Genomic DNA, 114,281 nt, shown 5'->3' on the forward strand with positions numbered 1-114,281 from the left:
CCGTTGTTGATGCCGACGGAGAAGGCGCGGATGTAGTGATCGAGCGTCAGCGTGTTATCGAGGCCCCAGGTTTTCACGAAGCCGCCGACGAGGATCATGCCGTAGACGACAACGGTGAAGATCATCCATGGAATGACGATGGCATGAACCCCGATGGAGAGGGAGCGGGGAAGCGCGATATGCGCACCGCTGTCGCCTTTGCCGGTGACGGTCGCAAAGTTCTTGCCAGCCAACCAGAAGCGCTGTGCCAGGAAGGCGCTGAGCGTGAAGCAGAGCAGCACGACGGCGAGCACGGCTGCACGGGACGGGTCATTCTGCGAACCGACGACGGCGAAAAAGATTTCCGTCGAGAGAACGCCGTGACTTCCGCCAAGCACCAGCGGGTTGCCGAAATCGGCCATGCTTTCAATGAAACCGATGAGGAAGGCATTGGCGAGGCCGGGTTTCATCAGCGGCAGCGATACCTTCCAGAACGTGCGCCAGCGATCTGCGCGAAGCGTCTGCGAGGCTTCTTCCATGGAGGGACTGACGCCTTCTACAACGCCGATCAGCACGAGAAAGGAAATGGGGGTGAAGGAGAGCACCTGCGCGATCCAGATGCCGGTCATGCCGTAGAGCCAGCGACCCGGTTCTATGCCGAACCAGTGCGACAGGGTTTCCGTCACGACACCGGCGCGACCGAAGAGCAGCGTCAATGCAAGTCCGATGACGAAGGGTGGCGTGATGATCGGCAGAACGGTCAGCAGCCGCAGACCCTTCTTGAACGGAAAGCGCGTGCGCGTCGCAACCAGAGCAAAGGCAAGGCCAAGAATGGTCGAGCCGGTCGCCGTCATGATTGCCAGGAACAATGTGCGCCAGGCAACGCCGCAGCGTGAACCGCCCACAAGGCATTCGAGGCTCCAGATGCCGGGGTCGCGCATATTCTTGATGAAGCCGTCAGGATTGAACGAGCCATCAAAATCCTGAAGCGCAGCCACCATCATGCTGCCGATGGGATAGAAAACGAAGACACCGACAAGGAAGATGAGCGAGGTGATACACGAGACGATGAAGGCATCGCCCTTCATGAAGCCACGTTCCGCCAGACCGAAAGACAGCGTCAGGACAAAGACGAATGCCAGCAGAACGGCGCCTGCCCCCATGGAAGGTTGCCCATCGGCAAGTGTTCCGAACAATCGCTCGCTGATCGACCATGTGAAGCCGGAAAAGCCGATCGCCAACCCCTGCAAGGTCAAAAAGGCAAGTCCGAGGCTACCCGCCGCGACCAGCACTGCGCCTCGTTTGGCCGGATCCTTGATCGTGCGCGCAAAGGCAGCAATCGCCAGGAACACAACGGCGCCCAGAATCCAGATGCGCCCGAAGGAGGCGATCTGCAGCAGGCCCGGCGCACTGCCCTTCGACATGGGGAAGGAGGAAAGCCAGCTAAGGCCGAAGAAGCCGCCATCGATGCGGTACCATGGGACAAGCGTCAGCGCCGCCGCCCCCAGAGCCAGAACAATATCCAGCCTGCGATTGCCATGTCTCATGGTCAACCTCGTGTTCTAGAATGTCTTTTTGGGAAAGAAGAGGAGGCGACGTGCAGGTTCGCACGCCGCCGGCCTTATCTCATCGGATCAGTTGGCAACCGCGCCGACTTCCTTGTCCCACCGCTCCAGCAGCGCCTTGCGCTTGGCAGGCTCGCCATAGGTCTTGAAGTCGTAATTGATCAGCTTGATGTCCTCGAAGCGCGGGGCTTCCTTCGGGATCTCGGCCTTCTTGTTGGATGGCAGCTGGAACGACTTCGCATCCTTCATGCGCGACTGCACTTCCGGCTTCAAAGACCAGTCATACCAGATCTTGGCGTTATCCATGTTCTTGGCGCCCTTGACGATCGACATGGAGCCAATTTCGTAACCAGTTCCTTCACAGGGCGCGATGGACTTGACCGGGAACCCTTCTGCAGTCTGTGCAACCGCATCATGCATGAAGACGATGCCAAGCGCCGTTTCACCGCGTGCCGCCGCCTTGACCGGCGCAGAGCCGGACTTGGTGTACTGCGAGATGTTGGTGTTCAGCTTCTTCAGATACTCAAAGGCCTTGTCTTCACCCATGATCTGCACGAGAGAGGCAAGCGCTGTGTAAGCGGTGCCGGACGAATTGGGGTTGGCGATCTGGATTTCGCCCTTCAATTCCGTGGCCAGAAGATCTGCCCAGCACTTCGGCTCCTTGTAGCCCTTTGTCTTGAAGATTTCCGTGTTGTAACCCCAGCCCAGAGCACCGGCGTAAACGCCGACCGTCTTGTAGTTCGCGCTCTCGGCCTGGCTCTTTGCCCAGTCCGTCAACTGATCGAGCATTGGCGACTTGTATTCCTGGGTCAGGTTTTCAGACGCTGCCTGGAGATGGGGGTCTCCGGTGCCTGCCCACCAAAGGTCGGTCTTTGGGTTGCGGGCTTCAGCGCGGATCTTGGCATAGGCTTCGCCGGATGACATGCGCACCATGTTGACCTTGATGTCGTGCGCCTTTTCGAAGTCGCCCTTCATCTGCTCGCAGATAACGACGTCGGCGGCGCAGATCAGGTTCAGTTCGCCCGCTGCGTGGGCGGGAATGGCACTCAGTGCCGTGCCTGCAAAGAGCAGGGTGGAAAGAAGTGTCAGGCGCATAAGGTCTCCTCCTGTTTTAAGCGTCTGGTCGAAAACTCCAGGCAAGGCTTCGCCGGTCGGCTGGCTGATGGGAGCTGCCGAGGTGATGGAAAAGCCTTGCAAGGTTACTGGGTGGGCGGATGGATCTCCGTATCGAAGCGGGCAAGCAGCCTGCTTCTCTCTTCCGGGGAACCAAAGGTGGCGAAATCGTAATCCACCATCTTGATCAACGAGATATCTGGCGCACCGGGCGGAAGCGATGCTTTTGAATTCGAAGGCACCTGGTTCTGGTCTGCCTGCGCGCCGGTTGCCTGTCCCTCCGGACTTAAAGCGAAATCGACGAAGCGCCTTGCCAGATCGCGGTTCTTCGTGCCCAGCACGATACTGACTGCGCCGATCTCGTAGCCTGTCCCTTCGCAAGGGGCGACAATCACGAGTGGCGCACCCGCTTCCTTCTGGGTTACGGCATCGTGCATGAAGGATATGCCGATCAGCGTTTCTCCCCGGGCGGCTGCCTTGACCGGCGCAGATCCTGCCTTTGTATAGTCCGCGATGTTGCGGTCCAGCGCCTTCATGTAGGTGAAGGCTTCGTCTTCGCCGAAGAGCTGGATCAGCGTTGCAAGCGTCGTGAAGGCGGTTCCGGACGAATTCGGATTACCGGACTGTATCTTGCCGCGATAGGCTTCGCTGATCAGGTCTTTCCAGCAGTTGGGCGCTGCAAGATTGGCTTTCTTGAGAAGCTCCGAATTATAGGCAAAGCCCAGGGCACCGGCATAGATTCCGGCTGCGCGTCCTCCGGACATATCGAAGAAGTTCTGCGCCCAGGGAAGCACATCGGTTTCGTGTTTCGAGGTGTAGGCTTCCAGCAGGTTTTCGGATGCGGCCTGCAAATGCGTATCACCCGTGCCGCCCCACCAGACATCGACGCTCGGATTGTTTTTCTCCAGGCGGATCTGATCCAGGATTTCACCGGTGCTCTTGCGTTGCATGGAAACGGTCAGGCCGCTATGGCGCTCGAAAGCCCGCTTCATGGTCACGCACCAGGCCTCATCCACCCCGCAAAGGATGTTGAGCGGCTCTGATCTTGCTTGCGAGCCGAAAGCCAGTGTCGTCACCAGCCCCAGCGCAATAGCACCCAACCTAAACACAAATTCCTCCCCGCCGGAACCTCCCCGTTCCTTAGGCTCTGAACATCGCACAGGAGACGGAATTCACAACCCCTCGAATGGTTACCGATTTTTCACTGCAGTGCCGAACCGCATGTCAAACCTTACAAATATTACAAAATTGACATTGCCGGTCATCAGCCAGCCTTTGATCATTTTCGGTAACCCCCCTAATATCATGATGGGGAGGACTACAGAGTGCTGAATCAGAAGGTAAGAATTCTGATCGTCGAGGACGATCCGGATATGGCAGAGCTTATCTCCGATCTCGTGGAGGCGGAGGGCTGGGCGCCACGCCTCGCCGCTTCGGCTGAGGTGGCCATGGATCTTCTCACCCAAGAGCCTGTGCATCTCATTCTGGTCGATCATAATCTGCCCGGCATCTCCGGCCGTGCCTTTGCGCAGCGGGTTCGCGCCCAGATGAACGTGGGCATCGTGATGGTAACGGCTGCCGGAAGCGCGACGGATCGCGTGCTGGGGCTTGAAACGGCAGCCGACGATTATGTCGTCAAACCGTTCGAGCCGATTGAACTCACCGCACGCATCAAGGCAGTGCTGCGTCGTACGATCCCGTCCCTGAAGGCGGAAAAGGAGGCCGAGCGGGATCACGGCAATCCGTCGCTGAGGCTTGGCGACTGGCTGATTGATCTGACCGCGCGGCGGGCCGTGTGCATGAGTGATCGCAGCAAGACATTGACCGCCGCAGAATTTGCGCTTCTCGAAATTCTGGCGGAAACACCCAATCACCCGGTCAGCCGCTCGCACATCCTTGATCGGCTAGGCGCCGAGACGGACCGCTTCATTGACCGTAACGTGGATGTGCTCGTGCTGCGGCTGCGGCGAAAGATCGAGCGCAATCCCGATCTGCCGCTCCACATCAAGACACGGCGCGGAAAGGGATATGTTCTGCACACCGATGACGGTGAGTTGGCACCTTGATTAACCGGCCCTTCCTATCCTCGATCGCCTTTCGTCTGCCCTTTGCCATCGCCTTCATCTGCGCCTCGGTGGTGGTGCTTTCGGCGGTCGCTATCTACGGCCTGCAAAAGGCGCGTACCGAAATGGCGACCTACAGTCTGCAGGCCTTTTCGAGCCTTGCCAGAGCCTCACTCGTATCCCGTCAGGTTTCCGACCTGGTCTCGAGCGCTCCGTTCCTCATGAATGCGACGTCCCCCTATCGGGTTTCCAGCGAAAGCCGGGCCGTTGTGGCGCAAGTGGATGGCTTGTTGCTGGCCATGGAGCCGCAGAAGGATGACGATTTTATCCGGGGGTTCTCCAATCGGCATATTCGGGACCTGTTGCAGGAGATCCGTACCCAGACGCTGGCGCTGGCAGCGGATGCAGAGGCCGCGCAGGCGCGCAAGGCTGATGCGGCGGCAGCTCTCGGCGAGATTGCGACAGGCCGCAATATTGCCGATCTCGAATTGCGGCGGCGGCTGAACACCATTGTACAATCGGCTTCCAATTCCGACAGCCTGTTCCAGCTTGGTGAGTTGAAGCGCCGCTACGTCTCGGAAACCGCGCTTTTCAAAAGTCTGGTCGATGCGGGTCCCAGCCTGCCGCTGGCAGAGCTTCAACCCTACGAGCGGGTTTTTCAGGCACAAACAGAATATCTCCTGGAAATGTTTTCGATCCGGGGCGCTGTGGCACGGCTCCATTCCGTCTCCCGCGACTTGTCGCATGCAACCGAGATGCAGACGGAAGCGGTGGCGAGAGGGTTGAATGAAGGGCTCACCTCCGCATCCAACGCGCTCAGTCGCCTGCTGATCATGGTCGCGCTCGCTTCGCTGCTGGTGCTGGTACTGGCGACGATTTCAATCCGCTCGGTGATGCGGGTATCGCGCGGGATTGTTGCCTTGTCGAACGGCATGAATGCGCTGGCCAAAGGCGAGCACAATGTCGGCCTTCCTGTCTATGCGGGCAGCGAAACGGAACTGGTACACCTGTCTGACGCTTTCCGCGCCTTCAAGGAGAGCGTCGATCGGGTGACGCGCTTGCGCCGCACGGCAGAGGCGGCTGCCCGTACCATTCGCTCTACGTTCCGTACCATGAATGAGGGGATCGCGCTTTTCGACGCGACGGGTCGCCCGATTACAATGAACCGACGGGTCATCGAACTTGTCGGTCGCACCGGTTCCTCACGCAAGTTCTCTCTGCGTCGTTTTGTCGAGACGATTCCGGAAATCGATCCCGCTCTTCTGCCGACACAGGGCGACCCCGGCGCGTTGATCGAGCGTTTCGTGGTCCGCCAGCGAACGCCTGACCAGCGGGTGATCGAAGTTGCGCTATCGCGCCAGCCGGATGGCGGTATCGTGCTGCTGGCTCGCGATGTCACCGCACTCGACCGTCAGGAGACGGAAGCCGCCAAGGCGCAGCGACTGGATGGCTTCATGCGCATGACCCACCAGTTGAGCCATGAAGTCGGCAACATGATCGGCATCATAACGGGCAGCCTGGGCCTGCTGGAGCGTGAAGCCGGCTTCAACGAGCGCCAGAGACGGCATATCAACCGTATCCGCAAAGCCGCCGATCGCGGCAGCTCGCTTGCCAGCAGCATGTTGTCGATCGGTAGCCAGCAGCCGATCAACCCGGTCCTGATCGATATCGGCGCGGTGCTGAAAGGCATGATGGACGTGCTGGAAATTGCCGTCGGCAGCCGCAGCCGCGTTTCGTTGCAGCTTGAAGAGCCGCTTCCTCCTGTCGCGCTCGACGCCGCGCTCTTCGAGCAATCGATTCTCAACCTGTGCCTTAATTCGGCGGCTGCGATGCCTGATGGCGGAGAGATCACCGTACGTGCTCAGGTGCATGCATCGACACTGGTCGTATCGGTTCAGGATACCGGGCTTGGAATGAGTGCAGAAGCGATCGACCGGGCATTCGAGCCCTATTTCACCACACGGGGCAGCGATGGCGGGGCGGGACTGGGGCTTGCCGTCGTATACGGTTTCGTTCGCCAGAGCGGCGGCGAAGCAAACATAGCCTCGACGCTGAACGAGGGCACGACTGTCGAGCTTCGTTTTCCTGTTGGATAGGGATTGGATCTGACCACCGAACTGGGTGGTCAGATCCTTCTACTTCAGGCCGCGACGGATGTCCTGGCCTTCGCCGCGTCTCTGTCGTTCAGGTAGGTGATCAGATCCTCGATCGCGATCAGCGGCAGACCATGTTCTTTCGCGAAGATCTGCAGGTCGGGAAGGCGGGCCATGGTGCCGTCATCCTTCGCCACTTCGCAAATGACACCGGCCGGAAAACGACCTGCCAGCTTGCACAGCTCGACGGCCGCCTCTGTATGGCCGGGACGCGCGCGTACACCACCCTGCTTGGCGCGCAATGGGAACATGTGTCCCGGACGTGCAAACTCCTCCGGCTTCGATTTGGGATCCACAAGTGCGCGTACAGTCGCTGCACGATCGGCAGCAGAGATGCCCGTCGTCGTTCCCGGCAGGTAGTCTACCGATACGGTGAACGCCGTTTTGTGCAGCTCTGTATTGTTGGGCACCATCAACGGCAGTTCGAGTTGATCGATACGCTCACCCTCCATTGCGATGCAGACGAGGCCGCGCGCCTTGTTCATCATGAAAGCAATGTGTTCGGAGGTGGTGGAATCAGCAGCGACGATGATGTCGCCTTCATTCTCGCGGCTATGATCGTCGACCACGATGATCATCTTGCCGCTTTCGATTGCGGCGACCGCTTCTTCAATACTGGAAAAACTCATTTCAACTTGCCTTTCAAGGGTTAAGCCATTTCTGGCTGCGTTCTTTGCGTATCCTTTCGGGAACACGCGAAAACTGCCCTTGGGCGAACAGGCATTCACACGCGCAGGCCACGGCGGCCCGAGCGCACTCTGCTTGCTCTCTTCCATCCGGACTATACCGTCGGCTCCGGAGTTGCACCGGATCTGCTGACCCTTCACCTCATCAGCGAAGGCGCTCGCGGGCTTGAGGTTTGCACCTTTTACCGCCGGTGGGGAATTTCGCCCCGCCCTGAGAACATCTACAAGATAGGTAGATCATCGTCTCTATTGCAAGTACTTTTGTGAAGATATCGGTACGGAAACTGTTAACGGTCAAAAAATTCGCGCCATTGGTTTTCGCCGACAGAACAGTCCGATTTGGGTTCTGTCGCGATCTTCCAGACGTCGGCCGGTGGTTGCAGCCCGCTGACTTCCATGATCAGCTTGCGCCGAACGGCCACTTCGAAATCCTCGATCTTTTGAACCGGCAGGACGAAGGATCCCGGTCCACCGATGACGCAATCCTTGTAATATCGATCAAGGCCCGTCGTTGTGCCCGAAGGACGCAATACCAGCGCCAAGCCATTGATAATGATGCCGGACGCTATGGCCTGATCGCGTGCAGTTTCGACAGGGCCGCCCATATTGTTCGGGCCATCGCCTGACACATCGATCACCTTGCGCATTCCTTCGAACCGGTTTCCACCGATCGTCGATGTACCAAAGGTAATAGCAGCGGATATGGATGTGCGCCTTTGTGTGGCAATCGGCCTTGCCGCCAGTTTATCTGCGAAAGCTTTTGCATCCGCGCCGGTTTCGATGATTTGCCAATCGAGAACGGAAGACGGGTCCACTTCGCCCGCCCATTCATAATAGGTGATGGCGATCTTGCCGATCAGCCCCATTTTCACGGCATTGATGAAGTCTGGATGCTGAAGAGCCGCAACATAGCCTTCACGCTGTATCCTGACCTCTTCATAGTCCATGGAGCGGGATGTATCGACGGCGAGAACCAGTTCGACATCCACCTCATTTCCGCGCGTTGCAACGGGGAGGCTATGAAGGCTGGTCAGGCTCAAGAGGACTGCAAGTGTGGAAAGCATGGCATTCTCTTCACAAGCATTCGGATATTCGCAACTGTAACACAGGTTGCGCCCAGCACGAGTGAGCGAATGAACAGCCATTTCACATTTCGGTGAAAGCTTAGGCTCTCACAGTTTAGTCAGGTCGGTTGGCCGGTTCTGGAGTATGGCCTCCATCGAGAAGAAGCCGGTAACGGTCGAGAAGTCGAAGTCGGTGATGAGCTTCTGATAGAAGGCGTCATAGCCGCGCATTCCGCGCGTCACCACTTTCAGCAGATAATCCCAGTCCCCGCCAATGCGATAGAAATCCACCACCTCCGGCAATTTGTCGACATGCTTGCGAAATGCCTCTGCCCAATCCTTGGAATGATGACGCGTGCGGATCATGACGAAGACGGTGAGATCGAGGCCTACTGCGGGGAGATCGACTGACGCCTGTGACCCGGTAATGACGCCGCTTTCCTGCAATCGCTGCAGCCGCCGTCCGCAGGCGTTTTGGGACAAGCCAACTTGCTCAGCCAACTCTCGCTGCGAAAGAGCTCCATTGATTTGCAAACATGTGAGAATGCGCCGATCAATGCTATCGATTTTCGCGATTTCTTGGGTCATTTGAAACAAGCTCCAGCAGAATTTGGCGAAAATAGATGATGAAACCACCGTCCTGCAATCGCTAACTTTACCTCACAGGATTCGAGGGGAGTTTCATCATGGATCAGGGCGTTCAACAGCCGATCAGCGCACTAGCCAGGTTTGAGCAGTCGCTGATGCGACCGGATATCATTGCGGATCTGGCGAATGGCCTGATCGGGCGCGATGCCGTTGTGGATGGCCCGTTCGGGATCAAACCGCTTGTCTATGCGGATTATGTCGCATCCGGTCGGGCACTCATGCAGGTTGAGCAGTTCGTACTCGAGCAAGTGCTTCCGTATTACGCGAACAGCCATACCGAGGCTTCCTTTTGCGGGAGCACCATAACACGTATGCGCCGTGAGGCGCGCAGCCGCATCGGCGAAATCTGTGGCGCCGATTCCCGTTATGCGGTCATCTTCACGGGCTCTGGGGCTACGGCTGGGCTTAACCGTCTCGTCAAGCTTTTCGGCGCGGATCTGGCAAACACGCGGGTTATCCTCGGCCCTTACGAGCATCACTCCAATATCCTGCCATGGCGTGAGTCTGGTGCTGATATTATCGAGTTGCCGGAAGCGGAAGATGGCGGTCCCGATCTTGAAGCCCTGTCGCAGTGCTTGGCGGAGTCCAGCCGGTTTGACCGCGTGATCTGCAGCTTCTCGGCAGCTTCTAACGTTACGGGGATCGTGACGGATGTCGCGACAGTCACCCGAATGGTCAAAGCCTCCGGCGCAGTCATGATCTGGGATTACGCCGGTGCCGGGCCCTATGTACCGATCCGGATGGTGCCGTCCATTGAGGCCGAAATCGATGCCATCGTGGTCTCGCCGCACAAATTCATCGGTGGACCCGGCGCTTCGGGTATCATGATCGTTCGCCGCGATGCGGTCGGTCGTGATCTGCCGACCTGGCCTGGTGGAGGGACTGTGCGCTTCGTGTCATCCCATGGGCACGACTACGCCCAGAATCTCGAGGCGCGTGAGGAAGCCGGCACGCCGAACGTGGTTGGCGATATCCGTGCAGCCCTTGCCTTCATGGTGAAGGAGGCTATCGGGGCCGACTATATGAGGGAGCGGCAGCAGGAATTGCGTCAGCGCGCACTTTCAGCGTGGCGGGCGCATCCGAACATCGAGCTGCTCGGCAATCTGGACACGGACCGTCTGCCGATCTTCTCGTTCCGTCTTCGCGACGGGCAGGGAGGTTATGTGCACCAGCAACTGGCAACGCGTATGTTGAGCGACCGCTTCGGTATTCAGGCGCGCGGCGGCTGTGCCTGCGCCGGGCCTTATGTGCATCGATTGCTGAATATCAGCGATGAGGAGTCAGACCGTCTGCGCGCTGCAATCCTCGCTGGCGAAGAAATGGAAAAGCCGGGCTTCGTGCGCCTCAATTTCTCAGTTCTGCTGGATGACGCCAAGGTGGATTACATTCTGGCAAACGTCATCCAGCTTGCCAGCGACGCCCTGAGCTTTGGAGAGGTTTACGGTTTCGATCCGGCGCGCGCCATCTTTTTCCCGAAGGCGGCCTGAGGTTCATTTCTCTGCATCGCCCAGTGTGATCTCTGCCCGCAACTCGATGCGGCGGGCGAGATCCTTTCCGTTGCCGTTCATCGCTGCCAAGGCGAGTTGCGCCGCCTGTTCGCCAATGGCTCTGCGGGGTGATGTCGAGGTGGCAATTCGAACAGGCAGCGCGCTTGTTATCTCCAGCCCGTTGAAGCCTGCGATGAGAATGTCGCCTGGCACATCTCGCCCTAGCTTCATGCAGGCAAACAGGCTGCCTGCCGCCATATCGTCGTTCGAGCAATAGATGCAATCAAGATCCGGATGCCGCGCGAGCAGGCGTTCGGTCAGATCTCTCCCGAGCCGGGAAGATGAAGCGTCAAGACTGGTTTCGACCGAAACGAAGGTCAGGCCGTTATCCTGAAGGGCTGCCTCAAAACCGGCGCGGCGTTTGATGGCTCGTCGGTCACGGTCGACCGCACTGCCGATGTAGCCGATCCGTTTGCGGCCAGATGCAAGAATGGCCTCGGCCATGTCGCGCCCTGCTTGTGTGTGGGAAAGACCAACCACGAAATCTATTGGCTCCCCGTCCAGGTCCATGATCTGAATGACGGGAATATCGCTCTGTCGCAGCAGTTTACGCGTCTCTTCCGGCTGATCCAACCCTGTAATGATGAGCGCTGCGGGCTTCCATGACAGCATGTTGCGGATGATGTCTCGTTCCTTGTCGAGGTCGTAATCGCTGACGCCGAAAACCGGCTGGAGGCCAGAGCCTTCCAATCCGCTGATGATGCCGCCAAGCACTTCCGGGAACACGATATTGGACATGCTGGGAATGACGACGCCTATGAGATTGGTCCGGCGCGACGATAAAGAAAGCGCAAGCTGATTGCCGACATAGCCCAGTTGCTCTGCTGCAACCTTGACCTTCTCGATGCTCGCTGCGGATACATCGCGTGCGCCCCTGAGGGCTCGCGAGGCCGTCATTTTGCTGACACCGGCCCTAGCCGCCACCTCTTCCAATGTTGGCTGACGCATGTGCGAAATCCTGTTTTAGAAATTTCCCGGTTGACAGAGTTAACAATCACCTCATACGTTACCGATACCGGTATCGATACCAGTGTCAAGCATGATTGCGTTGGGAGGCGCCAGCATGACGAGGCAAATGACAGCGACAGTCATCGGTCTAGGCTCCATGGGCTGGGGTGCCGCACTTTCCCTGTTGCGCGCGGGCTTCGATGTGAAGGGCGTGGATATCCGCAGCGACGTATTGGCCAGTTTCGAGAAGGAGGGCGGCAAAGCCTATCCGGACGCTGCCAGTGCTGGCGAAAGCGACGTGGTTTTCGTCTTCGTCGTGAACTCCCGGCAGGCCGAAGAGGTTCTGTTCGGTGAGCGAGGCGCGCTGAAATCTGCCAAGGCTGGCACCGTATTTCTTCTCTGTGTCACCATGGCACCCACTGCCACTATGGAACTTGCTGAGCGGCTGAGCAGCGCGGGTATGCAGGTCATCGATGCGCCGGTGTCCGGCGGTCATATCAAGGCTTTGGCGGGCGAAATCACGGTCATGGCTTCAGGGCCCGACCAAGCGTTCGACCATGCAGCCGCGGCGCTGGATGCCGTATCAGCAAAGGTATTCCGGCTTGGCTCGGAGGTCGGTCTCGGCTCCAAGGTCAAGATGATCAACCAGTTGCTGGCGGGTGTCCATATCGCGGCAACGGCGGAGGCGCTGACTTTGGCTGCCGCCGAAGGCCTCGATCTCCGAACCGTATTCGACGTCATTCGCGTGTCTGCAGGCTCCTCCTGGATGTTCGAAAACAGGGGGGCGCACATTGTGGATGGCGACTACACGCCACGTTCGGCGGTCAACATCTTCGTCAAGGATCTCGGTATCGTGACCAGCGAGGCTGACAAGGCAGGTGCCAGCACGCCGCTCAGTGCAGCCGCACTGGCCCTGTTCAAGGAAGCAACTGAGTCCGGTCTCGGACTGGAGGATGATGCAGCGGTGGCGAAGATCCTGGCAGAACGTGCATCCATCAAGCTTCCTGGCATGGAGGGATAATCTGTGCAGATAAGCTTTGGCGCCATTGCTGACGATTTTACTGGCGCAACCGACCTTGCGGCGCTTCTGTCGCGCAGCGGCTGGCCAGTATCGCTGCGGCTTGGCCTGCCAAAGTCTGACGATACGCCTGTGGCGCCTTTCGAGATCATTGCGCTGAAAATCCGCACCGTACCGGTCGAGCAGGCTGTCGAGCAGGCCTTGATCGCCGCCGACTGGCTGGAAAAGGCCGGTGCAAAGCGGTTCTATTGGAAATATTGCTCCACCTTCGACAGCACAGCCGAAGGCAATATCGGTCCTGTTTCGGAAGCCCTGATGCAGCGCCTTGGCGCATCCCAGACCATCTATTGCCCGGCCTTCCCCGAGAACGGGCGCAGCATTTTCATGGGGCATCTATTCGTTGGCGAGCAGCCACTTGATGAAAGCGCGATGAAAGATCATCCGCTGACGCCGATGCGCGATTCAAGCCTTGTCCGGCTGCTTTCGCCGCAGGTGACCTCACCCGTCGGGCTGGCAAACCGGCTCGTGGTCGCCAAGGGCGTCGAGGCGCTGCGTGATCGACTGGACGCGCTGAAGAACGAGGGCGTGCGGCATGTCGTGGTTGATGCGGTTGCGGACGACGATCTGGCAGTCATCGCACAGGCAACCATGGGGTTTCGGCTCGTAACCGGCGGCAGTGCGCTGGCAATGCCCTTGCCGAAGTTGCTGGCCGATGCGGGGGAACTTTCGGGCTCACGCAGCCAGGGAACTCAGGTTCGCGTAGGAGAGGGGCAGATCGTACTCTCCGGCAGTTGCTCAGCCATGACCCGCAAACAGGTTGGGCGCTATCTGCCTCATGCGGAAAGCTACAGGCTCGATCCTCTGGCTTTGGCAGAGAAAGGTGTGGAACCTGCGCTGAATTGGCTGCGAAGCGTTCCAATCGATAAGGCCAAGCTCGTTTATGCCACGGCGGAGCCGGATGAGGTGCGCAACTTTCAGCTGGCGCTTGGCGTCGAAAAGTCTGGTGCGCTGGTTGAGGAGGCGTTGGCCAGGATCGCGCAGGACGCAACGCGACTTGGCGTCAGCCGTTTCGTGGTTGCCGGGGGAGAAACATCCGGCGCAGTCGTCAATGCGCTCGGTGTCAGGCAGCTATCGATCGGCAAGGAAATCGCACCGGGCGTGCCTTGGACCTATGCGAACCTTGAAGGTCGCACCATCGCACTGGCGCTTAAGTCCGGCAATTTCGGAGCGGAAGACTTCTTCGCACAGGCGTTCTGCCTTCTGGAGGCCTCATGAGCGAAGAGGCGCGGCTGCGGGACGATATATGCCGCATGGCCAGATCGCTGTTCGAGCGAGGTCTGACAGGCGGTTCTTCCGGCAATATCTCGGCAAGGCTTTCTGATGGTCGGCTTCTGGTCACGCCGACCGGCAGTTCTTTCGGTAGCCTGGATCCGGGCAGGCTTTCGCTGTTCGATGCGGATGGACGTCTGATCGGTGGCGACAAGCCCACAAAGGAAATGCCGCTTCATTCGGCCTTCTACGAGACGCGCCCGACGCGAACCGGCGCTGTGGTTCATCTGCATTCCTGCCATTCTGTGGCGCTTTCAATGCTGCCGGATGTCGACCCGGAAAACATGCTGCCGCCGCTGACGGCCTATTCGATCATGAAGCTCGGCAAGGTGAAGCTCCTGCCGTATTTCATTCCTGGCGATCCCGCCATGGGTGATGCGATCCGCGGACTGGCGGGCAAGCGCAGTGCGGTCATGCTGGCCAACCACGGGCCAGTTGTTGCCGGCAAGGATCTGGAGGCGGCAGTCTATGCGGTGGAAGAGCTGGAAGAGACCGCGAAGCTCGCGCTGCTCACCCATGGGCTGAAGCCGCGCATGCTGACACCGGAGCAGATCGCAAAGGTTGTCACGACATTCGATGTGGAGTGGGACTGATGGCGACACGCTTTTCCGCCAATCTGGGATTTCTATGGCAGGAGTTATCTCTTCCCGACGCAATTCGTGCTGCAAAGTCCGCTGGTTTCGATGCCGTGGAATGTCACTGGCCGTATAATGAGAGTGTCGATCGGCTGAAAGCGGCGCTGGATGAGACCGGTCTTGCGATGCTTGGTCTCAACACGGTTCGGGGACGCGTAGAGGCAGGCGAAAACGGTCTGGCCGCGCTTCCCGGTCGGGAACTGGAGGCGCAGACAGCAATTCGCCAGGCGCTGGATTATGCGGTGGCGCTCGATGTACCGAACATTCACGTCATGGCGGGTAAGGCGTCTGGTGAGGTGGCTCATGCCACTTATGTCGCCAATCTGACCATTGCCTGCGAACTGGCTGCGGCCCACGGCAAGACCATTCTCATTGAGCCGCTCAACAGCCGCGATGCGCCGGATTACTTCCTGAGCACCACCGCGCAGGCTGTTTCGGTGATCGAGAAGGTTGGGCACGCCAATCTGAAGATCATGTTCGACTGCTACCATGTGCAGATCATGGAAGGCGATCTGTGCCGGCGTTTTGAACGCCTGATGCCGCATGTCGGACATGTTCAGATCGCTGCCGTGCCTGATCGCGGTGAGCCGGATTCCGGCGAAATCGACTACCCTTATGTTCTGTCTCGTCTGGCATTCCTTGGTTGGGATCGTCCTATCGGCGCAGAGTATCGTCCGCGTGCCACAACGGATGCCGGCTTGGGTTGGATGTCCAGATTCGAAGGGAGAAAATGACGCAGAATTGCCGCGATGCAGCAACGAATTTGCATTGACGCTAACGCAACCTTAAATACAGTGCATATCCGGTGGTCCGGCCAGTAGACCAGTATCAGGCTGATCGACGAGGGCGGACGGAGGAAGCGGCAATGAAGGCGGATGCCATACTGCATCAGGTTCCCATGGTCGGCGGGTCCGTGACCCGGCAGACTGCACGGGATGTGGTTGCAGACAAGCTGACGACCTTGATTGCGACCGGCATGTTGAAAGCAGGGGACGAACTGCCTGGAGAGCGTGAACTCGCGACCGTACTGCATGTCAGCCGGGAGACTGTTCGGGGCGCCATTCAGATCCTCGCGGGCAAAGGGTTTATCGAGGTATCGCAGGGAAGTCGCAGTCGCGTTGCGGATGTCGATCTCAGCCATCTGCCGATCACCCTGGCATCGAAAAGCGTGATCGACCGGTATGACCTTGAAGCCGTTCATGCGGCAAGACTGCTCGTAGAACTGGATGTCGTGCGTCAGGCCGCCCGAAACATGGACGGTGAAACGATTGCGAAATTGGAAAACCTGCTGGAGACCCAGCGGGAAGCAGGTCGGGATACGATGCGTTTTCTGATCTGCGACCGGGAGTTTCATCTGGCGATCTATCGGGTGTGCGGCAATCCATTGCTGACCGACATCGTGACGGACCTCTACGGTTATCTGATGGACTATCGCCGTCAGGCCATGGCGAAGCCGGGTGCCACGGAGAACAGCTACGAAGACCATGTGGAAATCGTGGAGGCGCTGAAGCGTAAGGATGATGATGCCGTGGTGGATGCTTTTCGAAGGCATCTGACCCGCATTTACGAGACCACGAAGGCGCTGCGCGCCGTTGCCGTCTGAAGGCAAGTATAAAATGAAATACGGCAGGGAGGAGCGCCGCACATGAAAGTTCTGGTCATTGGGTCTGCCGGGATGGTAGGCCGGAAACTGGTGGAAAGGCTCGGTCGTGAACCGGATTGCCTCGGCGCCAGCATCGATCAGTTGATACTGGCGGACGCTTTTCCGTCGCCGGTGCCGCAAAGCCTTGCTTCCGTCTCGTCGGTTCTGACGCTTGATTTTGCTGCGCAGGGATCCGCTGAAAAGCTTATCGAACAGCGACCGGATCTGATTTTCCATCTTGCGGCCATCGTTTCCGGCGAGGCCGAAGCCGATTTCGACAAGGGCTATACCATCAATCTCGATGGCACGCGGTTGCTGTTCGAAGCCATCAGGCAGGCAGGTTTGAAAGAGCCTTACGTGCCGCGTGTGATCTTTGCCTCCTCCATTGCGGTCTTCGGCGCACCCTTCCCGGATGTGATCGGCGGCGAGTTCTTCACGACGCCATTGACCAGTTACGGCACACAGAAGGCTATCGCGGAACTGCTGCTGGCGGATTATTCGCGGCGCGGGATTTTTGACGGTCTTGGCATTCGCCTGCCGACGATCTGCATTCGACCGGGCACACCCAACAAGGCGGCATCCGGCTTCTTCTCCAACATTCTGCGCGAACCGCTTTCCGGCAAGGAAGCCGTGCTTCCGGTGGATGAAAATGTCCGCCATTGGTTTGCGAGCCCGCGCTCGGCGGTTGGCTTCTTCGTGCATGGTGCGACGCTTGATCTCTCCAAGGTCGGTCCGCGCCGCAATCTCACCATGCCCGGTCTCTCTGCCCTGGTCGGCGAGGAAATCGAGGCACTGCGCCGTGTGGCAGGCGAAAAAGCAGTCTCGCTGATCCGCAAGGAGCCGGATCCGGTTATCGCCAAGATCGTGGCCGGTTGGCCAACGAACTTCGATGCAAGCCGGGCAGTTGGTCTTGGTTTCAGAGCCGAGTCTACCTTCGATGAGATCATCCGCATTCATATCGAGGACGAATTGGGAGGTCATCTGGGATGAGTGAGGATACGAACCGGATGACAGGAAAGATCGCTCTTGTAACGGGCGGCGGTACGGGCGTTGGGCGGGCTATTGCTCGAGGCCTTGCCAAGGCTGGTTATGTGGTGGTGATCACGGGCCGCAGACTGGACGTGCTGGAAACCGCTGCGCGTGAACTTCGCGACGAAACCGGAGCAGCGGTGCATGCGATCAGCGCCGATATTGGCAACCCCGATGCGGTGAAGGCGCTATACGACCAGATCTCCGAGACATTCGGTCGTCTGGACGTGCTGGTCAACAATGCAGGCATGAGCGCACCTGGCGTTCCGCTCGAAGAGATCAGTTTCGAACAATGGAGCAATGTGGTTTCGGCTAACCTGACGGGTGCATTTCTGTGCACGCAAGGGGCGTTCAGGCTCATGAAGGCGCAGAACCCGCGCGGCGGCCGCATCATCAACAACGGTTCCATTTCCGCCACCACGCCGAGGCCGAATTCGTCGCCCTATACCGCAACCAAGCATGCGATTACCGGTTTGACGAAATCAACAGCACTGGATGGCCGCGATTTCGATATCGCCTGTGGCCAGATCGATATCGGCAATGCGGCGACCGACATGACGAAGAAGATCGCTGCGGGTGTGATCCAGGCAAACGGCAGCATGGCGGCCGAACCGACGATCGACTCGCGCCATATCGCGGACGCGGTGGTCTACATGGCGGGCCTGCCGCTCGACGCCAATGTTCTGACGATGACCGTGATGGCAACAAAAATGCCGTTCGTGGGACGCGGATAACAGCGAGGCGAAGCGGCGAGGCTGGAGGAGCCTGCCGTTTGCGCCAACAGACGACGAAATTTGACATCGCACTCTGGGAGGAGACGCATGGCTACCGTTCAATTTGCCGAGGTGAAAAAATCCTTTGGCGCCTTCCCCGTCATCAAGGGGGTCAATATCGATATCGAGGATGGCGAGTTCGTCATTCTTGTCGGGCCGTCCGGTTGTGGAAAATCCACACTGCTGCGCATGCTGGCTGGGCTTGAGAATATTTCCGGTGGCGAAATCCGCATTGGTGGCCGGCAGGTCAACAACCTGCCGCCAAAGGAACGCGACATCGCAATGGTGTTCCAGAACTACGCGCTCTATCCCCACATGACCGTTGCCAAGAACATGGCGTTTTCGCTGATGCTGAATTCGGCACCGCAGGCGGAAATCGACAAGCGTGTCAACTACGCGGCCGGTATCCTGGGCCTTACCAATCTGCTCGACCGCTATCCACGGCAGCTCTCCGGTGGACAGCGTCAGCGGGTGGCCATGGGGCGCGCCATCGTGCGCGATCCCCAGGTCTTCCTTTTCGATGAGCCGCTTTCCAACCTTGACGCCAAGCTGCGTGTTGCCATGCGTGCCGAGATCAAGGAATTGCATCAGCGGCTCAAGACAACGACGGTCTATGTGACGCATGACCAGATCGAAGCCATGACCATGGCCGACAAGATCGTGGTCATGCATGACGGGCGTGTGGAGCAGATCGGTTCGCCGCTGGAACTCTATGACCGGCCGAACAACCTGTTCGTCGCGGGCTTCATCGGTTCCCCGGCCATGAACATGATCAAGGGCAGGCTGGACCCGCAGGATCCCATGCATTTCGTGGCCAAGGACGGCACCCGGCTGCCGCTGACGCGAGCCTATGCGAATGCAGCCGGTCGCGATCTCGTCTACGGTTTGCGGCCCGAATATATTCGTCTCGATCCCAATGGCTATTCTGTTCCCGTCGTGGTGACGGAGCCGACCGGCTACGAGACGCAGATGGTCGTGCAGTTCGGTGGCGCGGAAGTGAGTTGCGTTTTCCGCGAACGTATCCCGGCCCGTCCGGGCGAGAACATCTCGATCAATATCGATGCGGAGCATGTTCATCTTTTCGATGAGCAGACAGGAATGCGGTTGACCGCGTGATCAACGAGATTTGGCCGGGGAAGAGGAGCCCCGTCCAATTCTGGATCATCCGGCGCATGGTAGCGCGGCATGACCGGCAAGGGGCAGCCGGAATGTGGAACGCGACTTTGTCCCGATAACGGAGGAGGAGTAAACATGTCGATCAAGAGAAGAACATTCCTGGCCGGAACCGCAGGTCTGGCCGGTGCTGCCGGTCTTTCCGGTTTCGGTATCAATCCTGCATTCGCGGCAGAGCCGAAATACACGCCGGAAAAGGGGGCAAGCCTTCGCCTTCTGCGCTGGACGCCCTTCGTCAAGGGCGATGAAGAGGCCTGGCTGGCAAACACCAAGAAGTTCACGGAAGCGACCGGCGTCGAAGTGCGTATCGACAAGGAAAGCTGGGAAGACATCCGCCCGAAGGCGGCCGTTGCGGCAAATGTCGGTTCCGGCCCCGATCTCGTGATGTGCTGGTTCGACGACGCGCATCAGTACCCTGACAAGCTTCTGGATCTGACAGAGCTCGGCACCTATCTCGACGGCAAGTATGGTGGCTTCTACGATGGCGTGAAGGGCTATGCGACGCGCGAAGGCAAGTTCATTGCCATGCCTCTGACGGCCATCGGCAACGCCGTCGTCTATCGCGACAGCCACATGAAGGCGGCGGGCTTCAGCGAATTCCCGAAGGATACGAAGGGCTTCCTGGAACTCTGCAAGGCGATGAAGGCCAAGGGCACGCCTGCCGGCTTCCCGCATGGCAAGGCGGTTGGTGATGGCAACAACTACGCTCACTGGCTGCTGTGGAGCCATGGCGCCAAGATGGTGGACGAAAGCGGCAAGGTGACGATCAACTCACCGGAAACGCTGGCCGCCATCAAATATGCCAAGGAACTCTATTCCACCTTCATTCCGGGCACGGAAAGCTGGCTCGACATCAACAATAACCGTGCCTTCCTGGCCGGTCAGGTGTCGCTCACGGCAAACGGCGTTTCCATCTACTACGCTGCCAAGAACGATCCGAAGCTGGCGGAAATTGCTGCCGACATGCGCAGCACCAACTTCCCGGTCGGCCCGGTTGGCAAGAGCATCGAGCTTCACCAGACGAGTTCCCTGCTGCTCTTCAAGCACACCAAGTATCCGGAAGCCGCAAAGGCCTACATCAAGTTCATGATGGAAGCTGACCAGATGAATGCCTGGATCAAGGGCTCCAGCGCCTATTGCTGCCAGCCGCTGAAGGCGTTCGCCAGCAACCCGGTCTGGACGGAAAACCCGATCCACGCGCCCTATGCCAAGGCCTCGGAAACACTGCGTCCGAACGGCTATGCCGGCCCGCTGGGCTACGCTTCGGCTGCCGTGATGGCCGACTATGTTCTGGTCGACATGTTCGCCGCCGCCGTGACGGGTGCTTCCACGCCGGAAGATGCCATGGCGCAGGCGGAGAAGCGCGCCAACCGCTACTACCGCGTCTAACAGGATGATAGCCGGAGGGGCGCGCTTGTCGCCCCTCCGATTTTCAGCGCTTTGGAGTAAACCGTCATGACGATGCCCTCATCGGCCGGTCAGAATGCGCCGCAGCGTTCGCTCGGTGCCCGTCTCGGCAACAACCGCGATTTTCTCGGCTTTCTTTTCATGCTTCCCGCGGCAGTGTTCCTGCTGTGCTTTCTCACCTATCCGCTTGGGTTAGGCGTGTGGCTCGGGTTCACCGATACGAAGATCGGCCGGGACGGCATATTTATCGGGCTCGAGAACTATCAGTTCCTCTGGAGCGATAGCGTGTTCTGGATGTCGGTGTTCAATACCGTCCTCTATACGACGGTTGCCTCCGTCCTGAAATTTGCCCTCGGTCTGTGGTTGGCGCTTTTGTTGAACGAGCACCTGCCGTTCAAATCCTTTTTCCGCGCCATCGTGCTGCTGCCCTGGGTCGTGCCCACTGTTCTTTCGGCGCTGGCCTTCTGGTGGATCTATGACGCTCAGTTCTCGATCGTCTCCTGGTCGTTGATGAAAATGGGACTGATCGATGCGCCGATCAACTTCCTGGGCGATCCGACCAATGCACGTGCCTCGGTCATTGCAGCCAATGTCTGGCGCGGCATTCCGTTCGTCGCCATCTCGCTGCTTGCCGGCCTGCAGACCATACCAGCATCGCTTCAGGAAGCCGCTTCCCTGGACGGCGCTTCAAGCTGGCAGCGTTTCCGGCATGTGACCCTGCCGATGCTGACGCCGATCATTGCCGTGGTGATGACCTTCTCGGTGCTGTTCACCTTCACGGATTTCCAGTTGATCTACGTCCTGACCAAGGGCGGTCCAGTGAATGCCACGCATCTGATGGCAACGCTTTCCTTCCAGCGCGCCATTCCGGGCGGACAGCTGGGCGAGGGCGCTGCCATTGCGGTTGCCATGGTGCCCTTCCTGCTGGCTGCCATCATGTTTTCCTTCTTCGGCCTGCAGCGACGCAAGTGGCAGCAGGGCGGCGGCGATTGAGAGAGTTTGACGCATTTCCGGATAGGGAACCGGCTCGGTTCTTTCTGCAAATGCTCTGATTGAGGATCTGGTCAATGAATACCAAGGTACAGGCCGCCGATGGGGCGCTCACCGACGACAGCCAGGGCATGTCCTATCTCAACAGGCTGCCGCGCCGTATCGTTACCATTTATATTCCGATGGCGCTCTTCGTCTTCGTGCTGCTGTTTCCGTTCTACTGGATGGCGATTACAGCGGTGAAGCCGAATTCGCAGCTGACGGATTATGACAACTACAGCCCGTTCTGGGTGGTCGGCGCAACACTTGATCACATCAAGTATCTGCTGTTCGAAACCTCCTATCCCGGCTGGCTGTGGAACACGATGGTCGTGGCCTTTGCCTCTACCTTCCTGTCGCTTCTGGCGTCCGTATTCGGCGCTTACGCGATTGAGCGGATCCGCTTTACCGGATCGCGGTCCATCGGCCTGTTCATCTTCCTGGCCTATCTGGTGCCGCCATCCATCCTCTTCATTCCGCTTGCCTTCATCGTCTTCAAGATCGGCATTTATGACTCGCGTCTGGCGCTGATCTTCACCTATCCAACCTTCCTCATTCCTTTCTGCACCTGGCTGCTGATGGGCTATTTCCGGTCGATTCCGTTCGAACTGGAAGAAAGCGCCTTGGTGGACGGGGCAAGTCGCTGGCAGATCCTCTCCAAGATCATTCTGCCGCTCGCGGTGCCGGGACTGATTTCGGCAGGCATCTTTGCCTTCACGCTGTCGTGGAACGAGTTCATCTATGCGCTGACCTTTATCCAGTCTTCTGAAAACAAGACTGTGCCGGTGGGCGTTCTGACCGAACTGGTGCGAGGCGATATCTTCGAATGGGGTTCGCTGATGGCCGGTGCGCTGTTTGGTTCTCTGCCAGTCGTCATCCTCTACTCGTTCTTCGTGGACTACTACGTTTCGTCGATGACCGGTGCGGTCAAGGAATAACATATGAACAGTTATGATCTTTCAGGCCAGCACGCTGTCGTGACTGGCGGGGCTCAAGGTTTGGGCTTCGCCATGGCCAAACGCTTCGTGGAATCGGGCGCCAAGGTTACCCTGTGGGACGTGAACGAAGCACTGCTGTCGGAGGCGGTTTCAGCTCTTGGTGCCAATGCCCGAAGCGTGGCTGTCGATATCACGGACTATCCAGCTGTCGAGGCTGCGCATCGGGAGAGCGAGGAGAGGCAGGGTCCTGTCTCCATCCTCGTCAATTCGGCAGGCATTGCCGGACCCGCAGCGCCGCTCGATGTCTACGATGTCGAGATGTTCAAGAAAATCATCGATATCAACGTGCATGGTACATTCCACGTCAACCGCGTCTGTGTGCCAGGAATGAAAGCGCGCAATTACGGACGCATCGTCAACATCGCTTCCATCGCGGGCAAGGAAGGCAATCCAAATGCGTCCGCCTATTCCGCCTCAAAAGCGGCGGTGATCGGCATGACGAAATCGCTCGGCAAGGAACTGGCGGGCTTCGATATTGCCGTGAACTGCATTACGCCCGCGACGGCGCAGACGCGCATCCTCGAACAGTTGAGCGACGAATTCATCGAATATATGCGATCGAAAATTCCGCGTGGTCGCTTCCTGAAGGTAGAAGAGGCGGCTGCCATGGTGACATGGCTGGTTTCCGCCGAGAACAGCTTCACGACGGGTGCGGTGTTCGATCTTTCCGGCGGGCGGGCAACTTACTGACGCCCTTCATTCAAGGACATGGCGGTAAACGATCTGCCAGTCCTTGATGGGGATGGATTGAGCCGAAGCTGTGACCACAACTTCCGTGAAGCGGATCACTTTGCCGGTCAGGCGGGTACTGAGATCCGCGATCGGTGCCGCTTTCTGCTCTTCGGTCACGCCGTAAGCGAGCGAAATATGTGGCATGAAGCTTTCCACTTCGCCGCGCTCAAAGGCTTTCACCGCCCGCGTCTTCAGGCCGATAAGAGGACCGGCAGCGTCAAAACCTGCAAAGAGCGAGCGGAAAAACAGCGGCAAACCGTCGACGCGATTGATCTTCGCCTCAAACGAAGTCTGTCCGGCGAAATGATGGCTCAGCACCGCCGCCAGATCATCCCGCGACCGCGGCATGTCTTCCATAAGGGTCAGATGAGGGCAGAATGATTCAGTATCGAAGCGCTCAGACAGATCATCGACGATCGCTTGAAAGAATTGCAGGTCGTCTGCGGCAGGCATCAGCCAGATCGAGTGCCATTCGCTCATTCGGCTTCGTTTCCTTTTGAAGGTTCTGGTTTTTTCCCGGGCAAGGGTCGGACCGTCTCGCGGACGACCAGTGGCAGATCGAGTTGCGAGACGATCGGCGCCGCGGTCGGTTCCTTCAGCCGTTGCTCCAGAACCTGCAAGATCTCCCGCGCCTGCCGCTCCGCATTCTGCTGGAAGGTGGTCAGCCGGTAGGCGCCCCAGCGGGCCTGCGGTACGTCATCGAGACCGATGACCGACAGATCGGCCGGGATCGAGAGCCCCAGCATGTCGCGGGCATAATCCATTAGTCCGAACGCCATGAGGTCGTTGACGCAGAAAACGCCTTCGATCTTGCGTTCCTTGGTCAGAAGCAGTGATGCTGCCAGCGTTCCACCATCGTAATTGGTTCGCTCGGCCCGCTCTACATGAACTTCGAGTCCGAGGTCCCTTGCCTTGCGCGTGTAAGCCTCTTCGCGTTCCACAAGGTTGGGGCTGCCAACGGCGGACGTTACAAGGCCGATGCGCCGCATGCCTCGCGCGGCGAAAAGGTCCACCGCCGTTTCTGCTGCCAGCGCGTTGTTGATGCGGATGTGGTCCGGCCCAACTTCGCTTCGGCCAACGGCGATCAGCGGCTGACCGTTGCGTTGTGCGAGATCGACAAACGCCTTGGATGGCATGCCGGAAAGAATGATCGTGGCTTCCGCCCGGTAGCGCAGGAGGGTTGCATGCGAGGCGCGGCCTGCTTCTGTCTGATCGGTTGTGATCAGCACCGGAACCCTGCCGCTTTCGATCAGGAGGCGCGAAAGGGCAGCGATCTGCTGCGAACGGAACGGCGTTTCCGCATCGGAGGCGATCATACCGATCAATTGGCTGCGGTTGGCCAGCAGTCCGCGCGCCAGATCATTGACCTGATAGCCAAGCTCTTCAGCTGCCCGGAGCACCTTCTCTCGCGTCGCAGGCGAGACGCTGGCTCCGTGCGTGAAGGTGCGGGAAACGGCAGAGCGCGAGACACCTGCACGTTGTGCGACTTCATGCGCACTGATGAAGCGCGGCAACTCCATTTCATCTGTGCCGTTTTTCTCTGCCATTACCGGCCCACCTTGGAAAGCACATCCGCCCGCAGGAAGCGTTCAATGACCAGCATGAACGCAATCGACGGAATAAGTAGGATGAGAGCGGTGATAGAAGCAATCTGATAGTTACCGCCGGAGCTTGCCGTATAGAGCAGGAGCGGCAGGGTGGAGATATCCGGCGCGCCCACGAAATAGGTGCCGGTAAACTCGTCGAGCGATTCCAGAAACACGAAGACGGCGCTGGCGAGAAGGCCGGGTGCCGCAATCGGCAAGGTGACATCCCGAAAAGTACGCATCGCCGAGGCGCCCATGGAGCGAGCAGCTTCTTCCAACTCGCGGTCGATGGCGGAAAATGCAGCTGTTGCGATCCAAACCGCATAGACCAGCCCGTGGGTGACATGCACCAGCACGACGCCGATGACTGTTCCATTCAAACCAAACTGGTAGAAAATACGGGCAATATTTACGTAGACCGGCAGGTTAGGGAAGGCTTGCGGTATAAGGAGGATAAGCAGGATAAGACCGCGTAGCGGCAACTTCAGGCGCGCCAGGGCATAACCCGCCGGTATCGCGAGACCGATGGAGAGCACCACGGTCAGGCTGGCGATGAGAATGCTCATCAACAGGGAGCCCGTTGCGTTACCGCGCGGTGAGAATACGTTCACCCAATAGGAAAATCCGTATTGCAGCGGCAGCGCATGGGGGAAATACCACTTCTCTGCGATAGCCCAAAGCAGCAGGTTCGTCAGCGGCCCGAAGATCGCGAAGGCGAGAAGGCCAAGGCCCAGCGCACGCGGTATCCACTTCAGATCGATCATGAGCGTTTTCATCTGTGTTCCCTCATGGTTTGCCGCAGATAGATCCAGGCCACAAGACTGGTGGTGAGCAGCGAGATCACGCCAAGCGCGTTGGCCACGCCATAATCACCATAGGCATTGATGCGGAAAGCCATGCTTGCGGTTATCATTGTCGGGGACTGTGCGTTGATCATCAACGGTACCGAAAGCACCGACATCATCGTGACGAAGCTGAGAATGAGCCCGACCATAAGCGTTGGCAAAACCTGTGGCAGGATGATTTCGATGAGAATTCGCAGGCGTCCTGCACCCAGATTACGCGCAGACTCGATCATTGAACGATCCAGCGAGGCCATGGCACCCGCCAGCAGCAGCGTGACGAATGGCGTCTGTTTCCAGACGAAGGCGATCACAATGCCGCGCCAGTCCAGAAAGCTCATGGTTTGCAGTGGTGTCACCAGACCGGTTTCGATCAGCATGCTGTTCATCAGGCCGTTCTTCGCGAGAAAGGTTCGCAGGATCTGGCCGACCACGATGAAAGGCACGAAAAGCGGCCAGCGATAGAGCCAGCGCAGGATGGCAACAGCCTTCGGATTGGAGCCCAGCGTCAGGTATCCGCCAATCGCCACAGAGCAGAGGCCGATCAACGCCGCCGAAAGCGAAACGATGACGATCGTGAACAGGATATCGCTGCTGTAAAGCTCGAAGGCTTTGTAGAAATTGGCGAAGCCGAAGCTCCCGTCCGCGTTGAACGCGCCCGTGACCGAGCTTGCAAGCGGCACGATGAACAGAAGCAACACGATGATGAGGGCGGGCGTGACCAGCAGCAGCCCGATCAATGGTAATGGCATGAGGGATCACCCGGCATGGAGAGGTGAGCGAGTTTTGTCGCCTGGAAAAGTGAGGATGCGGGACTGAACCCGCATCCTCCTAAGGATTGGTCAGTTTCCGACCTGACGCTCGTAGGCTTCGAGGATCGCCTTGTTATAGGGAGCAATCGGGAAAGCCTTGCCGTTCTTGGCGAGATCATCCGGGGAAATATCAGTGAAGAGCTTTTCCCAGGTTGCCTTGTCGAGCTTGGCCTGCACGTGCTGCGCATCAATGCCCGGATACCAGTTGAAGCGTTCCACGATACCCTTGGCCTGGACTTCCGGGCTGGTGGCAAGGTTGACGAACTTCTCGGCCAGATCCTTGTGCGGGGCCTTGGCAGGAATGGTGTAATGCATGGGCTGGCCCGGCATGCCCGGCGCAGGCAGCACGAGTTTCATGTCCGGCGGCAACTGGCCCTTGGCCTTCCAGGAATAGAACATGTCGACCCAAACCGGACCAATGGCGATTTCGCCACGGCTCAGCATGTCCAGAGTGCCGGCATTACCGGGCGTCAGGGTCGCGTTCGTCGTGAAATCCTTCAGCTTGTTGAAGGAATCGTTCCATTTTGCAGCCTGTGCCGCATCGAACGGGCCGTTCTGAAGTTTGTCGGCATCGCCGCCGAAAGCGTAGATCCAGCCCATGACGAAGCTCACGCCCGATGCGCCGCCCTTGATGCCGTTATAGCCAAACTGCTTGGGGTTCTTCTTGGCCCAGGCAACAAGCTCTTCGTAGCTCTTTGGCGGATTTGGAACGAGGACGGGGTTATAAGCAAGTGCGGTCTGGCTGTTGAACATCGGCATGACATAGCCGTCAACATTGGTGCCGAGCGCCATCTTGGCATTGGCGCGCGTCACAAGAGCACCGCTTTCGATCTTACCACGGTACTTTTCCAGATAGCTCTTTTCGACCATCGGGCCGACGAACTTCTCATGCACCACGGCAACGTCTGCATCCCATGTCTGTACATTAGCCTGCGCCTGCGCATCGAAACGCTCAAGGATCTTCTGCGAGCCTGCATCGCCGGGGCCGGTTCCGACAGCGCGAACCTTGACGCCCGGGTTCTGCTTTTCGAACATTGGTCCGAGAAACTCGTTGATGTAATCAACCATGTTCTGGTCACCCGCCGTCATGACAGTCAGTTCCTGCGCCATGAGCGGCGAGGTGCTGAGGCCGAGCGCCAGGATTGAATACGCTACTTTCTTCATTGCAACCTCCCTTTGGGGTTTTGTTGTCCAAGGCAATGCAGGCCCGTTCATGTACGCCGGAGCCCGGGTTGAACGGCGGATAGGCATCCGCCGGTCGGAGCGTTCGCTCCGTCTTCCCCTTCAGTTGGGGGGAAAGATGTAAAGCCGATCTTCCGGAATGCGCATTTCGACCTCCGCTCCGTCTTCGAAGCGGGTGTGCGAATCCACGATCACGGTACGGTCGCCGATATGGATGACATGCCGCCAGATGCCGCCCGGATAGCTGACTTGCTCGACATGTCCGTGAAGCAGAAGGTGAGGCTGCCCGGATGTATGGCTGTGATCCCCTTTGGCAGAAAGCGTGATGGCCTCGCTGCGGAACCTGGCGATTGCTGCACCCGTGGAAAGCTCTCTGCCGGCTTTCGAAAATGAGGCGGGACCATTGTAGTGGCCTTCCTTCACATCCACCGCTTCGCCGTGCACCACGATATCGAGATCGATCAGGTTCTCGGCGCCCATGAAGGCTGCAACGAAGGCTGAATTCGGCCTGTTGTAAACCTCGAGCGGTGAGCCAACCTGCGCGATTTCCCCGGCATTCAGGATGACGATCCTGTCGGCCATCACCATGGCTTCCTCACGATCATGCGTCACGTGGACGGCTGTGATCCCGAGGCGACGCTGGAGGGCGCTGATCTCGTGGCGAACTGTCAGTCGAATGCGGGCATCAAGGTTGGAAAGCGGTTCATCCAGCAACAGAATTTCCGGATTGATTGCTAAGGCCCGCCCCAGCGCCACGCGCTGACGCTGTCCCCCGGAAAGCTCTCCCGGCTTGCGATGGCCAAGTGCATCAAGGCCCAGAAGCCCCTTCATCTCATCGATGCGTTTTTTCGCGATGCTGGTTTCGGTGCGCCGGAGTTTTAGGCCATAGCCGATGTTCTGGTCCACTGTCATATGTGGCCAGAGAGCGTAGGACTGGAACACCAGCGCCATGCCCCGCTTGTCAGGCGGAAGGCGGGTGACATCCTTGCCGTCGATGGAAATCGTGCCATGCGTTGGCGTGTTGAAACCCGCAACCGTTCGCAGCAATGTTGTTTTGCCGCAGCCCGACGAGCCCAACAGCGCAACGAATTCGCCCTTATTGACGGACAAATCAACCCCTTTGAGGATCTCTGTCTCGCCATAGCGAACGCGCGTCTGTGATATGTTCAAATAACCGCTCATCCGTGCCTCCTTGTCACAGATAATATGCACAGCTGTGCAACAGTTTTGTGAATGCGCCGCGTAATTAGTGATGTCAGGCGATCCTCCTCGATTGCCCGATATCGGCGGCTATCCAGCTTTCAATGCGATGCCGGTGGCCCGGCAAACAGCTTCAGCGAGGCGCGGGGTAACCGCCAGAACGGGACCACCGCGCAGGATCTTTTCAGGTCCTTCGAAAGAGCAGACGAGGCCGCCTGCTTCCTCGACCATCAGCAAGCCAGCAAGACAATCCCATGAGTTCATGTGCGCTTCAGCATAAGCGTCGTTGCGACCATCCGCGACGTAGGCGATGCCCAGCGCGCCGGAGCCGGCGCGGCGAACGTTGAAGCCCGCATCGATGAGATCTTCAAGCGATGAGAGATAGTCGCTTTTGGCGATTCTCGTGGACCAGCCCAGCTCTACCGTCGCAGAACTTGCCTCGGAACGATCGGAAACCCAGATCGAAACGCCGTTGCATGTGGCACCGCGTCCGCGCTGTGCGAAATGGAGCTCTTTGAGAACCGGATTATAAATCGCGCCGATCTCGGTCACGCCGTCGACCACGTAGGCGATGGCAATACAGAAATGCGGAATGTTACGAGCGAAATTGGCCGTCCCGTCGATGGGGTCGACGACCCAAAGCTTTTCCCCGGAGGTGCCACCGCTTTCCTCACCGAAAAAGCCATCGTCCGGAAAGGCTTCCAGCAGTTGTTGCCGAAGGAACTCCTCGCAGCGACCATCTGTTTCGGTCAGATAATCCTGAGGCCCCTTCATCTGCGTCTGTCGCGCCTTGCCGTAACCGGCCAGTGCAATAGTGCCAGCCTCGACGATGATGCGACGGCAGAAGTCTGCCTTGTGGTCCAAGCTATCCAAGTTTCGCCCTCCCAAGCGTCTCGGCCCCATGATGCTTGCACAGCTGTGCAAGCATGTCAATTGTTACGTAAGGATATTTGCAACTTCATCGCAAGGACGCGGAAAGCGGCTCACTGACGGAGCCCCGAACGATAAGATCGGGAATAATCAGATGCTCGGTTGGCTCCTGCTCCGGCGTCTCGAGCATTGTCAGAAGCGATGCCATGGCTTGTTTGCCAATGGCTGAACGGGGCTGGCGGATGGTTGTCAGCGCCGGCTTGACATAGGTTGCCTGCGGTACATCGTCGAAACCGATGACCGAAAACTCCCTTGGAATGTCATAGCCGCGCGCCGCCAGGCCATTCATCACGCCCAGCGCCGTGGCATCGTTCACGCACATGAACGCGGTAGGCAGAGTGTCTCGCATGAAAAGCTGCTCGACTCCCAGTCGTCCGCTTTCGATTGTGCCATCGCCATCCAGAACCAGTCGGTTTTCCGGCGCAATGCGTGCCGCGTTCATCGCATCGTCAAAGCCCTGGCGGCGGCGCTGCTGGCCAAGGCGGGTCTTGCTGTCGCCAATGAAGGCAATGCGGCGGTGTCCAGCGGAAAGCAGATGTTCCGCAGCTTTGCGACCGCCTGCCTTGTCGTCCACACCAACATAGGGGATCTTGCTGTCAAAAACCGGCTCGAAAACGGCGACTGAAGGCGGCAGTCGCTCCGCAAGTGCCTGATGACCAAACGGCTGGTGACCGGTAAAGAGCACAAGTCCCGCGGCCTGCCCGGAACTGACGAACTTCAGATACTCCAGCCCTCTTTCCGCATCGTTCTGGGTATGCCCGATGAGCACGCCATATCCGCTGGCTCTTGCCTCGTTTTCCAGTCCGATCAGGATCGAGGAGAAATTCGGATCGGCAATATCTGGCGCCAGCACCAGGATCATATTCGAGCGGCCCATTCGAAGCGACCGCGCCATGGCGTTTGTCGTGTAGCCGGTGATCGCAATAGCCTGGTTCACGCGCTGGCGGGTCGTCTTGGCAACTTTCTCCGGGGTGTGAATGGCCCGGCTGACCGTCGCGATGGAAACATCCGCAAGCCGGGCGACATCCTCGATTGTTGCCGGATTGCTCATCGTTGCGGTACCCCATCACGCGTTAAAGCTCGACGTTACAGGTCTGTTCGCAAATGCGAAATGCTGAGATAGGTGAAATCCCCTGATATTGTGCGATGTAAACCTTTACATGATCGATGTAAAGGTTTACATCATGGGTATATTAGCAGTTGAGGAGCTGCTGGGAGGGATGAATGGCGGTTCTGGGCGAGGGGTCGCAGCCTGTTGTGCTGGCGGCTGAACGAGTCTCAAAATCCTTCGGGGAAATACAAGTTCTTTTCAGCGTCGACTTCGATGTCAGGCGCGGCGAGGTTCATGCCCTCATGGGTGAGAATGGCGCCGGCAAATCGACTCTTGTGAAGATTCTTTCCGGCTTCGAGCAGCCCACCTCCGGCAAGATCCTGCTGGACGGGCAACCGGTCGCCTTGCCTGCAAATGGCTCGGCCGAATCGCTCGGCATTGTTCTGATCCATCAGGAATTCAATCTCGCGGAACATTTGACGGTCTCGGAAAGTCTTTTCCTCGGGCGAGAGGTCACGCGCTTTGGTGTCTTGAACAAGGCGTTCATGCGCGAGCGCACCCGCCATTATCTGGACCAGCTTGGTACCCGCATTCACGAAGATGCGCTGATTGGATCGCTTTCAGTGGCGGAAAAGCAGATGGTCGAGATTGCCAAGGCAATTTCGCGCGACGCTCGCGTCATTTTCATGGATGAGCCGACCGCTGTCCTCTCGCGAGAAGAGACCGGCCTATTGTTTGAGCAGGTGCGCCGTCTTCGCGCTGAGGGAACGAGTTTCGTTTTCGTGTCGCACAAGCTTGAAGAGGTCATGGAATTGACCGACCGGGTCACCGTCCTCCGGGATGGGCAATGGGTAAAAACCGCACCAACCAAGCTGCTGGATGGCGAGGCCATTGCGCAACTGATGGTTGGCCGCGAGCTCTCAACGCTTTACCCGGCAAAGCATGAACCCGATGTCGACGAAGAGGTTGTGCTTTCGGTGCAAGGCTTGACCACCGGCTATGTCAAGGACGCCAGCTTCGATCTGCGAAGGGGGGAAATTCTCGGCTTTTCGGGCCTGATCGGCTCTGGTCGAACGGAACTCATGGAGGCGGTTGCCGGTCTTCGCAGCCGCCAGTCCGGCACCGTGGAAATACATGGCCAAGCCATGGCGTCGTCGGACTTCCGGGCCGCCAATGCTGCAGGCCTCGCCTACATGACCAAGGATCGCAAGGGCCACGGGCTTCTCCTTGGTGAAAGCATGGCCGTGAACCTGACGCTGCAATCGCTCGATCGCCATGTGAAGGGTGGCTATCTGGATCCGGTCAGCGAAAGCAAGGCGCTCGTCCGTGCAAAGCGCCGCTTCGATATCCGTGTGCGCGACGAGAATGTCCGCGTCGGCCGCATGTCGGGCGGCAACCAGCAGAAGTTGTTGCTCGCCAAGATCATGGAGGTCGAGCCGAAAATCATCATCATCGATGAGCCAACGCGCGGCATTGACGTCGGCACCAAGCAACAGATTTACCACTTCATTGCGGCGCTCGCCCGCGAAGGTCGCTCCATCATCGTCATTTCCTCGGAAATGCCGGAGGTGATCGGGCTCTGTACGCGCGTCGCGGTCATGCGCGAGGGGCGTATCGTCGGCATGCTCGAAGGAGAAGACGTCTCCGAGCAGATGATCATGCGCTATGCGGCCGGCTTGCGTCGGCAGGCAGGTTGAAGTGGGTAGCAGCCAGCAATTGAGGGCCCGGCAGAGGTCCGTCGGGAGGAGTGGGGATTATGTCGGTCGAAGCTGAAGGGCAGTCGGGTGCCCGTCGTCAAAGAGCATGGCGTGATATCGATCTGAGGGCGGTCGCGCCCTTTGCAGCGCTGCTGTTGCTGCTCATCATCGGTGCCCTGGTGAACCCGAACTTCATCGGCCTCACCAATCTGGCAAATGTTGCGACACGCTCAGCCTTCATTGCCATTATCGCGGTTGGCGCTACGTTCGTCATCTCTGCCGGGGACCTTGATCTCTCGGTTGGATCCATGGTCGCTTTCGTTGCCAGCCTCATGATCCTGTTCATGAATTCAGGAGCTATAGCTGATCCGGGCTTGATGATTGCCGCGGCGGTGGCGCTTGCCATCGTCATCGGATCGCTATGTGGCCTGGCAAACGGGCTCATTACGACGGTCGGAAAAATCGAACCGTTCATCGCGACCCTCGGAACCATGGGCATCTATCGCGGTCTCACGACCTGGCTGAGCCAAGGTGGCGCCATCACGCTGCGGTCGGCGGAACAGCAATCCATCTACCGTCCAGTCTATTTCGGCTCCATTCTCGGCGTGCCGGTCCCGATCCTCGTCATTCTATTGGTCACGGTCATCGCAGCTTTCATCCTGTATCGAACGCGCTATGGCCGCCATGTGACGGCTGTAGGTTCAAGCCGGGATGTGGCGCGTTATTCCGGTATCGCGGTGGATCGGGTGCGCACCATAGCTTTCATCATCCAGGGGCTTTGCGTCGCGATTGCCGTGCTTCTCTATGTTCCGCGTCTCGGGTCCACATCGGCCACAACCGGCATCCTGTGGGAACTCCAGGCCATCACCGCGGTCGTGGTCGGCGGTACGGCGCTCAAGGGCGGTGCGGGTCGCGTCTGGGGCACAATTTGCGGGGCCTTCATTCTCGAGCTGGTCGGCAACATCATGCTGCTGTCGAATTTCATTTCGGAATATCTGATCGGCGCCATACAGGGCACCATCATCATCGTCGCCATGCTGGTTCAGCGGTCGCTGGCCCGCAAGGGATAGACATAACCACACGCTTGCCTGGCCGGATCAGGGGTCGTCCGGATGAGGTGACAGAAGACCCCATCACCATCTTGGGAGGAAGAGATGAAAAGAATGATTGGCCTCGCCATGGCCGTGGCGGGAATGGTAGCGGCTGCCCAGGCGGTTGCTGCTGACACGAAAACAATCGGCGTATCGATCCCGGCTGCGGATCACGGCTGGACTGCTGGCGTTGTCTATCACGCCAACCGGGTCGCGGACCTTCTTATGAAGGAACATCCGGGTCTCAAGGTCGTGGTCAAGACCTCGCCGGATCCTGCCAGCCAGGCAAATGCGCTACAGGATCTGGAGGTGCAGGGTATCGATGCGCTGGTCATTCTGCCGACGGATCCGGATCCGTTGGTCAACGCTATCAAGGAAGTGAAGAAGAAGGGCACCTTCGTTTCCATCGTCGACCGCGCTCCGTCCACCAATGACAATTCCGTCCGCGATCTTTATGTGGCGGGCAATAACCCGGCGCTGGGTCAGGTGGCAGGCGAATATATCAAGGCGAATACGCCCGAAGCGCAGGTGGTCGTAATCCGCGGTCTGCCGATCCCGATCGATCAGCAGCGTCAGGACGGTTTCGACAAGGGCATCGCCGGCTCGAAGGTCAAGATTCTGGATCGCCAGTTCGGCAACTGGAACCGCGACGATGCCTTCCGCGTCATGCAGGACTATCTCACCAAGTATCCCAAGATCGATGTGGTCTGGTGTCAGGATGACGATATGGCTGTGGGCGTCCTTCAGGCCATCGAGCAGGCAAAGCGCACCGACATCAAATACATTATCGGCGGTGCGGGTTCGAAGGACATGATCAAGAAGGTCATGGACGGCGACAAGATGATGCCGGTGAACGTGCTGTATCCGCCGTCGATGGTTGGCACTGCGATGGAGCTGACCGCTGCCGCCATCTACGATCAGGTTCCTGTTCACGGCACCTATACGCTGGATGCGACATTGATCACGAAGGATAACGCTAAGAACTACTACTTCCCGAATTCGCCGTTCTGATCCGGCTGCAATCGAGTGTGAGGTCCCGCTCCTCAGGGTGCGGGGCTTTCACGCGCTGGTTAACTTCTCACTGCAGTTCTGCCTGTTGACGCCAAGATCGCGAATGATTTCGATGATCTGGCCGAACTGTGCGGCCAACGGGTTCGAATGACGCCATACGATGCCAATCGTGCGGGTCGGCTTGGGATCAGCGAGATGCGACACGGCGACGTTTGCCCGATGCGCCTCGATATCGATGGCCATGCGAGGGATCAGGGTTACGCCTATTCCCGCTCCAACCATTTGCACGAGGGTGGAAAGCGAGCTCCCTTCCATCAGGTCGCGCGGCGGCGCACTTGATATGTTGCAGAAGGAGAGGGCCTGCTCGCGGAAGCAATGTCCTTCCTCAAGCAGCAGCAGCCGCATCTGCTTCAGCATGTCGGGACTTGGTACCGGCTTCCCGGCATCTTCTATCGGTCTCACCAGAACGAACTCCTCTTCGAACAGAGGAACTTCCTCAAGCGAGGGTTCGGAAACAGGCAGGGCGACGATGGCCACGTCCAGCTTGCCGTCGACCAGATCCTCGATCAGCTTTTGCGTAATCGCTTCCCTTGGCCGCGCATCCACCAGAGGATAGCGGGCAGCAATGGACTTCATCAGTTCCGGCAAAAGATACGGCGCGACAGTCGGTATGACGCCAATCCGCAGCCGTCCGCTCAAGGGTCCCTTGGTCGAACGGGCAAGATCTGCAAGTTCATCCACAGACCGCAAGATCTCGCTTGCCCGCTCGGCAAAAACTTCGCCCAAACCTGTCAGATGGATCTGGCGTCGCCCGCGTTCCACCAGAGGTGCTCCGATTAGTTCCTCCAACTCCTTGATCTGCACGGAAAGCGCCGGTTGGGAGATTGAACAATCTTCCGCCGCCCGACCAAAGTGACGGTGTCGAGCGAGCGATTCAAAATATCGCAAATGCTTCATCGAGAGGCCATTCATAACCTCAGCATATCGAACCGTTAGGAATATACAATTGGAAACTATGGAACTCGTCTGCTAGGCCTCTGCCGTGATGAATTGAAACGAAGAACAAGTTATTTTCACACTGCATTGATATCACCTGCCAGTTTACTGAATGAGAACAAACAGATCGTCGGAGAAACTCATGGACGCGCATAAAACGAACTCAGCCGGCAAATGTCCCGTTATGCACGGTGGCAACACCGTTTCTGGCCAATCAACTGTCGCCTGGTGGCCGAACGCCCTCAATCTCGACATCCTGCATCAGCACGATGCCAAGACGAACCCTCTCGACAAGGGTTTCAACTATCGCGAAGCGGTCAAGTCTCTCGACGCCGCGGCTCTAAAGGCCGATATGAAAGCTCTGCTGCGCGACAGCCAGGAGTGGTGGCCCGCAGACTGGGGCCACTACGGCGGCCTGATGATCCGTCTCGCATGGCATTCCGCAGGTTCCTACCGTCTGGCCGATGGCCGCGGTGGTGGTGGCTCCGGCAACATCCGTTTTGCACCGCTGAATTCCTGGCCGGACAATGCCAGCCTCGACAAGGCACGCCGCCTCCTGTGGCCGCTGAAGAAGAAGTATGGCAACAAGATTTCCTGGGCCGACCTCATTCTCTTCGCAGGCACCGTTGCCTATGAAGACATGGGCTTGAAGACCTTCGGCTTCTCCTTCGGTCGCCCGGACATCTGGGGTCCGGAAAAGGACGTGTATTGGGGCGCGGAAAAGGAATGGCTGGCGCCGTCCGACACGCGCTACGATGATGTCACCAAGCCGAACACGATGGAAAATCCGCTTGCCGCCGTGCAGATGGGTCTTATCTACGTCAACCCGGAAGGTGTGAACGGCAATCCGGATCCGCTGGCAACCGCTGCCCAGATCCGCGAGACTTTCGCTCGCATGGCGATGAATGACGAAGAAACCGCAGCCCTGACCGCTGGCGGCCACACGGTCGGCAAGGCGCACGGCAATGGTCTCGCGCAGGAACTCGGTCCTGAGCCGGAAGCTGCTGGCATCGAAAACCAGGGCTTCGGCTGGACCAATCCGCACCAGAACGGCAAGGCGAGCCTTGCAGTCACCTCCGGCATCGAAGGTGCATGGACCACGAATCCAACCGTGTTCGACATGGGCTATTTCCAGCTTCTGTTCGGTTATGACTGGGAACTGACGAAGAGCCCGGCCGGTGCCCATCAGTGGCAGCCGATCGGCATCAAGGAAGAGGACAAGCCGGTTGACGCCAGCGATCCGTCCATCCGTCGCATGCCGATGATGACTGACGCCGACATGGCCATGAAGGTCGATCCGACCTACCGCGCCATCTGCGAAAAGTTCATGGCGAATCCGGACTACTTCAACGACACCTTTGCCCGCGCATGGTTCAAGCTTACGCACCGCGATCTCGGCCCCCGCGTTCGCTACATCGGCCCGGAAGCTCCGACCGAAGATCTGATCTGGCAGGATCCAATTCCGGCTGGCACGACGGGTTATAACGTCGATGCGGTCAAGGCGAAGATTGCAGCATCCGGCCTGTCCACCGCCGAACTGGTCGCAACCGCATGGGACAGCGCCCGCACCTTCCGTGGTTCGGACCTTCGCGGCGGTGCCAACGGTGCCCGCATCCGCCTTGCCCCGCAGAAGGATTGGGAAGGCAATGAGCCTGCCCGACTTGCGAAGGTTCTGGCCGTTCTGCAGCCTATCGCTGCCGAATTCGGTGCGAGCCTTGCCGATGTCATCGTCCTCGGCGGTAATCTCGGTGTTGAGCAGGCTGCAAAGGCTGCCGGCTTCAATATGGACGTTCCGTTCGCCCCGGGTCGTGGCGATGCCACGGCAGAGCAGACCGATGCGGCCAGCTTCTCGGTTCTGGAGCCTCTTGCCGATGGCTTCCGCAACTGGGCCAAGAAGGATTATGTCGTCAGCCCGGAAGAAATGCTTCTGGACCGCGCCCAGTTGATGGGCCTCACCGGTCCGGAAACCACGGTTCTGCTCGGCGGCTTGCGTGTGCTCGGCACCAATTACGGTGGCAGCAAGCACGGCGTGTTCACGGATCGCGAAGGCCAGCTCACCAACGACTTCTTCGTCAACCTGACGGACATGAAGTTCACATGGAAGCCGACCGGCAAGAACTCCTACGACATCGTCGATCGCAAGACCGGCGTTACCAAGTACACGGCAACACGCGTGGATCTGGTGTTCGGTTCCAACTCCATCCTGCGTGCCTATGCGGAAGTTTATGCGCAGGACGATGCACAGGAGAAGTTCGTGGTTGATTTCGTCGCAGCCTGGACGAAGGTCATGAACGCGGATCGCTTCGATCTCGCTGCCTGATTGAACCAGCCTCCCTAAACGAAGGGGCTCGCTGAAAGGCGGGCCCCTTTTTGTTCTAGAGCGTGTCGCGATCTTTCAGATACGCTCCTGGCGCTCTATTTCTCTACTTTTCGCATGTCGTTATCGCAAAACCGCTGCACACTTTTGCGCGACATGCTTTAAAGATTGCGTAGATTGAGCCGCCGGATCAAAGGGATGAGTTGATCCTTCGCCTTCTGTCGGTGCAGTCGCGCTGCAGTACTTGCAGCTTCCACGTCACCCTGTTGAATAGCGGTGATGATCAATGCGTGCTCGTCTGCGGAACTGGCTGGCAGTGGACGAAGGTTGAGGGTCAACATGCGCGTTCGGTGCAATTGATCGGCCACGGTTCCGGCCATGCGGATCAGCCGTTTGTTCCGGCTGCCCAGCAGCAGTTGCTCATGGAATGTCTCGTCTGCGGAGGCCCACGCCACGAGATCCTTTGCACTGATCGCGACGCCCATTGCGTTTGTGGACGCGGTGAGGGCCGCAACGCATGCCTGGCGATCCTCGTCCGCAAGACTTGCAATCTTTCCTGCTGCAGCACCTTCCAGCGCCATCGTGATCTCATAGATCTCTTCGATGTCTTCCGGTGCAAGCGGGCAAATGAGAATTCCCTTGCGGGCCAGGATCTTCACGAGGCCATCTTCCTGCAGGCGTGCCATTGCCTCATGAACTGGCGTGCGGCTCATCCCAAGCTGGCGCGCAATTTCAATCTCCGCCGCCTGATAGCCAGGTGGGAATGTGTTGTTCCGGATGGCGGATTTGATTGCCTGGTAAGCCGCGTCCACTCGGCCTTGCGGAGCCGATTCCAGGTCTGGTTCTGTACCTTCGGTCTCTCGGGGATTGATCCGGGGATGCTGTTCGCTCTGTGCCATGTGCCGCCTGCCAAGATTGTTGAAGCTATAGCGCAGCCAGCCCCCGTTGACAAACGCAGCGCAAGCTGGAATTCTAACTTGCATGCAAGATTGCATGGTACAGCCGGTGTGGAGGCGCCGGTTGGTTTCGGGAGGAAACCATCATGAAAACAGCACAGACTATATTTGCGACATTGACCCTGTTGGCAGGATTGACCGGGCAGGCGGTTGCGCAGGACAAGTACCCGTCCAAAGCCATTACGCTCATGGTCCCTGCAGCAGCCGGCGGGCCGAGCGACACGGTGGCAAGGCTTGTGGCTCAGTCCATGTCGAAGACGCTTGGACAACAGATCATCATAGAGAATATGGGCGGGGCCGGTGGATCTCTTGGGACGGCTTCCGTGGCGCAATCGGAACCGGATGGCTACCGCCTCGTGCTTTATCACATCGGCGTTGCGACGTTCTCAGCACTCTACCCCAATCTGCCCTTCAAGCCGGAAGAGCTGACGAGTGTCGGCCTTGTGACAGAGGTGCCCATGACGGTCGTCGCCCGTAAGGATTATCCGGCGAAGACCCTTGCCGAGCTGCTTGCCGGGTTGAAGAAGGATGCGGAAGCAGTAACATTCGGCACTGCCGGAACAGGCGCGGTATCTGATCTCTGTGGTCGCCTGATCCAGGATGCCGTTGGGGCAAAAATGACGGTCGTTCCCTATAAGGGCATGGGGCCGGCCATGACAGACCTGATCGGAGGTCGTATCGATCTTGCCTGCGATCAGACCACGAATACGGCGACGCAGATCAAGGCCAATGAAATCAAGGCTTTCGCCGTGACCACAGCGAAACGGATATCGTTGTTCCCGGATCTGCCCACCGTGAGTGAAAGCGGTATACAGGGGTTCGAACTGAGTGCGTGGCATGCGATCTGGGCACCTAAGGGAACGCCGGAACCCATCCGAAAGACATTGTCAGATGCGTTGAAGACCGCGCTCAAGGATCCCGTTGTCATCGAGCGCTTTGCCACATTGGGCACAGCGCCCGTGGCGGAAGATCAGGCAACACCATCGGCACTCGACGCCAAGTTCAAGTCTGAGATCCAGAGATTGAGTGCCTTGATTGCAAAGTCATCCAAATAAACGCGAGAGCCGGGATATAGTTTGTCCCGGCATCGCTGATCTTCACGCGGCGGGATCTGCCGTAAACACTGCTGAACGAGACGCACATGAGAGACTACAAGATTGCCGCCATTCCGGCGGATGGAATTGGCCCCGAGGTCATTGCGGCCGGACTGCAGGTTCTGGAGGCGCTGGAAAAACGCAGCGGTGATTTTCGCATCCATGCGCAGAGCTTCGAATGGGGTTCCGACTATTACAAGCGCCACGGCGTCATGATGCCAGCGGACGGCCTTGAAACGCTGAAGGGATTCGATGCCATATTCTTCGGAGCCGTCGGCGCGCCGGACGTGCCGGATCACGTAACCCTCTGGGGCTTACGTCTGCCGATTTGTCAGGGTTTCGACCAATATGCCAATGTGCGGCCGACAAAAATTCTCCCTGGCATAACGCCACCCTTGCGCAATTGCGGTCCCGGAGACCTTGACTGGGTGATCGTGCGCGAGAATTCGGAAGGGGAATATTCCGGCCATGGCGGCCGCGCCCATCGCGGCCTGCCGGAAGAGGTCGGAACGGAAGTCGCCATCTTCACCCGCGTCGGCGTTACCCGCATCATGCGCTATGCGTTCAAACTGGCGCAGGCGCGACCGCGCAAGCTTCTGACCGTCGTGACCAAATCCAATGCCCAGCGGCATGGCATGGTGATGTGGGATGAAATCGCAGCCGAGGTTTCCAAGGAATTTCCTGATGTGACCTGGGACAAGATGCTGGTCGATGCGATGACAGTTCGCATGACCCTCAATCCAAAAAGCCTCGACACGATCGTCGCGACCAATCTGCATGCGGATATTCTGTCGGATCTCGCAGGGGCTCTTGCGGGAAGCCTTGGCGTCGCGCCAACGGCCAATATCGATCCTGAGCGGCGCTACCCCTCGATGTTCGAACCAATCCACGGATCTGCGTTCGACATAACGGGCAAGGGTATTGCCAATCCGGTCGCTACTTTCTGGACTGCGGCGCAAATGCTGGAGCATCTGGGAGAAAAAGAAGCCGCATCCCGGCTGATGGCAGCCGTCGAGCGGGTGACCGGTGCTGGCATCCTGACCCCGGATGTTGGTGGCACGGCCAATACAGCCGAGGTTACCCGGGCGGTGTGCGAAGCCATCGCAGGGTCGAATATTCTTTAAAGAACTCGTCCGAATATCTGGGGGTATCAAACCCCCAGATAGCGATCCTGCAGGTCGGCGGTCAGCGCATCCGGCGCGCCTGTCCAGACCGTCTTGCCATTCTCCAGCACGATGCAACGATCAGCCACCGGAAGCAGTTCGGACAGCGTCTTGTCGACCACGAGAATGGAAAGGCCATCTGCCTTCAATGTGCGGATGGCCCGCCAGATATCCTGCCGGATGACCGGCGCCAGACCTTCTGTCGCTTCATCGAGGATCAGCAGGCGCGGATTGGTCATCAGTGCGCGCCCAACCGCCAGCATCTGCTGTTCGCCACCGGAAAGCGACCGCGCAAGCTGGTTTTTCCGCTCTTCGAGCCGCGGAAACAGCGTCGAGATGCGCTCAAGGGTCCACGGCCCCGGGCGCGCCGCCGTAACCAGATTTTCGTAGACGGTGAGGTTGGGGAAGCAACGTCTTCCTTCCGGCACCAGGCCGATCCCCAGTCTTGCGACCTTGTGTGTCGGCATGGCGCGGGTGGTAACGCCACCAAAAGCAATAATGCCCTCGCGTGGCGGGACGAGGTTGCAGATTGCCTTTATGGTGGTGGATTTGCCCATGCCGTTGCGCCCCATGAGCGCCACCACCTCTCCCTCTGAAAGCGAAAGATTGACACCGAACAGTGCCTGGCTCGAACCGTAGAAGGCCGTAATCTCCTGAACATCCAGCAGCATCAGGCATGATCTCCCAGATAGGCGGTACGCACGGTTGGATCGTTGCGGATCTGATCGACCGTGCCTGTCGCGATGATGCGTCCGTAGACGAGAACGGAAATCCGGTCCGCCAGCGCATAAACCGCATCCATGTCGTGCTCCACCAGAAGAATAGGGGCTTCGCGCCGCAAACCATCCAGGAAACGGGTCAGTGTCTTGGAACCTTCAGGTCCCATTCCGGCCATGGGCTCATCCAGCAGGAAGGCGCGCACATCGAGCGCCAGCGCAACTGCGATTTCGAGTTGCCGCTTTTCCCCATGGGAAAGTTCGGCAGCCGGAACATGGGCGCGATCGGCGAGACCCACACGAGACAAGCGCTCCATTGCGGCCTCTGTCAGGGACTTGTCCTTCATCACAGGTTTGAAGAAGTGGAAGCTCGAGCCTTGCTGTGCCTGCACCGCCAGCATCACGTTGCGCAGCGTGGAAAACTCTCCCGCGAGCGACGAGATCTGAAACGTGCGCCCCAGACCGAGACGGGCGCGATCGGCCACACTCAAACTGCTGACATCCTGACCGCCGAGATGGATCGTGCCTTTGTCCTGTCTCAGCGTGCCGCAGATCTGGTGAATGAGCGTGGATTTGCCAGCCCCGTTCGGACCGATGAGCGCATGGATCTCACCGGGTCGCAGCGTCAGGCTCACATTGTCTGTAGCCTTCAACGCACCGAAGCTTTTCTCAAGGCCGTTGATTTCAAGAACAGCATTCTCAGCCATGACGTGCCTTTCCGGCCAGAAGACCCATGACCCCGCCGCGCGCGAACAGGACGACGGCGAGCAGAATGAGACCGAGGAAGAACTGCCAGCGCTCGGTCATGCCGCCCAGCACGAATTCCAGGATGACATAGAGAGCGGCACCGGCAAGCGGCCCGAACAGCCGGCCCGTTCCACCCAGAATGATCAGCACGATCAGTTCGCCGGACATGTGCCAGGAGAACATGGACGGGCTGACGAAGCGGTTGAGGTCCGCATAGAGAGCACCGGCGAGCGCGGTGATCATGGCAGACAGCACGAAGGCCGTCAGGCGGATGGGGAAGGGCTTGATGCCGATGGAGGCAACGCGGACATCGTTCTGCCGCACGGCCTGCAAGGCTGCACCGAAGCGGGATGAGCGCATCAATGAAAACAGGCCGAGCGTCAGCATCAGCAGACCATATGCCACCAGGAAAAACTCCATCGGGCGCATGGTATTCAAGCCGGGAAACCCGTTGCGCACGGCAATCGACAGGCCGTCTTCGCCGCCATAGGCTGGCCAGGAGATCGCGAAGTAAAAGATCATCTGCGCAAAGGCGAGCGTAATCATGATGAAGTAGACGCCGGACGTTCTGAGGCTGACGACGCCGATTCCAAGCCCTATGAGACCGGCAACGACGGCTGCGACCAGCCAGATGACCGGCATGGATTGCGACCCCTCGAAGCCGAACATCATCGGTTCACCGGACAGCGCGTGGGCAGACAGAATGCCTGCGGCATAGCCGCCAATTCCGAAGAAGGCCGCATGCCCGAAGGAAACGAGCCCGCCGAGGCCAAGGGCAAGATTGAGCCCGGTGGCGGCGAGTGCCAGAATGGCGATGCGTGTTGCCAGCGTGATGGTGAAGGTCTGGCCCATTTGCAGCGCGATGATGGGCACGGCAAGCAGCGCCAGCGCCATGGCTGCGTTTATTGAAACCTCGCGATTCATCAACTTATGTCCTCACGCCTGAGCCGGAAAAAGGCCGCGCGGTTTGACTGCCAGAATGAAGGCCATGACCAGATAGATCAGCATGGATGCGATGGCCGCTCCCATGGGCTTGGCGTCGGCAGGTGATACGAAAAGGGTCAATATCTGCGGCAACAGGAAGCGCCCCATCGTATCTACAACACCGACAGTCAGCGCGCCGACGAAAGCGCCCTTGATGGAGCCTATGCCGCCGATGATGATGACCACGAAAGCAAGGATCAGAACCGGTTCGCCCATGCCGACCTGGACCGACTGGATAGCCCCCACCATGGCACCCGCAAGTCCGGCCAGTGCCGCACCCAGTGCAAAGACCAGCGTGTAGAGCGTACGAATGTCGACACCGAGAGCCGCAATCATTTCCCTGTCGCTTTCACCGGCACGAATGCGCATTCCGAGCCGGGTGCGCGAGATCAGCAGGTAGAGACCTCCAGCCACAAGAGCGCCCGTGACGATAATGGCGAGCCGATAGAGTGGATATTGCGCGCCGCCAGGCAGAGAAACAGCGCCTTGCAGAAGTGGTGGTATGTCGAGATAGAGCGGAAATGACCCGAACAGCCAGCGCGTTCCTTCCGAAAAGATAAGGATGAGTGCGTAAGTCGCCAGCACCTGTTCCAGATGGTCCCGATTATAAAGCCTGCGGATGACGGTGATTTCCATCAGGGCACCAGCGCCCGCTGCAAAGGCAAGGCTTGCGGCAAGACCCAACCAGAACGAGCCGGTGGCAGCCGCCACGGCGGCGCAAGCAAATGCGCCGACCATGTAGAGCGAGCCATGGGCCAGGTTGATCAGGCCCATGACGCCGAAGACGAGAGTCAGCCCGGCCGCCATCAGAAACAGCATGAAACCGAGCTGAACGCCGTTCAGCAATTGCTCGAGGGCAAGTGCGAAGGTCACAAGTCTGCCCGCCTTACTTCTTGCATTCCTTGGCGTAGGCATCGCCGTGATCGGTGAAGATCTTCTCGACGGTCTTGTTGGTCAGCACGCCATTTTCCTTCACCACCTCGGTCACATAGATATCCTGGATCGGGTGACGATTGGTGTTGAACTTGAAGTTGCCGCGTGGCGATTTGATATCGGCCGCATTCAGCGCTGCTGCAAACGCCTTGGCATCCTTCACGCTGGCCTTGGACGAGGCCGAGAGAATCAGCTGCGCCGCATCGAAAGCCTGCACGGCATAGATGGAGGGCAGGCGGCCATATTCCTTCTCGAAGGCTGGTACGAACGCCTTGTTCGCAGCGTTGTCCAGATCCTTAACCCACTGGCCGGACGCTTTTACGCCAAGCGCAGCATCGCCAATAGCGGGCAGCACGTCCTGGCTGAAGGAGAAGCCGGGGCCAATGATCGGTGTCTTCACGCCGGATTGCGCATACTGCTTCATGAAGGCGATGCCCATGCCGCCGGGAAGGAAGACGAATACGCCATCGGCACCGGATGCGCGGATCTGGGCGATTTCAGCGGCGTAATCCGTCTGGCCGACCTGAGTATAAACCTCGTTGGCAACAGTTCCCTTGTAGTAGCGCTTGAAGCCGGTCAGCGAATCCTTGCCCGCCGGATAGTTCGGCGCCATGATGAACATCTTCTTGTAGCCTTTGTTGGCATATTCGCCCATGGCTTCGTGAAGATTGTCGTTCTGGTAGGCGGCGTTGAAGTAGAGCGGATCGCACTTGGCACCGGCAAGCGCCGCAGGGGCTGCGTTGGTCGAGACGTAGAACTTGCCCTGCGCCACGACGCCCGGCTGAACGGCCATGAGAAGGTTCGACCAGACGATACCCGTCAGGACGTCAACATTTTCGCTCTGGATCATCTTGTCGGCAATCTGCACCGCAAGTTCCGGCTTCTGGGCATCATCCTCGGTGACGACGGTCACGTCCTTGCGGCCCGATTGCTTGATCGCGAGCATGAAGCCATCGCGCGTATCGACACCAAGTCCAGCGCCGCCGCCCGACAATGTCGTGATGAGGCCGATCTTGACCGGTTCAGCGGAAGCCATGCAGGCGCTGCCCAGCATCAATGCTGCAGTCGCAGCCAAAAGAGAAGTTTTCATCCGATGCACTCCGTTTTCTGTTGCTGTTCCCGATTATTGTTGTTTTTCATTCGGTTCTTTGGAGAACCTTTATGCTCAACTGCGCTCACCAATGCAACTGCCCGGCACTTTGTTGTTTAGCAGGTTGTCACAGGTCATTTCAGACCACAAGAATTATTTTAAGCTTAGAATAAATTCTTGGGCGTTGCTTGCGCCGTTGGCGACCAAGCGCATGAAAGCTTGCCGGGCGTTCCTCCGCCCGGTCACAAATTCACGATGTTTGGCCATGCTGGCCTTAAAATATGCCGGTCTCGACGGCGACCCGACGATAGGCGGCACCTGCGGTAAACCCGCCATCAATGACAAAGTCTTCGCCGGTGACGAAAGCGGAGCGTGACGAGGCGAGAAACAGAACCAGTTCCGCAATCTCCTCCGGAGCGCCCGAGCGCTTCATCGGCGTCATCTCGATCATCGGCTTCAAATGCGGGCTGCTGGCGTTGAGGCCGGTGACGACAAGGCCGGGGCAAACGGCGTTGACGCGAATGGCCTTGCCCGCCAGCTCCATGGCTGCACTCCTCGTCAGCCCACGCAGGCCCCATTTGCTGGCGGTGTAAGCCGGATCGTAATGACCGGAGAATGCGCTGTTGGAGGAAATATTGACGATGGAGCCACCGCCATTTTCCGCCATCAGATCGGTCACGGCACGGATGCCAAGAAAGGCACCGGTGAGGTTGACCTTCAGCAAACGTTCCCAGGCTTCAAGCTCTGTAGAGGCAACCGTCGAGCGATTGATGATCCCGGCATTGTTGACGAGGATATCAAGACGGCCCTGCCATTCGCGGGCAAGGTCGACAACCTTTGCCCAGCTTTCCGGACTTGTCACATCATGTGCCAGGAACCGCGCCTGATGACCTTCCTCGGTGAGCGTTTTCTCCAAAGCTTCACCTTCCGCCGTCAGCACATCTGCGATGATGACGGCGGCGCCGTGAGACGCGAAGAGGCGGGCTTCCGCCTCACCCTGTCCGCGCGCGCCACCGGTGACAATGGCCAATTTGCCGGCAAGTTCTCCCTGTGACGTCATGGTCAGGCCCTCGCTTCGACAGTAGTCTGCTTCTGTTCGCCCAGACCCTCAATGCCAAGCGTCATGACTTGGCCGGCTCTCAGAAACACCGGTTCCGGCTTGATGCCCATGCCGACGCCGGGCGGCGTGCCGGTCGCGATGATATCGCCCGGCTCCAGTGTCATGAACTGGCTGATATAGCTGACGAGGTGGGCGACACCGAAGATCATCGTGTTGGTATTGCCGGTCTGGCGGCGCACGCCATCCACATCCAGCCACAGCGACAGGTTCTGCGGATCCGCCACCTCATCGCGCGTGACAAGCCATGGGCCGATCGGCCCGAAAGTGTCGTGGCTCTTGCCCTTGGTCCATTGCCCGCCGCGCTCTGACTGGAAAGCGCGCTCAGAAACATCATTGACGACGCAATAGCCCGCCACGTGGTTGAGCGCTTGAGACTCGGCCACGTATTTTGCACGGGTCCCGATTACGACGCCAAGTTCGACCTCCCAGTCGGTCTTCAACGACCCGCGCGGGATTTCCACATCGTCATTCGGACCGACGACGGCATTCGTCGCCTTCATGAACAGGATCGGCTCTTCCGGCGGTGCCTTTCCGGTTTCCTTTGCGTGGTCGGCATAGTTCAGGCCGACGCAGATGAACTTGCCCGGACGGACAACGCAAGCGCCAATGCGCTGCGGGTCAACCACCGGCAGGGTTGAAAGATCGGTCTGACGGAGGCGGTCGAGTGATGCGTCCGACAGCGCCTCTCCACCGAGATCGCTGAGCATGCCGGAGAGATCGCGGATCTTGCCCTCGGCGTCGAGAATGGCAGGCTTTTCGGCGCCTGCCGGTCCATGGCGAAGGAGTTTCATCAGGCCCGCCGATATCCAACCAGAACACTGTCGTCCACATCCGGAAGATTGACCACGATGTTATCCGGCGTGCGGGTTGTGAGCCACACCAGTTCCTCGGTCGTGGACATATTGACCTCGATATGCGGCCAGTTCGGCGGCACGAAGATGAAGTCGCCTTCTTCCATGTCGATGAATTCCTGCCAGTTCTCGCCGAAATAGATGCGGCCCTTGCCCTTCAGCACATAGCCGCCGGTTTCGGCTTCGCCATGGTGGTGGGGATAGGAGCGATAGCCCGGTTCGTTGGAAACCTTGCCGAACCAGATCTTGGTCGCCGGGGTGTGCTGCGGGCTGACGCCGGAAATACGCACACATCCGCCGGACTGGCCGGTTCCGGTATCTTCCTGACCCTTGCGGGTCACGACGGGCATAACCTTGTTGCTCATGAAATCCTCCTCTAGAACCTGTGTAGATGACTAGATGTCTAGATAACTAGACATCCTCTGAATGACCTTGATGCTCAGTCCGGCACGACGGCCAGCGCCTGGATCTCGATCTTGGCGCGGTCTTCCATCAGCGCGACTACCTGCACGGCGGCCATGGGCGGGAAGTGGCGCCCTATGATCTCGCGATACACGGCGCCGATCTCTTTCATTCGCGTCTTGTAGGCTTCGCGATCCGTGAAATACCAGGTCATCTGGATCAGGTGTTCCGGCTTGGCATCTGCGGCCGAGAGAACGCTGACAATATTCAACAGCGTCTGCCGCACCTGCTCGACAAAATCGTCGGAATGAAACTCACACTGCTCATCCCAGCCGATCTGCCCGCCCACCTGAACGATGCGCCCACGGGCGCTGATGCCGTTGGAATAGCCAATCGGCTTGGCCCAGCCTTCCGGCTGGATGATTTCATGCATCATGGGAAGGCTCCAGGTAACGGGTCAGTCCGGCCCTGACATCGTCGGGCCATGGATGAGATTTGTGATCTTCAAGCGAAGTCATCACGATGCGCTGACGCACCGTCCAGATGATGTCGCCGCGGACGGTAACGATGGTTTCAAGGTCCAGCGAGGCGCGGCCAATGGCGCGGACATGCACGGCAAAATCCAGCACATCGCCATAGACGGCGGGCTTCTTGAATTCGAGGTTCAGCGTCACGGTCGGCAAGCCGAGCTTGCGCTCGAACATGATTTCTTTCCATGTCACGCCGAAGGAGGCAAACATTGCCTCGTTCACATCGACCAGCATGGAAAGATAGGCCGGATGATAGGCGATGCCGGTCAGGTCGCAGTCGCCGAACCGCATTGGCTTCGAGATTGTAAAAGGCATGCTTCCTCCCTGTGGCTCAGCCGGACAAGACTTCGCCGCCCGCCACCGCAATGGCCTGGCCGTTGATGGATTGGGACAGGGGCAGCGCGAGCCACGCGACTGTCTCGGCCACTTCTTCCGGCGTGACCAGGCGTCCCTGCGGATTGCTCTTTGTGAACTCGGTCAGCGCCTGCTCTGGCGTGCGCCCTGTCTTGGCCACGATTTCTTCGATGGAGCGGGCAATGATGGGCGTATCGGTAAAGCCGGGGCAGACGGCGTTGACCGTGATGCCCTTCTTCGCCAGTTCCAGCGCAAGCGCCCGTGTCAGGCCCACAACGCCGTGCTTTGCCGCGCAATAGGCCGAGACGTAAGCATAGCCAGTCAGGCCTGCAGTCGAAGCGATGTTGATGATGCGCGCGCCTGCGCCATGGGCTTTCAAATCGGGCAGGACCGCTTGCGTGACGTTGAATACGCCCGTCAGATCGACATTCAGAACCTTCGACCAAAGCTCCAGCCCCGTCTTTTCGAAGGGTGCGCTTGGGGCTTCGCCAGCATTGTTGACGAGAATGGTAACCGGCCCGAAGGCTTCACGTGCCTGCGTAAGCCCGCTTTCAATGGCCTTTGGATCGGTGACATCGAAACCCGAGGCAACCAAAATCCGCTCGTTTCCAAGCCCTTCCGCCAGTGCCTGTAGCGGCTCCCGGCGGCGACCGGCAATCGTCAGTCTTGCGCCACCCTCATGCAGGCGGCGGACGATGGCAGCGCCTATTCCGCTTCCAGCGCCGGTGACCAATACGTGTCTGTTTTCAATGCCAGCCATAGCGGATCACTTCGCCGGTGCCGCAGCGCGTTCGAGGCCGGATTCGTACTGGTACTTGCCGGACATGTACTGCTTCGGCCACGGTACATTCTTCAGGCCAATCTTTGCGGCCTCGTGCAAGGCCCAGGCCGGATCAGCCAGATGTGGACGAGCCACGGCACAGAGATCGGCGCGTCCCGCGGCGATGATGGAATTGGCGTGGTCGGCTTCGGAGATTGCGCCCACGGCGATGGTGGGTATGCCGATCTCGTTGCGGATCTTGTCGGAGAACGGCGTCTGGAACAGGCGGCCATAAACCGGCTTCTCTTCCTTCGATACCTGACCGGAGGAGCAATCGATGAGATCGGCACCGGCTTGCTTGAACATTTCCGCAAAAATCGCAGCATCTTCCGGCGTATTTCCACCGTCGGCCCAGTCGTGGCAGGAAAGACGGACGGAGATCGGCTTATCCTGAGGCCAGACCTCGCGAATGGCTTTGAAAACTTCCAGTGGATATCGCGCGCGGTTCTCGTGACTGCCGCCATATTCGTCTTCGCGCCGATTGGTCAGCGGCGAAAGGAACGATGACATCAGGTATCCATGGGCGGCGTGGAACTCCAACCAGTCTGCCCCGGCTTCTGCAGCCCGCTTTGTGGCGGCAACAAAGTCTTCCTTCACGCGGTCCATGTCGGCGCGATCCATCGCCTTCGGCACCTGACTGTGCTTCAGATAGGGCAGGGCGGAGGCTGACAGAAGTGGCCACGCGCCGTCTTCCAAAGGCTGATCTATGCCTTCCCAGGCCAGCTTGGTGGCACCCTTGCGGCCAGCATGGCCGAGCTGGATGCCGATCTTGGCGGCACTGTTGGTGTGCACGAAATCCACGAGGCGCTTCCAGCCAGCGGTCTGCTCATCGCTCCACAGGCCGAGGCATCCGGGCGTGATGCGGGCATCGGGCGAAACGCAGGTCATTTCTGCAAAGATGAGTCCAGCACCGCCAAGGGCGCGGCTTCCCAGGTGAACGAGATGGAAATCGTCCAGCATGCCATCCTTCGCGGAATACATGGCCATGGGCGAGACAACGATGCGGTTTGGCAAGGTCACGTCACGCAGACGGTAGGGCGTGAACATGGGCGGCAGGCAGCGTTCATCCTCCTTCACATTCAAGCCCTGCTTGGCGGCGAACCAACGCTCATAGCCTTCCAACCAGGTCTTGTCGCGCAGGCGAAGGTTCTCGTGGCTGATCCGCTGCGAACGGGTCAGCATGGAATACATGAACTGCTCCGGTTCCAGCGTATCGGCATAACGCGTTCCAACGACTTCGAACCATTCCATGGCGTTGCGGGCAGCGTTCTGAATGCGGGCAACATCAACCCGGCGAATTTCCTCATATGCTGTCAGGACGGCTGGAATGTTCTCCTTGCCATGCCCGAGCTTCTGGAACTGGTTGGTCAGCTCAATCGCATCGTCGATTGCAAGCTTGGTGCCGGAGCCGATGGCGAAATGCGCCGTATGTGCGGCGTCGCCCATCAGAACGACATGGCTGTTGCCGTTGAAGTGGCTCCATTTGCCGCAAATCAGCCGCTGGAAGTTTAGCCATGCTGAACCCCGCATATGCCGGGCATTGGTCATCAAGGACGACCCTTCCAGCGTTTCGGCGAAAAGGTCTTCGCAGAACCTGATCGACTCGTCCTGCGACATCTCACCAAGCTTGTGGGCCTGATAGGCTTCTTCCGTCGTCTCGATGATAAAGGTCGAGGTCTTGTCGTCGAACTTGTAGATATGCGCCTGAAACCAGCCGTGATCCGTCTTGCGGAAATCAAAGGTGAAGGCGTCGAAAAGCTTGTTGGTGCCAAGCCAGATGTAGCGATTGGGACGAACCACGAGATCTGGCTGGAAGACGTCCGAATATTTGGCTCGAATGCGCGAGTTCACGCCATCGGAAGCAATGACGAGGTCGGCATCCGGAAAATCCAGATCGCTTTCCGCCTCGGTCTCGAATTGCAGATTGACGCCGAGCGCTTCGCAGCGAGCCTGCAGAATGTTCAAAAGCTTGCGGCGGCCAATGCCGACAAAGCCATGGCCGCTGGTGCGCTGACGCGTGCCCTTGAACAGAACCTCGATGTCGTCCCAATGGTTGAAGGCATCCTGGATTTCGCCAGCGCTTTCAGGATCCCAATGCCGCATGGACTGCATGGTCTGATCCGAAAAGACAACGCCCCAGCCGAAGGTATCATAGGGGCGGTTGCGCTCCACCACCGTCACGTCGTGTTCCGGATGGAATTTCTTCATGAGAAGGCCGAAATAGAGGCCAGCCGGACCTCCGCCGATGCAGACAATCTTCATTGCCGTTCCCTTCATTGTTGACGCAAGTTCATGCACGCCAATTATTTTAAGATTAAAGTATTTGACATTCGTGCATTGTCAACCGGAAAAATCGGTGGCCTATCCTGCATCCTTCGGACATCCCGATATGCTTGAATCTTGAATGATCAAGCTTGACATCGGCTTCATTCATCAGCACTCCGATAGGACGGGGCAGGGGAATCGCATGGTGAATGATATCGAGGCGATTGTTGCGGATACGCAGGAAGGCAAGAAGCTGGAACTGCGCTTATGGCTGCGTCTGCTTTCCACCACCCGCCTCGTTTCGCAGGAAATTCGCCGTCGGCTCAGGCTGGAGTTCAACAGCACGCTGCCGCAGTTCGACGTGCTCTCCCAGCTTTATCGCCAACCCGATGGCCTGCGTCTGGGCGAGCTTTCCCAACTGACCATGGTGACGAACGGCAACATCACGGCGCTTGTCGAGCGGCTTGAAGCGGATGGTATGCTGGTTCGCGAAAGGCTGGGGCAGGATCGGCGTGTGACCGTTGCGAAGCTGACGCCGCGCGGCCGTGAGATCTTCAGCCGTATGGCGCAGGCGCATGAGGCCTGGCTGAAAGAGTTGATGGTGGATGTGGACCCGATCGTTTTGGCCGGGTTGCTGACGCATGTCGGTCAGGTCAAGAATTCCACCATCCGGCACATGAGCCGTGGCGAACTCGAAGACGCCGAGTAGTTCGTCACACATCACTTGAACATGCCATCCGATCAGAGACTGCCGCGCGAAACCGCGCGTGGCGGCTTGTTCGAGACGACGCGCCACCGTTCAGGAAAAATCATTATAAGCTTAAAAGATTTTTCTTGCCGAGCTTTTGGACCTGTGCCAGTCTTTCCAAAAATCAAAATACGCCACCTGGAAAACCAGCAAGGCGTGCAGACCAAATGTTTGCGAATAGGGGAACTGACATGAATCTGGGTCCAACCGGACACGCGGATACCTTCGCGCGCGACCATCTTCCGCCCTTTGAAGAGTGGCCGGAAATCAATCTGCAGGGCTTTGACTACCCCGAATATCTCAACGCGGCTGTGGAACTCACCGACCGTATGGTGGAGAAAGGGTTCGGCGACCGCGTGGCGCTGATCGGCGTCGGTCGTAAACGCACTTACCGCGAACTGGCGGAATGGACCAATCAGCTGGCGCGGGCGCTGATCGAGGATTACGGCCTCCAGCCAGGCAATCGCGTTCTCATCCGCTCCGGCAACAATCCGGCCATGATCGCCTGCTGGCTGGCGGCAACCAAGGCGGGCGCTGTGGTCGTCAATACCATGCCGATGATGCGTTCGGGCGAATTGCTGAAATATCTCGAAAAGGCGGAAATTTCGCTGGCTCTGTGCGACCATCGGCTGATGGATGAGCTGGTGGAGGCGGGTAGCCAGAGCCAGTTCCTCAAGCGCATCGTCTCCTTCGACGGAACCGACGGCCATGATGGCGAACTGGACCGGGCGGCGCTTGCCAAGTCCAGGGAATTTGCCGCCGTTGAAACAGGGCGTGATGATGTGGCCTTGCTGGGCTTCACGTCCGGTTCAACCGGCATCCCCAAGGCTACGATGCACTTTCACCGCGATATCCTCATCATCGCAGATGCCTATGCGAAGGAAGTGCTGCAGGTTCAGCCGGAGGATGTCTTTGTCGGTTCGCCACCGATTGCCTTCACATTCGGTCTCGGTGGCCTCGTGGTCTTTCCGCTTCGTTTCGGAGCCTGCGGTGTGCTTCTTGAGAACGCCGCCCCCACCAAAATGCCGGATATCATTCAGGAACATCAGGCCACGATCTGCTTCACGGCGCCGACGGCCTATCGCGCCATGCTGGCCGCGATGGATGGTGGGGCAGATCTCTCATCGCTGCGTATTGCAGTATCCGCCGGGGAAACCCTGCCGGGTCCTGTGTTCGAAGAATGGACACGCAAGACCGGTAAACCGATCCTCGATGGTATCGGCGCTACCGAGATGCTGCATGTTTTCATCTCCAACCGGCTAGGAGAGGGCAGGCCTGCCTGCACCGGACGCCCGCTCAGTGGCTATGAGGCGATCATCGTCGACGACTCGATGAACGAGGTGCCGCGCGGCACGGTGGGCAAGCTCGCCGTGCGCGGGCCGATTGGTTGCCGCTATCTCGCCGATACGCGTCAGAAGGATTATGTCCGGGGCGGCTGGAATCTGACCGGCGATGCTTTCTATCAGGACGAAGAGGGCTATTTCCACTTTGCGGCCCGAGCCGACGACATGATCGTATCTGCTGGCTACAACATTGCGGGCCCAGAGGTCGAAGCAGCACTTCTCAAGCATGATGCCGTTGCCGAATGCGCGGTGATCGGCGTTCCGGACGAAACACGCGGCATGATCGTTCAGGCCCATGTCGTGCTGGCGCAGGGCTTCAGCGGTGATGACGTGTTGACGAAGCATTTGCAGGAGCATGTGAAGTCCATCATCGCCCCTTACAAATACCCTCGCTCGATCATCTTTACGGAAGCTCTGCCCAAAACGGAGTCCGGCAAGATCCAGCGGTTCCGTTTGCGCAGTGCAGCAGCAGCGCCGCAAATATCGGCGCAAGCGGTCTGACCTCGGCCTCGATTAACGATTGGCATTTGTCTTTTCCGCGCAAATGATCGACATCACGTCTCGATCAGAGGCAAGGAGCAGACACAGTGACCGACAAAAGCCAAACGGCGCGTGCTTTCACCGTGGAAAGCCGGGATGTACTGCGCATCTCGCTTCCCATGATGATCGCCTATCTATCGACGCCCTTGGCCGGGTTGATCGCGACGGGCGTGATCGCCCAGCTTGGCGACGAAAATCTGGTTGGAGGCGTTGCCCTCGCCTCCGTCATTTTCGACGTGATGTTCACGACATTCAATTTCCTGCGCGCCGCGACGACCGGTTTCACGGCGCAGGCCGTTGGGGCTGGCAGCAAGCTTGACGAAAACCGGATGCTGGCGAGCGGCTTGATCGTTGCGCTTGTGTCCGGCCTGCTTCTTCTTCTGGTGCAAGGTCCGCTTGGAGCCTTCAGTCTTGGCGTGCTGGGTGCCGAGGGCGCTGTGGCCGAAGCTGCCGCCATCTATTTTCACTGGCGTATATGGTCGGCACCGCTTGTGCTCTTCAATTTCGTCGCCTTCGGCTGGATCATCGGTCGTGGAGAGGCGATGTGGAGCATGATTCTGCAAACTCTCCTGAACGTCCTGAATGCGGGGATCAGCTATTACTCCGTGATGCGGCTTGGTTGGGGCGTGGAAGGCGTCGCGATTGCCGCGCTCGTGGCGGAAGGTGCAACGGCGCTTCTCGGAGGCATCCTCATTCTGGTCAAGACAGACCGGCTGGCCTGGGAGCTTCCGGGGCTGAAAAGCTTTCAGCGATCCTTCTCCGTCAATGGCGATATGATGATCCGCTCCTTTGCATTGCTGATCGGCCTGTCTTTCTTCACACGCCAGAGCGGCACGCTGGGAATCGATATTCTTGCGGCAAATACGATCCTGCTGCGCTACTATTTCTTCGGTGTCGCATTTTTGGATGGCGTGGCGACTGCAGCGGAACAACTGGCCGGCAAGGCGGTAGGCGCCCGCTACCGCCCGGCCTTTGATCAGGTTATTCGTCTCACGACCATCTGGGGTCTCGTCTTTGCAGTGATTGTTTCTCTGGCCTTTATGCTGAGTGCAGGCTGGGTGATCGATGTGCTGGCACCCACTGGAAACGTCGCCGCCCTCGCGCACGCCTATCTTCCCTACATGCTGGCCTTGCCAATTCTCGGTGTCATCGCGTTCCAGATGGATGGCGTCTATATCGGGGCCACATGGTCACGGCAGATGCGCAATCTCATGGTTGCCTCGCTGGCGACCTACATTCTGACCTGGGCTGTGCTGCAGCCGCTTTTCGGCAATCACGGTCTGTGGATGGCTCTTCTCGTCTTCCAAAGTGCACGAAGCATTGCCTTTCGCCTGATGCTGCCGAGGCTTGCCGATCGTACGTTCGGCTGATCTGGGCGGTCTTTATGTTTTCCTTACATGAGGCAGCATTCTTCCCAATCGAAACCTGACGGGTTCAGCGCCTAATCATTCTCCTGCATCAACAGGAGAATAGCGATGCTCGATTTCATCTTCCTCGTGCTGGGTTGCGGCACGCTTGGCGTGCTGGCGCTCTATGCCCGCGCGCTCGACCGGCTGTGAGGTCCAACCCATGCTGGAACCCCTTTTCGGCCTTCTCGTCGCTCTCGCTCTCGGCGTCTATCTCGTCGTTACGCTGCTGCGTCCCGAACGCTTCTGATTTCCCAGGAGAAGTCTCATGACAATCGTCGGGTGGCTGCAGATCAGCCTCCTTTTCCTATTCGTCGCCATCGCCATCAAGCCGCTGGGTGTCTACATGGCGCAGGTTTTCGAGGGCGAGCGTAATCTCGCGACCAAACTCGGCGGCCCTTTCGAGCGCGGTTTCTATCGTCTGGCCGGTATCAACCCGGACAAGGAGCAGGGCTGGCTGTCCTATACGCTCGCCATGCTCGCCTTCTCGCTCGCAGGCTTCGTCTCGCTCTATGCGATCCTGCGCCTGCAAGCCTATCTGCCGCTCAATCCGCAGGGTTTTCCGGCGGTTCCGGCAGATTTGGCGTTCAACACGGCTGTGTCCTTCGTGACCAACACCAACTGGCAGAACTATGCCGGTGAGGCGGTGATGAGCCATTTCAGCCAGATGGCGGGCCTTACGGTTCACAACTTCCTGTCGGCTGCCACCGGCATGGCGCTTGCGATGGCGGTGACCCGCGCGCTGGCTCGCTCCAAGGTTTCCACGCTTGGAAATTTCTGGGTCGATTTGACCCGTGCCACGCTTTACGTTCTTCTGCCCATCGCATTCACCATCGCGCTTGGCTTCGTGGCCATGGGCCTTCCACAGACGCTGGATGCCTCTGCGACCGCAACCACTCTGGAAGGTGCCCAACAGGTCATTTCCCTCGGTCCCGTTGCGTCTCAGGAAGCCATCAAGCAGCTTGGCACGAACGGCGGTGGCTTTTTCAATGCGAACGCTGCACATCCGTTCGAGAATCCGACGGCCTGGTCCAACTACCTCAACATTTTTTCCATGCTCTCGTTGTCCGCCGCGATCGTCTACACGTTCGGGCGAATGGTCGGGAACAGGCGTCAGGGCTGGGCCTTGATCACGGCCATGGCGGTTCTCTTGATCGCTGGTGTCGCCGTGACCTACTGGGCAGAAGCCGCTGGCAATCCCATCCTGACCAGTCTCGGCGTCGATGCTGCGCAAGGCAATATGGAAGGCAAGGAAGTTCGCTTTGGCCAAGCCATGACGGCGCTTTACGCGGCCGTGACCACAGGCCTGTCGGATGGTGGCGTCAACGGTATGCACGGCTCCTTCACGGGTCTCGGCGGTCTCGTACCCATGTTCCTGATCCAGCTTGGCGAAGTTCTGCCGGGCGGCGTCGGCTCCGGTCTTTATGGCATGCTCGTCTTTGCGCTTCTTTCCGTCTTCGTCGCGGGGCTGATGGTTGGCCGGACACCGGAGTTCCTGGGCAAGAAGATCGAAGGCCGCGAAATGAAATTTGCCATGCTGGCGGTTCTTATCCTGCCACTGGTGATCCTTGGCTTCACGGCGATCTCGGTCATGCTGCCGTTTGCGGTGGCAAGCATCGGAACCGCGGGCCCACACGGGCTCTCGGAAATTCTCTACGCCTACACGTCTGCTGCCGGGAACAACGGCTCTGCCTTCGGTGGCCTTTCCGGCAATACGCTCTGGTACAACTCGACGCTCGGAATCGCCATGCTGCTCGGTCGTTTCGCCTATGTCATTCCTGTCATGGCCATCGCGGGCTCGCTTGCCGCCAAGGTCAAGACACCGGCGTCCGCAGGAACTTTTCCAACCGATGGCCCGCTCTTCGTTGGCCTGCTGATCGGGATCATCCTGATCCTGGGAGGTTTGCAGTTCTTCCCGGCGCTCGCACTCGGTCCCATCGTCGAGCATTTCGCAATGCTTGCTGGCCAAACTTTCTGAGGAAACAACCATGTCAAAGGATCATAAGGCGCAGAGCCTTCTCGACCCTGCCATTCTTCTGCCAGCCATGCGGGATTCCGTTTTGAAACTGAACCCGCGGCAATTGCTGCGTAACCCGGTCATCTTCGTCACTGAGGCGGTGGCTGCAGTCGTTACCATCCTGTTTCTTCGCGATCTCGTGGTTGGAAACGGGCAAGCCGGGTTCTCCGGGCAGATTGCCGCCTGGCTGTGGTTCACCGTGCTGTTTGCAACATTCGCGGAAGCCGTTGCAGAAGGCCGGGGCCGCGCCCAGGCGGAAAGTCTGAAGAAAACCAAATCCGAAATGACGGCCCGGCGCCTGACATCGAACGGTGGCGAGGAAAGCGTTGCCGCGACCAGCCTCAAGGTTGACGACATCGTGCTCGTCGCAGCGGGTGAACTCATTCCCGGCGATGGCGAGGTCATTGAAGGGGTTGCATCGGTTAACGAGAGTGCGATCACTGGCGAATCCGCGCCCGTGATCCGCGAATCCGGTGGCGATCGTTCCGCCGTGACGGGAGGGACGCAGGTGCTTTCCGACGAGTTGCGGATCAGGATTACCGTCGCGCCCGGTTCATCCTTCGTCGATCGCATGATTGCACTCATCGAAGGGGCGCAACGCCAGAAGACGCCGAATGAAATCGCGCTCTCGATTCTCTTGTCAGGTTTGACACTGATCTTCCTGCTTGTCTGTGTCGCGATCTGGGGGCTGGCGGGCTATTCGGCGACGATCCTCTCCATCACCGTTCTTTCGGCGCTCCTGGTGACGCTGATACCGACGACGATTGGCGGGCTTTTGTCGGCCATCGGCATTGCGGGCATGGATCGTCTGGTCCGTTTCAACGTCATTGCAACGTCCGGACGTGCGGTAGAGGCGGCGGGCGATGTCGATACGCTACTCCTGGACAAGACCGGAACCATCACCTTCGGCAATCGCATGGCCAGTGATTTTCTTGCGGCCCCCGGTGTGACACAGCAACAGCTTGCAGAAGCCGCACTGCTGGCCAGCCTTGCCGATGAAACACCTGAAGGCCGTTCCATCGTCGCGCTTGCGACGGGTGAGTTCGGGATTGCTATGCCAGAGCAGCGGTTCGACGAGATCATTGCATTTACCGCCGAAACACGGCTTTCGGGCGTTGATCGGGATGGTCGAAGACTTCGAAAGGGTGCCGTCGATTCCATCCTCAGATTCGCCGGTGTGACGGATGCCGAGGCTCCGGCAGAGTTCCGCCGCGCGGTCGACATGATTGCACGAAGCGGTGGCACGCCGCTGGCTGTTGCAGACGGCAACAGGTTGCTGGGCGCCATCCATCTGAAGGATGTCATCAAGCCTGGCATCAAGGAGCGTTTCGCAGCTCTGCGCGCCATGGGTATTCGTACGGTCATGGTCACCGGCGACAACCCTGTGACGGCTGCGGCGATCGCGTCAGAAGCAGGGGTTGATGATTACATCGCTCAGGCAACGCCGGAAGATAAGCTGAACTACATCCGACGCGAGCAGCAGGGCGGTCGTCTGATTGCCATGTGTGGCGATGGCACGAACGATGCCCCAGCGCTTGCGCAGGCCGATGTGGGTGTTGCCATGCAGACCGGGACGCAGGCTGCGCGCGAAGCCGCCAACATGGTGGATCTTGATTCAAGTCCGACCAAGCTCATCGAAATCGTGGAGATCGGCAAGCAATTGCTGATGACCCGCGGGGCGCTGACGACGTTTTCCATTGCCAATGACGTGGCGAAATACTTCGCCATCATCCCGGCGCTTTTCGTCGCAACCTATCCGGCCCTCGGCGCGCTGAATGTCATGGGGCTGGCCTCTCCGCAATCGGCCATTCTCTCCGCCGTCATCTTCAATGCGCTCATCATCATTGCGCTGATCCCGCTCGCCCTGCGCGGTGTTACCTATCGGCCGTCCGGTGCCGCAAGTGTGCTGCGACGCAACCTGCTGGTCTACGGGCTGGGTGGGTTGATCCTGCCCTTCATCGGCATCAAGGCAATCGATGTTGCCGTCAGCGCGCTTCATCTGGTGTAAACATGATCAACCATCTCAGACCTGCAATCACTCTTCTGTTCCTCCTGACACTGGTGACGGGACTTGCCTATCCGCTGGCTGTCACCGGCATAGGTCGGGCTCTGCTTCCACAACAGGCGCAGGGGAGCCTGATCGAGCGCAACGGTCAGATCGTCGGCTCGCGGCTGATCGGTCAGAATTTCACGAGCGACCGCTATTTCTGGCCGCGTCCATCTGCCACGAGCCCGGATCCCTATTCGGCCTCGGCGTCCGGTGGTTCGAACCTCGGTACGACCTCCGCCAAGCTGAAGGATCGTGTCGACGCGGATGTGAAGCGGCTCAGTGCGGCGGGCATTGCCTCACCGGTTCCCGCCGATGCGGTGACCACGTCCGGCTCCGGGCTCGATCCGCATATTTCCCCGGACTATGCTGCAGCGCAGGTGGCACGCGTTGCCAAGGCGCGTGGCGTCAATGAAGCCGACCTGAAGGGTCTGCTTTCGCGACTGTCCGAAGGTCGCGACCTGGGATTTGTCGGTGAACCGCGTGTCAATGTGCTAGAGCTTAATCTGGCTCTTGATGAAATGAAGTCCTGAGAATCGACAGAGACGAAGACGAATGACGGACGACGATCGCGGCGATCCGCGCCGCCCTGACCCCGATGCACTGCTTGCCCTGGCGGATAAGGACCGCCGGGGCAAGCTCATCGTTTTTCTGGGGGCGGCACCCGGCGTGGGCAAGACCTATGCCATGCTTTCCAGAGCAAGAAGGCTGCGTGCCGATGGTGTCGATGTTGTCGTCGGTCTGGTGGAAACCCATGGCCGAAGCGAGACCGCAGCGCTTGTGGACGATCTGGAAGTTTTGCCCCGCCGTCGCATCAGCCATCGGGGCCGAGTATTGGAAGAGTTCGATCTCGATGCTGCGCTCGCCCGAAAGCCGGCGATCATTATCGTGGATGAGCTTGCGCATTCGAACCCGGAGGGTAGCCGCCACCCCAAGCGCTATCAGGACATAGAAGAGCTCAGGGCTGCCGGTATTGAGGTCTGGACTGCGCTGAATATCCAGCATCTGGAAAGCCTTGCGGATCTGGTGGGCCAGATTACAGGCATCGTCGTGCGCGAGCGCGTGCCTGATATCGTGCTGAAGCGGGCCGACGATGTTCTGCTGGTAGATCTGCCGCCGACGGAGCTCATACAACGGCTGAAGGAGGGAAAGGTCTACCTGCCGGAAAGCGCAAGCCGTGCGGTTGACCGATTTTTCCGCCTCGGCAATCTGACGGCTCTGCGCGAGCTGGCCCTGCGTCGGACCGCTGACCGTGTGGATGATCAGATGGTTGATTATCTGCGGCAGAACGCAATCGATGGACCATGGGCCACGGGTGAGCGGCTGATTGTCTGTGTCGGAGCAGATGAGCTGTCAGCCAGGGTGGTTCGGGTCGCCAGCCGCCTTGCGTCCGGTCTGAACGCGCCGTGGATCGTCGTATCCATCGAGAGGGCCGACCGTGAACTGGAGACAGCGGATACGCTGCGCCAGTTGGAAGCGTTGTTTCGCCTGGCGGAACAACTGGGTGCGGAAACGCGCCGGGTGATCGGTCAGGATTATGTCGAAGAAATCCTGAAACTTGCCAAGCGGGAGCATGCAACGCAGATTGTTGTCGGCGTGCGCAAGCGAGGCGGCCTTTCGCGTCTTCTCAAACGCTCCTTGCCGGATGAACTTGCGAGGCGTGCAGCCGGGATCGGCGTTCATTTTGTAACGGCCGATCGACAGGAAAAAGCGGCCAGGAAAATTCCGCTTCCTGCGCTCTCCGTGGTAGGATTGCCGCGCTCTACTATGATAGCGGCCTCGTTCGTGGCGGTCGCAACGTCAATCGGCAAGCTGATCGACACGATCATCTATCTGCCCAATATCTCGCTCGTCTTCCTGTTGGGCGTTCTTGGCTCGGCGGCAATCGGAGGCTATGTGTCAGCCCTGATCGCGGCCTCCCTTTCGACGCTCGCCTATAATTTCTTCTTCATCGACCCTCTGTATACCTTCACGATTGCAGCGCCGCATGAGGTGTTCGCTCTCTTTGTCTTCCTAGCCGTTGCCATCATCTCCGGCGGATTTGCCTCCCGGATCCGCGAACAGGCCAATGTCGCGGGAACCCGTGCGACCGCCCTGCAATCGCTCTATGATTTTTCACGCAAGCTTGCGGGTACAGACAAGCGCGATGATGCGATCTGGCTCGCCGTGTCGCAACTTCAGGCCAGCCTCAAGCGGCCAGTTGTCTTCCTGACCTTGTCTGCGGGAGAGCTGAGCGTCACGGCGGCTTGGCCGCCCGATACAGAACTGGACGTGACCGACATGGCTGCGGCGCGTTGGGCGGAAGCGAAACGAGAGGCCGCGGGTCATGCGACCGGCACATTGCCAAACAGCCGTTTTCAGTTTCGCCCGCTTCTTGGCCCTCATGGCATCGTGGGCGTGTGCGGCATCGCCTATGACAAGGATGATGTCGATCCGGCATCGGAGCGATCGCTGTCGGCGGTGCTGGATCAGACAGCCATCGCGCTCGATCGCGCCCGTCTCTCCGAAGAAACAATCCAGCAGGCAGCGCAGCTTGAAGGCGAGCGCTACAGGGAAGCTCTTTTATCGTCCATTTCTCACGACCTGCGCACGCCGCTCGCCACGATCACCGGATCAGCCAGCAGTCTGATCGAGCTGGGCGACAAAATGAATCCAGAATCGCGACGGGATCTTCTGCAATCCATAGAGGAAGAATCGCAGCGGATGAGCCGCTTTGTGGCAAACCTGCTCGACATGACCCGGATCGAGGCGGGAAGCCTGAAACCGAAGCAGGACTGGGTGGATGTGGCGGACGTCGTACATTCTACCGTGGAACGCACGCGCAGATATGCCCCCAGCCGCCAGATCGAGACACGGGTGGCGCCCACCCTTTCGCTCATCCGGGGCGACAGCGTGCTTCTGGGCCAGGTTCTTTTCAACCTGCTCGACAATGCGATCAAATATGGTGGCAACGAACCTGTTGCCGTCTATGTCCGTCAGGATGACGACGAGATCGTCATCTCTGTGACCGATCTCGGGCGCGGAATTCCCGCCGAGGAACTGGAGCGCGTCTTTGAAAAATTCTATCGCCGTGGCAAGGCCGATGGCAGGGCGCCCGGCACAGGTCTCGGTCTCTCGATTGCGCGGGGTTTCGTACACGCGATGAATGGCACGATCCATGCCGAGAGCCCGGCTATACGCAAAAGGGGAACGCGGATCGTGATGCGGTTCCCTGTGGCGGGTAATGCAGATATGGTCGAGGCATGAACCTTTCGCGCATTCTTGTCGTCGACGACGAACCCCAAATCCAGCGCTTTCTGAGGCCTGCGTTGACAGCAGCCGGCTATGACGTTCTGGAGGCTGTCAATGGCACCGAGGCGCTGAAGGCCGCAGCCACGCAGGCTCCGGATCTCATAATTCTCGATCTTGGTCTTCCCGATATGGACGGCAAGGATGTTGTGACGAGCCTTCGCGGCTGGAGCGACGTTCCGATCATCATCCTGTCGGCGCGCGACAGGGAGAGCGAAAAGATTCTGGCGCTTGATCTCGGTGCCGACGATTATGTCGAGAAGCCCTTCCGCATCGGTGAACTGACGGCGCGTATTCGCACAGCGCTTCGCCACAGGAACAGGCCGGACGCAATTCCGGCCATTTTGGAGGCGGACGGACTGCGTATAGACCCTGTGCGGCGTCAGATCACGCGCGGAGAGGACATAATCCACCTGACTCCGAAGGAATATGATCTGTTGATCCTTCTGGTGCGCCACGCAGGTAAAGTTGTGACCCATCGAACGCTTCTGACGGCGGTATGGGGGCCGGCCCATGGTGACGATCTGCATTATCTGCGCGTCTTCATCGGTCAGTTGCGGCAAAAGATCGAACGCGATCCAGCCGAACCTCGCATCGTTCAGACGGAACCAGGCGTCGGTTACCGGTTGATCGCGGAAGGATAGGGCGCACGCATTATGGAAGACCAAAGCGTGCGACTTTGAAAAATAACAACGCGATATCAGAGACATAAAACTTATAAAGAACGAATATGGGTGCATCGCTTGACGTAATGTTATCGATAACATAGTGTTTGAACATGAGCTTTGGGAGGAGCTGATGAACGACGAAACGCTGCTGGAATTCCGGAATGTTTCAAAGGTCTTCGGCGGGACCAAAGCGCTGACGGATGTCTCGCTGGACCTGCGCAAAGGCGAAATTCTGGCGCTTCTTGGCGAAAACGGCGCCGGCAAATCCACGCTGATCAAGACTCTGGCCGGGATTTTCAAGCCAGATGGCGGCGAGATCCTGTTTCGCGGCCAGCCCTATAGCCATCGCCCGCCCAAGCCCAATGAGCGCCAGCCGGTTGCCTTCATCCATCAGGATCTGGGTTTGATCGAATGGATGACTGTCGGCGAGAATGTGGGATTGGCCCAGGGTTTTTCGATGCGCCGAAAGCTCATCGATTGGCGCGCCACGGAGCGGCGTACCGCGGAAGCGCTTAAGCTGGTCGGCTGTGATTTCGATCCATCGACACGCGTCCAGAACCTGACCAGAACGGAAAAATCGCTCGTTGCCATTGCCCGTGCATTGGCTGTCGAGGCTGATATTCTCGTGCTCGATGAGCCGACGGCCAGTCTGCCTGCCGACGAAGTGGAGCGGCTTTTCAACGCCATCCGTCCGCTCAAGGAACGTGGCGTTGCCATGATCTATGTTTCTCATCGTCTGGATGAAATCTTCCGTATCGCGGATCGCGTTGCCGTGTTGAGAGATGGTCGCCTTGTCGGCCAGACGCCCGTTCAGCAAACCAATCCGGACGAGTTGATCCGCATGATCGTCGGTCGCAAGGCCGACCAGCTTTTCACGAAAGCGGAGCACAAGGCGGGCAAGACGCTTGTGTATGTCCGCAACCTGATGTGCAGCGGTGCGGGACCAGTAAGCTTCGACCTTCGAGAGGGCGAATTGCTGGGTCTTGTCGGGCTTCGCGGAGCGGGGCAGGAATTGATCGGACGCGCGCTTTTCGGATGTGAGGCCTATCGCGGCGATGTCCGTATTCATGGCGAGACCCCCGATCTCTCCAGCACGGTCACGGCAATCAAGTCCGGCATCGGGCTTATTGCCAGAGACCGAACGGAAGAGTCGGTCGCATTGTCGCTGTCGCTGCGGGAAAACACCTACATCAATCCATCCGCCTCCGGACGGGGTCTCTTCACCTTCAAGACACCTGGCGACGAGGCCCGCGAGGCGGCGACGCTGGGAGATAAGGTCGGCCTGCGGCCCAACGATCAGAGCCTTGCGATCGAAGCGCTTTCCGGGGGCAACCAGCAGAAGGTTGTCGTCGGGCGCTGGCTGGCGACAAACCGCAAGCTATTGATTGCCGAAGATCCGACAGCCGGCGTCGATGTGGGCGCCAAGGCCGATATCTATCGCCTGATCGCCTCCGCCGTCGAGTCCGGCCTGGCGGTTCTCGTCATCTCGACGGACTTCGAAGAAATCGCCCACATTTGCCACCGTGCCCTCATCTTTTCGCGTGGACAGATCGTCCGCGAGCTGTCTGGTACCGATCTCACAACATCCGCCGTCATTGCAGCGGCATCCGCATCCGAAGCGGCCTGAAAGGGGAGGAACCGCCTTGAACTCCATCCAGTCGACGGCGCTTGAGCCGACCAAAACAGAACTCGCCGGGTTGAACCGTCTCGAGAAAGCACAGCGCCTTCTACCGGTTTATGGTCTGGTGATCCTGACCGCACTGCTGATCGTGCTCTTCTCGCTGCTGCTGCCGGATACGTTTCCGACAATCCTGAACCTGCGCTCGATCATTGCAGCGAAGACCATCATTGCCATTCTTTCGTTGGCCGCGATGATCCCGATGGCCTGCGGGCGCATTGATCTCACCATCGGCTACGGCATCGTGCTCTGGCACATTCTGGCGATCAGCCTGCAGACAATGTATGGTTTTCCATGGCCGGTCGCGGTGCTTGTCGTTCTGGCGCTTGGGGCATTCACCGGCCTTCTCAACGGTATTCTCGTTGAAGTAGCGAAGATCGACAGCTTCATTGCGACACTCGGGACAGGCACGGTGATCTACGCGCTGGCGCTGTGGCATACGGGTGGACGTCAGATGATCGGTGTGCTGCCAGAAGGCTTCTATGCTCTGAACAGCACGATGTTTCTCGGGCTGCCGATCACCGGTTTCTATGTGCTGGTGCTGGCCGTCGCCATGTGGATCATCCTCGAATATACGCCGGTTGGCCGCTATCTCTATGCGATTGGTGCCAACCCGAAAGCGGCGGCGCTGAACGGCATTCCGGTTCGCCGCTTCGTCATGGCCGCTTTCATCGCGTCGGGAACACTGTCGGCAATCGCAGGTGTTCTCCTGGCATCCAAGCTGCGGATCGGTCAGGCGAGCGTGGGTCTGGAATATCTGCTGCCAGCACTGGTTGGTGCCTTCCTCGGGTCGACGACCATCAAGCCGGGCCGCGTCAATGTCTGGGGAACGATGATTGGCGTTATCATTCTGGCCGTCGGCATTGCCGGTATCCAGCAATTTGGCGGATCGTTCTTCGTGGAGCCCCTGTTCAATGGCGTCACGCTTCTCGTCGCCATCGGCATCGCAGGATATGCGCAGCGCAGGAAGGGCTTCGCCGCAAAGGCACCGCCAGCCGAGCCCGCAAAGACAACAGCATCCAATTGAATTCAACGCGTAGAGTTTCTCGTGGGAGGAGAATAACATGAAGCGCAGACATTTTCTTCAGCTGACGACTGCCCTTGGCATGGTTGTCATGGCCGGTCCCGCATTGGCCGATGCCATGGCAGATGCGAAAGCCATGGTCGCGAAATATGCGAGCAAGGTCGAGAAATGGGATGGCCCGACAACGGGGCCGAAGGCACAAGCGTCCAAGACCATCGTTATCCTCGCCGCCGATATGAAGAACGGCGGTATTCTGGGTGTTACTAACGGCATCCAGGAGGCAGCAAAGGCAATCGGCTGGAAGGTGACTGTTCTTGACGGTGCAGGCTCGATCGACGGCCGCACCGCCGCTTTCGGTCAGGCCATGACGCTGAAGCCGGATGGCATCATTATCAACGGCTTCGATGCTGTGGAGCAGAAGCCAGCCATGGAAGCCGCCAAGAAGGCCAAACTGCCCATGGTCTCCTGGCACGCTGCATCTGCTGTCGGGCCGGTTGACGAAGTCGGTGTATTTGCCAACGTTACCACGGACGCCATGGAAGTGTCGAAAGCGGCTGCCAACTGGGCCTTTGTTGATGCAGCCGGCAAGCCGGGCGTCGTCATCTTCACAGACTCCACCTATGCCATCGCGATTGCCAAGGCGGACCGCATGAAGCAGGAGATCGAAAAGCTCGGCGGAACCGTTCTCGAATATGTCGATACACCCATTGCCGAAACATCCCAGCGCATGCCGCAGCTGACGACGACGCTTCTGCAGAAATACGGGGCGAAGTGGACGCATTCGCTGGCGATCAACGATATCTATTTCGACTTCATGGGCCCATCACTGGCAGCGGTCGGCATCAAGGGTGATGGCGCGCCGAAGGCGGTTGCAGCTGGCGATGGTTCGGAAGGCGCTTACCAGCGTATCCGTGCAAAGCAGTATCAGGCAGTGACCGTGGCCGAGCCGCTGAACCTCCAGGGCTGGCAGTTGGTGGACGAGTTGAACCGTGCGCTCGCAGGCGAAAAATGGTCTGGTTACGTTTCGCCGCTGCATGTGGTGACGACGCAGAATGTTGAATTCGACGGTGGCCCGAAGAATACGTTCGACCCGGATAACGGCTATCGCGACGCCTACAAGAAGATCTGGGGCAAATAAGCAAAGCCTGCAGCCTTACCTCCTGCCTGGCGCGGTCCTTCAAGTGGATCGCGCCTTTTTTGATTTCCATAGGATTTTGTAAATCAGCGGGTGCTCTCGCGAACGATCAGTTGAGGCTCGATGAGCACATCGCCCACATCCTGCCTGCCGTCGAGAATATCCAGAAGCAGGGAGCCGGTCTTGCGCCCGATATCGCGCGCGTGCGCATCGATCGTGGTGAGTGTCGGCACGCAAATGCTGCCGATTTCATAGGCGCCGAAGCCGCCGATCGAGATGTCCTCCGGCACGCGCAGGCCGCGCCGCTGACATTCGGTCAAGGCACCGAAGGCGGAGAGATCCGACACGCAGATCACGGCTTCAGTGTCGGGAAACTGTTCCAGAAGCCGCGCCATGGCATTGGCGCCTTCCCGCATGGAAATGGGCGGTGGGCCGGCTGCAATCAGCCGGGACGTATCGAGCCCGTGTTGGCGCATGGCTTCCAGAAAGCCCTGGCGTCTGTCGCTGCCGCGCGTATCGCGCCCCACATCGCCGCCGATGAAAGCGATACGGCTATAGCCTGAGCGAACGAGATGATCCACCATGCCGCGCACCACACCGGCGTTTGAAAAGCCCACGAAGTGACCGATAGGCTCAGCGGGAACATCCCATGTTTCGATTACGGGAATGGGCGCGTTTTCCAGCAGTTTGCGGGCGCGCGCGGTGTGTTTTCCGCCCGTCACCACAATGGCTTCCGGTTTACGACGCAGCAGTTGCTCGATCAGCCGCTCTTCTTCCTGCATGTCGTAATTGGTATAACCGAGCAGGATCTGCATGTTGCGGGCAGCAAGCGTTTCGGAAAGTCCGCCCACCGTATCGGCAAAGTTGGCATTGTTGATCGAAGGGATCGTGACGGCCACAAAGTCGGTTTTCTGTGAGCGCAGGTTCGACGCCGTGGCATCGAACACATAGCCCAGATCTTCTGCGGCTTTCAGGATGGCGTCCCGCGTTTCCTTGCTGATGAGGCTGTCCGTCTTGAACGCACGCGAAACCGTCATCGGCGAAACGCCGGTGACGCGCGCGATGTCCGCCATGGTGGGCGGTTTACGGATCTGGCTCATCAAACGCCTTTGTTATCGATACCATCCAACTAGAGCCTGTTTATTGAACCGGCGCAAGTGGAGGTGGCGGGTAACACCGATGATCCGTCAATCAAAGCGGAAATTCGTTGGCCAGCGTCACATGATGATGAATGCGGCCATCGAAGAAACGTGACAGCACGCTTTCAGTCGCGGCCCGCGCTTCGGTTCGCACAGGACTTGCCAGCGCCTGTTCGACGGCTTCGATGCTGGGATAATTGACGGCAAGGATCATCGGGAATTCCGGCGCGCCATCATCTCTGGCTTCCGCGAAGGACACCCGCACATCAAGCGCGCCTGGAAACTGCTTCCACTTCGGCAAGATTTCATCCATCACAGCGGCGCGAAAGGCTTCCGTTTGGCCCGGTTTTACAGTTCCTTCAAACAAGGCATAGCGCGTAATCATGGCGAAATCTCCCTCTTCGCTCCCGTGAAAAATTCCATCAGCGCTGCCTGATCCTCGCCGCCAAGTCCGGCAGCCGTCAGCATGCGGTGCACCTCCGCACACACGGCGGTCAGCGGCATGGCGGTGTTGGTGCGGCGAGCGAGATCCTGCGCGCCGTTCAGATCTTTCACCATATTGTCGATGCGACCGGTGCGCCGATAATCCTTGGTCACGAAGCGCGGCATATATTCCTGCAGGATGGCGCTGTCAGCACGTCCGCCCTTGAGCGCCTGCGGAATCTTGGCAGCATTGACCCCGGCATCCAGCGCCAGCTGCGTGGCCTCGGCCACAGCCAGAAAGTTCAAGCCGCACAGCACCTGATTGATGAGCTTTGTTGTCTGCCCTGCCCCAACCGGCCCCATATGGGTGTAGTTGGAGGAAACATGGCAGAGAACCTTGTGGGCATCGCTCACATCCTGCTCGCTGCCGCCCGCCATCAGCGTCAACTGACCAATGAGGGCTTTCGGTGCGCCGCCGGAAAGCGGGCTATCCACCCAGCGCAAGCCCTTTTCAGCCGCCTCTGCCGCGAGTTCCTTTGTCGCGTCCGGGTCGATGGACGACATGTCGATGATAAGGGTGCCGGGAGCCGCGCCTGCCGCGACACCCTTGTCGCCAAATACCGCCAGCCGAACAATCTTTGGCGCATTGAGGCTGAGGATGACGAAATCCGAAACGGACGCGGCTTGCGCCGCACTGGCAGCACGCTTGGCGCCAAAGGCCTCAAGTGCTGCGATCTTGGCCGGGTCCGGGTCGAACACCGTCAAATGCTGACCCGTCTCGGCAAGGCGCTGACCGATCGCCCCACCCATTGCGCCTGCGCCGATCAGGGCGACCCGGTTGCTCATCGTCAGTTCCTTCCGATCTTGTTCAGAATGTCCCGGACCACCTCATCCAGAGGTTGCCCGATATCGGCACCGACAGACAGTTCGCCTTCTCCCGGCGGTTCCAGCGTCGCGAACTGATTATCCAGCAGGGAAGTCGGCATGAAATGTCCGGGACGATGCTTCATCCGCTCGGCAATCACCTCTTTCGCGCCAGTCAAATGAATGAAGAGCACAGGCTCTCCCGCCTTCTCGCGGATCAGATCGCGATAGGAGTGCTTGAGGGCAGAGCAGCCGATGAAGATCTTCCCCTCATGACTGCCCAGCCGTTCGCCCACAGCGGCAAGCCAGGGCCAACGATCTTCATCGGTCAGCGGAATCCCCGCACTCATCTTCTCGATATTGCTTTTGGGGTGAAGGTCATCGCCATCCACATAAGGCGCGCCGGTCTTTTCCGAAAGAGCTGCACCGACCGATGACTTGCCGGAGCCGGACACACCCATGATGACGAACTTCTGGATATCCGCCATCAGAGCGACACCGTGATGCCGCCATCCACATAGAGGATGTGGCCGTTGACGAAGGTGGAGGCGTCGGATGCCAGGAAGATGCAGGCGCCGACCAGTTCTTCTACCTTGCCCCAGCGTCCGGCAGGCGTGCGTTTTTCCAGCCAGGACGTGAAGGCCGGATCGCTGACCAGCGCTGCGTTCAGCGGGGTATCGAAATAGCCGGGTGCAATGGCATTGCACTGGAGACCATACTTCGCCCAGTCCGTCGCCATGCCCTTGGTCAAGTTGCCCACGGCACCCTTGGTGGCAGTGTAAGGCGCGATGGAGGGGCGGGCCAGCGCCGTCTGCACACTGGCAATGTTGATGATCTTGCCACGGCCGCGCTTGATCATGTGGCGGGCAACGGCCTGGCCAACATGGAAAACGCTGGAAATATTTGTTTTCAGCAGCCGCTCGAACGCGTCTTCCGGGAAGTCTTCCAGGGGACCGCGATGTTGCATGCCCGCATTGTTGACGAGCACATCGATGGCACCATGTTCAGCCTCGAAACGATCGATTGCCTCGCGCGCTGCGCCGTGGTCCGTAACGTCAAAGTTCAGAACCTGGACCGGCTTTGAAAACTGTTTTGCGGCTTCGGCAAGCTTTGCGGGATCGCGGCCATTCAACACGAGATCGGCTCCCGCATCCGCCATTCCCTTTGCCAGGGCAAAGCCGATTCCCTGCGAAGAACCCGTGACAAGCGCCCGACGGCCCTTCAGATCAAAAAGTGCAAGCGACATGTTTTCCTCCCTCTTGCATCTCGACAACCGTCATCTTGTGCGTTTATGTTATCGATAACATCAAGTGTCAAGACGATTTTCGTGGAGGAATTTTAGCAATGGCGAAACCGCACATCCTGCAGGTTGGACCCTATCCGCAATGGGACGAGGAGCCTTTGAATGAGGCTTTTCAGGTTCACCGCTATTTTGAGGCCGAGGATAAGCAGGCATTTCTGTCACAGGTCGGTCCGCAGGTTCGCGGCATTGCGACTCGTGGAGAACTGGGCGCCAACAGGACCATGATCGAGGCCTGCCCCAACCTCGAAGTCATCTCCGTCTATGGCGTGGGCTATGATGCTGTGGATCTGGGGGCCTGCCGTGAGCGCGGTATCCGCGTTACCAACACGCCGGATGTGCTGACCAATGACGTGGCTGATCTGGGCATTGCCATGATGCTGGTACAATCGCGCGGCATCATCGGCGCGGAAACCTGGGTGAAGGATGGAAGTTGGGCCGCCAAGGGCCTCTATCCGCTCAAGCGCCGTGTCTGGGGCCGCAAGGCGGGTGTTCTGGGCCTTGGCCGTATCGGTTTTGAGGTGGCCAAGCGTCTCAGGGGCTTCGATATGGGTATTGCCTATAGCGATGTATCTGCCAAGCCATACGCAGAAGGCATGGAGTTTGTGAGCGATCCGGTTGAACTGGCGCGGCGATCCGATTTCCTGTTCGTCACTTTGGCGGCATCTGCCGAGACACGGCACATTGTGGGCCGCGCTGTTATTGAGGCTCTTGGACCGGAAGGCATGCTGATCAATATTTCGCGCGCCTCGAATATTGATGAAGAGGCGCTTCTGGAGGCATTGGAAAGCAGGCAACTCGGCTCGGCGGCGCTGGATGTTTTCGAGGGCGAGCCGAAGCTGAACCCGCGGTTCCTGGCACTCGATAATGTTCTGTTGCAGCCGCACCACGCATCTGGAACGGTGGAAACCCGCAAGGCCATGGGCCAGCTGGTTCGCGATAACCTGATGGCGCATTTTGATGGACGCGCCCTACTGACGCCGGTGATTTGAGGAGACAGAACCATGAGAGCAATTGTTGCACACGCGGCGAAGGATCTGCGCATTGAAGAACACCCGGCTGCATCGCCCGGTCGAGGTGAGGTCAAACTGCGGCTGGCGACCGGCGGCGTCTGCGGCAGCGACCTTCACTATTATAATCACGGTGGGTTCGGCACGGTTCGCCTGAAGGAGCCGATGATCCTCGGCCATGAAGTTTCCGCCTATGTCGAGGAACTGGGGGAAGGCGTGAGCGGTCTGGAGATCGGCCAATTGGTGGCGGTTTCGCCGTCCAGGCCATGCCGCACCTGCCGCTATTGCCAGCAGGGCCTGCATAACCAATGCCTGAATATGCGGTTCTACGGCAGCGCCATGCCTTTCCCGCATATTCAGGGGGCTTTCCGTGAAAGTCTGGTGGCGGATGCCATTCAGTGCGTGCCAGCAGACGGGCTTTCTGCGGGCGAGGCGGCGATGGCCGAGCCTCTGGCGGTCACGCTGCATGCAACGCGGCGGGCGGGCGAAATGCTGGGCAAGCGGGTGCTTGTCACGGGCTGTGGCCCGATTGGCCTGCTCTCCATTCTTGCGGCCAGACGTGCAGGTGCCGCGGAAATCGTGGCGACGGATCTTTCCGATTTCACGCTTCAAATGGCAAAGGCCGCCGGTGCCGACCGGACCATCAACACAAAGGATGAGCCGGAGGCGCTCACCGCCTATTCCGCCGACAAGGGCACGTTCGATGTGCTCTACGAATGCTCGGGAGCGGCCGTTGCGCTTGCAGGCGGCATTGCAGCCCTTCGCCCGCGTGGCGTCATTGTTCAGCTGGGTCTTGGCGGCGACATGAGCCTGCCGATGATGGCGATTACCGCAAAGGAACTGGAGCTGCGCGGCTCCTTCCGCTTCCATAAGGAGTTTGCTGTGGGTGTCGGGCTGATGCAGAAGGGCCTTATCGACGTGAAGCCGCTGATCACCCATACGGTCGCGCTTGACGATGCGATCTCGGCATTTGAGATAGCCTCGGATAGAAGCAAAGCCATGAAGGCACAGATCCGATTCTCTTGATCGAGGTCAGATACAACGGTTGGGAGGATGAGTTCATGTCGTTTTTCGAGGTCGTCGAACCGGTTTTTTCGCGCTTCGTGCTGGGGAATGCCCCGGTAAAGGAGATCGCGACCGGCTTTGACTGGGTGGAGGGACCGGTGTGGTTCGGAGACCTGAACTGCCTGCTGTTTTCCGATATTCCGAACAACCGGATGATGCGCTGGATACCGGGCGTCGGCACCTCGGTATTCCGCGCTCCTTCCAGCTATTCGAACGGCAATACACGCGACCGGGAGGGGCGCCTGATCACCTGCGAGCACCTGACGCGACGGGTGACCCGAACCGAGCGTGACGGATCGATCACCGTATTGGCGGACAGCTATCAGGGCAAGCGGCTGAACTCTCCCAATGATGTTATCGTCGCGTCCGATGGTGCTGTCTGGTTCACCGATCCGCATTACGGTATTGCCATGGACTATGAGGGCGAAAAGTCGGAGCAGGAACTGGCCTGCCATGTCTATCGCATCGATCCGAACGGTGAAATCAAGGCGGTTCTGACCGACTTCAACTGCCCGAACGGGCTCGCCTTCAGTCCGGATGAGAAGCGGCTCTATGTGGCAGATACCGGCCGCATGCATTCCGGGGACGCGCAACACATTCGCGCCTTCGATGTGGGAGAGAACTGGTCACTTTCTGGCGGTGAGGTGCTGCACAGCATCAAGCCCGGTTGTGCCGACGGTTTTCGGCTGGATACGGACGGCAATATCTGGTCTTCGGCGGCAGATGGGGTCCACTGCCTTTCGCCAGAAGGTCGCTTGCTCGGAAAGATCAAAATTCCGCAGGTCGTATCGAATGTCTGCTTTGGTGGCAGGCACAGGCACGTGCTGTTCATCACAGCCTCCACCAGCGTCTATTCTGTTGCGCTGAACAGGCGCGGGGTGCTGTGAGGTCGCAACCCTATAAATGATTTGTTGACCATACATCGCTCCAATAGCGTCTCCGATCCGGCTATCATTGCGACCATTCAGGGATTGGGCCAGTTTGCTGACACGCAATGGGACAAGGATCAGAGCACATGCAGGTTCGGGAGGCGATCGCTGGCTTACTGGCCTTAACTGTGGCGGCACCCGAGACCTTGGCGGCTGGTACTTGCCTGCGCGGCATCAATCTGGCCGGTGCCGAGTTTGGCGCGGTCGGTGGTCTGCATGGTCAGGCCTATGCCTATCCGAGCCAGCAGACGATCAGCTATTTTGCAGAGAAGGGCTTTACGTCTGTTCGCTTGCCCTTCCTTTGGGAGCGGCTTCAGCCGAAACTCGATGCTCCGTTCGATCAGGCTGAACTGGAGCGCCTGATCGAAACGGTATCCTCCATGCGGGCGCTCGGTCTGAAGGTCGTACTCGATCCGCATAACTACGCGCGCTATCGTGGGCAACTCATCGGTTCCAAGGCTGTGCCTGTCTCCAGTTTCGTGGATTTATGGGTGCGGCTGTCTGCTCTATTCAAGTCGGATCCCTCGGTGATCTTCGCGTTGATGAACGAACCGCACGGGATTTCCGCGAAGGACTGGGTGGATGCCGCCAATGCCGCCACGTCTGCCATCCGCAAGAATGCCGCGCAGAACCTCATTCTCGTCCCGGGCACGGCATGGACGGGTGCCCATAGCTGGTTTGGCGATTGGTATGGCGGCGCGAACGCCGAGGCTCTTGGCCGCTTCCAGGATCCTGGCAATCGCTACGCCATCGAAATTCACCAGTATTCAGACAAGGATTTTTCCGGCACCAACCGGGATTGTTCCCGAGGGCCGGAGGCTGTCGCTGCTGTGGCGAAGCTTTCCCAATGGCTGAGGGACAACGGCAGAAGAGGGTTTCTGGGTGAGTACGGGGTCCCCGCCGATCCGGCCTGCATTGCTTCTGCGAAGGAAATGGTCTCGACGGTCGAGAAAAATGCGGATGTCTGGCTCGGCTGGGCCTATTGGGCCGCCGGGGACTGGTGGCCCGAAGATGAGATGCTGAACATCCAGCCACGCGGCGGCAAGGACCGGCCGCAATTTGCGGCACTGGCAGAGGCTTTGAATGGTCCGATCGACACGAAGGCCTGCGCCAGCCTCTTCAAATAGAGGCTGGCCTTCCAATTCAGGATGCGGGCAGTGGCACCACTGCCGCCGCTGGTGATGGCGTCGCCTTGGTTGCCCGTTCGCTTGTGTGGACGCCTGAGGCAGCATGGGTCCGTCGAACCGGATTGACCGGCGACCCCGGTCGTTCATGCAGAATGGAATTCGATTGACCGGATGCGACTGGCAACCCATCCATCTGCCCCGTCGACGCGAGACCAATCGAAAATCCGCTGAGTAGATTGGCAAGTTGCGCCATATCCATGTTCCGATCGCAATAACGAAGACGGACCTTGGCGCTTGTGTCCTTCGCCAAACCTGGCCAGTGGTTGATCTGCTGCCAGGTATAGACACAGTGCTCACCCTGCTGCGATGTGCCTGAGGCTGTGCCATACGGCCCAAAAGCATTGGTGCGAATAATCGGATCAACGGTCATGCGGATATCCGGAAGCGCTTGAGCTATCTCTGCCTGAAGCGCTGCGGCGGATGGTGCGCGTGAAAGACGCAGATTGGCGTTTGCGCTGCGTTCTATGGTCAGCATGTTTTCGCCCGCCAAATTGGTTTTGCCTAGATAGACGATCTGCTGAATCTCGCTCTCTTCCGCCGAGAGGAGGCGAATGCTGCTCGGGCTCTGTCCCAGTGTGGGCAGCTGCGCCCAAGCCATGTGAAGCGGAACCTCGCGGTTGAGGGCAGGTGCTGCGCCGACCGTGCTGGATGTTGCCTGATGATCGAGCCAGGCATCGGACGTGGTGCTGCATGCGCTCAGCAATCCGAGCGCGACGAGGACGAAAGGAGAAGACTTCATCGCCATAGTCCCATGCGTTCTTCGATGGCCGTTATGCCGCGGGTATTACCTGCGTCGCGAACCACCTGATTGAGGGCGGTAAAGATTGCCTTCGACTGGCTGAGGTGGCCCAGATGGTAGTGAGACCATGCGCGCATCTGCGTCATGCCAACCGCTTCAGGAGCAAGCTGCAGACGCATATCGAGATTTGCGATCACCTCGGCGTAGCGCTTCTGATCGAAGGCTATGCGCGCCTTTTGCCACAGCAGTTCGGACCGCAATTCGCGCTCGCGTGCCGGGGAGAAACCACCCCGCAGCAACAGTGTCTCGGCATCGGCAGTCAGTCTTGCCCGCAACAAGGTCAGGCCGAGACCATACAGCGCATCATCGCCTTTACCGCCACCGCCGCGCACCGCTGTTTCGAAGGCAGAGCGAGCCTCGGAAATCCGGTTGAGTGAGAGGCTGCACCAGCCACGGATCAGTTCGGCATTCGCATCGAGCCGCCCGGAAGCCGCCTTCTTCGAAAGATCGGCGAGGCAGTCTCCATATCGACGGGCCTTGAAGCTTGCGAGATATTGCGGCTGTCCCTGTTCGGATGGAGTGGCAACGGTCTGCCCTTTCTGGCCTGTGGGTGCCCGTGCGGTCTTCAGATCCGCGAAGACCTCACGATAGTCGCCACCAAACCGCGCCTCGAGGTCACCATAGGTCGCTTTGTCCTTTCGTCGAAGGCTGGCAAGCAACTGACCCTTCAAGGCGGCTGCTGACGGTTTCCACTCGAAAGACTTGCGGAACCAGGCCTGAGCGGATTCGAACTGCAGCCCGTTATAGGCATACCAGCCGAGAAGCTCCGCATGCTCCGGCGATTGGGCGGCCTGGATTGCATTCGCGAAGGCGTCGACAGCCTTGGAATCGGGTTTCTTTTCGCTTTTTTCCATGAAAGCCACAGCAAGCGCGGCCAGGAAGCTTTCCCAATCCTGCGATGCGAGCGCGAGATTGTCGCTGACCACCTGGAAGGCTTCCGCTCTTTTTTCGTCTTGCAAAAGTGTAAGGCTCAGGCCTTTCAAGGCTTCGGAAGAGGGGGCGGATAGAAGCGCACGTCGGAACCAGGTTTCGGCTTCCTTGCGCTGCGCGACCTTGAGATAGTACCAGCCAAGAAGGAGCTGGTCCTTGCTGCCCGTCTTCTCATCTGCGGAACGCCGCAGGGCAACCAGCATTGCAGGCAGTGGCTCAGTCGCACCTTCGATACCGGCCACATAATCGGCCAGCTCGCGGCGCATGAGATCGAGATCCAGGATCTTGCTTCGTGCTGCTACCGTGGGCGAGCCGGACAGCTGACGAATGACCTGACGCAGTTCTGCCGCCGGAAAGTCACGAGCCGCCTTTTGCAACGTGGTGATCAGCACATCATCGCTCAGACGCTGTTCTCCTTCGCGAAAAAGGATGCCCTGATAAATGAGGCTTGCCTGATCCAGCATGCCGTTTTGGCTATAGGCATCCACCAGCATCCAGAGCAGGTCGGCTTCCGGCTCGCTTTTTGGATCAAGGTCGTGACCGGCTGCGATCACGGCAGCCCAGTCTTCGGCCTTCGTTGCCCGTACCATCTCGAAGCGTTGTTTGCGCCGGTTGAGCTTCTGCTGGAAATCGGAGGATGGCTCCCAGCCTGTATTCTCGCTGGCGAGGCGGCTAATTTCGTTATCAATGCCAACGTAATCGTCTTTTTCATAAAGCCGCCAAAGAACGGTTTCATCGACCTTTCTCTCCTCCACAGGCTGGAAGAGATCACCCGGCACCGCGAAATCCGGATATTTGATACTGATGCGACGGATCTCGCGATCCACGCGCTCTTTCTGGCCCTGCTGCGCATAGTAATAGAGTGCCGCCAGCTCGACCGGGTCCGGCGAAGCCTTCGGCTTCGGCAATTGCGGCTTTCCGGCGATCGCGTTCGGCATGGGCTGCACCTGTTCGGCAGGCAGAAGGCTCGAGGCGCTGCTTGCGTGGAAGCTGCCGGTCAGAATGAGAACTGTGCAAGTTGCGGACCTGAGCAGAGTGAGCCTGTTGTTCATTCGACGGTCCTCACACCCTTGCGTGGAACGATATAGCCAAGCCATAGACCGATCAGGCTGACGAGAATGACGACGGCGAAGGCATAGAGGGCAATGTGGTCTGATAGCCAGGCGGCCGCCAGTCGGCGCAGATTTGCAAAGCTCTTATCCGCGAGCGGATAGAAACTGTAGGCGGCTGCAGATGTAGAGATGACCTCGCCCGTAGACCGCAGAACCGTGGCAGACCCTCCGTTCAATTTCGACCATGCCGCAGGATCGGTCAGGTAATCGATAGCCTTGGATAACTCTGCATCGGTTGCAGCGCTGACGGTCGTTACGACAGAGTTTCCTGTTTCACTCTGGACCTGCGAAAGCGTTGCGAGCACTTCGGAGTTCCTGATGGGTGCCGGATCACTCTCCGCTTCGCGATATTGAAGCCACCGGCCGACGACATTGATTGTGCGTTGAAAGCCGATAATCAGATTTTCGGAGATACCCGGTTCATTCCGATCCTGAGATGTGCGGGCCTGAAACGCATCCAGCAGAGCGCGTGGATCGGAGGGTTCAGCGACTGTGCTTCCATGACCGAAGACCGATGCGGTTGTCAGACCATCCAGTGAAGGTGCCGCCAGCCGCGCGGATTTGACCAGGCTCTGTCCTTGAGCCGTAGCGATGATCAATCGATTGCGGTCTGGAATTGCGCTGCGGGCTTCCTGATCCGAGACGAGGTTCGCTGCCAAGGGCTGGCCGGCACTGACCGCCAATCGTGATAGCAGCGTTGCTGCGGCACCCAGCTGAACACTGGACGGTGCCGAAACCACGAGATCGAGCGTTTCAGTGCGACTGAAGGGATAGGCGCGTCCCGCAAAAGCCGCCAGATCCGGCACGCGGCCTGCACGCGCCAAGGCTGGCACCGAAATGCTGGTTTCTTCCAGAAGCAGGAATCTCGGCTTGCTTTCGTCACGGGCGGCAGGGTCGCAGACTTTGTCTTCTTCCTTGGGAAGTTCTGCCAGAATATCTACCGTGTTGATGCCCGGACGAAAGGCCCTAAGCGGAATATCGAGGGTCTTGTCCTTCAGGATCGTGCCGTTCGGATCGATCAGGCCATGGCTCGTTACCGCCTTCTCGTTGACGCGGACGACAAGCTGCGCGCCGGGCGCCAATTTCGGTGCGGTTGCCGCATTGAGCTTCAGGGTCATCGCGCCATAATCGCCGGGGTAAAAGTCGGCGGGCATGACGGTCTGGAAACTGGTGCGGAAAAGGCGCCCGGCAAATGGTTCTGCGCGATAAGCGAGGTCAGACAGTCGATACGTGCCTGGCTGATCGGCATTCAGCACACCCATTTCTGCAGGCAGGCGGCGACTGTTCAGAACCAGTTTCAAGGGGCCATTTAAGGCTTGGAGCAGTGCGGCGTTGATGGCCTGCTCGCCGGCCCCGCGGATGATCATCTGCACACGACCGGCTCCGGACGGCCGGATAGACACGCCAGCCGGTGCCGTAGCCAGTAGACGCTTGCCTTCCTCGCTTTGCCAGCTCGAATTGACATCGCCGACTATGAGATCAATGCCAGGCTCATCTTTCGTCGCGGTTGTGAATTCGACCGAGAGGTCCTTGCGCCCGAGCAGGAGAGCGATTGTCTGGATGGCATCAAGCGAATGCCGGGCGCCGGCCTTGGTATCGCCAGCCGTCAGCACCCTCACTTGGGTCCGGCGGTCGGCATTGCGGCCGACGGATATCAGCGCCGCAGCCGGATCCTGAGCGCGGCTCGCGGCAGTCTGGAAGCCGCTGTTCGAAACGTCGATCTGCGTCCATAGCTCGTAGGTCGCATCAATGGAACAATCGACCCGATGATGCTGCTGCGCGGCAAGGGTGACGGTGTTCCAACCGGGTTTCAGAGCAGTTGTCTCCGCCTTCACATCCATGATCCCCGGGCCTTGCGGGGAGCGGATCGGAAATTGTTGACCGGCATGACCATTGAAGGAAACGCGCAGGGTCGCGTCCTCCGGCCGAACCGAGACGGCGTTGGTATAGGTCAGTCGAAGGCTGCCACCTGCCTGCGCTTGCTCCGACGTCAGGAAGAACGACAGATATCTGACATCCCGTTCACCCTGAAGCCGACTTTCAAACGAGGATTCCAGAAATGGTATCAGCCCTGTGGGATTGGACTGCACTCCTGGCGTGCCTGAATTGTTGTTGATGAGATCCGGTTTCGTAGGCGAGGGCAGCAAGGAGGGGGCCGCCTCGCTTCCGGAGGCGATGCTGAAAAACGCGATTGCAATGAAGCTGGAAAGCTTACGCATAGCTCGCCTCCTTTACTGAAACTGCGTCGAAGCCCGCGTGCGGTCCGCTCCGGGAGCGGTTGTTCGCTGGAGCAAGAAGCAATTCAGCATCTGGATGAGAGGTCTGCTGCGTCTCTTTCACGAGGCCGAGAGCATAGATGAGGGCGCGCATGCACTCCCGCACAGACCAGAGAGAAAAGCGGAGTGTTCCGATAAAAAAGCCGATTGGCTTCTGACGCAGATTGATCCGGTCCTGCAGGAACGACTGTTCGGAATACATGATTTCGGCAATCAGACTGAACGTATCCGGATCGCGCTGGACGAAGGCAAAGCCGAAGCTTCCATCCAGGCCGCTTCGTGCGACCCGGCAGACGATATCCTTGCGCAACGCCTTTCCGTTGCGGCGAAGCTCAAGGCTGCAAACCTCGCCTTCGCCAACTGCCTTCGCAGGATTATCGATGAACTCTACCGCAACGCCGCCGCTGGAAACATTGGTCAGGATGACGGTGTGCACAACGCTGCCCATGTGAAGAAGCGCATGCCGGCGGACACTAAGACGCTGATTACGCCGCCGCTCGCGCCGCTCCGCGACGACACCGAGGGCTGCGCCTGCCAGACCCATGTTGATAAGATTCCAGCCGATGACGATCAGCAGGAGTTCCGACGGCATAGGCTCGCTCAGGTAGCGCCAGATTGCGTAGCCTGATGCGGCAGCCAGTAGCAGGAAGATGGCAAAGTAGGGCAAAGCGATCGGTGAAAGCTTGCTTGTTTCAAGCGTCTGACCTTTGGCCGTCACGTTAAAAGTCGGTTTGCGGGGATTGCGAACGACGCTGAAGATGGCGCCAAGCAGCATCACTGCCTGAACATATTCGTAAAGTTCCGACACCCAAGGCCAGCGGACTTTGCCGAACAGGTAATTCTGCATTGCAAAGGAGGAGATCAGATAGGTGAGTGTGTAGCAGACGAATTCAACGATATTCGCCTGGAAGATCTGAAGCGAGAAGAAGATGTAGAGAAGCGGTGCGACCATGAAGGTCAGCCGCGTCAGCGGGAACAGCCAGAACAAGTTGGTACCAGCGTAGCACACGCGCTGTGCAAAGGTGAGACCGCGCTGGAGGAAAGGGCGGTTCAGGATCAGGATCTGCAGCATGCCTTGACCCCAGCGCACGCGCTGCCCGATGAAGGAAACAAGAGTTTCCGGCTGCAGGCCCGCAATCAGGGGCTTGTCGACGTAGACACTGTGCCATCCGCGGCAGTGAAGCGCGAGCGCACTTTCGCAGTCTTCCGTGATGGATTGGCCCTGAAAGCCGTTGGTTTCCTCAAGAGCTGCGCGACGAAGAACGGCTGCGGAGCCACAAAAGAAGGAGGCATTCCATTTGTCGAGGCCGCGCTGGACGATGGAGTAGAACATCTCGTTTTCCGACGGCATCTGTCGGAACGTGTCGAGGTTCTTTTCCAGCGGGTCGGGGTTGAGGAAAAAATGCGGCGTCTGGACAAGGAACAGGCGGTCATCGGCTGCGAAATAACCCACGGTCTCGCTGAGGAATTCGCGAACCGGCGCGTGGTCGGCATCGAAGACAACCACAAGGTCGCCGCTCGAAATTTTCAGTCCGGCATTGAGATTGCCAGCTTTGGCATGCGTGTTTTCCGCGCGGGCATGGTAGCGAACTCCCAGGGCGGCACACAGCGACTGTAGTTCCTCCCGCCGACGCTGTGCCGAATGAGCGACAACCGGATCCCTGTGTCCGCATTTTGCATCGGTGCCGCCGTCATCCAGCAGATAGACCGTCAATTTATTCGCGGGATAGTTCATGTTTTTTGCTGCTGCCAGCGTCAGCGCAAGCAAGTCCGGTGCTTCGTTATAGGAGGGCACGAAGACATCGACCGTTGGCAGGTCGGCCGCAGCCTGCGTACCCGGTGCGGCTCGCTTCAGCGGATCGGCTACGATGAAGAAGTTGATGGCCAGCATGACTAGGCAGTACATTTCGGCAATGTAAAGCAAAAGGCCTGGAATGAAATTCAGCAGATCCGATGAATCGGGCAGTGTATCCGTCGTACGCCAATAGGCATAACGCAACGCGATAACACCTGCATACACGAAGGTCATCAGACGAAGGGTCTTGTTCTCCGGCCGCTGCATGGACAAAAGCATGAGACCGAGGATCGTGAGGCTCAACACGAGTTGAGCCTGAAGGCTCATAGGGAGCCAGAGTAGGAATAGACTGCTTGTGCCTGCAATGATTGCAAGCAGAGAGACGTACTTCATGACGCCATCAACCCCATTTGTCACCGCCCGGGCGCTCATTGCCAAGGGTCCCGTTTCGAGACATCTCGAGGTCTAGGGTTGAGATGTTAGCAAAATGCTAATGGTTGCGAGGACCGGAACAGGCATTTTGCTGACAAAAGCAGAGTTCGTGTATCTGGATAACTCATTGAAATTATATCGTAAAAAATCAAAATCTGCACAAGGTGACTGATTTTGTTGAATCAGTGTCGTCTAATTCAAATTCGCCATCAGTGTTAAGAAATCCTTAAAGGCAGGGCATTTTGCTCGTCCGGAACAATTAAGCAGCCTCGTCCGTTGATTGACCAGCAACAATGGAGGCCAGACATGGACAAGTCTTCTTCACCCGCCGCCCGCGAAGCGGCGAAAGAACGCAACGCCAAGGAAGAGGATCACGGCGTGATTTCTGCCGGAAACGATGCTCACCAGCGCGAAAATGCGAGCGAGCCGAAAGTGGAAGAAGTTCGCGGGTCCCGACAAGAAAAGTGATGAACGACTCTGGATGGTGCTCCAAACATGCGCCATCCTCATCCGGGAACATCCAAGTTTCATGCTTGCCAAATTTGGCTGGGTAAATGCTCGGTAATAACAGCTTTGTAACGGCTGAAATCTCATCTTCGAAGCAGGCAATATCCGTCAGGAAGTTGCATGCTTCTATTCATTCTTTATTAGGCAGCCGTCTGTCTACTGTCCCGCAGGAGTAATCGAACAAGCTCTCGGGATTGACGAGGCCGAACCCGGCGAATTGGGGGACCTCGAACGATAAACGGCGGAACATGCGCATCTTTTTGATTGACGATAGCCGCTCCATGATCGCGGCAATGCAGCAAGCGATTGCTTCTTTGGATAATGTCGAAGTCATCGCATTTCTAGAGCCAGTGAAAGCTCTGGGTAGTCTTGCAGAAGAAAAGCCAGATCTCATTCTGGTGGATTACTCAATGCCGGGCATGAGTGGTATCGACGTCATTCGGCAAGTTCGAGCGACGCCGGAAACCGCGTCGGTTCCTGTCATCATGGTAACATCGAATACCGAAACAGGCCTCAAGATGGCTGCGATGGAGGCGGGGGCGACCGAGTTCCTCAGCAAGCCGTTCGACCAATCCGAATTGAAGATCCGCGTATCCAATCTCCTGAGTATTCGGGCCGAGCAGCGCAAACTGGCTCTTCAGGCGCAAGAACTCCAACGCAAGTTCGAAGAGGCCATGGCGCGCGTGGAGCGTCGGGAGGAAGAGATCATCTGGCGTCTTTCTCGCGCCATTGGCTGTCGAGACGGCGAAACGGGACAGCATCTGGACCGCGTGGCGGTGATTGCGCGCATGATTGCCGAAGAGCTCGGCTTTGATGAAAGACAGGCTAGAGAAATCTTCCTTGCTTCTCCTCTGCATGATGTCGGCAAACTGGCTGTGAAGGATGCAATTCTCCTCAAGCCGGGCCGTCTTACTCCGGACGAGTTTACCGAAATGAAGAAGCACACAGAATACGGTCAGGAGATTCTGAAGAATAGTTCCAGCGATCTGATCAGGACAGCAGAGCGCATTGCCGCGAGCCACCATGAAAAATGGGACGGCACAGGCTATCCGCGCGGGCTTAAAGGTACCGAAATTCCGATCGAGGCAAGGATTGTCGCCGTTGCGGATGTCTTTGATGCGCTTTGTTCGGAACGGCCCTACAAGCAGGCCTGGCCCCTGCAGAAGGCGCTTCAGGAGATCATGAACAACAGCGGCAAGCATTTTGATCCCTCTTGCGTAGCGGCTTTTGCGCGGCGCTGGGCACAGATCCGTGAGCTGTTTCAGCAGGGGGAAGAAGGCTCATATGACGAGACGAAGACGGCCAGGATCGCCTGACCGACTTGTCCGTAATCATGAAGCTATCGAGTGACGTCCACGACAACGCGGCCTTGGATGCGTCCCGACACGATCTCCTGCGCCAATTGCGACAGTGCCGACATAGGTTCGATCCTTGTCATTTTGACCAGATGCGTGCGATCAAGGTGGTCTGCCAAGGTCTTCCAGGCTCGCGCACGCTTTGGCATGGCCGTCATCACGGAATCGATACCGATCAAGGTAACAGCGCGCAGAATATGCGGCATCACGGTTGCCGGAAGGTCTGCACCTCCAGCCAGACCACAGGCGGCGACCGCTCCACCGTAGACAGTTTGTGCGAGGATGTTTGCCAGGGTGACAGAACCGACGGCATCGACCGCGCCACTCCAGCGTTCCTTCTGTAATGCGCCACCTTTTTCACTCAGCGTTGCGCGATCAATGATCTGGCTCGCACCAAGATATCGCAGATAGTCATGCGTTTCCGGCCTGCCGGTCGAAGCCGTTACGTTGTATCCTTTGGCAGCGAGAAGACTGATTGCTACCGAACCGACACCGCCCGCAGCCCCCGTCACCAGAACCTCGCCTTGGCCGGGACTGATCATACCCCAATCTTCGAGCGCATTGACGCAGAGTGCCGCAGTGTATCCAGCCGTGCCGATGGCCATCGCCTCTTCAAAGCTGAAGGCGTCTGGAAGCGGCATCAGCCATTCGGGTTTCAGGCGTTGGTATCGCGTATAGCCACCGGATTCCGTTTCGCTCAGTCCCCAGCCGTTCACAATAACCTTGTCGCCCGCTTTCCATGCAGGGGAGCGCGACTCAACGACCGTGCCCGCCAGATCGAGACCTGCAATGAGCGGCGTGCGACGCGCGATGCGTCCTTTGCCTGTAATTGCGAGGCCGTCTTTGTAGTTGACGGTCGAACAGGCAATCTCGACCAGAACGTCGTGATCCGGCAGGTCAGCCGTTGTGATCTCGCGAAATCCGGCTACCGGCTTTCCGTCTACCAGATCAATGACCATGGCGTTGAATCGATCAGTCATCCTGTTTCCTCCTCGCATCGCTAAAGCAGACAATATGCAGAGAAGCAGTCGACTGACAAACGAAGCTTTCGCTCCTCAGACGAAGGTCGAGGAGCGGCCGTCTTCCGTCTGAACGGTTGCGATCCGCAAGCCGCTCTGGTCGAAAAGATGCAAGGGAGCATTGGCGTAGGAAAGATAAATCGTATCGCCCGTAGAAATACGTCTTTGACCCGGAACGATGGCCAACAGTTTCGTTCCGAAAGCGGAAGCGTGAATGACGGTTTCTGAGCCCAGGGCCTCGACCAGTTGTACCTGAGCCGCAAATCCCGATTGATCATCCGACAGCGAGATGTGTTGCGGGCGAAGACCGACGGTAATCGGTGCGCCGGGAGCAACACCTTCAACGCTCTGAGGAAGATGGAGCACATCACCTTGCGCTGTGCGCAGCATCTGGGTGCCGTTGGAGCTTTCCAGGGCGCCTTCAATGAAGTTCATATGCGGTGCACCGATGAAGCCCGCGACAAATCGGTTCGCCGGTTGATTATAGAGATCGAGCGGCGTTCCAACCTGCTCGATGCGTCCAGCCCGCATGACCACGATCCGGTTTGCGAGTGTCATGGCTTCAACCTGATCATGGGTAACATAGATCATCGTCGATTTGAGGCGGGCATGAAGCGCTGCGATCTCGGCACGGGTCGAAACGCGCAGTTCCGCATCGAGGTTGGAGAGAGGCTCGTCGAGCAGGAAGGCCGTGGGACGACGCACAATGGCCCGTCCGATGGCAACGCGCTGGCGCTGCCCGCCTGAGAGCTGGCCCGGACGGCGGTCCATATATTGCTCGATTTCCAGCATTCGGGCTGCTTCACCGATACGTTGCGTGATCTCGGCCTTGGGCATGCCTGCATTTTCCAGGCCGAAAGCGAGGTTCTGGCGCACTGTCATGTGCGGATAGAGCGCATAGGACTGGAATACCATAGCAAGACCACGATCTGCGGCCGATACGTCATTGACGCGCTCGCCGTTGATTGAGAGCTCCCCACCTGTGACTTTCTCCAGACCGGCTATGACGCGCAGAAGCGTCGACTTTCCGCAGCCGGATGGACCAACGAATACGATGAACTCACCTTCGTTGATCGCAAGGTTGATGTCGTGGAGGACATTCACCGCACCATAGGACTTCTGGATGTTCGTGAGAGTGATGCTACCCATGTTGATAATCCTATTTCAGTCCGGAGCCGGCGATGCCGGTGGTAATGAAGCGCTGGAGGAAGATGAAGACAACGACGACGGGGATCATGGTGACGACCGTCATGGCGAGAATGTAATGCCACTGCACATTCAGCTCTCCCGCATAAATGCTGAGACCAACCTGCAGCGTGTAAAGCTCGCGTCTGGACAGCACGATGAGCGGCCAGAGGAAGTCGTTCCAGCGCCAGACGACGGAGAAGATGGCGAGGACTGCAAGCGCGGGGGCAGTCAGCGGCACGATGATGCGCCAGTAGATCTGCCACTCGGATGCCTTATCCATGCGGGCGGCATCAATCAGTTCATCCGGTATCGTCAGCATATACTGTCGCAGGATGAAGACGCCTGTCGGCGTTGCAACGGTGGGCAAAATGACGCCCCACAGGCTGTTGAACAGACCAACCGTCGAGATGATCGAGTAGAGCGGAACGAGGATAACCGAAAGCGGTACCATCAGCGTGGCGAGGATTGTCAGCATGGCCAGATTTCGGCCCTTGAACTCGTATTTCGAGAGCGCGAAAGCAGCCATGGAATTGACGATGAGGGTGATCAGTGTCGCCGTCACGGTTACGAAGACAGAATTCCACAGATAGCGGAAGAAATCGAACTGCATGAAGGGCTGCGTGTAGTTTTCCGTGGCGAAGGAAACTTCACGCACCGGCTGCCGATCACCAATGTTGACCTTGATGATTTCGCCCGGTGCCTTCGGGTCGACCATCTGGCTGACAATGCCGATACGGCGAACCTCTGCCAGAACCCGGGTCGAGCCGTCGGGCATCTTCGCATTGTAAAGCATCAGCGGCTTTTCATAGCCTTCGACCTTCACCTGCTGGGTGACATAGGGGAGAATGCTAGGCGGAAATTCCGCAAGCCCTTGCGGTGTCTTGAAAGAGGAGAAGGCAAGCCAGACGGCAGGCCCGAACATGATGAACAGGCCGCCGATCAACCAGACCCAGGTCACGATATCGGTCCAGTGCCAGCCCTTGCCACCCTTGCGGCGCGTAAGAAAGCGGATCGCGGCGCTCATCAGCGTTTCCCCTTGTTTTCATTCTTGCGGCCAATGCCGAGTTGCACGAGTGTCAGCACGACCAGAACAAGCCCCATGAGGATGGATGCTGCCGCGGCAAGGCCTGCATTGCGGGGTTGCGAGACGAATCCGGTTTCATAAATATACTGCGTCAGGAACAGCGTGCTGGTGCCGGGGCCGCCACCGGTCAGGACGAAGACCTCGTCGAAGACCTGCACGGCGCGAATGAGTGCGAGCACGACGACGACCAGAAGGTTCGGCATCAGGAGCGGCAACGTGATGCGCCAGAAGATGCGGGCTGGCTTGGTGCCATCCATTTCCGCCGCTTCGTAGAGATCTTTCGGAATTGCCTGGAGGCCTGCGAGAAGGATGAGCGTGTAGAAGCCCATATGCGCCCAGATCGAAACACCAACTGCCGCAGCGAATGCGAAGGTACGGTCCGATAGCCAGGTGTAGGGTTCGAAACCCATGGGATAGAGGGCGAAATTCAGAAGCCCTTGCCGTTGCAGGATCCATTTCCAGATCAGGCCGACGACGACCGGCGACAAAAGGACCGGAAAAAAGAACACCGCACGCCAGAAGGAGCGGGCCATCAGTTCCCGGTTGAGGATCAGCGCTGTGATGAGCGAGAACAGGATCAGAAGCGAAACTTGCAGAACGACGAACCAGAAGGTGTTGCCGACAGCCGTCCAGAACGCATCTTCCTGGCAGGACATCGGATCCAGATAGCTTTTGCAGTCGAAAAGCTTTGCGTATTGATCTGTTCCGACAAAGCTTCTTTCTGACAGGAACAGTGCGGAGCCGCCGGTCATCGAGTAGATCAGGTTGATGATGATTGGCAGCAGAACGAAGACGCCGAAGATGAGCATGTTCGGCGCGAGAAAGAACGCGGCCATGCCACCTATGCCGGCGCGCTTTTGCAGCAGGCGCAGCGGTCGGTCGGCCAATCCCATGATGAAGTGGACGGGCGCAAGCACGACGGACGACCAGTCTGTTTTCGGCTTGAGCTGCCCGGTTCGCGGCGGCGTATGGGAAGGCGAAGACATGGCGTCATTCCTCTTGCGCTGATTTTGCCCGGCTATCGATGCCCGACCGAGAAACGGCCGCCGCCTCTCGTGGCGGCAGCGGCCGTGATTTCACCTGAATGAAGGATCAGAGACCGGATGCCTTGACCTTTTCCGCGACATCGCTGTCGATGCGGGTAAAGGCATCTTCTTTCGACATCTCACCGGCAACCGCCTGGGCTGTGCGGGTGACCACGGCGCCGTACATGGTGTCGGACCAGCGCCAGCCGGGCATCTTGTTGGCAAGGTCGGACGTCGTCTTGGTCGCGTTGACGAAGGTGTTCAAGGCTTCCTTGACCAGAGCACTGTCGGTCTTGAAGTTGACACCCTCGGCAATCACGCCCTTATGCGCGGGCAGGAACAGGGTACGCTCGGAGAATTCCTTCACGATGTCCTTGCGCGCCAGATAGTCCATGACCTTGGCGACTTCCTTGGCGTTCTTGGTATACTTCACAGCTACAAGTGCTGCGCCACCAGGAAGGCCTGTGCAGGCCGCCGGACCGCAGGGGCTTCCCGTCGCAACCCAATCGAAATTGGTGCCGATCTTCTTTGCGAAATTCGGGACCTGCCACGAGCCTGCGTAGTAGAATGCAACCTGACCGTTGATGAAGTCATCCGCAGCAGCGCGATAGGATTGTCCAGCGGCCGAGACCCAGACGTCCTTCGACATCGTGCCGTCCTTTGACCAATCCACGAACTTCCCGAGGAAGCCCTTTGCGCCAGCGTCGAGCGGAGCAGGCTTGCCGTCCTTGCCGATGTAGTTGGCGCCGTTGGAAATGGCCGGGCCGGTGATGCGGTGACCCGAACGGTCCATCGCCATCGGATAAGGGATCTGCTGGCTCTGCGCGACCTTCTTTGCCGCCGCTGCCCACTCATCCCAGGTGGCCTTCGGGCCCGGAAGCGGGACATTCGCTTGCTCGAAAAGGGTCTTGTTGGCGAAGCCGCCGGTCAGTGTCAGCTGCGTCATAAAGCCGGAAATCTGGTTGGAGCCGTCCGGGCGCATCCAGTCTGCATTGGCGCCGAAGTTTTCGTCCCAGTATTTTGCATCCGCCACCAGCGGGCGCAGATCCAGCCAGTGCTTCGCCAGATCCTTGATCGCGGTCACGCGGGCGATATCCGGGCCGTTACCGGCTTCCAGCTGAACCGGGAGCTGCTCCTTGATGACGCTGTAGGCGACATTATCAACGATGACGTTGATGCCGGGGTTTTCCTTCATGAACCTGTTGACGAGATCCTGGAAGACTTCTCCCTCGATACCATCCGAATACCACATGATGCGGACATCGCCCGCATGGGCCGTGGTGGCCAGCAACGCCAAAGCGGATGCTGCAAAAAGCGACTTCAATGCCATTGTCTTTCCTCCTCCGATTGGGCAGATCCTCCATCCGCCCGGCTTGTTTACAGGTCGATCGCTTGGCCCTTTACGGTGTAATCCTCGCGTCGAAGTGTTCTGCCTTCCGCCTCGACCGAGCCGTCGGCCAAGAACCGGACAGGCCCGTAATCAGGGTCGTTGACGGTGAATATTCCATCATTCTCAACCATCGCCAAGTCGCCATAGCGCGCCTCGGCCTCCGTCAATCCGTCACCTTCGGTGAGACGGACGATCCAGCGCGTCTTGCGCCCTCGAATACGGAGCTCAGCGCCTGCGGACGGGCCTTCATGGACCTGCGACAGCGTATCGCTCGCAATCAGAAGTGCTATGCCTCGACCGCTGCGGGCGATGGCTTTGTTTCCAGCAATCTTGACGTCGTCGAATTCGGCCTTCGGGAACCACGCATGGGAGAAGTCAGGTTGCTCCTCATGCACGTCGAAATCCACCACCGCCAGACCGCGGTACTGCTGCACCCTGGGTACCGAGCCGCAACCACCCCAGTAGGATGGACGCCCGTAGCCGAGCTGGATGATTTCACCGGGATGGTTGATCCAGATCGCTGCCTCGGGCTTTTCGCCGATACGCAGGTGCAGAACGGTTTCCTGATAGCCCCAGTCCTTCCAGCGGTAGTGGACTGCGGAACCCATCGCATAGTGCTCGCCCTTGTAGTGGTAGAGCGCGGCAAAACTATCCTGACCCTGTGCAAAGCGCCATTCCTGATGCTTGGCGCGACGGTGGCTGGCGATGGCTGCCAGTTCTTCCGGCACCACGAGGCCGTGATCCCGAAGGCAGACGGCGAGCTGAGGCAGAGCGTGAACGCGGCGTCCATACCAGCCCTTGCCCCAGAGAAGACGCGCAACCGCAGAAAGCTCCAGCGAGCGACCGGCGCAGAGCGTGTGTTCGTAGGAGCGGCCCTGTGCTGCCGTCAGCATGCCATGATGGGCGGAGCGAGCGACGATTTCGCACAGACGGATGATGCCAGCCTTGGCGCGGTCCGCGATATCCTTGTCCGGCGAAAGTGCTGCCAGCGCCGTCAGGCCCTTCAGATCGATCGGGAAATAAGGTGCGGAGTTGAACTCGGCCATTTCCCAGTGTTCGAAATGGTCGAGCCATGCGCGCACCCGCTCGGCTCCGATTTTTGCCTGTTCGGAACCCTTGCGGCCAGACCGCACGAAGGTCGCATCCGGCAACAGATGTCCTGCCAGATAGCACGAGGTGTGGAAGAGCAGCGCGTGGTTTTCGGAGAAGTACCACTGAACGTCGTTGCCCGGCTCATCCATCCAATAGCGATAGTTGAGGATTGCGCCGTCGATACGATCGCGTGTCTTTTGGTTGATATCCTTGCCCCAGACGGTGCGCGACCAAATGAGCGGGACCAGCGAGAAATCGGCGCAATCATGGCAATCTTCGATGGAAGGCAGGATCTCCTCGATCATTGCATCGGTATCGCTTCCGGCGCGACCGCTTGCCAGCCGTGCGAAGGCGCGCACGGTATCGCGCTCGGAGTGCTCGGAGACTTCGGTTAACGTCTCGATGACACGGTCCTGAAGCGAAGCCGGAGCCTGACCCTGGCGCTCCGCATGGCAAATCTCCACGCCAAGCGGGCGCGCCGCGACAAAGCCGCCAGCATCCAGCCTGATGCGGAAATGGCGGAAATCTGCCGGTGCGCTTTCTGCGGAGCCGAGATTGAGGCTCGTTGCGCCAGCGGGCAGCTTGAAATCGTGATCGAAGCGTTCGCGCGACATGAAATCGCCTTCGACCGCGACATTGACCTCGACGGCCACGGGCAACGGCTTGGCGAATAGCAGCGTGATATCGCCACTGAAATAGGCGGGGCGATCAAGATGCATGCCTTCCAATGCGTTCTCGATACTTTCGGCAACAGAGCCTTCCACCGGAACCGGGATCGCGATCTTCGCGGACGGTCCGGCCAGATAGTCGAACTGATAGAAGTACCGTGCGTCGCGTTCCGCAAGATCATCGAAAAACAGCGTAATCTCGTTCAGCCCGGGCTTGAGGTCGAGTTCAAACTCCTGCTTCGTTTCCAGATTGCGGCCATAGGGTGCCATCCATCCGATTTCCTGACCGTTCAGGAAAAGGACCGCGCCGCCGCAGGTGCCGAGACGAATACGAGCTGTCCCTGCTTCGCTGACCTCGAGATAGGTGCGGGCCCAGGTTGCCAGACGGGTAGGACGGAACCAGAAACCGGACAGATCGACACGCGGAGAGCCGAACGGCAGCCACCACTGCTTTGCCTCGAAGGACCCACGCACATCTGGTCGTTTGCCGCGATAGGTTTCTGCAAAGAGGGTGCGGCACGGATATTCGTGCGGAATGAAATTCTTATGTTTGGTCAGGAAGAAGAAGGGGTCCATTTCGCCCTTCATCGGCTGATCGACCACATCAAAGCGGTCTTCCATCGTCGCGCCGAGCTGCCAGTACCGCACCGGCTCACCCGCGTTCAAAGTCTTGCGCATGTAGTTCTGTTCTGTCGTCATTTCAGATCCGCCACGGCCACCGGGGCCACATCGTTGTATTCCTGGTTCTCGCCGGTCATGCCCCAGACAAAGCCATAGGGGCCTGTGCCTGCGCCCATGTGGATGGACCATGCCGGAGAAAGCACCGCGTTGCCGTTTGCTACAATGAGGTTGCGCGTTTCGTCCGGCCTTCCCATCAGGTGGATGACGCGATCTTCCGCTGCCATGTCGAAGTAGCAATAGGCTTCCATCCGCCGTTCATGCAGGTGCGGCGGCATGGTATTCCACACGCTGCCTTCAGCCAGATCCGTGATGCCCATCAAAAGCAGGCAGGACGGAGCAACCTGCGGGTGAATATACATACGCAGGTTTCGCTTGTTGGAGCGCTTCTGATCGCCCAGTTCGAGCAGCTTCGATTCGCCCCGCTTGATCAGGCGATGCGGGAAATCAGCACCCGCCGGGACGGAGTTCATGTAGAAGCGCGCGGGCTCATCGGCACTGTTCGATTGAACGGTAATGGTCTGTGCGCCTCGGCCCACATAGAGCACATCGCGGTTGTCGAGTTTGTACGTCTCGCCGTCGACGGTTACGCTGCCTGCACCGCCGAGATTGGCAATGCCCATCTCTCGTGCGGAGAGAAGATAGGGTGTTCCAATATCTTCGCCTGACCCGAAGGTGAGGGGAGATGTTGTCGGAACTGCGCCGCCGAGGATCAGCCGGTCGACATGAGTGTAGACAAAGGTTGTCTGACCCAGCTGAAACAGATCCTCGACAAGAAACGCATCGCGCAGCTTCTGTGTGTCGTAGGTCTTGATGTCTGCCGGAGCGGCACCGTAGAGAACGCGCATGATCATGCCGCCACCTCGGAAGCATTCACATGGTTGAGGGCTTCCGACAGGCAAAGGATTGAGAGGGCTTGCCCGTACCCGGTCGGCTGTATCGGAATGTCCTTATAGAATTGCAGGTCATGGCCCATGCGGGTGCCGTAGGACACGTTGAGTACGGTTCCGTTTGCGTCGATGTTGCGAAGGACAAACTCGACTGCCCGGAGGCCTGCTGTTTTCCAGCTCTCGTCCCCATATCCCAGGCGATAGGCTTTCAGCAGGCCGTAGCCAATCCCCGCAGTTGCCGAGGTTTCCTCGTAAGATGTCTGGTCGTCGAGCAGGGTGCGCCAGGCGCCGCTCTCGGCTTGCAGGGGAAGCAGGGCGTTCACCTGGGCCGTCAATACGCCGAGAAGGAAGTCCCGCACCGAAGTGGGAAGTTCGGCCAGATCGAAGAGATCCAGAATACCAGCCGTAATCCACGCATTGCCACGCGCCCAGCGTGCGCGGGCGAAATTGTGGCGTCCATTGAACGTCCAGCCATGGAACCACAGGCCGGTTTCCGGATCTGAAAGATAGCGCGCGTGTACGAGGAACTGGCGCGCCGCTTCATCGACCAGTTCCTTGCGGCCACTTGCCTGACCGTAGGAGGCCAGAAACAGCGCGACCATATAAAGCGTGTCGTCCCACAACTCGTCGTCGTTCACCTTGTCGGAGACGTGGTGCTCGAATGCACCTTCCTGGGTTCGACCCATCTCAGTGATGACGCGGCTTGCCCAGGTGTCCAGCGTCTCTTTCCAGCGGTCATCCTGCGTTTCGCGCCAGAGCACGGAAAGGCCAAGCATGGGTGCCGTCGTGTTGACGTTCAGCTTTGGCAGGCCGGCTGCCAGCCGCCGCTCATACCAGCCCTCGATCAGGGCCTTCAGATCATCCCGACCCGTGAACTGCCAAAGGCGAATGATGCCATAGAGCCCAACGCCCTGCGGCCATTCCCAGCTGTCGAATGAAATGTAATCTCCTGCCGTGCCATCAAGGTTCGGCTCGTGAAAACGACCGTCGTTTTTCAGGCCAGTTATCCCGGCGACAAGCCGATCGAGATTGGCAAGAATGGTATCGCCATTCAGGGCCATGGTGTCCTCCTGCGTCCGCCTCTCCCAAGGCGTCATGTATGAGCAAGAAGAAATCATCACGAAAATCATTGCGCAAGCTGAAAATTTTTTGCAATTTGCTGCAAACGCGAGATGACTCATGACCAGTCGACCCTTGCCCGGAAAACGGGCTACGAAATCCAGGCGGATAAAACTCGAAGACGTCGCAGCGGCGAGCGGCGTCTCGATCAGTACCGCTTCCCGCGCGCTGGCAGGCGAGAAAGGCGTGAAACCGGAGATACGCGAGAAGGTTCTAGCCGCTGCCAAACAGGTGAATTACACACTTCCCGTTGCCCTTGCAGGTCGAAAGATCGTGCTGGCGGCATCGAGCGCGGCCATGATCGATTATGTGCGAAACCAGTTCACGCTCTACGTGCTTGAGGGACTGCGTGAGCGTGCCGAGGCGCTCAATCTGGAGATCGTGACGCGTCCTATCGCAGACAAGGCGGACGAAACCCAGATGCTGAAGGAAGCGCGGGAAGACCCCGAAACCGCGGGTCTTCTGTTTCTGACGGTGGACGACGAGGCCATGCTGGCGGCGACCCGCGATTTTCCGAAACCGGTGGTCCTGTTGAACGGACATGATCCGCTAATGCGTCTTTCCAGCGTGACACCTTGCAATCGCTCCGCCGCAAGGCTGGCCACAGAACATCTGATTCAGCTAGGACACAAGCGAATCCTCTTTCTGATGCGCCCCGGAAGACGGACGATTCTGCACCGTTGCGACGGCTGGCAGGATGCACTGAAAGCGCATCATCTGATTGCTGACCCGGATCTGATCATTTCAGTCGATGACTGGCTTCCGGAGTTGGCGGCAAGGGCAATCGAAGAACGCATACGGGACAGGGGGCTGGATTTTTCCGCGATCGTGACGGCAGGCGATAGCCTTGCGGTCGGCGCCATCATGGGTGTTCAAAAAGCGGGCTTCACGGTGCCGGACGATGTGTCGGTTGTCGGCATGGACGATCTGCCTCAGGCTTCTTTCGTCAATCCGCCGCTGACGACAATGCATCTGCCGATGCGAGAGATCGGTTCGGCTGCTCTCGACCTGATCAGCGACAGTATGGCGGGCAGGATCAACCCTGCTCGGCGCGTCGAACTGGCCTGTCATCTAGTAGAGCGTTCATCGACCGCACCCGCCAAGGTCCACTTGTGAAAGCTGCCGATTTGCCCTGAGCGGCTGGCTGGCGTAGGACTGGGTTGAACAGCTCGATATGTTTTACTGGAATGCACCATGCCCGATAGCCCACTTGTTCCGATCATAGACGGTCATAACGACGTTCTGCTGCGCATGATGCAGCCGGGCCAAGACGATCCCGTTGCCGGGTTTCTGGAAGGCGAGGGAAGGGGGCATATTGATCTGCCGCGCGCCAAAGCTGGCGGTCTGGCAGGAGGGCTTTTTGCCATCTTCGTTCCCTCCCCGCATCATAGGCCAGATGCCGACGGAAATTTTGTTGCACCGGAACAGGCCTCCGCCCTGAACCAAACCCTGGCAATGGCCCGCAAATTCTTCGAACTGGAAGCGCGTTCACAGGGCCAGATCAAGGTCTGTCGCAATTCAATCGAATTGCAGGCCTGTATTGAGCAGTCGATTTTTGCGCCGGTTCTTCATATCGAAGGTGCCGAGGGCATAGGTGAGGACCTCGATGCGCTTCACGTGCTTCATCAGGCCGGTTTGCGAAGCTTGGGGCCCGTCTGGAGCAGACCCAACATCTTCGCTCACGGGGTTCCCTTTCGGGTGCCCCATTCTCCCGATATCGGGCCGGGGCTGACGGATGCCGGGCGCGCTCTCGTTCGCATCTGCAATCATCTCAAGATCCTGATCGATCTTTCGCACATGAACGAGCAAGGCTTCTGGGACACTGCAAGACTGTCGGATGCTCCGCTTGTGGCGACACACTCCAATGCACATGCGCTCAGCCCGCACAGCCGGAACCTGACGGACCGCCAGCTTGACGCGATCGGCGAAAGCAAGGGCCTCGTTGGCATCAATTACGGAGTGCTGTTTCTCCGGGATGATGGTGTGCGGAACCTCGATACTCCTTTGCAGATCGTCGTGGATCACATTCGCTACATCGCAGACCGGATAGGGATCGAGCGTGTAGCACTCGGTTCCGATTTCGACGGAACAACTGTTCCCAATGAACTGAAAGATGCTGCTGGATTGCCGCGTCTGATCGAGCTTATGCGGCAAAACGGTTTCGATCAGATTTCGATCGAGCGGGTTGCTTATCGCAACTGGCTTGATGTGCTCGCTCGCACCTGGGGCAATTAAACAGCAGTCCTGCGTTTTGTTATTAACGATTGAGTAACCAATGCGCGGAGCGCATGGGTGGCGTGAAGTCTTGTCTCTGCAAGTTCGAAGGGTGCGGGACTATATGGAGCTCATCGAAACGACGCCGGAACTGATCAAGTTGCTGACGTCACAAAGACCTCAGAAAGGCGAAGAAAATGAACGTAGCACGCTCCTTCAACAATTGGCGCAAGTACCGTCAGACCGTCAACGAACTCGCTCGCATGTCGAGCCGTGAACTGGCTGACATGGGCATCTCCCGCTCGGAAATCGAAGCTGTTGCCCGCGGTTCCGTGGCCCGCTAATCGTTTTAGCTCCTCGTACGTCGCAACGCCCGCCACACGCGGGCGTTTTGCTTTTTATGAAGTTTATGTTGCATTGCATTTATGCATAGCTGCACTGCAACATAAGCGCTTCCGCTTCTCCTCAAATTTGCTAATCTCTGGTCATCGAAACGACGCATCCTCCTCCCGCGAAGTTTCGATGTCAGGCCAACTCCTCCTCCTCCCAAAGTTGGCCTGCAGGAACGACAGCAACTCCTCCTCCCATGCTGTTGTTCGGTTCTTTTCGGAAAGCCTGCCGCACCTCCTCCCGCGGCAGGCTTTTTCGTTTTGGAATGGGGTTCCCGTCAGGGTTGGGCATTTTTCCCGCTGCAACATCTTAACAATTAGTGACCGGCTGTTTGCCAGATTGGCACAGTGATCGGCGGTCGGCGCAAGTTTGGCATAAGCTTCGTCTGGCTAAAAAGGTGAGCGAATTCAATCACCGATCTCCGTAGGCCCTATCCGTTCGCGATACGGACCGGGAGACCGGCACTTCCATCGTTAACTCTTTGTTAACCATATAGCCGCTATCAGAAATCAACCATTTGTTAACGAAGATGACCAAAGTGCAAACAGATTCACGCTCGATCAGGATCAAGGGACGCTCGTTTCTCGCTGTCGTTCTGACACCTGACCTGCCCCTCGATCAGTGGTTGGAGAGGCTGGATGATCTGGCAGCGCGTTCTGCAGGCTTTTTCCTGGGTCGTCCGGTCGTCCTCGATGTCACGGAACTGCAGATCGATCGGCAGCAACTCGCAGAGTTTCTCGCGCATCTGGCACAGCGCAATGTCAGCATCATGGGCATTGAAGGCGCGCGCCATTCGATGATTGCGCCCGGCATGCCGCCGGTGTTGAAGGGTGGACGTCCGGCCGGTGATGTGGATGTCGCCTCCGTTGAGCCGGTTGCGGTGGCTGTTCAGCCCGCAGTTCCGGATTCCGGCGATACCCAACCAGAGCCGCAGGCAACTGTTTTGCAGGCGCCGCGCTCCGCCTTGCAATCTTTGGTCATCAACGAGCCCGTAAGGTCCGGACAATCTATCATCTTTACCGAAGGGGACGTCACGATCGTCGGCTCCGTTGCCTCCGGCGCCGAGGTCATCGCGGGCGGATCGGTGCATGTTTACGGCACTCTTCGTGGACGAGCCATGGCCGGGTCCGTCGGTAATTCGCAGGCGCGCATATTCTGCCGCAAACTCGAAGCCGAACTGATCGCGATCGATGGAATTTACAAGATGGCCGAGGATCTGCCTACGGACCTGCTTGGACAACCCGTGCAGGTCTGGCTCGAAGGAGATGCAATCGTTGCCGGAAAAGTCAATTGAGCTGCACCAAGCTCACGAACAGGAGAGAAAGATGGGGAAGGTAATCGTCGTTACGTCAGGCAAGGGCGGGGTCGGCAAGACAACCTCCACAGCTGCTTTGGGTGCTGCACTTGCCCAGCGCAATGAGAAGGTCGTCGTCGTGGACTTCGATGTAGGCCTGCGCAACCTGGATCTGGTCATGGGTGCCGAGCGCCGGGTCGTCTACGATCTCGTCAACGTCATTCAGGGCGATGCGAAGCTGACACAGGCGCTCATTCGCGACAAGCGGATTGAAAACCTGTTCCTGCTGCCTGCCTCCCAGACGCGCGACAAGGACAATCTGACGCCGGAAGGCGTCGAGTGGGTCATCAACGAACTCAAGCGCTACTTCGATTGGGTCATCTGCGACAGCCCGGCGGGGATCGAGCGCGGTGCGACACTTGCCATGCGCCATGCGGATGTGGCCGTGGTCGTCACCAATCCCGAAGTCTCGTCGGTGCGCGATTCCGACCGTATCATTGGTCTCCTGGACTCCAAGACGGTCAAGGCGGAGCGGGGCGAGCGTATGGAGAAGCATCTTCTTCTGACTCGTTTCGACCAGAACCGCGCCGCACGCGGCGACATGCTGAAAGTCGAGGACGTGCTGGAAATTCTCTCCATCCCGCTGCTCGGCATCATTCCGGAAAGCATGGATGTGTTGAAGGCTTCCAACATCGGCGCTCCGGTAACGATCGCTGATGCGAAGTCCGCTCCTGCCCAGGCCTATTTCGAAGCGGCCCGCCGTCTGGCCGGTGAAGACATTCCTGTCACCATGCCGGAAGAAAAGCGTGGTCTGTTCGGCAAGATCTTCTCGCGGAGGGCTGCATGAATATTTTCCGGCTTTTCAACAAGCAGAGATCCGCGCCTTTGGCGCGCGAGAGACTGCAGGTCCTGCTGGCGCATGAGCGTGTCGCAACCGGAAATGATCTCGTCGCCGTCCTGCGCGAGGAAATTCTGGCTGTCATCGCCAAGCATGTCGAACTCGACAGCGAACGCGTTCACGTCAAGATGGATCGCGACGAGCGGTTCTCCATCCTGGAGATCGATGTAGAAATCCCGCTGGAAGCCAAGCTCGAAGCGGCCTGAAGGCTAGTCTCGATTGAGAAAGTATCGGCGCGGACTGGCTCTGCGCCGACCGGATCACTGTGTCGCGAAGGACGCCTTAAGTTCATCGCTTATCGGCAGGTTTAGGCCCTGAGGAGAACCCTCGAACGGCTGCATGAACCAACGGTCATACATCTCCTGCATCTGCGGGCTACGATAAATACTGCGAAGGGCTGTCGCTGCGAGCTCCGCAAATTGCGGATCGTTGATTCGGGTCATGAAACCGTAGGGTTGTGGTTCGGATATTGCCTCCGAGCTCACCACATAATCATCCGGATTTCCTGTCTGGGCTATAAGATTGCGGATCAACACGTCGTCCATTGCAAATGCCGAGACCCGTCCGGATTTCACAAGCTCGAAGGCTTCGCGCACTTCATTGACGGGAACCGAGACAAGTCCGAGCTTTCTCTCGCGAGACAGCTGCAGGATTTGGCTTACGTTCACGGTTCCAAGAACGACGGCAACACTTTTCCCTCTCAGATCGTCTATCCTGTTGATGTTGTTGCGCGCGAGGGAGACGACCTTCGTCTGGGCGATGAAATGGGGCGGCGTGAAAAACACTGCCTTACGGCGATCCGCTACGTTAGTACTTGCATTGCATTCGATATCTATCCCCCCATCATTCAAAAGCTGGATGCGATTTGCAGGTGTGCGCTGAACCAGTTCAACGGACAATTCCGGCAGATCCAGCATAGCCTGCATTTTTCTGGCCATGGCCCTGCAGAGATCTATCGAATAGCCGACGACTTCTCCTGAACTGGTCTTAAAGGAAAATGGTTGGGCCGATCCATAACCGACACGTAAGACCCTGGTCTCCTTCAGCCGCTCTATGGTTGATCCGTTAAAGCTCAAATCAGTCTCAGCCAATGCGAGAGTTGACGGAAGCAGCAACAGAATGGCGGCTAAAAGCCGTTGAAAAAGGATCTTCAACATCAAATCACTCCAAATATTCTTTTGGTTTTGAAAACACTGCCTTCAATTCGGGTGACATCGGCAGTTTCATATTCTGTCCCAGCGGTGGAATTGGCCGCTCGAACCACTTTGTATAAAGCTCTTGGATATCCTTGCTGGTGAACAGTTTCTCGAGACTCGCGTTCACGACCGCCTTGAAAGCATCGTCGCCCAAGGGCAGCAAAATTCCGTAAGGCTCCGGCGGGCTGAAAGTTTCCTCTGAGATTACATAATCGTCCGGCTTCGACGAAGCCGCGATCTGGCCGGCGAGGAGAATATCGTCCATGACGAAGGCAGACGCCTTGCCGTTGGTGACCAGATTGAAGGAGTCCGAATTTTCGCGGTTCAACAGGACCGAAATATTCAGCATCCGCTGCCGGTTGATCGCGTTCAGTTGATCCAGGTTGACGGTTCCGGTCGTTGCGGCGACGCTTCTGCCTGCAAGATCCGAAATCGATCGGATGTTCGAGCTCTTCAAGGAGACAAAGCGCGTTGCCGTCACGAAATGCGGATAGGAAAAGGCCACCATTTTTCGCCGCTCGGCATTATTGGTGGTTGCCGCGCATTCCATGTCGATCCGGCGAGATTTGACCATGACGAAGCGGGTGGCCGATGTTACCGAAACATATTCTATACGAAGATCGGATTTACCGAGCGTCGCAGCGATATCTTTTACGATCCGCTGACAGATTTCGACGGCATACCCGGTCGCTACGCCAGCCACGAGATAGGAGAAGGGTGGTTCCGACACACGGTGCCCGATAGTGACCGTTCCGGTGTTTTTGATCTTCGTCAGAGTGTCCGAACTCTCTTCTGCCGATGCGCCAGCGCTTCCTACAGTCAGCGCCAGCATCGCAGGCCATAAAAGTGTTTGGACGGATCGACTCAAAATTGAGAACGCCCTGATCGTTGGCACTGTCGCTGCAATTTCGTCGTGTCCCGGCATGAAGATCGTTCCCTTTTGTTTCAGGCGGCGCTCGATCCCAGATACTGTTCCGTGAAGCTGGCTTGCGGTCTGCCCAGCAGATAACCCTGGACCGATCCGCAACCGGCTGCACGCAGCAGATCCAGCTGTTCCTTGTATTCGACACCTTCGGCGGTCACGCTGATGTCCAGTCCCCGGGCCAGGGAAACAGTCGACAGCACGATATTGAGACACCGGGTACTTTCCGCGACACCTGAAATGAAGCGGCGATCCAGCTTGATACGCGTGACCGGCAGATCAATCAGATAGGACAAGGATGCGAACCCGGTTCCAAAATCATCAAGTGCTATGCCGACACCCATCGCCCGAATGGCCGTCAGGATGGTGATCGCCTCCTTGCCTTCGACCTTGTTGGTTTCGGTGATTTCTATCTCCAGACGGTCAGCCGAGAGGCCGGTTTCATTGAGTGTGGCACGAATGAAATCCGGTAGATCCTGTCTCAGCAGGCCGATGGCAGAGATATTGACAGAGACTGTTGTCCGATCATCCTTGCCTGCCATCTGGCGGCAGGCCTGCTTCAGGACCCAGCGGTCGAGCTCAACGATAAAACCGGTTTCTTCAGCGGCAGGGATAAATTTGTCGGGCGTAATGAAGCCGCGTTTGGGATGGTTCCATCTCACCAGCGCCTCATAGCCCGAAATTCTACCCTCGCCGATGGCGACGATCGGCTGATAATGTACCTCGAATTGGTCCTCGTTCAGGGCAGTCATGAGCTCCAGCTCGATAGTGGAGCGGTGTGATGTTTCCATGGTCATCCCTGGTTCGAATATATGGAAGCAACCGCGGCCTGCACCCTTCGATGTGTAAAGCGCGACATCCGCATTGCTCAAAATTTGATTGGAGTTTCGGCCGTGTAATGGTGCCCTGGCAATTCCGATACTGGCACCGATAGACAATGAAAGTTCGTTGATCTGAAAGGGTCTGGAAATTGCCTCCAGAATTCGGGCAGCCAGCCGCTTTGCCTCCTTTTCGGCGTTCAAGGCTACCACCTGGATGAGCGCGAACTCATCGCCACCGAGGCGGGCGAAAACATCGTCTGGCCCCAGCAATGTGGAAACGCGTTTGCAGGTCGATATCAACACCTGGTCACCAACAGCGTGCCCATAGGTGTCATTCACGGGTTTGAAGCGATCAAGATCCAGCAACATCACGTTGATGATCTTGTTTCCGACTTCGACCTCTTCAAGTAAACTATTCAGTGCTTTCTGGAGAAACGCCCGGTTTGGCAGTCCCGTGAGAGCGTCATGATGGGCAAGATGCTCCAGTTCTCTGGCTGCTTCCCGCATCTGTCTCAAATGTTCACGCTCGACCACTGCCTCCCGCAAGGTCTCGATCGTTGTGGCAAGTTGCCCGATTTCATCCTGTCGTCGCTGGTACGGCGTGATGTTCCCCGTTTCATCGCGAGCAATCCGTTTGAGCGCCTCGATCAGAACTGGTACGGGTTTGAAAAGGCTGCGGAGGAGCAAGGCAATCGCGCCGCCGGTGGCAAGCATGATGACAGCGAACGATAAAAGTGAATTGCGGTAAAAGATGCCGCGGGTAGCCATGAGCGATTCCGTCGTCCCGACCGATGCGGCGACGCCACCCAGCATCTTGCCCTCGGAGGAGCGGATAGGCAGATAGCCGATGTAGTGCTCTTCAGTGCCAATCTTGCCAAAGCCGGTGAAAAACTCCGTGTATTCTTCTGACGGTCCGCCATTGTCCTGAACGGATAGCGTCAAGCCGGCAGGCCCGCCGTCACTGTCAGTAATGGAAACCAGGCTTTTCGTCGAAGCATCGTATTGGAGGAGCCACACCTTCTGCTTTGTCTGCACGGACGCGAGCGCGAGAACATCCACGGCCACATAGCCGGTATCCAGCACCGACGCATCGTCGCCTATCATGCGGTCGGTGATGATCCGTACAATCTGGCTCGACGGTGTCATGTCCACGGCAACGAAGGTATAGACGCTTCGAATTGCACTGCTGACGATCTGGATATTGGTGCTCGCCTGCTGTCGCCATTCATCTCGCTGACTTCGCTCGATCATGATCCAACCCGTCGCGGCGCCAGAAATGTAGGCAAGCGCGACAGCAAATAGCAGGAATGAGGTAACTTTGCCGATGATGGATCGACGCCAATTCAAACGCGTCTTCAGGGCCTTTTGGCCTGCGAATATCGACAGCATCAGGGTTCCAATCACAGTGCAATTATAAGTAGGTTGTCTAAATCTTGCAGCCCTGATGATGGTTGCGCGGTTCTTTCCAAATCATTGACGAAGGTGAAACTGTGAAACAAACCACCCGGATGGTTAATAAAAATATATTAATCAGAATGTGATAATTTTAGATTTAGATAAGCGGACTGACGTCATAATAAATACTTTTGTCTGAGAAGGATATAAATCAGATTCGCGCAAAGATTCGAATAATAGACAAAAAAATCGACTTTCACGGGATTTAATACAGATGATTTTCTTGTAAATGATCACGTATCATATTGTCGATTTATGATAATGCCCCGGTGTGGCACCAGTGGAATACTTGAAGTCGATGATACCAGACCCGTTCGCCCTGTCGCTCGCTCGTGTTCCGAGCGTCAGGAATTTGGTTCGGAAAAGAGCTCTACGATAAGGTTGCGCAGTTGATCCATTCTCAGACTCTCGGTCTGTACCGGCCTCAAGCCTGAATTGAAGCCTTGCCGAAGGAATTCGGCTACAACATCCGTGCGCTTTGCAATGATGTGAATTGGGACATCGCGCGTTGCGTCAGGCCCGGTCACGACTGATGCCGGCTGATGATCACCGATAACAATGAAAATCGCATCATCACCAAAGGTACGGATATAGCTTGCCACCGCCTCCAGCGAATAGTCTATCGTTCGGATGTAATGGTCCCGGATGCGGTCGGGGTCTGCCCAGACGAAAGCCGGCGACTCGCCGGACGCCGCCTGGTCATTGAAGGTTTTCCCATCACCGACCGCCTGCCAGTCGATCATGTGAGCGACTGGCGTCCAGGGCGCATGACTTGAGATGAGGGCAGTCTCGATCATGACATTGCGACGTGGTTGCGGATCTCGAATGAGTTTTTGAATTGCCGAGAGCGTATATTGGTCTGGCATTGTGATCCAGTTGAAGGGCTGGCCCTGATAACTAAGATCTTTCGCCGCATAGACCCGATCATAACCAAAATAGGCGCTTTCCGGCCAATCCAGAGTGATTGCAGGCATGGCCGCCGCCGTCTCCCAGCCTGCATTCTTAAACAAGCGGTTGAGACTGCTTCTGTCGCTCATGACCAGTCGATCGTAGCGCGCCTGACTGTCGATCCAGAGTCCAGACAACAGTGTGCCATGGGCAAGCCAACTGAGGCCCGCCACAGTCGGCGATGTGACCCAGCGACTGGCAATCTGAAACCCGGACTGTTCGAGGCTTTTCTGCATATCCTCAAATCGTGCAGCGATACGCGGCGAGAAACGTGTGTCTTCAACAGCACTGCGTCCGTAAGACTCGACGAATATCAGGAAAACGTCCTGTCCCTTGACCCGTCCCATGAGCTCGGTCTTTCCTTTGAAAGGGTCGGATTGTGCGAGCTCCACCTCAAAGCGGTGCATGTCGGCAATTGCATGCGAGATCAGATCGAGCCGCTGTATCAGATAGGGCGTGGCTTTGGCTTCGACCGTCAACGCATGCCGCTCATCTTCGCTTCTTAGCATCAGACCCGAAAGCCCGATCAATGCGGTTGATACCGCCACACAGCCGTAAAGCCTGCGTTTGGATGACCAGCCTCCCGGAAAGTTGCATGACCAATAAAACAGGCCAATTATGATGAAAAGGCTGAAGGAGCCGGACAGAATGGCAAATGCGCCGACCCAGGTACCAATGCTCCTGGAAAGCACATTCCAGCCGTCTCCAATCATTTTGATATCGAGGTACGGGTTGAACGGTCGCTGAAACGCCGATTGCGTGCCGATGTCTGCGAGCTTGAGCAGAACCAGCAAGCTTGCCAGTACAGTGACCACAGCCGCAAGTTTTCCCCGCCACTTGCCGGGCACGATGATGAGACCCAGAGCTATGATCGGTATCTCAAGCGGGATGGACAGGAATGTCTGGAGATCGAATGCGTCGGGATGTTCCGGCATGTTGATGAATGCGGATAGAAGAACGCAGAACAAAAGAAATCGCGTCGTGCTTACAAACATGCCAATCATTCCCGCCGTCGTCATCCGCGCCGGTCCATCACAATCAACGTTCCGTATCTTGAACTACGCCCCGATCGTGGATGGCGATCACCCTGCTCGAGGAAAGGAGCCCGATTTTGAAACTGGTGCGCATCTTCGGTACCGCTCTTGCCTTGGTCCTTGCTGCGTGGGTGGTCTGGCAGACCGACTGGAGCATCGTTTTAAAATCTCTCTCATCCGTTTCCCTGGTCCATCTCTCCGCAGGCTTGTTGTTGGTCCAGTTCCAGATCTGCATGTCCGCATTCCGCTGGCGGTATACTGCCTTGAGCATCGGACAGCCCATCGGGAAGTGGCAGGCCGTTCGCGAGTACTATCTGTCGACAGGTCTCAACCAGTTGCTGCCAGGCGGGGTCGCAGGGGATGCAATCCGCGCTTATCGGGGACGGGCGCAGGATGGGTCGGGCCTGGCGCGATCTGCTACGTCCGTCATTCTCGAGCGACTGTCTGGCCAGATCGCCCTTCTGATGTTCGTTTTGGTAGGCCTGCTGCTTTGGCCAGATCGGATCTATGGGACCAATAAATGGGCTGTGTTGGCCTTGGTCGGTGTCCTGTTGGCAGCCTTGTGCTTGGCGGTTCTTCCAGTCATCCGCACCAGGTTTACAGGGCTTGCAAATGATCTCAGCGCAGCTTTCTGCAGCGTGGGAGCGGCGGGTTACCAACTGACGACGAGTGTTCTGATCGTTGCATCCTATATTGCGCTTTTCATGCTGTGTGCTGACGCAACCGGGGGGGCTCTGACAATCGGTGCGGCACTGATGGTTGTCCCTCTCTGCCTGTTGACGATGGTGTTGCCGAGTGGCTTCGGCGGCTGGGGAACGAGAGAGGCTGCGGCTGCAGCTCTCTGGCCAATGGTCGGCTACACTCCGGATCAGGGCATTGCAGCAAGCCTGCTTTATGGAGCCGTGGCCATGCTCGGCGCAGCACCAAGTCTAATGCTGTTGTTTACATCCAAGGACAGATGAACGCCCTTCGCGTGTCATCCGCGAGCCACGACGGGTTTGGACGACCCTCGGACGAGTGCGACGATATCGACGGCGAATGAATAGACCAGAGCGATCAAAGCAATGGCTGAAATCCATGCTGATATCGGCGCTTCGACCACCGGCACGAGTACGATACCGAGAGCCAGCACCTGGACCACACAGACCAGCTTGCGTCGAAACGAGGGCTTGAGAGGCTGATTGAGGGCAGGCAAGGCGAACTGCCCAAGAATGAACATGTATCGCATGGCACCGATGAGCAGCACCCATGCCCCAGCCTTGCCCAGAACGAAGGCGGCACAGGACAGCATCAAAATCAGGAATGCATCGACTTCCATGTCGAACTTGGCGCCAAACTCCGACACGTGGTTGAAGCGTCTGGCGAGGTATCCATCGAACCCGTCAAGAGTGAGTGCGACCACGGTAATGATGAAGACCGCCCAGACCAAGGCTGATCCGTCCGAGTCCGCAAATGCGTCCGAAAGAAGTATTGTCGCCGCTACGAGGCTCGTCGCGGCAGCACGCACGGCGGTGACCAGATTTGCATAACCAAACCTTGTGTGACGATGCTGCGGCAAAAAGCAGAGTGACAGCCCGAACATGACAGCAAGCAATCCTGCCGCAGCCAAAGGAACAACTGGCTCCAGCGAATAATGGTAGGCGAGGGTGACGCTACCCACCAACGATAAGACAAAGATCACCGCCATCGATTTCAAGGCATCCCTCAGCAGCCTTCGACTAGCGTTGAAGGACTGCAAGGTTGGGAGCAGACTACTCGAGCTGCGTCTGTCTGAATCAAGAATTGTCATGACGGCACGTCAATCCTTACTCAGCCGCGATCAAGGCGTCGACATCCAGCATATGGCCAGCGCGCGCGGTTTTCGTGCGGAGGTAAAACTCGTTTTCCGAGGTAACGCGGCCTGTGACGGCACTGCGTGCGTGAACGAGAATGCCCGCATCCGATAGCGCAGCGATTTTCGTTGGATTATTGGTGTAGACGATCACCTCATCGATATTGAGCAGCTTCAGCATGGCGACAGCAGCCTCATAACGACGATGATCGGCGCCGAAACCCAACTGGGCGTCCGCATCGATTGTGTCCATGCCGCGGTGCTGGAAGCCATAGGCCCGCATCTTGGCGCCAATGCCCGTGCCGCGCCCCTCCTGATCAAGATACAGCAGAACGCCGCCACCAGCCTTGGCCAGCAGATCGAGACCGTTCCGGAGTTGATCACCGCAATCGCATTTCAGCGAGCCGCACAAATCGCCGGTGATGCAGGACGAGTGGATACGGATCGGCACCGGCTTTGACACATCAGGCTTGCCGACGACGATCGCCACCTGATCCTTCTGCGCCAAACCGCCGCGGAAAACGACGAAATCCGCGTAGCCAAATGTTTCCAGCGGGACCGGTGTGCGAGCGACGATCTGGAAAGACTGCCGGACGTTGGAAGACGCGGACAGTTGTGCATGATCCAGGGTGCAGCACGAAGAGAAGCGTTTATCGTCTCTTTCTACTTCTGCGCATACCATGGCTGGAAGCAGCAGCGCCGTGCTGGCGAGCTCCGCGCTCGCGCTCTCCAGTTCATTTGCCTTTCGCCAGGCGGACAAATGCTTGGTCCCGGGAGTGTAAGCAAGCTCCGACGCCTGATGGAAGCTTACATTGCGAAGCGGGGCGACGATATCGCTTGCGCGAGTGATACCAAGTTTTTCGGCACGATTGCGGGTGAGAAACAGTTCGTGCTTTTGGCCAACAACGCTCGCAAATTGATCGTACAGGGCCGGCGAAACGGCATCGAGAGCCAGTACGGCGAGAGCGCGAGATCTATCTTCGAGTATGATCGGCCGACCGAACCGCAACTCCGCTACGGCACGCTCTACTTCACGGGAAGGGTCTTTGAACTCGAGAGCAAATGGGCTGTGCTCGGTCATGATCATCTCCATTGAATTTTCAGCTAGTTACGCAACCAACCCATTCTTTGGATCGGTCGAAGGTGCATAAATAAAAGTTGATGGTTCAGGGGTGGAAATTCCGAAAGAAGCTCTAATTAGCAGCGGCTGACCCGAGGAAACTCCCGCCTCGCGCCGTCAGCGACGCCTTAACTTGAACAGATGGTGTAGCAATGGTCGATGCCAAGTCCCTCTGGTGTGAGGCAGCCGGACATCCGGTGTTGCGGTCAGAGGTTTTGACACCCAGATCAAGCGGCCAAGTGCTTGTCCGAACTCTCTTTTCAGGCATCAGCCGCGGAACTGAAACCACCGTCTTCACTGGTAAGGTACCCGAAACGGAATATGACAGGATGCGTGCTCCACATATGTCAGGCACCTTCCCGTTCCCGGTCAAATACGGATACAGCTCGGTCGGACAGGTTGAGGAGGGTGAGGGGCTTGAGAAGGGGACTACCGTTTTCTGTCTCTTTCCACACCAGAGCCACTACCTTGTCAGAGCCGAGGATCTTGTCGTCGTCCCGGCCGGATTGCCGGCAGACCGTGCAGTTCTTGCCGCCAACATGGAGACAGCGCTTAATATCTGTTGGGATGCGCAGATCGGGATCGGTAACAGGGTCGCGGTTTTTGGTTGCGGCGTCGTCGGTCTGGCGGTCGGCTATCTCGCATCGCAGGTGCCAGGTGTGGAATGCACGCTGGTGGATCCGGATGCATCGCGGTCTGAACCGGCGGAGCGCATGGGCGCTGCCTTTTGCCATCCCGACCAGTTGAAAGGTGAATTCGACATACTGATCAACGCGTCCGGTTCTGGGCAGGCACTTGCCCAGTGTGTGGATCATGCAGGTCTTGAAGCCAGAATAGTGGAAGCCAGCTGGTATGGTGAGCGATCCGTGACATTGCCGCTCGGAGGCGCCTTTCATTCACGCAGGCTTCGTCTCATCAGCTCACAGGTCGGACACGTCTCACCTTTACAGAGACCGCGCTGGACCTATGCGCGCCGGCTTCACAAGGCGCTGGAACTGTTGTGTCACGACAGACTTGATGTGCTGATCTCCGGGGAGACCGCTTTCGATGATCTACCCCAAGATTACGGCCGTATCCTGACCGATCCCTCCACGCTGTGTCACCGTATTCGCTACTGATCAAAAGGAAATTTGCATGTTTGCCGTAGAAGTTCGCGATCACATCATGATTGCTCACAGCCTGCCGAGACCGGTATTTGGCCCCGCTCAGGGAATGCACGGTGCGACTTTCGTTGTCGATGCCGCCTTCTTCACACGCGATGTTGATGCCGATGGTCTGGCTGTTGATATCGGCCTGGCGACGCAGGTTCTTTCCAAGGTACTCAAGCCTTTAAACTACCAGAACCTTGATGAGGTTGAGGTTTTCAAGGGTCGCGTTTCGACAACGGAAGTGATCGCCAAGCATATTTTCGATGAGCTCGCCAAAGCCGTAAAGGCTGGCGAACTCGGTTCCGGAAGCGATCGTATCTGCAAATTGCGTGTTCTTCTGCACGAAAGCCATATGGCGCGCGGATGGTATGAGGCCGAGCTTTGAGCCCGTCGCTCGTCTTTGCCTATCCAGGCGATCTCATGACGAAAACCGGCGGTTACGCCTACGACCGCCATATCGTCAGCGAATTGAGATCAGCCGGTTGGACGGTCAACATGATGCCGCTTGGCCCAGGGTTCCCCTATCCGCGCGAAAGGGATCTTCGGAATGCGGAATCGTTGATTGCCGCACTTCCGGATGAAACTGTGCTGCTCGTGGATGGTCTGGCCTATGGCGTCCTGCACGAGGTGGCCGAGCGCGAACGGGAACGGTTGCGGATTCTGGCGCTCGTACATCATCCGCTGGCGCTTGAGACCGGTCTCGATCCTGCAGACCGCGTCAGGCTGGAGGTCAGCGAACGGCTCGCTCTAACCTGCACCAGACATGTCTTCGTAACCTCGCCAGCGACTGCAAAGACGCTGGAAAGCTCCTACGGGCTGACCTCGTCTCACATTACGGTTGTTCTGCCAGGGACCGAGCCGGTTCAACCTGCGCAGCGCGGCTCAAATGTGCCGCACATTGTCTCGGTCGGTTCGCTGACGCCACGAAAAGGCCATGACGTGTTGCTGCGGGCGCTGGATACGGTGCGTGAGGTGCCCTGGCGCGCGACGATAGTCGGCAGTGAGAAGCTCGAGCCTTCTACGACGAGAACCCTTCGGGCTCTGGTGAAGGAGCTTGATCTGGAGGACCGTGTTGTTCTTGCGGGAGAAATTGATGATGTGGGCGAGGTATTCGCGTCTGCTGATCTCTTCGCGCTCGCAAGCCGCTACGAAGGATACGGCATGGTGTTCGCAGAAGCGCTGGCCCACGGTCTCCCGGTTATCGCCTGTCGGGCAGGGGCAGTTCCGGATGTGGTACCTGCCGGTGCTGGTCGGCTGGTTCCACCGGACGATCCAGCGGCCTTTGGAACTGCATTACGGGAAGTGTTGCAGGATAATGACCTCGCCGATGAAATGGCGAAAGCGGCTTACGCCGCCGGCAAGCAGCTTCCGACCTGGGCGCAGTCGGCATCCGTCCTCTCCGACAGACTGAAGGATTTTGCATGAGTGGTTTTGATAAAAGCTGGCTCGCGCTGCGGGAGCCTGCAGATCTCGCGGCGCGCGACCCGGGTCTGGTCGAACACATCGTGGGTTGGCTGCGCCAGAATGCAAGACCGGTGATCGTTGATATCGGCTGTGGAACCGGTTCGAGCGTACGCGCCTTGGGGCCGATGTTTCCTTCCGCTTTGCAGGTGGACTGGAGGCTGGTTGACTACGATCCGGCGCTTCTCCGCGAGGCGAGACTCCAACTTGGCGACGATGGTCTTGAGTATCACCAGGTTGATCTCAACCACCTTGAAAATCTGCCGTTGGAAGGTGCTTCTGTACTCTCAGCCTCCGCATTCTTTGATCTCGCATCGGCGAGGTTTTGCGAGGAGATCGCAGCTCTTGTCGCAAAGCGCCGTTGTGCCTTCTACGCCGCGCTGAACTATGATGGCAAAGTAGAGTGGAGCAACCCTCATCCACTCGATCGCGATGTCGTCCGTGATTTCAACCAGCATCAACGCATGGACAAGGGTCTGGGTTCTGCATTGGGCCCTCAAGCCGTGGCACATCTGCAGGGAGTGTTTGAAAGCCTTGATTACCGGATTTTCGTCGCCGAAAGCCCCTGGATCCTGGGAGAAGAAGAAGCGACGCTCCAGCAGGAAATGCTGAAAGGAATGATGCGACCGGTTCTTGAGATCGGCAGGCTTTCGCCTGCCGAAGTCGAGGAATGGTTGGAGTTCAGATTAGACAGGGTCCGCGAGCGCTCGAGCTGTCGGGTTGGCCATCTGGACATCCTTGCCTTGCCGCGCGCTTGAGGAAGCAGCTTCGGCCCGGAGGCGGCAGTCGAACAGGATGTCGCTTCCGAGGCTGTAGACGCTGGCCTGCGGCCGCTGCGCTTCGGACAGGAACTTGATGGGATTGAGCGAGATTCCCGATGGTCCTGACCCGATGATCAGCGGGGCTATGGAGACGTGCAGGTGATCGATGAGATCCTGCTCGAGAAAACGGGCGATCGTCCGCGCTCCACCCTCAACTAATATCTTGTTCAATCCGCGGTCTTGCAACACGTTCAGGATGTCATGCGGACAGAGGCCTCGTTCTTTCAGGGGCAATCTTATGACGTCGGCGCGCAGAGCGCGACGCGGCGCCTCGGCAGATTGGATGACGATGACCGGGGCCCCATCATCCAGCAAAATTCGTTCAGAGCCCGTCAGTTCGGCACGACAATCGATGACGACTCGGACGGGATCCGGTCCTCTGACCTCGCGAACGGATAATCTGGGATTGTCGGCCTTTACTGTGCCAACACCGACAAGAACCGCATCCATCAGCGCACGGCACCGATGCAGATGGGCAAGACCATCAGGGCCGGATATGTCGCGGGCATCGCCGAAAGGCGTTGCCACGCGTCCATCGAGAGACTGTCCCACTTGCGCCAGGACGAACGGGCCGCGTGCTTCTGCCAAAGGCCCATAGAGCATTGCGGCAGCGCTTCGTTCAATTGAAAGACGGCTGGCTGAACTGTTACGCGCCTGAAGCAAATGGCCCCAGATCTGGTCCGTCATTTCAACGCGACGCATAAGCAAACCTCCCGCTTACAGCATTTTATGCAGCGTTCCGTCTCTCTTGATGAGATGGTGAAACAGCACGCCAGCGATATGTAACGCAAAAAGGGCAAGAAGGATCCATGCGCTCCAGGTGTGGATGGTAGAAAATGTCGGGGCCAGTGTTGGAAGTTTGCCGATCGGACTCCATACGGTGAAAAGGCCGAACCAGGAGAGGGGGAAGCCATGGGCGTTCGTTGCGAGAAAGCCACTAACCGGCATGACCACCAGCATCAGATACAGTAGCGCGTGAACCAGTCTGGCAAGAGCAGCAAGTGGACCTCCGCCGCTGGAAACAGGCGTCTCACTCGTCAATCGTATGCCGATACGAACCAGCATGACCCACAGCACGAGGAAGCCGATTGATTCATGCAGCATGTAGAAAGTGAGCTTGAAGGGCTCCGCCGTGAATTTGATCATCATCCCCAGCGGCCAGGTTGCCAGGACGCCGAGTGCGACGATCCAGTGCAGGGCTCGCATGGGCGCGGGATAGGGTATCGTTGACAAGCGGTCAGTCTGCATGGCTGTTCACCTCCTGGGTCTGATACGTTTTCTGACAAG

The 114,281-nt window shown here is 58.2% G+C and carries 105 protein-coding genes and 1 riboswitch (1 of these 106 running past the window's edge); of the genes, 50 read left to right on the top strand and 55 right to left on the bottom strand.

What is annotated here, in order from left to right; all coding sequences use genetic code 11:
• From G6N80_RS05740 to G6N80_RS05750, 3 genes are all read right to left on the bottom strand, one after another.
• Positions 1–1,526 carry the 5' portion of an ABC transporter permease gene (locus tag G6N80_RS05740; protein ID WP_165132005.1) on the bottom strand. The gene continues 706 nt to the left of window position 1, outside the view, so only the first 1,526 of its 2,232 coding nucleotides appear in the window; it begins with the start codon at positions 1,524–1,526; its stop codon lies off the left edge, out of view.
• Between the two features lie 87 nt (positions 1,527–1,613).
• Positions 1,614–2,639, bottom strand: a complete 1,026-nt coding sequence (locus tag G6N80_RS05745) for an ABC transporter substrate-binding protein (RefSeq protein ID WP_062557181.1) — start codon at positions 2,637–2,639, stop codon at positions 1,614–1,616.
• Between the two features lie 104 nt (positions 2,640–2,743).
• On the bottom strand, positions 2,744–3,649 hold the full coding sequence (locus G6N80_RS05750) for an ABC transporter substrate-binding protein (RefSeq protein WP_156379364.1): 906 nt from the start codon (positions 3,647–3,649) through the stop codon (positions 2,744–2,746).
• A 333-nt stretch (positions 3,650–3,982) separates the two neighbouring features.
• Between G6N80_RS05750 and G6N80_RS05755 the strand changes: the two genes are divergently transcribed.
• Complete coding sequence (locus G6N80_RS05755) at positions 3,983–4,723, top strand: response regulator transcription factor (protein WP_165132008.1); 741 nt, start codon at positions 3,983–3,985, stop codon at positions 4,721–4,723.
• A complete protein-coding gene (locus G6N80_RS05760) occupies positions 4,720–6,816 on the top strand; it encodes a two-component system sensor histidine kinase NtrB (RefSeq protein ID WP_062557036.1) in 2,097 nt (698 codons plus the stop codon). The genes G6N80_RS05755 and G6N80_RS05760 overlap by 4 nt, the downstream gene beginning before the upstream one ends.
• Before the next feature lie 44 nt (positions 6,817–6,860).
• On the opposite strand, the gene ribB is transcribed toward G6N80_RS05760, so the two are convergent.
• The 3 genes from ribB to G6N80_RS05775 all read right to left on the bottom strand — a co-directional run bounded on the left by ribB (position 6,861) and on the right by G6N80_RS05775 (position 9,211).
• A complete protein-coding gene (gene ribB, locus G6N80_RS05765; RefSeq protein WP_165132011.1) occupies positions 6,861–7,502 on the bottom strand; it encodes a 3,4-dihydroxy-2-butanone-4-phosphate synthase in 642 nt (213 codons plus the stop codon).
• Between the two features lie 131 nt (positions 7,503–7,633).
• Positions 7,634–7,782: riboswitch (FMN riboswitch) on the bottom strand.
• A gap of 64 nt (positions 7,783–7,846) precedes the next feature.
• The gene (locus tag G6N80_RS05770; RefSeq protein WP_165132014.1) at positions 7,847–8,623 is read right to left on the bottom strand and encodes a DUF1194 domain-containing protein; all 777 of its coding nucleotides are present in this window, start codon (positions 8,621–8,623) and stop codon (positions 7,847–7,849) included.
• A 108-nt stretch (positions 8,624–8,731) separates the two neighbouring features.
• Entirely contained in the window at positions 8,732–9,211 is a 480-nt protein-coding gene (locus G6N80_RS05775) for an Lrp/AsnC family transcriptional regulator (RefSeq protein WP_062557033.1), read from the bottom strand.
• Between the two features lie 98 nt (positions 9,212–9,309).
• Between G6N80_RS05775 and G6N80_RS05780 the strand changes: the two genes are divergently transcribed.
• Entirely contained in the window at positions 9,310–10,758 is a 1,449-nt protein-coding gene (locus G6N80_RS05780; RefSeq protein ID WP_165132017.1) for an aminotransferase class V-fold PLP-dependent enzyme, read from the top strand.
• A 3-nt stretch (positions 10,759–10,761) separates the two neighbouring features.
• Here G6N80_RS05780 and G6N80_RS05785 read toward each other — a convergent pair whose 3' ends face one another.
• Positions 10,762–11,766, bottom strand: coding sequence for a LacI family DNA-binding transcriptional regulator (locus G6N80_RS05785; protein ID WP_082547364.1), 1,005 nt, complete (start codon positions 11,764–11,766; stop codon positions 10,762–10,764).
• 115 nt (positions 11,767–11,881) lie between these two features.
• Here G6N80_RS05785 and ltnD point away from each other — a divergent pair, with 115 nt between their 5' ends.
• The 12 genes from ltnD (at position 11,882) to G6N80_RS05845 (ending at position 23,489) form a co-directional block, all read left to right on the top strand.
• Positions 11,882–12,787 carry an L-threonate dehydrogenase gene (gene ltnD, locus G6N80_RS05790; RefSeq protein ID WP_165132020.1) on the top strand — a complete coding sequence of 302 codons (906 nt, stop codon included), beginning with the start codon at positions 11,882–11,884 and terminating at the stop codon, positions 12,785–12,787.
• Between the two features lie 3 nt (positions 12,788–12,790).
• Positions 12,791–14,059, top strand: a complete 1,269-nt coding sequence (otnK, locus tag G6N80_RS05795) for a 3-oxo-tetronate kinase (RefSeq protein ID WP_165132023.1) — start codon at positions 12,791–12,793, stop codon at positions 14,057–14,059.
• Positions 14,056–14,706 (top strand): 3-oxo-tetronate 4-phosphate decarboxylase, encoded by a 651-nt coding sequence (gene otnC, locus G6N80_RS05800; protein WP_165132026.1) that lies wholly within the window; start codon positions 14,056–14,058, stop codon positions 14,704–14,706. Before otnK ends, otnC begins: the two co-directional genes overlap by 4 nt.
• The gene (locus G6N80_RS05805) at positions 14,706–15,482 is read left to right on the top strand and encodes a hydroxypyruvate isomerase family protein (RefSeq protein ID WP_165132029.1); all 777 of its coding nucleotides are present in this window, start codon (positions 14,706–14,708) and stop codon (positions 15,480–15,482) included. Before otnC ends, G6N80_RS05805 begins: the two co-directional genes overlap by 1 nt.
• 131 nt (positions 15,483–15,613) lie before the next feature.
• Positions 15,614–16,351, top strand: a complete 738-nt coding sequence (locus tag G6N80_RS05810) for a FadR/GntR family transcriptional regulator (RefSeq protein ID WP_062557026.1) — start codon at positions 15,614–15,616, stop codon at positions 16,349–16,351.
• 42 nt (positions 16,352–16,393) lie between these two features.
• Positions 16,394–17,380 (top strand): D-erythronate dehydrogenase, encoded by a 987-nt coding sequence (gene denD / locus G6N80_RS05815; RefSeq protein WP_165132032.1) that lies wholly within the window; start codon positions 16,394–16,396, stop codon positions 17,378–17,380.
• Positions 17,377–18,153 carry an SDR family oxidoreductase gene (locus G6N80_RS05820; RefSeq protein WP_165132035.1) on the top strand — a complete coding sequence of 259 codons (777 nt, stop codon included), beginning with the start codon at positions 17,377–17,379 and terminating at the stop codon, positions 18,151–18,153. The genes denD and G6N80_RS05820 overlap by 4 nt, the downstream gene beginning before the upstream one ends.
• Positions 18,154–18,240: 87 nt before the next feature.
• Positions 18,241–19,308, top strand: a complete 1,068-nt coding sequence (locus G6N80_RS05825; protein ID WP_062557023.1) for an ABC transporter ATP-binding protein — start codon at positions 18,241–18,243, stop codon at positions 19,306–19,308.
• Between the two features lie 135 nt (positions 19,309–19,443).
• On the top strand, positions 19,444–20,754 hold the full coding sequence (locus G6N80_RS05830; RefSeq protein ID WP_062557022.1) for an ABC transporter substrate-binding protein: 1,311 nt from the start codon (positions 19,444–19,446) through the stop codon (positions 20,752–20,754).
• A 72-nt stretch (positions 20,755–20,826) separates the two neighbouring features.
• Positions 20,827–21,765, top strand: coding sequence for a carbohydrate ABC transporter permease (locus tag G6N80_RS05835; RefSeq protein WP_376748618.1), 939 nt, complete (start codon positions 20,827–20,829; stop codon positions 21,763–21,765).
• 74 nt (positions 21,766–21,839) lie between these two features.
• Positions 21,840–22,739, top strand: coding sequence for a carbohydrate ABC transporter permease (locus G6N80_RS05840; protein ID WP_165132038.1), 900 nt, complete (start codon positions 21,840–21,842; stop codon positions 22,737–22,739).
• Positions 22,740–22,742: 3 nt separating this feature from the next.
• On the top strand, positions 22,743–23,489 hold the full coding sequence (locus tag G6N80_RS05845) for an SDR family NAD(P)-dependent oxidoreductase (protein WP_062557019.1): 747 nt from the start codon (positions 22,743–22,745) through the stop codon (positions 23,487–23,489).
• Positions 23,490–23,495: 6 nt separating this feature from the next.
• On the opposite strand, the gene G6N80_RS05850 is transcribed toward G6N80_RS05845, so the two are convergent.
• The 8 genes from G6N80_RS05850 to G6N80_RS05885 all read right to left on the bottom strand — a co-directional run bounded on the left by G6N80_RS05850 (position 23,496) and on the right by G6N80_RS05885 (position 31,134).
• Positions 23,496–24,011 (bottom strand): 2'-5' RNA ligase family protein, encoded by a 516-nt coding sequence (locus G6N80_RS05850; RefSeq protein WP_165132041.1) that lies wholly within the window; start codon positions 24,009–24,011, stop codon positions 23,496–23,498.
• On the bottom strand, positions 24,008–25,078 hold the full coding sequence (locus G6N80_RS05855; RefSeq protein WP_165132044.1) for a LacI family DNA-binding transcriptional regulator: 1,071 nt from the start codon (positions 25,076–25,078) through the stop codon (positions 24,008–24,010). Before G6N80_RS05855 ends, G6N80_RS05850 begins: the two co-directional genes overlap by 4 nt.
• Positions 25,078–25,893, bottom strand: coding sequence for an ABC transporter permease (locus tag G6N80_RS05860; RefSeq protein WP_062557016.1), 816 nt, complete (start codon positions 25,891–25,893; stop codon positions 25,078–25,080). The genes G6N80_RS05855 and G6N80_RS05860 overlap by 1 nt, the downstream gene beginning before the upstream one ends.
• Positions 25,890–26,711, bottom strand: coding sequence for an ABC transporter permease (locus G6N80_RS05865; RefSeq protein WP_062557015.1), 822 nt, complete (start codon positions 26,709–26,711; stop codon positions 25,890–25,892). The genes G6N80_RS05860 and G6N80_RS05865 overlap by 4 nt, the downstream gene beginning before the upstream one ends.
• 90 nt (positions 26,712–26,801) lie before the next feature.
• Positions 26,802–27,935, bottom strand: a complete 1,134-nt coding sequence (locus tag G6N80_RS05870) for an ABC transporter substrate-binding protein (protein ID WP_062557014.1) — start codon at positions 27,933–27,935, stop codon at positions 26,802–26,804.
• Positions 27,936–28,055: 120 nt separating this feature from the next.
• Complete coding sequence (locus tag G6N80_RS05875) at positions 28,056–29,135, bottom strand: ABC transporter ATP-binding protein (RefSeq protein WP_165132047.1); 1,080 nt, start codon at positions 29,133–29,135, stop codon at positions 28,056–28,058.
• Positions 29,136–29,243: 108 nt separating this feature from the next.
• Positions 29,244–30,026, bottom strand: coding sequence for an inositol monophosphatase family protein (locus G6N80_RS05880; protein WP_246251368.1), 783 nt, complete (start codon positions 30,024–30,026; stop codon positions 29,244–29,246).
• An 85-nt stretch (positions 30,027–30,111) separates the two neighbouring features.
• Positions 30,112–31,134, bottom strand: a complete 1,023-nt coding sequence (locus tag G6N80_RS05885; RefSeq protein WP_165132053.1) for a LacI family DNA-binding transcriptional regulator — start codon at positions 31,132–31,134, stop codon at positions 30,112–30,114.
• Between the two features lie 173 nt (positions 31,135–31,307).
• Between G6N80_RS05885 and G6N80_RS05890 the strand changes: the two genes are divergently transcribed.
• The 3 genes from G6N80_RS05890 to G6N80_RS05900 all read left to right on the top strand — a co-directional run bounded on the left by G6N80_RS05890 (position 31,308) and on the right by G6N80_RS05900 (position 34,933).
• Positions 31,308–32,831 carry a sugar ABC transporter ATP-binding protein gene (locus G6N80_RS05890; protein WP_165132056.1) on the top strand — a complete coding sequence of 508 codons (1,524 nt, stop codon included), beginning with the start codon at positions 31,308–31,310 and terminating at the stop codon, positions 32,829–32,831.
• A gap of 59 nt (positions 32,832–32,890) precedes the next feature.
• Positions 32,891–33,901, top strand: coding sequence for an ABC transporter permease (locus tag G6N80_RS05895; protein ID WP_165132059.1), 1,011 nt, complete (start codon positions 32,891–32,893; stop codon positions 33,899–33,901).
• 93 nt (positions 33,902–33,994) lie between these two features.
• Positions 33,995–34,933: a substrate-binding domain-containing protein gene (locus tag G6N80_RS05900; protein WP_425503874.1), complete on the top strand. Its 939-nt coding sequence runs from the start codon at positions 33,995–33,997 to the stop codon at positions 34,931–34,933.
• A gap of 48 nt (positions 34,934–34,981) precedes the next feature.
• Here the strand turns inward: G6N80_RS05900 and G6N80_RS05905 are convergent, their stop codons facing one another.
• Positions 34,982–35,905 (bottom strand): hydrogen peroxide-inducible genes activator, encoded by a 924-nt coding sequence (locus G6N80_RS05905; RefSeq protein ID WP_165132065.1) that lies wholly within the window; start codon positions 35,903–35,905, stop codon positions 34,982–34,984.
• Positions 35,906–36,071: 166 nt separating this feature from the next.
• Between G6N80_RS05905 and katG the strand changes: the two genes are divergently transcribed.
• Entirely contained in the window at positions 36,072–38,249 is a 2,178-nt protein-coding gene (gene katG / locus G6N80_RS05910; protein WP_165132068.1) for a catalase/peroxidase HPI, read from the top strand.
• Positions 38,250–38,407: 158 nt separating this feature from the next.
• Here the strand turns inward: katG and G6N80_RS05915 are convergent, their stop codons facing one another.
• The gene (locus tag G6N80_RS05915) at positions 38,408–39,145 is read right to left on the bottom strand and encodes a GntR family transcriptional regulator (protein ID WP_165132071.1); all 738 of its coding nucleotides are present in this window, start codon (positions 39,143–39,145) and stop codon (positions 38,408–38,410) included.
• Positions 39,146–39,288: 143 nt separating this feature from the next.
• Here G6N80_RS05915 and G6N80_RS05920 point away from each other — a divergent pair, with 143 nt between their 5' ends.
• Both G6N80_RS05920 and G6N80_RS05925 read left to right on the top strand, forming a co-directional pair.
• Positions 39,289–40,257 (top strand): tripartite tricarboxylate transporter substrate-binding protein, encoded by a 969-nt coding sequence (locus G6N80_RS05920; protein WP_165132074.1) that lies wholly within the window; start codon positions 39,289–39,291, stop codon positions 40,255–40,257.
• A gap of 86 nt (positions 40,258–40,343) precedes the next feature.
• Positions 40,344–41,420 carry a tartrate dehydrogenase gene (locus G6N80_RS05925; RefSeq protein WP_062557003.1) on the top strand — a complete coding sequence of 359 codons (1,077 nt, stop codon included), beginning with the start codon at positions 40,344–40,346 and terminating at the stop codon, positions 41,418–41,420.
• Positions 41,421–41,446: 26 nt separating this feature from the next.
• On the opposite strand, the gene G6N80_RS05930 is transcribed toward G6N80_RS05925, so the two are convergent.
• The 12 genes from G6N80_RS05930 to G6N80_RS05985 form a co-directional block, all read right to left on the bottom strand.
• Positions 41,447–42,130 (bottom strand): ABC transporter ATP-binding protein, encoded by a 684-nt coding sequence (locus G6N80_RS05930; protein WP_062557002.1) that lies wholly within the window; start codon positions 42,128–42,130, stop codon positions 41,447–41,449.
• Complete coding sequence (locus G6N80_RS05935; protein ID WP_062557001.1) at positions 42,130–42,882, bottom strand: ABC transporter ATP-binding protein; 753 nt, start codon at positions 42,880–42,882, stop codon at positions 42,130–42,132. The genes G6N80_RS05930 and G6N80_RS05935 overlap by 1 nt, the downstream gene beginning before the upstream one ends.
• On the bottom strand, positions 42,875–43,846 hold the full coding sequence (locus G6N80_RS05940; RefSeq protein WP_165132092.1) for a branched-chain amino acid ABC transporter permease: 972 nt from the start codon (positions 43,844–43,846) through the stop codon (positions 42,875–42,877). Before G6N80_RS05940 ends, G6N80_RS05935 begins: the two co-directional genes overlap by 8 nt.
• Before the next feature lie 12 nt (positions 43,847–43,858).
• On the bottom strand, positions 43,859–44,725 hold the full coding sequence (locus tag G6N80_RS05945; protein WP_425503875.1) for a branched-chain amino acid ABC transporter permease: 867 nt from the start codon (positions 44,723–44,725) through the stop codon (positions 43,859–43,861).
• Between the two features lie 67 nt (positions 44,726–44,792).
• Positions 44,793–45,929, bottom strand: coding sequence for an ABC transporter substrate-binding protein (locus tag G6N80_RS05950; RefSeq protein WP_062556998.1), 1,137 nt, complete (start codon positions 45,927–45,929; stop codon positions 44,793–44,795).
• Positions 45,930–46,203: 274 nt separating this feature from the next.
• Entirely contained in the window at positions 46,204–46,989 is a 786-nt protein-coding gene (locus G6N80_RS05955) for an SDR family NAD(P)-dependent oxidoreductase (protein ID WP_062556997.1), read from the bottom strand.
• A 2-nt stretch (positions 46,990–46,991) separates the two neighbouring features.
• Positions 46,992–47,840 carry a fumarylacetoacetate hydrolase family protein gene (locus tag G6N80_RS05960; RefSeq protein WP_062556996.1) on the bottom strand — a complete coding sequence of 283 codons (849 nt, stop codon included), beginning with the start codon at positions 47,838–47,840 and terminating at the stop codon, positions 46,992–46,994.
• Entirely contained in the window at positions 47,840–48,265 is a 426-nt protein-coding gene (locus G6N80_RS05965) for a cupin domain-containing protein (protein ID WP_062556995.1), read from the bottom strand. Before G6N80_RS05965 ends, G6N80_RS05960 begins: the two co-directional genes overlap by 1 nt.
• A gap of 74 nt (positions 48,266–48,339) precedes the next feature.
• Complete coding sequence (locus G6N80_RS05970) at positions 48,340–48,735, bottom strand: RidA family protein (protein WP_062557180.1); 396 nt, start codon at positions 48,733–48,735, stop codon at positions 48,340–48,342.
• A complete protein-coding gene (locus tag G6N80_RS05975) occupies positions 48,728–49,147 on the bottom strand; it encodes an acyl-CoA thioesterase (RefSeq protein WP_062556994.1) in 420 nt (139 codons plus the stop codon). Before G6N80_RS05975 ends, G6N80_RS05970 begins: the two co-directional genes overlap by 8 nt.
• Before the next feature lie 16 nt (positions 49,148–49,163).
• The gene (locus G6N80_RS05980; RefSeq protein WP_165132095.1) at positions 49,164–49,946 is read right to left on the bottom strand and encodes an SDR family NAD(P)-dependent oxidoreductase; all 783 of its coding nucleotides are present in this window, start codon (positions 49,944–49,946) and stop codon (positions 49,164–49,166) included.
• 6 nt (positions 49,947–49,952) lie between these two features.
• On the bottom strand, positions 49,953–52,268 hold the full coding sequence (locus G6N80_RS05985; protein ID WP_165132098.1) for a bifunctional salicylyl-CoA 5-hydroxylase/oxidoreductase: 2,316 nt from the start codon (positions 52,266–52,268) through the stop codon (positions 49,953–49,955).
• Positions 52,269–52,473: 205 nt separating this feature from the next.
• On the opposite strand from G6N80_RS05985, the gene G6N80_RS05990 reads away from it, so the two are divergent.
• The 3 genes from G6N80_RS05990 (at position 52,474) to G6N80_RS06000 (ending at position 56,272) form a co-directional block, all read left to right on the top strand.
• Entirely contained in the window at positions 52,474–52,980 is a 507-nt protein-coding gene (locus G6N80_RS05990; RefSeq protein WP_062557179.1) for a MarR family winged helix-turn-helix transcriptional regulator, read from the top strand.
• A gap of 230 nt (positions 52,981–53,210) precedes the next feature.
• Positions 53,211–54,863: an AMP-binding protein gene (locus tag G6N80_RS05995; RefSeq protein ID WP_165132101.1), complete on the top strand. Its 1,653-nt coding sequence runs from the start codon at positions 53,211–53,213 to the stop codon at positions 54,861–54,863.
• 86 nt (positions 54,864–54,949) lie between these two features.
• Positions 54,950–56,272, top strand: a complete 1,323-nt coding sequence (locus tag G6N80_RS06000; protein WP_246251369.1) for an MATE family efflux transporter — start codon at positions 54,950–54,952, stop codon at positions 56,270–56,272.
• Between the two features lie 75 nt (positions 56,273–56,347).
• Here the strand turns inward: G6N80_RS06000 and G6N80_RS23470 are convergent, their stop codons facing one another.
• Complete coding sequence (locus tag G6N80_RS23470) at positions 56,348–56,473, bottom strand: hypothetical protein (RefSeq protein ID WP_280139228.1); 126 nt, start codon at positions 56,471–56,473, stop codon at positions 56,348–56,350.
• Between G6N80_RS23470 and kdpF the strand changes: the two genes are divergently transcribed.
• The 9 genes from kdpF (at position 56,472) to G6N80_RS06045 (ending at position 68,168) form a co-directional block, all read left to right on the top strand.
• Positions 56,472–56,558 carry a K(+)-transporting ATPase subunit F gene (gene kdpF, locus G6N80_RS23565; RefSeq protein ID WP_156379363.1) on the top strand — a complete coding sequence of 29 codons (87 nt, stop codon included), beginning with the start codon at positions 56,472–56,474 and terminating at the stop codon, positions 56,556–56,558. The two genes, G6N80_RS23470 and kdpF, sit on opposite strands and share 2 nt — an antisense overlap.
• Before the next feature lie 18 nt (positions 56,559–56,576).
• Positions 56,577–58,286 carry a potassium-transporting ATPase subunit KdpA gene (gene kdpA, locus G6N80_RS06010; RefSeq protein ID WP_165132104.1) on the top strand — a complete coding sequence of 570 codons (1,710 nt, stop codon included), beginning with the start codon at positions 56,577–56,579 and terminating at the stop codon, positions 58,284–58,286.
• Positions 58,287–58,296: 10 nt separating this feature from the next.
• Positions 58,297–60,333: a potassium-transporting ATPase subunit KdpB gene (gene kdpB / locus G6N80_RS06015; protein ID WP_165132107.1), complete on the top strand. Its 2,037-nt coding sequence runs from the start codon at positions 58,297–58,299 to the stop codon at positions 60,331–60,333.
• Positions 60,334–60,335: 2 nt separating this feature from the next.
• Positions 60,336–60,905, top strand: coding sequence for a potassium-transporting ATPase subunit KdpC (kdpC, locus tag G6N80_RS06020; RefSeq protein WP_165132110.1), 570 nt, complete (start codon positions 60,336–60,338; stop codon positions 60,903–60,905).
• 22 nt (positions 60,906–60,927) lie between these two features.
• Entirely contained in the window at positions 60,928–63,618 is a 2,691-nt protein-coding gene (locus G6N80_RS06025) for a sensor histidine kinase (protein WP_165132113.1), read from the top strand.
• Positions 63,615–64,304 carry a response regulator gene (locus G6N80_RS06030; protein ID WP_062556985.1) on the top strand — a complete coding sequence of 230 codons (690 nt, stop codon included), beginning with the start codon at positions 63,615–63,617 and terminating at the stop codon, positions 64,302–64,304. The genes G6N80_RS06025 and G6N80_RS06030 overlap by 4 nt, the downstream gene beginning before the upstream one ends.
• A gap of 154 nt (positions 64,305–64,458) precedes the next feature.
• The gene (locus G6N80_RS06035; protein ID WP_165132116.1) at positions 64,459–65,955 is read left to right on the top strand and encodes a sugar ABC transporter ATP-binding protein; all 1,497 of its coding nucleotides are present in this window, start codon (positions 64,459–64,461) and stop codon (positions 65,953–65,955) included.
• 16 nt (positions 65,956–65,971) lie between these two features.
• Positions 65,972–67,033: an ABC transporter permease gene (locus G6N80_RS06040; RefSeq protein WP_137134020.1), complete on the top strand. Its 1,062-nt coding sequence runs from the start codon at positions 65,972–65,974 to the stop codon at positions 67,031–67,033.
• Between the two features lie 37 nt (positions 67,034–67,070).
• Positions 67,071–68,168: an ABC transporter substrate-binding protein gene (locus tag G6N80_RS06045; RefSeq protein WP_062556982.1), complete on the top strand. Its 1,098-nt coding sequence runs from the start codon at positions 67,071–67,073 to the stop codon at positions 68,166–68,168.
• Between the two features lie 83 nt (positions 68,169–68,251).
• Here the strand turns inward: G6N80_RS06045 and G6N80_RS06050 are convergent, their stop codons facing one another.
• The 5 genes from G6N80_RS06050 to G6N80_RS06070 all read right to left on the bottom strand — a co-directional run bounded on the left by G6N80_RS06050 (position 68,252) and on the right by G6N80_RS06070 (position 71,837).
• A complete protein-coding gene (locus G6N80_RS06050; RefSeq protein WP_165132119.1) occupies positions 68,252–69,265 on the bottom strand; it encodes a LacI family DNA-binding transcriptional regulator in 1,014 nt (337 codons plus the stop codon).
• Between the two features lie 91 nt (positions 69,266–69,356).
• Entirely contained in the window at positions 69,357–69,689 is a 333-nt protein-coding gene (locus tag G6N80_RS06055; RefSeq protein WP_062556980.1) for a hypothetical protein, read from the bottom strand.
• Complete coding sequence (locus G6N80_RS06060; protein ID WP_062556979.1) at positions 69,686–70,573, bottom strand: NAD(P)-dependent oxidoreductase; 888 nt, start codon at positions 70,571–70,573, stop codon at positions 69,686–69,688. The genes G6N80_RS06055 and G6N80_RS06060 overlap by 4 nt, the downstream gene beginning before the upstream one ends.
• Before the next feature lie 2 nt (positions 70,574–70,575).
• Entirely contained in the window at positions 70,576–71,079 is a 504-nt protein-coding gene (locus G6N80_RS06065; protein WP_246251370.1) for a gluconokinase, read from the bottom strand.
• Positions 71,079–71,837, bottom strand: a complete 759-nt coding sequence (locus G6N80_RS06070) for an SDR family oxidoreductase (protein WP_062556977.1) — start codon at positions 71,835–71,837, stop codon at positions 71,079–71,081. Before G6N80_RS06070 ends, G6N80_RS06065 begins: the two co-directional genes overlap by 1 nt.
• A 98-nt stretch (positions 71,838–71,935) precedes the next feature.
• On the opposite strand from G6N80_RS06070, the gene G6N80_RS06075 reads away from it, so the two are divergent.
• The 4 genes from G6N80_RS06075 to G6N80_RS06090 all read left to right on the top strand — a co-directional run bounded on the left by G6N80_RS06075 (position 71,936) and on the right by G6N80_RS06090 (position 76,022).
• Positions 71,936–72,883 carry a 2-hydroxyacid dehydrogenase gene (locus tag G6N80_RS06075; RefSeq protein WP_165132122.1) on the top strand — a complete coding sequence of 316 codons (948 nt, stop codon included), beginning with the start codon at positions 71,936–71,938 and terminating at the stop codon, positions 72,881–72,883.
• A gap of 12 nt (positions 72,884–72,895) precedes the next feature.
• Positions 72,896–73,927, top strand: coding sequence for an L-idonate 5-dehydrogenase (locus G6N80_RS06080; protein ID WP_165132125.1), 1,032 nt, complete (start codon positions 72,896–72,898; stop codon positions 73,925–73,927).
• Between the two features lie 35 nt (positions 73,928–73,962).
• The gene (locus G6N80_RS06085; RefSeq protein WP_165132128.1) at positions 73,963–74,853 is read left to right on the top strand and encodes an SMP-30/gluconolactonase/LRE family protein; all 891 of its coding nucleotides are present in this window, start codon (positions 73,963–73,965) and stop codon (positions 74,851–74,853) included.
• A gap of 128 nt (positions 74,854–74,981) precedes the next feature.
• The gene (locus G6N80_RS06090) at positions 74,982–76,022 is read left to right on the top strand and encodes a glycoside hydrolase family 5 protein (RefSeq protein ID WP_246251371.1); all 1,041 of its coding nucleotides are present in this window, start codon (positions 74,982–74,984) and stop codon (positions 76,020–76,022) included.
• A 16-nt stretch (positions 76,023–76,038) separates the two neighbouring features.
• Here G6N80_RS06090 and bcsN read toward each other — a convergent pair whose 3' ends face one another.
• The 4 genes from bcsN to bcsA are packed head-to-tail and all read right to left on the bottom strand — an operon-like array spanning position 76,039 to position 83,387.
• Positions 76,039–76,821 (bottom strand): cellulose biosynthesis protein BcsN, encoded by a 783-nt coding sequence (bcsN, locus tag G6N80_RS06095; RefSeq protein ID WP_165132134.1) that lies wholly within the window; start codon positions 76,819–76,821, stop codon positions 76,039–76,041.
• Positions 76,818–78,863: a tetratricopeptide repeat protein gene (locus G6N80_RS06100; RefSeq protein WP_165132137.1), complete on the bottom strand. Its 2,046-nt coding sequence runs from the start codon at positions 78,861–78,863 to the stop codon at positions 76,818–76,820. Before G6N80_RS06100 ends, bcsN begins: the two co-directional genes overlap by 4 nt.
• The gene (locus G6N80_RS06105) at positions 78,860–81,142 is read right to left on the bottom strand and encodes a cellulose biosynthesis cyclic di-GMP-binding regulatory protein BcsB (RefSeq protein ID WP_165132140.1); all 2,283 of its coding nucleotides are present in this window, start codon (positions 81,140–81,142) and stop codon (positions 78,860–78,862) included. The genes G6N80_RS06100 and G6N80_RS06105 overlap by 4 nt, the downstream gene beginning before the upstream one ends.
• Entirely contained in the window at positions 81,135–83,387 is a 2,253-nt protein-coding gene (gene bcsA / locus G6N80_RS06110) for a UDP-forming cellulose synthase catalytic subunit (RefSeq protein ID WP_165132143.1), read from the bottom strand. Before bcsA ends, G6N80_RS06105 begins: the two co-directional genes overlap by 8 nt.
• 345 nt (positions 83,388–83,732) lie before the next feature.
• Here bcsA and G6N80_RS06115 point away from each other — a divergent pair, with 345 nt between their 5' ends.
• On the top strand, positions 83,733–83,894 hold the full coding sequence (locus tag G6N80_RS06115; RefSeq protein ID WP_156379355.1) for a hypothetical protein: 162 nt from the start codon (positions 83,733–83,735) through the stop codon (positions 83,892–83,894).
• A 287-nt stretch (positions 83,895–84,181) separates the two neighbouring features.
• Positions 84,182–85,249, top strand: coding sequence for an HD-GYP domain-containing protein (locus tag G6N80_RS06120; RefSeq protein WP_165132146.1), 1,068 nt, complete (start codon positions 84,182–84,184; stop codon positions 85,247–85,249).
• Positions 85,250–85,272: 23 nt separating this feature from the next.
• Here G6N80_RS06120 and G6N80_RS06125 read toward each other — a convergent pair whose 3' ends face one another.
• From G6N80_RS06125 to bglB, 8 genes are all read right to left on the bottom strand, one after another.
• The gene (locus G6N80_RS06125) at positions 85,273–86,268 is read right to left on the bottom strand and encodes an MDR family oxidoreductase (protein WP_165132149.1); all 996 of its coding nucleotides are present in this window, start codon (positions 86,266–86,268) and stop codon (positions 85,273–85,275) included.
• Positions 86,269–86,343: 75 nt separating this feature from the next.
• Positions 86,344–87,456, bottom strand: a complete 1,113-nt coding sequence (locus G6N80_RS06130; RefSeq protein ID WP_165132152.1) for an ABC transporter ATP-binding protein — start codon at positions 87,454–87,456, stop codon at positions 86,344–86,346.
• A gap of 10 nt (positions 87,457–87,466) precedes the next feature.
• Entirely contained in the window at positions 87,467–88,519 is a 1,053-nt protein-coding gene (locus G6N80_RS06135; protein ID WP_062556966.1) for a carbohydrate ABC transporter permease, read from the bottom strand.
• Entirely contained in the window at positions 88,519–89,472 is a 954-nt protein-coding gene (locus tag G6N80_RS06140; RefSeq protein ID WP_246251406.1) for a carbohydrate ABC transporter permease, read from the bottom strand. The genes G6N80_RS06135 and G6N80_RS06140 overlap by 1 nt, the downstream gene beginning before the upstream one ends.
• 199 nt (positions 89,473–89,671) lie before the next feature.
• Positions 89,672–90,934 (bottom strand): ABC transporter substrate-binding protein, encoded by a 1,263-nt coding sequence (locus G6N80_RS06145; RefSeq protein ID WP_062556965.1) that lies wholly within the window; start codon positions 90,932–90,934, stop codon positions 89,672–89,674.
• A 47-nt stretch (positions 90,935–90,981) separates the two neighbouring features.
• Positions 90,982–93,453, bottom strand: coding sequence for a hypothetical protein (locus G6N80_RS06150; protein WP_165132173.1), 2,472 nt, complete (start codon positions 93,451–93,453; stop codon positions 90,982–90,984).
• A complete protein-coding gene (gene kduI, locus G6N80_RS06155; protein WP_165132176.1) occupies positions 93,450–94,286 on the bottom strand; it encodes a 5-dehydro-4-deoxy-D-glucuronate isomerase in 837 nt (278 codons plus the stop codon). Before kduI ends, G6N80_RS06150 begins: the two co-directional genes overlap by 4 nt.
• Positions 94,283–95,383: a beta-galactosidase BglB gene (bglB, locus tag G6N80_RS06160; RefSeq protein ID WP_165132179.1), complete on the bottom strand. Its 1,101-nt coding sequence runs from the start codon at positions 95,381–95,383 to the stop codon at positions 94,283–94,285. Before bglB ends, kduI begins: the two co-directional genes overlap by 4 nt.
• Positions 95,384–95,501: 118 nt before the next feature.
• On the opposite strand from bglB, the gene G6N80_RS06165 reads away from it, so the two are divergent.
• The 6 genes from G6N80_RS06165 (at position 95,502) to minE (ending at position 100,443) form a co-directional block, all read left to right on the top strand.
• Positions 95,502–96,557 (top strand): LacI family DNA-binding transcriptional regulator, encoded by a 1,056-nt coding sequence (locus G6N80_RS06165; RefSeq protein ID WP_165132182.1) that lies wholly within the window; start codon positions 95,502–95,504, stop codon positions 96,555–96,557.
• A 78-nt stretch (positions 96,558–96,635) separates the two neighbouring features.
• On the top strand, positions 96,636–97,676 hold the full coding sequence (locus G6N80_RS06170) for a dipeptidase (RefSeq protein WP_165132185.1): 1,041 nt from the start codon (positions 96,636–96,638) through the stop codon (positions 97,674–97,676).
• Between the two features lie 176 nt (positions 97,677–97,852).
• Positions 97,853–97,999 (top strand): DUF1127 domain-containing protein, encoded by a 147-nt coding sequence (locus tag G6N80_RS06175; protein WP_082547374.1) that lies wholly within the window; start codon positions 97,853–97,855, stop codon positions 97,997–97,999.
• 575 nt (positions 98,000–98,574) lie between these two features.
• Positions 98,575–99,339: a septum site-determining protein MinC gene (gene minC, locus G6N80_RS06180; protein WP_165132188.1), complete on the top strand. Its 765-nt coding sequence runs from the start codon at positions 98,575–98,577 to the stop codon at positions 99,337–99,339.
• A 31-nt stretch (positions 99,340–99,370) separates the two neighbouring features.
• Positions 99,371–100,186: a septum site-determining protein MinD gene (minD, locus tag G6N80_RS06185; RefSeq protein WP_062556958.1), complete on the top strand. Its 816-nt coding sequence runs from the start codon at positions 99,371–99,373 to the stop codon at positions 100,184–100,186.
• Positions 100,183–100,443, top strand: coding sequence for a cell division topological specificity factor MinE (minE, locus tag G6N80_RS06190; RefSeq protein WP_062556957.1), 261 nt, complete (start codon positions 100,183–100,185; stop codon positions 100,441–100,443). The genes minD and minE overlap by 4 nt, the downstream gene beginning before the upstream one ends.
• Positions 100,444–100,497: 54 nt before the next feature.
• Here the strand turns inward: minE and G6N80_RS06195 are convergent, their stop codons facing one another.
• The 4 genes from G6N80_RS06195 to G6N80_RS06210 all read right to left on the bottom strand — a co-directional run bounded on the left by G6N80_RS06195 (position 100,498) and on the right by G6N80_RS06210 (position 106,574).
• A complete protein-coding gene (locus G6N80_RS06195) occupies positions 100,498–101,394 on the bottom strand; it encodes an amino acid ABC transporter substrate-binding protein (RefSeq protein WP_165132191.1) in 897 nt (298 codons plus the stop codon).
• 4 nt (positions 101,395–101,398) lie between these two features.
• A complete protein-coding gene (locus tag G6N80_RS06200) occupies positions 101,399–102,265 on the bottom strand; it encodes an amino acid ABC transporter substrate-binding protein (protein WP_165132194.1) in 867 nt (288 codons plus the stop codon).
• Positions 102,266–102,378: 113 nt separating this feature from the next.
• Positions 102,379–104,565: an EAL domain-containing protein gene (locus G6N80_RS06205; protein ID WP_062556954.1), complete on the bottom strand. Its 2,187-nt coding sequence runs from the start codon at positions 104,563–104,565 to the stop codon at positions 102,379–102,381.
• A 410-nt stretch (positions 104,566–104,975) separates the two neighbouring features.
• Positions 104,976–106,574, bottom strand: a complete 1,599-nt coding sequence (locus tag G6N80_RS06210; RefSeq protein WP_246251372.1) for a sulfatase-like hydrolase/transferase — start codon at positions 106,572–106,574, stop codon at positions 104,976–104,978.
• A 125-nt stretch (positions 106,575–106,699) separates the two neighbouring features.
• On the opposite strand from G6N80_RS06210, the gene G6N80_RS06215 reads away from it, so the two are divergent.
• On the top strand, positions 106,700–107,575 hold the full coding sequence (locus tag G6N80_RS06215) for a lysylphosphatidylglycerol synthase transmembrane domain-containing protein (RefSeq protein ID WP_246251407.1): 876 nt from the start codon (positions 106,700–106,702) through the stop codon (positions 107,573–107,575).
• Positions 107,576–107,589: 14 nt separating this feature from the next.
• On the opposite strand, the gene G6N80_RS06220 is transcribed toward G6N80_RS06215, so the two are convergent.
• A complete protein-coding gene (locus G6N80_RS06220; protein ID WP_246251373.1) occupies positions 107,590–108,300 on the bottom strand; it encodes a CDP-alcohol phosphatidyltransferase family protein in 711 nt (236 codons plus the stop codon).
• A 118-nt stretch (positions 108,301–108,418) separates the two neighbouring features.
• Positions 108,419–109,525: a GTP cyclohydrolase II RibA gene (gene ribA / locus G6N80_RS06225; RefSeq protein WP_165132203.1), complete on the bottom strand. Its 1,107-nt coding sequence runs from the start codon at positions 109,523–109,525 to the stop codon at positions 108,419–108,421.
• Positions 109,526–109,908: 383 nt separating this feature from the next.
• Here ribA and G6N80_RS06230 point away from each other — a divergent pair, with 383 nt between their 5' ends.
• From G6N80_RS06230 to G6N80_RS06245, 4 genes are read left to right on the top strand one after another with little or no spacing between them, the layout of a single operon-like run.
• Positions 109,909–110,682, top strand: coding sequence for a zinc-dependent alcohol dehydrogenase (locus G6N80_RS06230; protein WP_246251374.1), 774 nt, complete (start codon positions 109,909–109,911; stop codon positions 110,680–110,682).
• A 16-nt stretch (positions 110,683–110,698) separates the two neighbouring features.
• Entirely contained in the window at positions 110,699–111,097 is a 399-nt protein-coding gene (locus tag G6N80_RS06235; RefSeq protein WP_062556950.1) for a 6-pyruvoyl trahydropterin synthase family protein, read from the top strand.
• On the top strand, positions 111,094–112,137 hold the full coding sequence (locus G6N80_RS06240) for a glycosyltransferase (RefSeq protein WP_165132209.1): 1,044 nt from the start codon (positions 111,094–111,096) through the stop codon (positions 112,135–112,137). The genes G6N80_RS06235 and G6N80_RS06240 overlap by 4 nt, the downstream gene beginning before the upstream one ends.
• Positions 112,134–112,931, top strand: a complete 798-nt coding sequence (locus G6N80_RS06245; RefSeq protein WP_165132212.1) for a class I SAM-dependent methyltransferase — start codon at positions 112,134–112,136, stop codon at positions 112,929–112,931. Before G6N80_RS06240 ends, G6N80_RS06245 begins: the two co-directional genes overlap by 4 nt.
• Here the strand turns inward: G6N80_RS06245 and G6N80_RS06250 are convergent.
• Together G6N80_RS06250 and G6N80_RS06255 are read right to left on the bottom strand one after the other, a co-directional pair.
• Entirely contained in the window at positions 112,860–113,696 is an 837-nt protein-coding gene (locus tag G6N80_RS06250; RefSeq protein WP_062556947.1) for a RibD family protein, read from the bottom strand. The two genes, G6N80_RS06245 and G6N80_RS06250, sit on opposite strands and share 72 nt — an antisense overlap.
• Positions 113,697–113,711: 15 nt before the next feature.
• Positions 113,712–114,242, bottom strand: a complete 531-nt coding sequence (locus G6N80_RS06255; RefSeq protein WP_165132215.1) for a cytochrome b — start codon at positions 114,240–114,242, stop codon at positions 113,712–113,714.
• Positions 114,243–114,281 lie beyond the last annotated feature (39 nt).

Source organism: Rhizobium rhizoryzae (genome assembly GCF_011046895.1).
Lineage (GTDB): Bacteria > Pseudomonadota > Alphaproteobacteria > Rhizobiales > Rhizobiaceae > Neorhizobium > Neorhizobium rhizoryzae.

Bases quoted from the DNA above. Each gene is read 5' to 3' on its own strand.
- G6N80_RS05745 (WP_062557181.1), bottom strand. From the start codon at position 2,639: ATGCGCCTGACACTTCTTTCCACCCTGCTCTTTGCAGGCACGGCACTG.
- G6N80_RS05750 (WP_156379364.1), bottom strand. From the start codon at position 3,649: ATGAAGCGGGCTTTCGAGCGCCATAGCGGCCTGACCGTTTCCATGCAA.
- ribB (WP_165132011.1), bottom strand. From the start codon at position 7,502: ATGAGTTTTTCCAGTATTGAAGAAGCGGTCGCCGCAATCGAAAGCGGC.
- G6N80_RS05770 (WP_165132014.1), bottom strand. From the start codon at position 8,623: ATGCTTTCCACACTTGCAGTCCTCTTGAGCCTGACCAGCCTTCATAGC.
- G6N80_RS05775 (WP_062557033.1), bottom strand. From the start codon at position 9,211: ATGACCCAAGAAATCGCGAAAATCGATAGCATTGATCGGCGCATTCTC.
- G6N80_RS05780 (WP_165132017.1), top strand. From the start codon at position 9,310: ATGGATCAGGGCGTTCAACAGCCGATCAGCGCACTAGCCAGGTTTGAG.
- G6N80_RS05785 (WP_082547364.1), bottom strand. From the start codon at position 11,766: ATGCGTCAGCCAACATTGGAAGAGGTGGCGGCTAGGGCCGGTGTCAGC.
- ltnD (WP_165132020.1), top strand. From the start codon at position 11,882: ATGACGAGGCAAATGACAGCGACAGTCATCGGTCTAGGCTCCATGGGC.
- otnC (WP_165132026.1), top strand. From the start codon at position 14,056: ATGAGCGAAGAGGCGCGGCTGCGGGACGATATATGCCGCATGGCCAGA.
- G6N80_RS05805 (WP_165132029.1), top strand. From the start codon at position 14,706: ATGGCGACACGCTTTTCCGCCAATCTGGGATTTCTATGGCAGGAGTTA.
- G6N80_RS05810 (WP_062557026.1), top strand. From the start codon at position 15,614: ATGAAGGCGGATGCCATACTGCATCAGGTTCCCATGGTCGGCGGGTCC.
- denD (WP_165132032.1), top strand. From the start codon at position 16,394: ATGAAAGTTCTGGTCATTGGGTCTGCCGGGATGGTAGGCCGGAAACTG.
- G6N80_RS05820 (WP_165132035.1), top strand. From the start codon at position 17,377: ATGAGTGAGGATACGAACCGGATGACAGGAAAGATCGCTCTTGTAACG.
- G6N80_RS05825 (WP_062557023.1), top strand. From the start codon at position 18,241: ATGGCTACCGTTCAATTTGCCGAGGTGAAAAAATCCTTTGGCGCCTTC.
- G6N80_RS05830 (WP_062557022.1), top strand. From the start codon at position 19,444: ATGTCGATCAAGAGAAGAACATTCCTGGCCGGAACCGCAGGTCTGGCC.
- G6N80_RS05835 (WP_376748618.1), top strand. From the start codon at position 20,827: ATGCCCTCATCGGCCGGTCAGAATGCGCCGCAGCGTTCGCTCGGTGCC.
- G6N80_RS05840 (WP_165132038.1), top strand. From the start codon at position 21,840: ATGAATACCAAGGTACAGGCCGCCGATGGGGCGCTCACCGACGACAGC.
- G6N80_RS05845 (WP_062557019.1), top strand. From the start codon at position 22,743: ATGAACAGTTATGATCTTTCAGGCCAGCACGCTGTCGTGACTGGCGGG.
- G6N80_RS05850 (WP_165132041.1), bottom strand. From the start codon at position 24,011: ATGAGCGAATGGCACTCGATCTGGCTGATGCCTGCCGCAGACGACCTG.
- G6N80_RS05855 (WP_165132044.1), bottom strand. From the start codon at position 25,078: ATGGCAGAGAAAAACGGCACAGATGAAATGGAGTTGCCGCGCTTCATC.
- G6N80_RS05860 (WP_062557016.1), bottom strand. From the start codon at position 25,893: ATGAAAACGCTCATGATCGATCTGAAGTGGATACCGCGTGCGCTGGGC.
- G6N80_RS05865 (WP_062557015.1), bottom strand. From the start codon at position 26,711: ATGCCATTACCATTGATCGGGCTGCTGCTGGTCACGCCCGCCCTCATC.
- G6N80_RS05870 (WP_062557014.1), bottom strand. From the start codon at position 27,935: ATGAAGAAAGTAGCGTATTCAATCCTGGCGCTCGGCCTCAGCACCTCG.
- G6N80_RS05875 (WP_165132047.1), bottom strand. From the start codon at position 29,135: ATGAGCGGTTATTTGAACATATCACAGACGCGCGTTCGCTATGGCGAG.
- G6N80_RS05885 (WP_165132053.1), bottom strand. From the start codon at position 31,134: ATGAGCAATCCGGCAACAATCGAGGATGTCGCCCGGCTTGCGGATGTT.
- G6N80_RS05890 (WP_165132056.1), top strand. From the start codon at position 31,308: ATGGCGGTTCTGGGCGAGGGGTCGCAGCCTGTTGTGCTGGCGGCTGAA.
- G6N80_RS05895 (WP_165132059.1), top strand. From the start codon at position 32,891: ATGTCGGTCGAAGCTGAAGGGCAGTCGGGTGCCCGTCGTCAAAGAGCA.
- G6N80_RS05900 (WP_425503874.1), top strand. From the start codon at position 33,995: ATGATTGGCCTCGCCATGGCCGTGGCGGGAATGGTAGCGGCTGCCCAG.
- G6N80_RS05905 (WP_165132065.1), bottom strand. From the start codon at position 35,905: ATGAATGGCCTCTCGATGAAGCATTTGCGATATTTTGAATCGCTCGCT.
- katG (WP_165132068.1), top strand. From the start codon at position 36,072: ATGGACGCGCATAAAACGAACTCAGCCGGCAAATGTCCCGTTATGCAC.
- G6N80_RS05915 (WP_165132071.1), bottom strand. From the start codon at position 39,145: ATGGCACAGAGCGAACAGCATCCCCGGATCAATCCCCGAGAGACCGAA.
- G6N80_RS05920 (WP_165132074.1), top strand. From the start codon at position 39,289: ATGAAAACAGCACAGACTATATTTGCGACATTGACCCTGTTGGCAGGA.
- G6N80_RS05925 (WP_062557003.1), top strand. From the start codon at position 40,344: ATGAGAGACTACAAGATTGCCGCCATTCCGGCGGATGGAATTGGCCCC.
- G6N80_RS05930 (WP_062557002.1), bottom strand. From the start codon at position 42,130: ATGCTGCTGGATGTTCAGGAGATTACGGCCTTCTACGGTTCGAGCCAG.
- G6N80_RS05935 (WP_062557001.1), bottom strand. From the start codon at position 42,882: ATGGCTGAGAATGCTGTTCTTGAAATCAACGGCCTTGAGAAAAGCTTC.
- G6N80_RS05940 (WP_165132092.1), bottom strand. From the start codon at position 43,846: ATGAATCGCGAGGTTTCAATAAACGCAGCCATGGCGCTGGCGCTGCTT.
- G6N80_RS05945 (WP_425503875.1), bottom strand. From the start codon at position 44,725: ATGCTGTTTCTGATGGCGGCCGGGCTGACTCTCGTCTTCGGCGTCATG.
- G6N80_RS05950 (WP_062556998.1), bottom strand. From the start codon at position 45,929: ATGAAAACTTCTCTTTTGGCTGCGACTGCAGCATTGATGCTGGGCAGC.
- G6N80_RS05955 (WP_062556997.1), bottom strand. From the start codon at position 46,989: ATGACGTCACAGGGAGAACTTGCCGGCAAATTGGCCATTGTCACCGGT.
- G6N80_RS05960 (WP_062556996.1), bottom strand. From the start codon at position 47,840: ATGAAACTCCTTCGCCATGGACCGGCAGGCGCCGAAAAGCCTGCCATT.
- G6N80_RS05965 (WP_062556995.1), bottom strand. From the start codon at position 48,265: ATGAGCAACAAGGTTATGCCCGTCGTGACCCGCAAGGGTCAGGAAGAT.
- G6N80_RS05970 (WP_062557180.1), bottom strand. From the start codon at position 48,735: ATGCATGAAATCATCCAGCCGGAAGGCTGGGCCAAGCCGATTGGCTAT.
- G6N80_RS05975 (WP_062556994.1), bottom strand. From the start codon at position 49,147: ATGCCTTTTACAATCTCGAAGCCAATGCGGTTCGGCGACTGCGACCTG.
- G6N80_RS05980 (WP_165132095.1), bottom strand. From the start codon at position 49,946: ATGGCTGGCATTGAAAACAGACACGTATTGGTCACCGGCGCTGGAAGC.
- G6N80_RS05985 (WP_165132098.1), bottom strand. From the start codon at position 52,268: ATGAAGATTGTCTGCATCGGCGGAGGTCCGGCTGGCCTCTATTTCGGC.
- G6N80_RS05990 (WP_062557179.1), top strand. From the start codon at position 52,474: ATGGTGAATGATATCGAGGCGATTGTTGCGGATACGCAGGAAGGCAAG.
- G6N80_RS05995 (WP_165132101.1), top strand. From the start codon at position 53,211: ATGAATCTGGGTCCAACCGGACACGCGGATACCTTCGCGCGCGACCAT.
- kdpF (WP_156379363.1), top strand. From the start codon at position 56,472: ATGCTGGAACCCCTTTTCGGCCTTCTCGTCGCTCTCGCTCTCGGCGTC.
- G6N80_RS23470 (WP_280139228.1), bottom strand. From the start codon at position 56,473: ATGGGTTGGACCTCACAGCCGGTCGAGCGCGCGGGCATAGAGCGCCAG.
- kdpA (WP_165132104.1), top strand. From the start codon at position 56,577: ATGACAATCGTCGGGTGGCTGCAGATCAGCCTCCTTTTCCTATTCGTC.
- kdpB (WP_165132107.1), top strand. From the start codon at position 58,297: ATGTCAAAGGATCATAAGGCGCAGAGCCTTCTCGACCCTGCCATTCTT.
- kdpC (WP_165132110.1), top strand. From the start codon at position 60,336: ATGATCAACCATCTCAGACCTGCAATCACTCTTCTGTTCCTCCTGACA.
- G6N80_RS06025 (WP_165132113.1), top strand. From the start codon at position 60,928: ATGACGGACGACGATCGCGGCGATCCGCGCCGCCCTGACCCCGATGCA.
- G6N80_RS06030 (WP_062556985.1), top strand. From the start codon at position 63,615: ATGAACCTTTCGCGCATTCTTGTCGTCGACGACGAACCCCAAATCCAG.
- G6N80_RS06035 (WP_165132116.1), top strand. From the start codon at position 64,459: ATGAACGACGAAACGCTGCTGGAATTCCGGAATGTTTCAAAGGTCTTC.
- G6N80_RS06045 (WP_062556982.1), top strand. From the start codon at position 67,071: ATGAAGCGCAGACATTTTCTTCAGCTGACGACTGCCCTTGGCATGGTT.
- G6N80_RS06050 (WP_165132119.1), bottom strand. From the start codon at position 69,265: ATGAGCCAGATCCGTAAACCGCCCACCATGGCGGACATCGCGCGCGTC.
- G6N80_RS06055 (WP_062556980.1), bottom strand. From the start codon at position 69,689: ATGATTACGCGCTATGCCTTGTTTGAAGGAACTGTAAAACCGGGCCAA.
- G6N80_RS06060 (WP_062556979.1), bottom strand. From the start codon at position 70,573: ATGAGCAACCGGGTCGCCCTGATCGGCGCAGGCGCAATGGGTGGGGCG.
- G6N80_RS06065 (WP_246251370.1), bottom strand. From the start codon at position 71,079: ATGGCGGATATCCAGAAGTTCGTCATCATGGGTGTGTCCGGCTCCGGC.
- G6N80_RS06070 (WP_062556977.1), bottom strand. From the start codon at position 71,837: ATGTCGCTTGCACTTTTTGATCTGAAGGGCCGTCGGGCGCTTGTCACG.
- G6N80_RS06075 (WP_165132122.1), top strand. From the start codon at position 71,936: ATGGCGAAACCGCACATCCTGCAGGTTGGACCCTATCCGCAATGGGAC.
- G6N80_RS06080 (WP_165132125.1), top strand. From the start codon at position 72,896: ATGAGAGCAATTGTTGCACACGCGGCGAAGGATCTGCGCATTGAAGAA.
- G6N80_RS06085 (WP_165132128.1), top strand. From the start codon at position 73,963: ATGTCGTTTTTCGAGGTCGTCGAACCGGTTTTTTCGCGCTTCGTGCTG.
- G6N80_RS06090 (WP_246251371.1), top strand. From the start codon at position 74,982: ATGCAGGTTCGGGAGGCGATCGCTGGCTTACTGGCCTTAACTGTGGCG.
- bcsN (WP_165132134.1), bottom strand. From the start codon at position 76,821: ATGAAGTCTTCTCCTTTCGTCCTCGTCGCGCTCGGATTGCTGAGCGCA.
- G6N80_RS06100 (WP_165132137.1), bottom strand. From the start codon at position 78,863: ATGAACAACAGGCTCACTCTGCTCAGGTCCGCAACTTGCACAGTTCTC.
- G6N80_RS06105 (WP_165132140.1), bottom strand. From the start codon at position 81,142: ATGCGTAAGCTTTCCAGCTTCATTGCAATCGCGTTTTTCAGCATCGCC.
- bcsA (WP_165132143.1), bottom strand. From the start codon at position 83,387: ATGAAGTACGTCTCTCTGCTTGCAATCATTGCAGGCACAAGCAGTCTA.
- G6N80_RS06115 (WP_156379355.1), top strand. From the start codon at position 83,733: ATGGACAAGTCTTCTTCACCCGCCGCCCGCGAAGCGGCGAAAGAACGC.
- G6N80_RS06120 (WP_165132146.1), top strand. From the start codon at position 84,182: ATGCGCATCTTTTTGATTGACGATAGCCGCTCCATGATCGCGGCAATG.
- G6N80_RS06125 (WP_165132149.1), bottom strand. From the start codon at position 86,268: ATGACTGATCGATTCAACGCCATGGTCATTGATCTGGTAGACGGAAAG.
- G6N80_RS06130 (WP_165132152.1), bottom strand. From the start codon at position 87,456: ATGGGTAGCATCACTCTCACGAACATCCAGAAGTCCTATGGTGCGGTG.
- G6N80_RS06135 (WP_062556966.1), bottom strand. From the start codon at position 88,519: ATGAGCGCCGCGATCCGCTTTCTTACGCGCCGCAAGGGTGGCAAGGGC.
- G6N80_RS06140 (WP_246251406.1), bottom strand. From the start codon at position 89,472: ATGGGATTGGCCGACCGACCGCTGCGCCTGCTGCAAAAGCGCGCCGGC.
- G6N80_RS06145 (WP_062556965.1), bottom strand. From the start codon at position 90,934: ATGGCATTGAAGTCGCTTTTTGCAGCATCCGCTTTGGCGTTGCTGGCC.
- G6N80_RS06150 (WP_165132173.1), bottom strand. From the start codon at position 93,453: ATGACGACAGAACAGAACTACATGCGCAAGACTTTGAACGCGGGTGAG.
- kduI (WP_165132176.1), bottom strand. From the start codon at position 94,286: ATGATCATGCGCGTTCTCTACGGTGCCGCTCCGGCAGACATCAAGACC.
- bglB (WP_165132179.1), bottom strand. From the start codon at position 95,383: ATGGCCCTGAATGGCGATACCATTCTTGCCAATCTCGATCGGCTTGTC.
- G6N80_RS06165 (WP_165132182.1), top strand. From the start codon at position 95,502: ATGACCAGTCGACCCTTGCCCGGAAAACGGGCTACGAAATCCAGGCGG.
- G6N80_RS06170 (WP_165132185.1), top strand. From the start codon at position 96,636: ATGCCCGATAGCCCACTTGTTCCGATCATAGACGGTCATAACGACGTT.
- G6N80_RS06175 (WP_082547374.1), top strand. From the start codon at position 97,853: ATGAACGTAGCACGCTCCTTCAACAATTGGCGCAAGTACCGTCAGACC.
- minC (WP_165132188.1), top strand. From the start codon at position 98,575: ATGACCAAAGTGCAAACAGATTCACGCTCGATCAGGATCAAGGGACGC.
- minD (WP_062556958.1), top strand. From the start codon at position 99,371: ATGGGGAAGGTAATCGTCGTTACGTCAGGCAAGGGCGGGGTCGGCAAG.
- minE (WP_062556957.1), top strand. From the start codon at position 100,183: ATGAATATTTTCCGGCTTTTCAACAAGCAGAGATCCGCGCCTTTGGCG.
- G6N80_RS06195 (WP_165132191.1), bottom strand. From the start codon at position 101,394: ATGTTGAAGATCCTTTTTCAACGGCTTTTAGCCGCCATTCTGTTGCTG.
- G6N80_RS06200 (WP_165132194.1), bottom strand. From the start codon at position 102,265: ATGCTGGCGCTGACTGTAGGAAGCGCTGGCGCATCGGCAGAAGAGAGT.
- G6N80_RS06205 (WP_062556954.1), bottom strand. From the start codon at position 104,565: ATGCTGTCGATATTCGCAGGCCAAAAGGCCCTGAAGACGCGTTTGAAT.
- G6N80_RS06210 (WP_246251372.1), bottom strand. From the start codon at position 106,574: ATGTTTGTAAGCACGACGCGATTTCTTTTGTTCTGCGTTCTTCTATCC.
- G6N80_RS06220 (WP_246251373.1), bottom strand. From the start codon at position 108,300: ATGGCGGTGATCTTTGTCTTATCGTTGGTGGGTAGCGTCACCCTCGCC.
- ribA (WP_165132203.1), bottom strand. From the start codon at position 109,525: ATGACCGAGCACAGCCCATTTGCTCTCGAGTTCAAAGACCCTTCCCGT.
- G6N80_RS06230 (WP_246251374.1), top strand. From the start codon at position 109,909: ATGTCAGGCACCTTCCCGTTCCCGGTCAAATACGGATACAGCTCGGTC.
- G6N80_RS06235 (WP_062556950.1), top strand. From the start codon at position 110,699: ATGTTTGCCGTAGAAGTTCGCGATCACATCATGATTGCTCACAGCCTG.
- G6N80_RS06245 (WP_165132212.1), top strand. From the start codon at position 112,134: ATGAGTGGTTTTGATAAAAGCTGGCTCGCGCTGCGGGAGCCTGCAGAT.
- G6N80_RS06250 (WP_062556947.1), bottom strand. From the start codon at position 113,696: ATGCGTCGCGTTGAAATGACGGACCAGATCTGGGGCCATTTGCTTCAG.
- G6N80_RS06255 (WP_165132215.1), bottom strand. From the start codon at position 114,242: ATGCAGACTGACCGCTTGTCAACGATACCCTATCCCGCGCCCATGCGA.